This window comes from Nocardioides alpinus (assembly GCF_900112035.1).
GTDB lineage: Bacteria > Actinomycetota > Actinomycetes > Propionibacteriales > Nocardioidaceae > Nocardioides > Nocardioides alpinus.
The window spans coordinates 1-112,851 of sequence record NZ_FOKC01000004.1; the positions used below are offsets into that span (position 1 = coordinate 1).

A 112,851-nucleotide genomic window follows, 5' to 3' on the forward strand; every position below is an offset into this window, starting at 1 on the left:
TCCACGCCCACTTCGACGCCCACCTCACCGCCGACGGACAGACCGTGTTCGGGCCCACCGGCCGCCTCGAGAACGGCCAACGCCTCGCGCTCCTCGACCAGCTCCGATCCTGGTGCACCGACACACGGACCAAGATCACGATCAAACCCGTCATCGACCTCACCCAGCACCTGACCGCACCCGGGTATGCGATCCCCGACCGGATCCGCGAGCACGTCCTCCTCCGCGACACGACGTGCGTGTTCCCGTGGTGCACCCGACCCGCACGAGGCTGCGACATCGACCACATCACCGCCTACGACCATCAAGCCGACACCGAACACACGCCACAACCCGGGCCGACAGACACCCGCAACCTCGCGGCACTGTGCCGGTTCCACCACCGTCTCAAAACCCACACGGCCTGGCGCTACGAGATGACCGCACCCGGGACCTTCGTCTGGACCAGCCCCCACAGCCACCGCTTCCGACGCGACCGCACCGGAAGCAGCGCCCTTGACCCACCAGATGCACCGGGCCCCGCAACAGGACCTCGTCCTTCGTCAACCAACGACGGTGACGAACCACCCGAGCGACCATGACCCCGCCCCACACCCCGCCACCCACCGGTGACGGGGCAACAGGCACGCCTACCGGTCCCACGAGGCCCGCGAGCGCTCGCTTCACACCCTGCGGAAAGACCTGATCAGCCGGTCGGGCGATCGTCCACGCCGACCGGGTCTGCGAAGGCCTCTCGCGAGCTCCGGGCCGATGCGGCAAGGACGACGCCGAGCACCGCGAGCGTCAGACCCGGCCAGAGGTAGAAGTCCATCGAGGGCCGGTAGTCCAGGAGGTAGTCCTGCGAGAGGGTCCACGCCGAGAACAGCGCGGTCATGCCACCCACTGTCACGGCGGCAGTGACCCATGCGCGGGTGCAGGCAGCCACGATCGCCATGACCACGGCGGCCACCGTGATGCCGATCGCGGGGAGGTAGACGGTCAGGGCGGCGGCGAACGAGCCTCCACCCTCGAGGTCCAGCCGAGGATCCGGGGACGTCGGCGAGAGCCACAGGCCGACCATGACGAGCAACCACGCGACGAACGCCATGGCTGCCGCCAACCCTTGCGCCTCCCGGTCCCCCTTCACGACACCGACACTAGAGCAGACCCGACTGCGCCGCGTGGCGTCGTACGGCGTCGCTGTCGGCCGCCAGCACGAAGGGCACGTCGTGGTCCCACGCGTCGGTGACCTGCTCCACCCGCCCGTCGCCGGGATCGAGGCGCACCTCTCGGATGTACACCGCGATGATGCGGCGCGGGTGCTCGCGGACGATGTCGGCGTAGATCTCCGGGTCGCGCTCGCCGGAGTCGCCGATCAGGACGAACCGGAGGTCGGGGTGCAGCTCGAGCACCTCACGGATCCGGTCGTGCTTCTCCTCGCGGCCCGCCGTGGTGCCCAGCAGGTCGCGCAGGAGGACCGGTCCGGGTGGGAACCCGCGGTGGCGGAGGAACTCGATGATGAAGGCGTGGAGGTTCCACGGGCTCGACGAGACGTAGAAGACGGGGTTGGTGCCGTTCCTGCTGAGGTCGCGGTAGAGCTCGGGGGCGCCCGGGAAGGGCGTCCGGGTCAGGGCCGAGCCGGTGAACGTCTGCGCCACCATGGCGGCGACGCGTTGCACACCGGTCTCCAGGATGGTGTCGTCGATGTCGGAGATGATCCCGAAGTCGGCGTCGGGCCCGGGCACGTGGACGAAGAGCTCGGTGCGGTGGCCACGGGCGAGGCCGCGGTAGTCGCCGGCCAGCTCGACCGTGCCCGTGGTGGACGCGGTGAGCAGTGGACCGGCTGCCAGGCGGACCCGGAAGTATCCGTCCGCGTCGGTGACCACCGGCTCGTCGTGGCCGGCGACCTCGATCCGCAGCGGTACGTCAGGGAGCTCGTGTGTCCAGAACCCCCGCACCTGGCGGCGTACGGCAGCCCGCACCCCCTCCCCCTCGACCGCGCTCGACAGTGGCGGGTCGTCGACGACGCGGCCGCGCACCATCACCCCGGCACTCGACCCGTGGCCGCCGTAGGACTCGATGCGGAAGTGCTCAGGCGTCCGTCCGGTCCCACGCCTGGCCCGCGCGCCGTCGAAGGCGCGCTCGACCGCCGAGACCCAACGGCTCACTCCCACTCGATGGTGCCCGGCGGCTTGGAGGTGATGTCGAGGGTGACCCGGTTGACCTCGGCCACCTCGTTGGTGATGCGGGTCGAGATCCGCTCCATGACGTCGTAGGGCAGGCGGGCCCAGTCGGCGGTCATCGCGTCCTCGGACGTGACGGGGCGGATCACGACGGGGTGGCCGTAGGTGCGTCCGTCGCCCTGGACGCCGACCGAGCGCACGTCGGCGAGCAGCACGACCGGCATCTGCCAGATGTCCCTGTCGAGACCGGCCCGGGTGAGCTCCTGGCGGGCGATGGCGTCGGCGCGGCGCAGGATGTCGAGCCGGTCGGCGGTCACCTCGCCGATGATCCGGATGCCGAGCCCGGGGCCGGGGAACGGTTGGCGCCACACGATGTCGCCCGGGAGGCCCAGCTGCTCCCCGACAAGGCGGACCTCGTCCTTGAAGAGCGTGCGCAGCGGCTCGACCAGGGCGAACTCGAGGTCCTCCGGCAGGCCGCCGACGTTGTGGTGGGACTTGATGTTGGAGGTGCCGGCGCCGCCGCCCGACTCGACGACGTCGGGGTAGAGCGTGCCCTGCACGAGGAAGCCCACCTTCTCGCCCTGGTCGGCGGCCTCGCCGAGCACGGCGACCTCGGCGGCCTCGAAGGCGCGGATGAACTCGCGACCGATGATCTTGCGCTTCTCCTCGGGGTCGGTCACGCCCGACAGGGCGGCGAGGAAGGTCTCGCGCGCGTCGTAGACGTGGAGGTTCACCCCGGTCGCGGCGACGAAGTCGCGCTCCACCTGCTCGGCCTCGCCCTCGCGGAGCAGCCCGTGGTCGACGAAGACGCAGTGGAGCCGCTCGCCGATGGCGCGCTGCACGATGGCTGCCGCGACCGCGGAGTCGACGCCGCCGGAGAGGCCGCAGATGGCCAGCCCGGTGTCGCCGATCTGCTCGCGGACGCGCTCGATCTGCTCCTCGGCGATGTTGAGCATCGTCCAGGTCTGTCGGCAGCCGGCGATCTGGTGGAGGAAGTGCTCGAGCACCTTCTGGCCGTGCTCGGAGTGGAGGACCTCGGGGTGCCACTGCACGCCTGCGAGGCGGCGGTCGAGGTCCTCGAAGGCAGCCACGGGGGTGTCCTCGGTGGACGCGAGGACGGTGAAGCCCTCGGGCGCCTGGGCGACCGAGTCACCGTGCGACATCCACACCTTGTGCTCGGCGGGGATGCCTTCGAGGAGGGTGCCCGGCTCCGAGACCACGACCGGCGTACGTCCGTACTCGCGCGCGCCGGTGTGCGCGACCTCGCCGCCGAGGCCCTTCGCCATCAGCTGGAAGCCGTAGCACATGCCGAAGACCGGCACCCCGGCCGTGAAGACGCCCGTGTCGATGCCGGGGGCGCCGTCGGCGTAGACGCTGGAGGGCCCGCCGGACAGGATGATCGCCTTGGGGTGGCGCGCCAGCATGTCGGCCACCGGCATCGTGTGCGGCACGATCTCGGAGTAGACCCTCGCCTCGCGGACGCGCCGCGCGATGAGCTGGGCGTACTGGGCGCCGAAGTCGACGACGAGGACCAGGTCGTGCTCTGCAGGCTGCGTCACGCCGCGGAGTCTAACGGCTTCGCCTCGGCGCGAAATCGTCCCAGGGCCCGATCGGGGAGAGACGGTGGAGCATCGGGCCTTGGCCCGGTCACCACGCCCAAAATCGTCCCAGGGCCCGATCGGGGAGGGAGGGTGACCGGGCCCTGGGACTTGGCTCCCAGCGACTGATCAACAGTGCCGAGAAAGAGGGTTCCGGCCCTTGGGAGGGAGCATGACTGCCGGAGCCCTCACTCGACCCAACGCCCCTGACGGGCCGTGGTTACGGCCCTGGACAGACCAAAGTGGGAGCGATCGGGCCAGTTGTCCTCGGCCAGGTCAGCTGACGCCGACGATCGGCAGGCGCAGCGCTCCTGGCGCCGCCTCCGGCACGACCGGGTTCTTCGGCTCCACCGGCGCCAACCGGACGTACGCCGACCCCACCGCGGGACGGGGGTCGACCTCGCCCTTGTTGGGCCAGTGGGCCATCGCGCGCTCGGCCTGGGCGGTGATCGTCAGCGACGGGTTCACCCCGAGGTTGGCCGAGACGGTGGACCCGTCGACGACGTGCAGCCCGTCGTAGCCGTAGACCCGCTGGTAGGGATCGACGACCCCTGTCGTGGGTGAGTCGCCGATCGCGCAGCCGCCGATGAAGTGTGCGGTGAGCGGCATCCCGAGCGGCTCGCCGACGGCGCCGTAGGCCTGGCGCGCGCCCATGATCCGCGCCAGTCGGCGTACGGCGTCGTAGGCGGGAGCGATGTAGGTCGGGTTGGGGGCACCGTGGCCCTGGGTCGACGACATGTAGCCGACCCCGCCGCGCGTCCTCCAGACGGTGGTGATCGAGTTGTCGAGGGTCTGCATGACCAGCGCCACGACCGTGCGCCGCGACCAGGTGTTGAGCGAGTAGAGGTCGCGCAGGCCGTCGCGCTGGCGCCACAGCTCCTTGCCCCACGTGCGCCAGCGCTTCTCGCCGAGGACCTCGTCGACCAGCACCGTCGCCATCAGCGGCATCACGTTGCGGCCGCGGCCGTAGCGGACGGGCTCGACGTGGGTGTGCTCGTCGGGGTGGAAGCTGGAGGTGATCGCCACGCCGTCGGTCCAGTCGACGGCGTCGTCGTTGGCGGTCGCCCACAGGATCGCCTCGGAGTTCGTGCGGGTCAGCACGCCCAGCCGGTCGGAGATCTTCGGCAGCGAGCCCTCTGCCTTGAGCCGGTGGAGCAGTCGCTGGGTGCCGATCGCGGCGGCGGAGAAGACCACGTGGTCGGCGGTGAAGGTCTTCACGGCGCCCTTGCGCGACAGCTTGGCCTTGGTCCAGCGGGCCGTCACCTCGTAGCCGCCGCCGGGCCGCGGGCGTACGTCGGTGACCGTCGTCAGCGGGTGCACGACGGCGCCGTTCTGCTCGGCGAGGTAGAGGTAGTTCTTCACCAGGGTGTTCTTGGCGTTGTGCCGGCAACCGGTCATGCACGAGCCGCAGTTGATGCACGTCGCCCGTTCGGGACCTGCGCCGCCGAAGAACGGGTCGGCGACCGTCTCCCCCTCGGCCTGTCCCGGCTCGCCGAAGAAGACACCGACCGGGGTCGGGTGGAACGTGTCGCCGACACCCATCTCGTCGGCCACCTCCTTCATCGCCACGTCCGCGGGCGTGGTCCGGGCGTAGTCGGTCACGCCGAGCATCCGCCGGGCCTGGTCGTAGTAGGGCGCGAGCTCGGCCTTCCAGTCCGTGATGTGCGCCCACTGCGGGTCCTTGTAGAACGGCTCCGGCGGCTCGTAGAGGGTGTTGGCGTAGTTGAGCGAACCGCCGCCCACCCCGGCGCCGGCGAGGATGAAGCAGTCGCGCACGAGGTCGATGCGCTGGATGCCGTAGAGGCCGACCTCCGGGCGGAAGATGAAGCTCTTCACGTCACCGCCGTGCTCGGGCAGCTCGTCGTCGGAGAAGCGCGCGCCCGCCTCGAGCACACCGACCCGGTAGCCCTTCTCGGTCAGCCGCAGCGCCGTGACGGATCCGCCGAAGCCGGAGCCGATCACCAGGACGTCGTAGTGCCGGACGCGTGGGGTGGGACTCACGCTCGGCCCAGCTTGTTGAGCAGCCGCAGCGCGACGGTCATCACACGGGCGTTGGTCTCCTCCGACATGCCCAGCAGCGGCGCGATGGGCACCAGGCGCTGCGTCGCGACGGACTGCGCCTCGGTGTAGCGGCGGATGCCCTCCGCACCCTGCCGACGGCCCATGCCCGACTCGCGCATGCCGCCCATGGGCGCACCGAGCGAGCCGAAGGTCGCACCGTAGGCCTCGTTGACGTTGACCGTGCCGCACCTGATCCGGCGCGCGAGGGCGCGGCCGCGGGCGGCGTCACGGGTGTAGATCGAGGCGTTGAGCCCGTACGCCCCGTCGTTGGCGCGCTCGACGGCCTCGTCCTCGCTGTGGAACCGGTAGAGCGCGACGACCGGACCGAAGGTCTCCTCGCCGAAGCACTGCATGTCGGCCGAGACGCCCTCGAGGATCGTCGGTTCGTGGACGAACGGACCCAGGTCGGGGCGGGCCCGGCCGCCGGTGAGCACGTGGGCGCCCTTCGCCACGGCGTCCTGGACGTGGGCGGTGACCTTGTCGAGCTGTGCCTGTGAGACCAGCGACCCCATGTCGACGCTCCAGTCGTGGCTGGCGCCGAGGGTCATCGCCTGCGTGCGCGAGACGAACGCGTCCACGAAGCGGTCGTAGACCTGGTCGGCGACGAAGAGACGTTCGGTCGAGACGCAGAGCTGGCCGGCGTTGGAGAAGACACCGCGTACGGCGCCCTCCGCCGCGCGGTGCACGTCGGCGTCGCGCAGGACGAGCATCGGGTTCTTGCCGCCGAGCTCCAGCGAGCAGCCGATGAGCCGGTCGGCGCACTGACGCGCGATGAGCCTGCCGGTCGCGGTCGAGCCGGTGAAGCAGACGTAGTCGGCGGCGGCGGTGATCGCGCCGCCGATCTCGGGGCCCGGGCCGGCGACGACCTGCCAGACCTCGGGCGGGAAGCCGGCCTCGTCGAGCAGCTGGACGGCGAGCAGCGCCGTCAGCATCGTCTGGGAGTCCGGCTTGGCGACGACCGCGTTGCCTGCGAGGAGAGCGGGGATGCCGTCGCACAGCGCCATGCTGAGCGGATAGTTCCAGGGCGAGATGATCCCGACGACGCCCTGGGGGACGCGGTGGACCTCGGCCCTCGTCAGCACCGGGAACATGCCCCCGACGCGGTGGGGGTCGAGGTGCTCGTGGGCGGTGCGGGCGTAGTAGCGCGCGGTCAGCGCGAGGTGGGCGACCTCGAGGTAGGCGTCCTTGCGGGCCTTGCCCGACTCCCACACGACGAGGTCGATGAGCTCGTCCTGGCGGTCGAGCAGCAGGTCGTGCAGCCGCAGCAGCGCGGCCGCGCGCTGGTCGAGCGACGTGGCCGCCCACGCCACCTGCGCCCGGCGCGCCCGCGCGAACGCCTCGGCCACGTCGGCCGGGCTCGACTGCGGGATGTGCGCGAGCGGTGCGCGACCGATCGGCGAGGAGACGGCGTGCGTCTCACCGTTCGTGCTCAGCACGCGGCGCGTCAGGCTGGCGACGTACGAGCGGTCGAGGGCGTAGGTCGCGGTGCTGTCGTGCTCGGGGTCCGCAGGACCGTCGGTGATCGGGCCTGAGGCGGGACTCTGCTCACTCATCCGTGCAGCGTAGGTCGCGCTCGGACGCCGTGCCACGGATCGGTCACGTCATCCCGGCATTTGACACTGTTGTGACATTTGTCAAGCCGGGGCTAGACGATGTCGGGTGCCTTGACCCGCGCCTCGTCGGCCTCCTGGTCGGTCGGCATCAGCTGGCTCAGCCGCTCCGCCTCGACCCGGCGCAGGTAGTGGTCGACCTCGTCCTCGACCTGCGCGGCGTCCCAGCCCAGCGCCCCGCCCATCAGCTCGGCGGCAGGGCGGGCTGCGGTGATGCCGCGGTCGAAGGTCTCGATCGACACGCGCGTCCGGCGGGCCAGCACGTCGTCGAGGTGCCGGGCCCCCTCGTGGGTGACGGCATAGAGCACCTCGGCCCGCAGGTAGTGCTCGGCGCCCGCGAGCGGCTCGCCGAGCGCGAGCTCGGGGCGGGCGGCGATGAGAGCGAGGACCTCGTCGACCAGGCCGCCGTAGCGGCCCAGGAGGTGGTCGACCACGCCGACGTCGAGCCCCGACGACCGGCTGATCGACACGCGCTGGTTGGTGCGGGCCTCGTGGCCCCACGCACCCATCAGGGGGACGCGGTCGGTGATGGAGGCGGGCGTGGCGTCGAAGTCACGGATCGCGTGGTCGACCGCGTCCTTCGCCATGATCCGGTAGGTCGTCAGCTTGCCGCCGGCGACCAGCACGAGGCCGGGCACCGGGTTGGCGACCGTGTGCTCGCGGGAGAGCTTGGTGGTCTCCCCCATCTCGCCCTCCTTGCGCATCGGCTTGAGCAGCGGCCGCAGCCCCGCCCAGACGCCGATCACGTCGCGGTGGTCGAGCGGGTCCTTGAGGAGCCGGTTGACGTGCCCGAGGAGGTAGTCGATGTCGGTCTTGCTGGCTGCGGGGTGCGCGAGGTCGAAGTCCCAGGCGGTGTCGGTCGTCCCGATGATCCAGAACTGGTCCCACGGGATCACGAAGAGCACGGACTTCTCGGTCTTGGTGATGAAGCCGCACTCGGAGCGGATCCGGTCCTTGGGCACGACGAGGTGGATGCCCTTGCTGGCGTCGACGTCGAGCTGCGCCTGCCCACCGATCAGGTCCTGGACCTCGTCGGTCCACACACCGGCGGCGTTGATGACGACCTTCGCGCGGATCTCGAGGTCGCGCTGGCCCTCGAGGTCGCGAGCGGTGACGCCGACGACGCGCGCCGCCTGCCCGGAGCCGGTCGAGGGGTCGCGGAGGAAGCCGGTGACCTTGGTGCGGGTCGCGACGTGGGCGCCGTTGTTGGCGGCGGTGCGGGCGATGGTCATGACCAGCCGCGCGTCGTCGACCTGGCAGTCGTAGTAGCGGATCGCGCCGTGCAGCTTGTCAGTCCGGATGTCCGGTGCCATCCGCGCGAGCTGCTTGCGGAAGATGTGCTTGTGCTTGGGCACGCCCATGTCGTACTTGCCCGTCATCGCCATGCCGTCGTAGAGCGCGACGCCGGCGCCGACGTAGGGGCGCTCCCAGGCGTGCTCGAGCGGGTAGAGGAACGGCACGGGTCGTACGAGGTGGGGCGCGAGCCGCGTCAGCAGCAGGCCGCGCTCCTCCAGCGCCTCCTTGACCAGCGCGAAGTCGAACATCTCGAGGTAGCGCAGTCCGCCGTGGACCAGCTTCGACGAGCGCGAGGAGGTGCCGGAGGCGAGGTCGCGCTGCTCGACGAGGCCGACCTTGAGACCGCGGGTCACGGCGTCGAGCGCCGCACCCACGCCGACGATGCCGCCGCCGACGACGAGCACGTCGAGCTCGCCCTCGGCGAGGTGCGTGAGTGCGTCGGCGCGCTGGTCGGCGTCGAGGGCCCTGGCGAGGGTCATGGGGTGCTCATGTCTGGACCACGACCTCGATGCGCTGGAACTCCTTGAGCTCGGTGTAGCCCGTGGTGGCCATCGCGCGGCGCAGGGCGCCGATGAGGTTCATCGTGCCGTCGGCCGTGCGCGAGGGGCCGAACATGATCTCCTCCAGCGAGCCGACCGCGTCGAACTGCACGCGCTGGCCGCGCGGGAGCTCGGCGTGCGTGGCCTCGCTCCCCCAGTGGAACCCGCGGCCGGGGGCCTCGCTCGCGCGGGCGAGCGGCGAGCCGATCATCACGGCGTCGGCGCCGCAGGCCACCGCCTTGGCGATGTCTCCCGAGCTGCCGATCGAGCCGTCGGCGATGACGTGGACGTAGCGGCCGCCCGACTCGTCGAGGTAGTCGCGGCGGGCCGCAGCGACGTCCGCCACCGCGCTCGCCATCGGCACGGCGACGCCGAGGACGGTGCGGGTGGTGTGGGCCGCTCCGCCACCGAAGCCGACCAGCACGCCGGCCGCGCCGGTGCGCATCAGGTGCAGCGCGGCCTGGTAGGTCGCGCAGCCACCCACGATCACCGGGACGTCGAGCTCGTAGATGAACTCCTTGAGGTTGAGCGGCTCGGCGTTGCTGCTCACGTGCTCGGCGCTGACGGTGGTGCCGCGGATCACGAACATGTCGACGCCCGCGTCGACGACGGCCTTGACGTGCTCCTTGGTGCGCTGCGGCGACAGCGAGCCGGCCACGGTCACGCCGGCGGCACGCACCTCCTTGAGCCGGGCCGTGATCAGCTCGGGCTTGATCGGCTCGGTGTAGATCTCCTGCATCCGGCGGGTGGCGTCGGCTCCCTGGAGGCCCGCGACCTCCTCGAGCAGGCCGGTCGGGTCGTCGTACCGCGTCCAGAGGCCCTCGAGGTTGAGCACCCCCAGCCCGCCCATCTGGCCCAGCGCGATCGCGGTCGAGGGGGACATGACGGAGTCCATCGGGGCGGCGAGCACCGGGATGTCGAAGCGGTAGGCGTCGATCTGCCAGGCCGTGCTGACCTCCTCGGGGTCGCGCGTGCGCCGCGAGGGCACGATCGCGATGTCGTCGAAGGAGTAGGCGCGGCGACCGCGCTTGGCACGGCCAATCTCGATCTCGGTCACGGTGTGCAGCCTATCGGCCGGTCCCCGTGGTCCACGTCTCGGCAACAGGTTCGGCAAACCGCGTACACGCGGGCCACGCCGTCCCTACCGTCGTCACGTGGGGAACACAGGCATCATCGCGCGCGCTCTCGCAGCCGCCTGCATCGCAGCGGGGCTGCTGGGCGTGTCCGCGCCCGCGGCGCAGGCCGCCGACGACTACCCGTGGGCGTGGCAGGGCCAGTGCCCGATCGTCCCGCAGGAGCCGATCGAGGAGCCCACCCCCACCCCGACGCCGACACCGAGCCCCACCCCGCCCAAGCCGGGCGAGAAGGAGGCGCCGGTCGTCGAGCCGCCCCCGCCCCCGCCGCCCCCGCCGCCCGTGCTCGACCCCGTCTCGGGTCACCTCTACGACCCGCGCGGGCCCAAGCCGGTCTGCGAGAGCCGGGTCTGGTCGATCAACGGCTCGATCGGCGACTCGTGGGGCTTCGTGCTGCGCAACTGCACGAGCTTCGTGGCCTGGCGGCTGCAGGAGCGCAACCGGATGGCCGGTTTCGCCAACGACTTCGGCGGCGAGCACTGGGGCAACGCGGAGAACTGGGACGACGTCGCGCGTCGACTCGGCTACCGCGTGGACGGCGTCCCCGCCATCGGCGCCGTCGCGCAGTCCGACAACGGCCGGGTCGGCCACGTCGCCTGGGTGAGTGCGATCGGTCCGGGCACGGTGACGATCGAGGAGTACAACCACGCGACCCCCGGCGGCTACGGCAGCCGTGCGGTCCCGGTCGGCGACTTCCGGTACCTCCACCTCGACGACGTCGCCCCCTCCCCGCTCATCGGGTCGGACCGCCCGGTCGTGTCGGTGCCCGACGGGCTCGGGGAGTCGTGGACCGCCCGCGTCGACGACCGCGGCACGCTCCGACTCGCCCGCCCCGGACGTCCGGCACGGACCGTCGGTCCGCGCGGGACCTTCTCGTCGCTGGTGGCGCCCGCACTGGTCCTCGACCGCCGTGGCCTCCCCTGGGTGGCCGCGACCACCCGGACCGGTCGGGTCCTCGCCGGCACCCTCCGCGGCACAGGCACCGGCGTACGCCTCCGCGACGTCGGCACCTCGGCCGTCACCGCCAGCCCCGCACTCGCCCTGTCCCGCACCGGGCGCCCGGTGCTGGCCGCGACCTCCTCCGCCGGCACGCTCGTCACCCGACGCTTCACCGAGGCCGGACGCTGGAGCCGTGCGGCCCGGGTCGGAGAGCCCCTGTCGTGGGCCACGCACACCGCTCCCGTGCTGGGACCCGATGACGCCGGTCGGACCGTGCTCGTCGCGGTGACGGCCCGGGGTGCGACGTTCGCCCAGACCCTCGAGCGGGGGCGCCTGCGACGCCTGCCCGGCGACCGCGCCTCCACGACCTCGACCCCCGCGCTGAGCCTGGCGTCGGACGGGACCACCCGCCTGCACCAGGTCACCGCTGCCGGTCGGCTGCGCGTGACGCGCCTGGTCGGTCGCCGCTGGAGCCGAGCCGAGACCATCGACGGGGACTGGTCGCCGTACGCCTCACCGGCGGTGGGCGCCGTCGGCGGCCGCCTGCACGTCGCCGCCGTCGCCCGCAGCGGCGCCCTGCTCGTCCGGGCCGCGGTTCCCGGGGAGAAGTCCCAGCTGCCGGGCACGATCCGCTCCTCCGGCGACGCCACCCGGTCCCCCGGACTCGTCACGCGCAGCAACGCCGGCCTCTTCGTGGTGGCCGACCGTGGTCGTACGGCTCACGCCCGGCTGCTGACCAGGCCGACCTGGGCCGTCACCGGCGTCACCGCGCCGACGCGGGCCGGCTTCACACCCTGAGGGATCAGGATCCGGAGTAGTTGGGCGCCTCGACGGTCATCTGCACGCCGTGGGGGTGGCTCTCCTTGAGCGAGGCCGACGTGATCCGGACGAAGCGGCCCTTGTCCTGGAGCTCGGGGATGGTGCGGGCTCCGACGTAGAACATCGACTGGTTGAGCCCGCCCACGAGCTGGTGGGCGACCGCGGAGAGCGGACCGCGGTAGGCGACCTGGCCCTCGATGCCCTCCGGCACGATCTTGTCGTCGCTGGTGACCTCGGCCTGGAAGTAGCGGTCCTTGGAGTAGGACTTCTTGCCGCGGCTGCTCATCGCGGCGAGCGAGCCCATGCCGCGGTAGGACTTGAACTGCTTGCCGTTGACGAAGACGACCTCGCCCGGCGACTCCTCGCAGCCGGCCAGCATCGAGCCGACCATCACCGCGTCGGCGCCCGCGACGAGCGCCTTGGCGATCTCGCCGGAGTGCTTCATGCCACCGTCGGCGATGAGCGGCACGCCGGCGGGCTTCGTCGCCAGCGACGCCTCGTAGACCGCGGTCACCTGGGGCACGCCCACGCCGGTGACGACGCGGGTCGTGCAGATCGAGCCCGGACCGACGCCGACCTTGACCGCGTCGGCGCCGGCGTCGACGAACGCCTGCGCGCCCTCGCGGGTCGCGACGTTGCCGCCGATGACCTGCACGTGACGCGTGCTCGGGTCGGTCTTGAGCCGGCGGACCATGTCGAGCAGCAGGTGCACGTGGCCGTGCGCGGTGTCGGCGACGAGCACGTCGACACCGGCCTCGACCAGCGTGGTCGCGCGCTCCCAGGCGTCACCGAAGTAGCCGATGGCCGCACCGACGAGCAGCCGGCCGTCACCGTCGTACGACGCGTGCGGGAACTGCTCGCCCTTGACGAAGTCCTTCACCGTGATGAGGCCGCCGAGGCGCCCGTGGTCGTCGATCAGCGGGAGCCGCTCGCGCTTGTGGGCCCGCAGCAGCGACGTGGCCTCCTCGCGGGAGATGCCGATGGGGCCGGTGATCAGGCCCTCGCTGGTCATCACCTCGGTCACCTTGGTGGTGGCCCACTCGGCGACGGGCGTGAAGCGCAGGTCGCGGTTGGTGATGATGCCGAGCAGCCGGTTGTCGAGGTCGACCACGGGCAGGCCGGAGACGCGGTACTCGCCACAGATGCGGTCGAGCTCCTCGAGCGTCGCGTCGGGGCCGATCGTCACCGGGTTGGAGATGATGCCGGTCTGGGTGCGCTTGACGAGGTCGACCTGGCGGGCCTGGTCCTCGATCGAGAGGTTGCGGTGCAGGACGCCGATGCCGCCCTCGCGTGCCATGGCGATCGCCATCCGCGACTCGGTGACGGTGTCCATCGCAGCGCTGATCAGCGGGACCCGCACCGAGATCTCGCGGGTCAGCCGCGTCGTGGTGTCGATGTCGCTGGGCGCGAGGTCCGACTCCCCCGGCAGCAGCAGCACGTCGTCGTAGGTGAGGCCCAGCGCAGCGAACTTCTCGGGGATCTCCACGGCGCCATTCTAGGCGGCGCCGCGGACCGTCTCACCCCCGTACCGCCATGAAGTCGCGCACAGGCACGCGCACGTGCAGCTCGGCACCGGAGATCTTCATCCGGCCCCGCATCCCCGACCCGAGCACCATGGGCAGCACCGAGCGGTTGTCGGCGGTCGTCACCAGGCTCATCTCGTCGTCGCCCAGGGCCGCGGAGACCCGTGCGGCCTCCTTGAGCAGCCGGGTGCCGAGACCCTGGCGGCGCCAGCCGGGGTCGACCTCCAGCTCCAGGTGGCGGGCGGCGTCGACGGCCTGCTCGTCCAGCACGGCGCGGCCGACGACGACCGCGCCGACGACGGCCGTGACGACGAAGCCGGCAGTGACCAGCTCGGGCGCGCGTGCCGAGCCCGGGTCGGGTGCGACGCGAGCGGCGTACGACGCGTCGCGACGCAGCACGTCGGTCACCAGCCCGGCCATGCTCGCGCCGCGGGTGTGCTCGGTCGCGGTGAAGGGCGTCGTGCGGTGGACCTGGACCACGACGTCCCCGACGGCGAGGTCCATGGTGTCGGCGGGCCGACCCTCGATCGGGTCCGCCTCGGCGTCGAGCAGTCGGGCCACGATCTCGGGGAAGCGGGCCGGGTCGCCCAGGATGGTGCGCGCCGCCTCGACGTGGCGGGTCGCCTGGTCGAGCAGCACGCCCTCCTGGGTGCGGTGGGCGTCGATGAACTCGGCCCCGGCGGAGTCGGCCAGCGCGCGGAGGTCGTCCTCGGTCCAGCCGTCGGGTGACTCCACCACCAGCTCGTCGGTCACCGACTCGATGCCGGGGAACACCTGCATCCCGACGATGTTGACGCCGGCCTCGCCGCAGCGCTGCGCCACCACCGACAAGCTGCCCGGCCGGTCCGCCAGGCTGATCCGCATCTTCCACAGCATGGTGGCACTGTGCCCCGGCGGCGTTGCGGGCCCGGTCCCTGCTCGTTTCGGCCACGTGAACTCGTGCGTGGCCCGCCCTGAGACAGTGTCGCCATGGCCGGGAACCCGACAGCACTGGGTCGCGTGGTGTGGATCGCCGCCGCGGCCGCGTTCGTCGCCCGCTTCCCCGGCCTGCTCTGGCCCCTGCGACCTGACGAGGCCGGGTTCCTCCTGGTGGCACGGTCCTGGCACCCCGAGCCCGACTCGGTGTACGGCCACTACTTCGTGGATCGGCCGCCGCCGATCATCTGGCTGATGCAGGCCACCGACGCGATCGGTGGCGCCTACACCCACCGCGTGGTCGGGGCCGTCGGCTGCGTCCTGCTGGTGCTGGCCAGTGCCGCAGCAGCGCGCGAGATGGCCCGCCGGGCCGGCATCGTGGACCCGGCCGTCGTACGCCGGGTGGCCGGCTGGGTCGCCGTCGGCACCGCCGCCCTGGTCAGCAACGCCCAGATCGACCCGGTGGCCGCCAAGGGCGAGCTGTTCGGCATCCCGTTGGTGATGGGCTCCTGCTGGCTGGCGCTACGAGCCGTACGACGCGTGTCGGCCGCCGACGCGTTCTGGGCGGGACTGCTGGCGATGTCCGCGGTCGGCTTCAAGCAGAGCATCGTGGGCGGGCTGGTCTTCGGGGCCGTCCTGCTCGTCGGGTCGGCGACGGCCCGGCAGGTGCCCTGGCGTGCAGCCCTGCGCTGTGCCGCGGGAGCGGTGGCCGGCGCCGCGGTCCCGGTGCTGGTCATCGTGGGGTGGGCGCTCGTGGTCGGCGTACGGCTGGAGGCGCTCTGGTACACCTCGGTCTCGTTCCGCTCCGACGCCAACCGGACCATCGCCCTGCAGAGCGCGGAGGGTGCGACCAGCAGGATCTCCGTGCTGCTGCTCGTGTTCGTGGGCGTCGGGATGCTGTTCCTCCTCGCGTGCTTCGTCGCCCGCCTGCCCGCGCTGCTGCGGCTCGACGCGGTGCCGGTCGTCGCGATCACGGCGATGCTGGCGGTGGACCTCGTCGCCGTGGCCGTCAGCGGCAGCTACTGGATGCCCTACCTGTTCGTGCCCATCCCCGCACTGGCGCTGGCCCTGGCCGGACTGATGTCACACGCCCAGCTGGACCGCCGCTGGCACCTCGTGACGCCCGCGGCAGTGGCCTTCGCGGTGGCCTCGAGCGTCATCGCGCTCGTCGGCTGGACCAGCTCGTGGGTCGTCGGGCGCGTCCCGGTGGAGGTGCGGACCGGCGAGGCGATCGCCGCCTCCGCGCGTCCCGGCGACCGGGTCATGGTCTACGGCGGCCGGGCGGACATCCAGTGGGCCAGCCGTGCCGGGTCGCCGTATCCCCACCTGTGGTCCCTGCCGATGCGCACGCTCGATCCCGAGCTGGAGGACCTGGGCGCGGTGCTCACCGGCAGCAACCCGCCGACGTGGTTCGTCGAGGCGACCTACATCAACACGTGGAGCGAGCTCGGCACCCGGCCGATCGAGGGCTCCCTGATCCGGAAGTACGAGTTCATCCGGACCGCCTGCGGCCGCTACCGCGTCTACCGCCTCAACTCCGTCGACGAGATCGACATCGACGTCGACTGCCGTACCCCCTGGCGGACCATCTGGGGCGAGTGATGCGACAGGCCCGCACCGGGAACCGGTGCGGGCCTGTCGGGTGGAGCAGGTCGATCAGTGGCCGTGGCCGTGCCCGTGGCCGCCGCCGGCAGCAGCCGGCTCGTCGTCCTCGGGCTTCTCGACGATCAGCGTCTCGGTGGTGAGCAGCATCGCGGCGATGGAGGTCGCGTTGACGAGCGCCGAGCGGGTGACCTTGACCGGGTCGAGGACGCCCTGGGCGACCAGGTCGCCGTAGGTGTCGGTCGCGGCGTTGTAGCCGTTGCCGACGCCGAGCTCGCGGACCTTGGCGGTCACGACGTAGCCGTTGACGCCACCGTTCTCGGCGATCCAGCGCAGCGGCTCGTCGGCCGCCTTGCGGACCACGCGCACGCCGGCAGCCTCGTCGCCGGTGAGGCCGAGGTTGTCGTCGAGCACCGAGACGGCGTGGATGAGAGCGGAGCCACCGCCGGGGACGATGCCCTCCTCGATCGCGGCGCGCGTCGCGGAGACGGCGTCCTCGATGCGGTGCTTCTTCTCCTTGAGCTCCACCTCGGTGGCGGCGCCGACCTTGATCACGCAGACACCGCCGGCGAGCTTGGCGAGGCGCTCCTGGAGCTTCTCGCGGTCCCAGTCGGAGTCGGTGTTCTCGATCTCGGCCTTGATCTGGTTGACGCGACCCTCGACAGCAGAGCTGTCGCCGGCGCCGTCGACGATCGTGGTGTTGTCCTTGGTGATGACCACGCGACGGGCCTGGCCGAGCACCTCGAGGCCGACCTGGTCGAGCTTGAGCCCGACCTCGGGGGCGACGACCTGCGCGCCGGTCAGCGTCGCGATGTCCTGCATCATCGCCTTGCGGCGGTCACCGAAGGCCGGGGCCTTGACGGCGGCGACGTTGAAGGTGCCACGGATCTTGTTGACGACCAGGGTCGAGAGCGCCTCGCCGTCGACGTCCTCGGCGAGGATGAAGAGCGGCTTGCCGGTCCCGATGACCTTCTCGAGGACCGGGAGGAGCTCCTGGATCGAGGAGATCTTGCCCTGGTGGAGAAGGATGTAGGGGTCGTCGAGGACGGCCTCCATCGACTCGGGGTCGGTGACGAAGTAGGCCGACACGTAGCCCTTGTCGAACTGCATGCCCTCGGTGAACTCGAGCTCGGTGCCCATGGTGTTGGACTCCTCGACCGTGATCACGCCGTCCTTGCCGACCTTGTCGAAGGCCTCGGCGAGCAGGTCGCCGATGACGCTGTCGCGGCTCGAGATCGTGGCGACGGACGCCATGTCCTCGCGGGACTCGACCTCGCGGGCGGCCTCGCGCAGCGCGTCGCCGACGGCCTCGGCCGCAGCGTCCATGCCGCGCTTGAGGCCCATCGGGTTGGCGCCGGCCGCGACGGCACGGAGGCCCTCGTGGACCATGGCCTGGGCCAGCACCGTGGCGGTGGTGGTGCCGTCACCAGCGATGTCGTTGGTCTTGGTGGCCACCTCCTTGGTGAGCTGGGCACCGAGGTTCTCGAAGGGGTCGTCGAGCTCGATCTCACGGGCGACGGTGACACCGTCGTTGGTGATGGTCGGCGCGCCCCACTTCTTGTCGAGGACGACGTAGCGGCCCTTGGGGCCGAGCGTCACCTTGACGGCGTTGGCGAGGGCGTCGACGCCGCGCTCGAGGGCGCGGCGGGCGTTCTCGTCGAACTCCAGGATCTTGGGCATTGCTGTGCTCCTCTAAAGATGTTCAGGGCCGGACGTGCACGGATCCCGGCTGGCACGGGGCCAGCCGGGATGCCAGGTGCGTCAGCCGACGACCGCGAGGATGTCGCGGGCCGAGAGAATCAGGTATTCCTCGCCGGCGTACTTGACCTCGGTGCCGCCGTACTTGCTGTAGATGACCTTGTCGCCGACGGCGACGTCGAGCGGGACGCGGTTGCCGTTGTCGTCGACACGACCGGGACCGATCGCCACGACCTCGCCCTCCTGGGGCTTCTCCTTGGCGGTGTCCGGGATGACCAGGCCGGAGGCCGTGGTCTGCTCGGCTTCGAGCGTCTGGACGACGATGCGGTCCTCGAGGGGCTTGATGTTGACCGACACTTCGGATCAACCTCCACTTTCTCTGCACGAGATTCTTCAGGAGCCCGGAATCAGTTGGCCCGGGCTCCCAGGACAGGGGTTCGTGGACCGGCGGCACGCCGTCGCGGGGGTCGTGCCAGGCTCACGAGCGTTGGCATTCTCAGGGTGAGAGTGCCAGAACAGACGCTAGCACTCTCACCAACCGAGTGCTAGCGGCGGCTAGTGTGCGTGCGTGGAGATCGAGACGCTGGACTGGTTGCGCACGTCCGAGGGCGAGCGGCTCCTGGAGGGGGCGGCGCTGGCCTGGGCCGAGCACGCCGGCGACCCGGTGCGGGTGGCGAGTGCCGTACGCCGACTCGAGCCCGATGCCGAGAAGGCAGCCGCTGCGACCACCCAGGCCCAGCTGCGCGAGAAGGCCGTCGTGAAGTTCGGCGATGCGGCCCACCTGATGTTCTTCACCCCCGACGCCCTCGAGCAGGCCACCCGCTCGCGCGTCGCCGACCACCGCGCGGCGCGGCTGGCCGCGGCGATCCCCGGCGGCAGCGTCATCGACCTCGGCTGCGGCATCGGCGGGGACCTGCTGGCGTTCGCCCGCGCCGGCCTGGTCGCGGCCGGGATCGACCAGGACCCCGTGCGGGTGTCGATGGCCGAGGCCAACCTCGCCGCCCTCGGGCTGGCCGGAGCCGTGCTGGCCGGCGACGCGACCACCATCGACACGAGCGGCTTCGACGCCGCCTTCGCGGACCCCGCGCGGCGCGGCGGCCGCGGAAGGGTCTTCGACGTGGACGGGTGGACCCCGCCCTGGCCGTGGGTGCTCGACCTGCTCACCCGGCGGTCGTTGGTCAAGGTCGCGCCCGGGATCGGCCACGACCTCGTCCCACGGCGCGTCGAGGCGGAGTGGGTGAGCGACGGCGGCGAGGTCAAGGAGGCCGTGCTGTGGTCGCCCGACCTGTCCACCACTGATCGGCGCGCGACGGTGATCGGCCACGGTGGGCTCGCCACGGTGACCGACGAGGACGCTCCTGCGCTCGGCGAGGACGGCGTCGAGGTCCGTCCCGTCGGCGCCTTCCTCTACGAGCCCGACGGCGCCGTGATCCGCGCCGGCCTCGTGACGGCCGTGGCCGCCGGCGTCCGGGGTGGTCTCATCGACGAGCACATCGCCTACGTCACGGGCGACAACTCCTTCAGCACTCCCTTCGCCCGGGGCTACCGGATCCTCGAGGAGCTCCCCTACCGCGAGAAGCCGCTCAGGGCTGCGCTGCAGGAGCGCCGGATCGGCCGGCTGACGATCAAGAAGCGGGGCGTCCAGGTGGTGCCCGAGGAGCTGCGCAAGCGACTGTCCCTCAAGGGTGACAACGAGGGGACGCTCGTGATGACGCGCGTGGCCGGTCAGGGCACGGCCCTGCTGGTGCAGCCGTTCTAGCGATCGGTGCTAGCAGCCGGTCCGCGCGACGCCGGCGACCTTGACCGGAAGCCGTCCGGGGGCAGGCGCCTCACCCAGCAGCACCTGGACGAGCACGTCCATCGCGCCGGGGGTGTCGCCGTACGTCGCGATCCGGGTCGGGGCACTGACCCGGCCCAGCACCCACGGGCTGTCGGTCGCGACCGCGACCTCGCCGTCGACCGGGGCGTCGTGGAAGCCGGAGAACCCCACGGACGTTCCGCCCGCGAGACGGGCGTCCTCGCGATCCGTCCACACGCCGAGGCGCCGCAGACGGATCGCCTCGGACTTCTTCCACGTCCGCGTGCGCTGCTTGAAGGCGCGCTTGCCCTCCTTCGGGCGCCGCTCCGGACGGGGGCGCGCGTCGGCGAGCCGGGCCGGGGGCGAGCGTCGGAGCAGCACCGTCAGCCCGGACCTGCCTGCCGCCGACGTGAACGCACCGACCGCGCCGGTGTCACCGTAGGCGTGGACCGCGTCCCCGACGAGCCGGCCCGAGCAGCTCCCGTCGGTGACGGTGATCGCGGCCGCGGAGAGCCTTCGTGAGGCGGGGCGGGCCGAGCCGACCGGTGCTCCCCGGCCACCGGCGAGATGGGTGAGCAACGCGATCTGTCGCGCGGCCGACTGCTCGAGCCGGCGCCGGGGCAGGGCTCCTGTCCTGACGGCTCGCACCAGCGCTGCACGGGCGGCCGCCGGCGAGGGCGGCATCAGCAGCACGTCGGACCCGGCGCGGATCGCCTGCACCGCGGTCCGGCCCTGGTCACGACCGCGGGTGACTCCGGCCATGGCGAGCGAGTCGGTCACGACCAGGCCCTCGAACCCGAGCTCGTCGCGCAACATCCCGGTCACGACCTTGCGGGAGAGCGAGGAGGGGACGCGCGGGTCGATGGCGCGTACGTCGAGATGGCCGACCATCACTGCCGGCAGTCCGGCCTCGACAGCCGCGCGGAACGGCACGAGGTCGGACGCGTCGAGGTCCTTGCGCGACTTCGTCTGCACCGGGAGCGTCAGGTGGCTGTCCGCCGGCACCGACCCGTGACCGGGGAAGTGCTTGATCACGGGCAGCACGCCGGAGTCGGTGAACCCCGTGGCCGCCGCGATCACCTGCTCGGCCACGGCAGCTGGACTCGAGGACGGCGAGCGCGACCCGATCGTGGGGTCCCCCGGTCCGGACGTGACGTCGGCATCCGGCGCGAAGTCGACGGTGAACCCGAGTCCACGCAGCTCCTCGGCACTGGCGCCGTACGCCGCTCGGGTGAGGGCAGTGTCGCCCGCCGCACCGGCGCTCATGAAGGTCGGGAAGCGGGTCGCCACGCGGCGCATGCGCTCGACCACGCCGCCTTCCTGGTCGACGCCGAGGAAGAGCGGCCACTTCCGACCCACCTGCCGCGTCAGCGCCGTGTTGACCGCCTTCACCTGAGCCGCGGAGACGACGTTGGAGTCGAAGGCGATGACCCCGCCGAGGTGGAGCTCGCGGACCAGCCGCACCGGCGCCGCCGTACCGCGCCACTCGGCGACGATGACCTGCCCCGCCAGGTCCGGGAGCCGCATCCTCCCGACGGTCCGGGCCGCGCGTTCGAGCTCGGCACGGTCCGGCCCCCACCCCTCGACCAGGCCCAGCTCCTCCGACGGCGTGGGCGGCACGGTCGGCGAGCTGCTCGTCGCCGCCCGCGCGGCAGCGCCCTCGTCGTCGGCGGGCTCGCCCCCGCCCCCGCCGTCACACGCGCTCAGCGAGGCCATGAGCGCAACGGTCGCCACGAATGCCACGCCACGGGCTCGGAGCTCCGTCGGCGGGCGGGTGGACACCGGCCTCGCTCGCACCCCGCCATGGTGGCACGCCGACGACGACCCACCCACCTCCACGAAGGCCGGCGCTGGTCACGTGGCTCGCTGAGGCCGTCCCGGGTCGCCCTGGTGCGCCGTAGTACGCGTCAGCGGCCGTGGCGATCCGGTCTTCGCCACGGCCAGTCCGCTGCGAGCCATGCCGCGACTGCCTCCGCCAAGGGCACGTCGAGCCCCGCCACGTCGGCCCGTACCCACGACTGCACCTCCACGTCGTGCTCGGCGGAGTGCGAGGGATAGAGGTACACGCACCCGATCACTTCCGCGCTCCCCGGTGCGAGCACGGTGAAGGTGAACCCCCTGCGTGCCTGGAAGTCAGCCACGTGCCGCACGAGGTCTGCGCGGTTCTCCTCGAGAGACATGCCGTCGACCGGCGGCCACCTGCCGTCCGGGTAGCCGGGCGTCGCGCGGATGTGGTCGATGCTCGAGCACCACGCAGCCAGGTCTGACTCATTGTGCTGAGGACCCAGAGGTTCGAGCCGGAAGCGCTCGGCCACCAGCGAGACCGGCGGTTCGAATCCAACCGGGACGAAGGGGGCAGGTGCCGTAGGGGCAGGCGTCATCGCTCACACGCTAACCGCTCCGGGACTTGCCCCTGAGTCTCTGAGCGACTCACGCCCCAACGCGGCTGGCGGAGAGCCCCCGGTCGGGCCCTTGCCCTTGAGTCTCTGAGCGACTCAAGGGCGAGTACGCGAGAGGCAGGCGAGCAGGCCCTGTGAACCAAGGTCGCCGGTTGTCGGTGGGCGCGGGTGGACTGGAACGGACGACCACACACGGCGCGAGACGGAGGCAGGCGGATGGATGCGGAGTTCGACTGGATGGAGATGGACGGGTGGACCGATGCGGAGGTGGAGTACTACCTGATGGGGCCGTTCGACGGCGGGATCCCCGGACTCGTACGCCGCATCAGACGCATCCTCAACGTGTCCCAGCGCGGCCTCGCAGCGGTCCTTGACGTCTCGCAGTCGGTCGTCGCCCGGTGGGAGACCGGGCGTACGAGTCCGCGCGCTGACGTCATCCAGGGCCTCCTCGTGCTGGCCGGCTTGCGCGCGTCGTTCCACAGCGACGACTCCGGTGAGGAGGTGGAGCCGATGCGCGACGACGGTGCCCGCGACCGGGCGGGGCGCCGCTTCCCGGCTCACGTGGACCTGACCGTCACAGGGTGGTGGTGCCCGCGCAGCGCCGAGTGCACGGCCGACGTCCTCGCCTGGCGTACGCGATCACGCGCCAGGCGGGATCCGGCGATCAGGTTCCACACGTCGCTCAAGAGGCTCTACCGGCTGATGTACGGCACGCCCGACGACCATCCCGCGCACCACCAGCTCGTCGCTGAGGCCGTGCACCTCGACGACCGCCGGGAGCAGCGGCGGAGGCAGATCCTCGCGGAGCAACCTTGGCTCCGTCCCCCGCCCGGCTGGCTCGCGGCCTGAGCACACGACCGCACCCGGCGCCGCCGGCCGCATCCGTCCGCCCGTCCGTCAGACGGTGGCCCGCTCGGCGCCGATCGTGGTGTCGGGTCCGTGGCCCGTGTGGACGACGGTGTCGTCCGGGAGGTCGAACAGCTTCGAGCGGATCGACCGCACGATGAGGTCCGCGTCGCTGTAGGAGCGACCCGTCGCTCCGGGTCCACCCTGGAACAGGGTGTCCCCGGTGAAGACGCAGCCCAGGTCGTGGACGTAGAGGCACACCGCACCGGGCGCGTGGCCGGGCGTGTGGATCACCGTGACGGCGGCACCGCCAATCGTGAGCGTCATCCCTTCGGAGAGGTCGACGTCCCACAGCTCGGCGCCCTCCTCGTCCCCACCGTGCGTCAGCTCCCAGAGCGGCCGGTCGTCGGGGTGCAGCAGGATCGGCGCGCCGGTGGCGACCCTCAGCGCCGGCGCGACACGTACGTGGTCGTCGTGGGCGTGCGTGCACACGATCGCCTTGACGGCGCGACCTGCGACCACGTCGAGGATGGCGTCCACGTCGTGCGGGGCGTCGATGACCAGGCACTGCTCGTCGTCACCGATGACCCACACGTTGTTGTCGACGTCGTGGGTCTCCCCGTCCAGGGTGAAGGTGCCGGAGACCACCGCGTGGTCGACGCGGGCGCTCACAGAATCACGACCGAGCGCAGGACCGTGCCGTCGTGCATCTTGTCGAAGGCTGCCTCGACGTCGCCGAGACCGATCTCCTCGGTGACGAAGGCATCGAGGTCGAGCCGACCCTGCTGGTAGAGGTCGACGAGCATCGGGAAGTCGCGCGAGGGCAGGCAGTCGCCGTACCAGCTCGACTTGAGCGACCCGCCGCGACCGAACACGTCGATCAGCGGGATCTCGGGGATCGTCATGTCGGGGGTCGGTACGCCGACCAGGACCACCGTGCCGGCCAGGTCGCGGGCGTAGAACGCCTGCTTCCAGGTCTCCGGGCGGCCGACTGCGTCGATCACCACGTCGGCGCCGCCCTCGTGACCGGTGCCGTCCGGCGGCGGGGTCAGCTCGCGGATCGCGGCGACCGGGTCGGTCTCCTTCGAGTTCACCGTGTGGGTGGCACCCATCGAGCGGGCGAGCTCGAGCTTGCGGTCGTCGATGTCGACGGCGATGATCCGCGACGCGCCGGCGAGGGCAGCGCCGGCGATCGCCGCCGCGCCCACTCCCCCGCACCCGATCACTGCAACCGTGCTTCCCCGGCCGACGTTGCCGGTGTTGATGGCGGCGCCGAGTCCGGCCATCACACCGCAGCCAAGCAGCCCGACGGCAGCCGCACGCGCGGTCGGGTCGACCTTCGTGCACTGCCCGGCCGCGACCAGGGTCTTCTCGGCGAAGGCGCCGATGCCGAGGGCCGGCGACAGCTCCGTGCCGGCCAGCTCGCCCTCGGCGAGGGTCATCTTCTGGGTCGCGTTGTGGGTCGCGAAGCAGTACTGCGGCTCGCCGCGGTTGCAGGCCCGGCAGTCGCCGCAGACCGCGCGCCAGTTGAGGACGACGAAGTCGCCGGGGGCCACGCTCGTCACGTCGGGGCCGACGGCCTCGACGATGCCCGCGGCCTCGTGCCCGAGCAGGAACGGGAACTCGTCGTTGATCCCGCCCTCGCGGTAGTGGAGGTCGGTGTGGCACACCCCGCAGGCCTGCACCTGCACCAGCGCCTCCCCCGGACCGGGGTCGGGGACGTTGATGGTGGTGAGCTGCACGGGCTCACCCTGGGCGAGGGCGACCACGGCCTTGACCTGCTGCATCGATGTCTCCTGACGTCGGGGGGTGCGAGGAGCCTTGCAACGTCGACCAAACAGATGCAACCCGGGGTGCCCACATCGCGTCCTCACCACGACACACCCCACGCGAGCCGAACGGAGGTGGCGGGTGACCACGACACTCATGGACATGGGGACGACGAGCGACAAGGACGCCGACTTCTCGGCGTACATGTCCGCGCGCCAGCCCGCTCTCTACCGGACCGCCTACCTCCTCGCCGGCGACCACGCGGCCGCCGAGGACCTGCTCCAGAACGCCTTCGCCAAGCTCTACCTCTCCTGGGACCGGATCCGCGACCGCGGCGCGCTCGACGGCTGGGTGCGCCGGGTCATCGTCAACGAGCACAACTCGCTCTGGCGCCGGGCCTGGAAGCGCCGCGAGCACTCGACGGACACGCTCCCGGAGTCCGGGACCCACGACACGTACGACGACGGGCGGGGCGGGGCGCTCTGGTCCTACGTGCAGACCCTGCCGCCCCGGCAACGCTCGGTCGTGGTGCTCCGCTACTACGAGGAGCTCACCGAGGCCGAGACGGCCGACCTCCTCGGCATCTCGGTCGGCACCGTGAAGTCGCAGACCAGCCGCGCCCTCGCCGGCCTGCGCGCCCGCGCCCCCCGTTCGCTCGACCCGCACGAGTCCAGCCCCCCGCGAGACCGGAGACGGCCGATGACGCACACTTCCCTCGAGGACGAGGTCCGCGACGCCCTGCACCGCCGGGTCGACCCGCTGCGGCGCGCGCCGCTCACCGTCACCGACGTACGGCGCCGGGCGCGCCGCGTCCAGCGCCGTCGCAGGATCGCCGCCGGTGCCGCGGTCGCCGCTGCCCTCGCCGTCGCCGTGCCCGTCGGTCTCGCGATGAACGGCCCTGCCCAGCGCAACGGGATCGAGCCCGCCACGCCGCACTCCCCGAGCATCACCGGGACCGTCACCATCGACCCGCGCAGTGCGCCGATCGGCGGCGGACCCGGCGTGCCCCTGGTCAACCTCGCTGATCCCCGGCTCATCACCGGCGACACGACCCTCGCCCTCCCGGAGTCCTACGACCAGATCACCCCCTACCTGGACGGCTGGGTCGCCGTGACCAACGACGAGGGCGCACTGACCGTGCAGGTCCTCGACGCGGACTTCCGTGTCGTGGACGGCGACGGTCTTCCCAGCCGCGGCCTGACCGTGTCGCCGGACGGCGCTCGCGTGGCCTGGACGGAGTACGACGGCACCCGCTGGTACGTCGTCGACCGCGACGTTGCCGGCAGCCGGGAGGAGCGGCGCACGGCGATGCCGCGCAGCGCCGAGGCCGCCGCGGTCACCGCGGTCGGCTTCGTCTCGGACAGCGAGGTCGTCGTCACCCGGACCGAACCCGGCGACGGCACGCTCCGCACCCTGCTCGCCGACGGCGCCACCGTGAGGGAGGTCCCCGGCCTCCTGGCGGCGAGGACCGCTTCCCCGGCGACCGGGATGGTCGCCGGACTCATCAGCTCCGACACCGACTCCAGCTGCTCCGCGGTGGTGGATGCCACGGCCCGCACCGGCGAGGTGGAGTGGAGGACCTGCGACCACACGCTGGTCTCCTACAGCCCCGACGGCGCACACGTCGTCGGGTTCGCCAGCTACCTGGACGCCAACGGCTCACCGACGATGGCGATCCTGAATGCCGGCACCGGCGACACCGTGGTCGACCTCGAGCTCGCCGGACCCGCGCGTGGCGTGGTGGGGATCAGCGAGGTGGCCTGGGAGGACAGCGAGACCGTCCTCGCGACCCTGGTCAGCGGCGCCGACCAGTACGTCGTACGGGTGCGGCTGGACGGGTCGGTCGAGCGGGTCGAGGTGGAACTCGGCGACGCGGACCCGTCGCTCGTGCCCCTGGTCTTCGCCGGGAGCTAGTCCAGGTCGGTCTTGAACGTCGCCAGCAGGCTGTCGATCACCTGCTGCTGCTCCTCGTCCGTCAGCGTCCTCGGCACCCCGTCGAGGTAGATCGTGATGTCGATCAGCCACGCGGAGTCGAGGAACATGATCCCGAAGTCGTGCTTGATCTCCGACGGGTCGGTCGTGGTGTCGATGACGTGCCAGGCCCGGTACTTCCCGCCGGCGACCGCGTCCTCCTGGCGCACCTTGACGCCCTTGCCGCCGTGCTCCTTGATCCACTCGCGCGCGAAGGCGTCGAGCGAGGTCGCCGGGGTCAGGCTCGGGGCGAACGACAGCGAGCTCTGGCCGTCGTTCCACCCCTGGACGATGCCGTAGTCGTTGAGGTGCTTGTAGCTCGCGAGCGCACGCATGCTGGCTCCGGGCACCTTGACCAGGCCGCCGTCGGCGGGCTCGACGACCGCGGTGGTCGGGGTGGCCGCGGTGGTCGGCGTCGGCGAGGCCGACTCCGTGGTCGAGGCGCTCGCCGTCGGCTCACCGGACGGATCCGGGTCCCCTGACTCCCCGCACCCGGCTGCGAGCAGGACGATGGCCGCGGCACTCGCGACGACGGGCCAGCACCGACGGTTCCCCCGAGAAATCATGCTCCGAGCCTAACCACCGGCATCGATGGTGCGAGCGACACCTCATCGACATAAAGTGGTTTTGGTTCTGTGATCAGGGGGAAAGGACAGACCATGCTGCCGCTCGAAGACAGGGAACTGCTCAACCAGACGATGGTCGGGCTCAACATCGATCCCGAGACCATCTCCTCCCTCATGGCGTCGTTCGACAAGGCCGCCGAGGGGGTCGAGTCCAACCCGGTCGCCGTCATCCACAGCACGTCCTTCGGCGACTCCTACACCGGGGGCTACCGCCTCGGCACCAACGCCGAGATGGCGCACCAGGCCGTCGCCGAGGAGCTCAAGAAGGTCGCCGCCGGCCTACGCGGGATGGGCACCTCGGTCGAGGAGTTCAGCAAGGACGTCGAGCGCACCACCGAGCAGACGACCGCCACGATGAACCGGATCGATGCCGCGACCGCATGCGTCGCGGCCCCCACCTTCAGCACCGACCAGTGCACGCTGCCGACCGAGGAGGGCTGAGCCATGACCAAGGGACCCCGTCGACTCGTCCTCGACCAGTACCTCGACTCCGCCGCGCCCGGCGCCGTCAAGAACGCCGGGCACGACTGGAAGGAGAAGGCCGACGACCTCCGGGAGCTCGGCGAAGCCCTCAAGCAGGCGGCGGCCCAGGCCGAGCTCCGCATCGGTGAGCAGACCCTGACCGGCCCCGCGCTGCGGGCGGGGATGGAGGAGTCCTCCGCCTCGATGCTCACCAAGGCCGAGCAGCTGCGCGCCGCGGGCGTGGCCCTGCAGCAGGTCGGGCAGCAGCTCGCCGACACCCGCGACACCCGCGACTCCCTGGCAGACCTGGGCGAGAAGCCGTCGCCCTACCAGGCACCGGCAGGCAGCCCGGGCGTCGAGCTCACGCCGGAGGAGATCCAGGCGCAGGCCGACGCCTCGCAGGCCCGCTCCAACGAGCGCAGCGCCTGGCAGACGCAGTACGACAAGCAGGAGGCCAGGTCCCTCGCGCTGACCAAGGAGATGGACGCGGCCTTCCTCGGGGCGATCCCGCCGATGAAGGACATCCACGGCCAGCAGGACCCGACCGAGCCTCCGCCCAACGTCCCGTCGGGGCCCGGCGGCCCCTACCTGCCCGGCACGCAGGCCCCTGCGCCCACCGGGGGCGGCAGCGGCGACGGCGACCAGGGCCGCCCTCACCTCGAGGAGGGAAAGCCCACCGACGGCAAGGACGACGGCAAGGACGACGGGAAGGACGACGGCAAGGACGACGACAAGCCCAAGCCTCCGACGACCACCGTCATCACCAACCCCCCGCCGCCCACCGAGACACCCACGGTGCACCGGCCCGAGGTCCTCCCTGACCGCCCGACCTCCACGGTCACCGGAACCTCGCAGAACGGCGTGACCTACCAGCCGACCAGCTCCCAGGTCTCCGCCTCGAGCGGCGTCGGAGGCGTCGCCGGCTCGTCCGGTGGAGCCTCGGCGGCTGCCCTCGGCGCAGCAGGTGGTGCAGGCGGCCTCGCCGCTGGTGCCGTCCGACCGGGTGCGGTCGCCGGCGGCGCATCGAGCAGTTCTGCCCCCGTGCGGGCCATCGGCTCGACCGGCCGCGCAGGCAGCGCCGGCGCGCTGTCCCGCCCGGCCGGCTCCGCGGGCAGCTCCGCCGCAGGGCGAGCGCCCGGCTCGCCCGGCAGCTCCGCCGCAGGACGAGGAGCCGGCTCCGCCGGTAGCCCCGCCTCCCGCAGCGCAGGATCTGCCGCGGGCCGCGGTGCCTCGACCGGCAGCAGCGCCGGACGCGGTGGTGCGGGTGGCCGCGGCGCAGGAGCGGGCCCGGGCTCGGGCTCGCGCTCGGGAGGCCGTGGTGCGAGCGGCGCCCGCAGCGCAGGTGCGGGCACCGGCGGCAGCCGAGGCGGCCGCAAGGGCGAGCGCGAGCAGACCACCGAACGTGACAGCCTGGTCTACGACCAGGACTGGCTCGGCGACGACGACGTCGCACCCGGCGTACTCGACTGAGGTCTCCTCAGCGAGCTCGGCGTGATGCAGGTCCCCGCTCTCGGGCGGGGACCTTCGTCATCTCCCCTCGACCCGCCGGTCGAGCGGGGTCGGGACCAACCCCGTCAGGCCACCACGGTGGTGATCGGCATCGAGGAGTCGGCCGGCAGGTCGAGCAGCGAGGGCGTACGTCCCCGCGCGACGAGCTCGGCCCCGAGCGCGGCGACCATCGCGCCGTTGTCGGTGCAGAGGCCAGGACGCGGGATCCGGACGCGGATGCCTGCGTCCGTCGCCCGCTCCACCGCCATCGCCCGCAGCCGGCTGTTGGCGGCGACGCCGCCGCCGATCAGGATGTCCTCGATGCCGCGGCTCTGCGCGGCGTCGATCGCCTTGCGGGTCAGCACGTCGCACACCGCCTCCTGGAAGGAGGCGGCCACGTCGGCGACGTCGATGGCGACGCCCGCGCGCTGCTGGGCCTCCACCCAGCGCGCGACCGCGGTCTTGAGGCCGGAGAACGAGAAGTCGAAGCGGTGTCGCTCGAGGTCGCTGCGGCGCGTGAGGCCGCGAGGGAAGTCGATGGCGACGCTGTTGCCGCTGCGGGCGGCGTTGTCGATGTGCGGTCCGCCGGGGAACGGCAGGCCCAGCAGCCGGGCGACCTTGTCGAAGGCCTCCCCCGCCGCGTCGTCGATCGTGGCGCCCATCGGCTCGACGCCGACGGTCACGTCGGCGACCTCGAGCAGGCTCGAGTGGCCGCCGGAGACGAGCATCGCCAGGCACGGCTCGGGCAGCGGACCGTGCTCGAGCTGGTCGACCGCGACGTGCGCGGCCAGGTGGTTGACGCCGTAGATCGGCTTGCCCAGCCCGAGGGCCAGCGCCTTGGCGCTCGCGACCCCCACGAGCAGGGCTCCGGCGAGGCCGGGGCCGGCGGTGACCGCGACGGCGTCGATGTCGTGCAGGGAGACCCCGGCCGTCTCGGCAGCCCGCTCGATGGTGGGCACCATCGCCTCGAGGTGGGCCCGGCTGGCCACCTCGGGGACCACACCGCCGAAGCGCGCGTGCTCCTCGACGCTGCTCGCGACGGCGTCGGCCAGCAGGGTGTGGCCGCGCACGATGCCGACCCCGGTCTCGTCGCAGGAGGTCTCGATCCCGAGGACGAGCGGCCCGTCAGTCATGGGAGGTCGCCGTCGGCGTCCGGGCGGCGCCGGGCAGCCAGCGGCACATCACCAGCGCCTCGGACCCGTCGCGGTAGTAGTGGGGGCGCACGTCGATCACGCTGAACTGCCGGGCGACGTAGAAGCCGAGTGCGGCGGCGTTGGACACGCTCACCTCGAGCAGCATCCGGGAGGCGTCGTCGGTGTCGACGAGCAGCTCGTCGAGGAGACGGGAGGCCAGCCCGCTGCGGCGGGCCTCGGGGCGTACGCCGATGCGCAGCAGGTCGACGATGTCGCCGGCCGTCATGGTCACGGCATAGCCGGAGAGGTCGTCGGCCACCACGAAGCGTCGGCCCGGTCCCTCGATCTCCTGGCGGATCAGGGACTCGTTCCACGCGTCGGCGCCGAAGAGCTCCTGCTCGAGCGCGGTGAGGGCCGGGAGGTCGGCCAGGACAGCGGGACGGATCACGAGACAGGCTTTCTGGGGGCGCCGGCGACTGCGTCGGGGCGCCGCAGGTAGAGGGGTTCGGGGTCGAGCAAGTCTACGAGCTCGGCGCTCACTCCCGAGGCGATCCAGCCGGCGCTCGGCCGGTCGGGGGCGATGGCGCGGGGGAAGTCGTCGGGGTAGAGCGACGGGCCGGCGCCGGCGACCGGCGAGTCGGTGGCGACCTCCGCGGGCCGCGTCACGACTGGGCCCTCGAGCCGGCGACCCTCGGAGTCGTAGGAGGCGAGGTAGACCTCCTTGCGGCGGGCGTCGGTGGCGACCAGGAAGCTGCCCGGCACGGCCGCGGAGCCGACCACCTCGAGGGCGATCGCGTCCAGCGAGCAGACGCCGTACACCGGGATCTCCAGCACGAAGCCGAGGGTGCGCGCGGTGACGATGCCGACCCGCAGGCCGGTGAAGGGGCCCGGCCCGACGCCGACCGCGATGGCGGTGAGGTCCTGGCGCACGATGCCCGCGTCCTCCAGCGACCGCGCGATCAGCGGGGCGAGGTGCTCGCCGTGCTTCATGGGCACCTCGGAGGAGTGCTCCACGACGACCCGCTCGCCGTCGTGGACGGCGACGGTCACCAGCGGGGTGGCGGTGTCGAAGGCGAGGAGCACGGCGTCGAGGTTACTGTCCGACGACCCAGCGCAGTGAAACGCGTCGGGGATCGAGGTCGCCCTCGACCGGGGCGTCCCCGACGGTCCGCTCGATCACGACCTCGAGGCGCGCGTCGGCCAGCGTCTCGGCGAGGCCGGCACCCCACTCGACCACGGTCACCGCAGTGTCGAGGGAGGTGTCGAGGTCGAGGTCGTCGAGCTCGGCGAGGCCGCCCAGGCGGTAGGCGTCGACGTGGACGAGGTCGGGTCCGGAGACCAGTGAGGGGTGGACCCGCGCGATGACGAACGTCGGGGAAGTCACGCCACCGCGGACCTGCAGCCCGATGCCGAGCCCCTGGGTGAAGGTGGTCTTGCCGGCGCCGAGCTCGCCGGTGAGCACCACGAGGTCGCCGGCCACCAGGCTCTCGCCGACCCGCTCGCCCAGCAGGCGCATGGTCTCGGCGTCGGGGGCGTCGAAGCTGGTGCCGAGCCACAGCGCGAGCTCGACGTAGGGGCTCGTCCGACCCGTCACCACGAAGCCGCACGCCTCCCAGAAGGCGATCGTCCCGGGCAGCTCCTCGCGCGCGAGCACCACGACCGCGGAGCGGCCCATGGCTGCCTCGCGGGCGGCGTCGACCAGTGCGGCCGCGACTCCCCTGCCCTGCGCGGCCGGCGTCACACCGAAGCGGCGCAGCACCATCTGGTCGTCGCGGACGTCGAGCACGACACAGCCCACCGGCGTGCCGTCGAGGGTGGCCAGCAGGCCGCCGCGCACCCGCAGCAGCCGGGCGATGGAGTCGAGGTCCTCCCCCATCGCGTCGGCGGGCGGGTCGAGGACCGGGCGCGCGCCGAAGGCCTCGCGCACCACGGCGAGGACGTCGGCGGCCGCCTCCGCCCCGACCCGGCGTACGACGACACTCACGGCGCGCCCTGACCGTGGGCCAGCGACAGCAGGTCGTCGAGCTCGGCGGTCACGTGCTTGTGCTGCTCGAGGATCACCATGTGGCCGGCGCCCTCGCACTCCAGCAGGCTCGAACCCGCGATGCGACTGTGGAGCTTGCGGCTGTGCCCGACCGAGGTGATCTTGTCCTGCGTGCCGCAGATGATCGCCGTGGGCACCCGGCCCAGGGGTTCGAGGTGCTCGAACTTGTCGAGGGTGGCGAAGGCCGGGTAGAAGTCGGCGACCACTGCGAACGGCGTGGAGTTGAGCATGGAGTAGACGAACTCGACGTGGCTCGCGGGCACCGGGTCGCTGCCGAAGGCGTAGCGGTCGGTGACCACGTCGGCCACTGCGTGTCCCCACGCGCGGGCGAGGTCGACCACCTTGTGGCCGCGGTCCAGCGTGCGTACCGCGCGTCCCATGAAACGACCGCCGAGCCCGAGAGGCAGCATCGGGAAGAGGATGCGACCGGGGTCGAGGCCTCCGGCGGTGGTGGAGATCAGCGCCGCACCGACGACCTTGTCGCCGAAGAGCTCCGGGTGGAGCTCGGCCAGCGAGATCACCGTCATCCCGCCCATCGAGTGCCCCACCACGACGCAGCGTCCCGGGACGGTGTCCTCGATGACGCGCCGCAGGTCGTGGCCCAGCTGGTCGATGGTGCTGTGGTCCTCGCTGGACCGCGCCGAGCGGCCGTGGCTGCGCTGGTCGTAGAAGACGGTGCGCACCTGGCCGCGGTAGGCGGCGCGCTGGAAGTGCCAGCTGTCGAGGTTGAGCGAGTAGCCGTGGACGAAGACGACGGTGAGGTCGTCGTCGGTGGCGGGGTGGCCGCCGAAGTCCGCAGGCTCGTCGATCTCCACGTGCAGGTCGATGGCGTCGTCGGTGACGACCACGCGGCGCGCGCTGTGCAGCTCACCGAACGCGACCCGCTCCCCCGCGGCCCGGTTGCCGATGATCCGGTTCTGCCGGACGATGCCGACCGCGCCGGCAGCCGCGGCCAGACCGGCCGCGCCCACGACGGTGCCGAAGATGCGTCCCCTGATGCTCACCGGATGGTCCCTTCGATGGTGTCGTCCTCGCCGGTGTCCTCGGTGTCGACGTGGCGCCGGACCAGTCGACCGCCGACCCGGGTCACGATCTCGTAGCTGATGGTGTCGACCGCGTCCGCCCAGTCCTGCGCGGTGGGCTCGCCCTGGTCGCCGGCGCCGAGGAGGATCACCTCGGTGCCCGTCGGCGGGAGCTCGCCCTGGAGGTCGACCACGAACTGGTCCATGCAGACGCGCCCGCGGATGGGGCGCAGCGAGTCGCCGACCAGGACGGACGCGGCGTTGCCGGCCGCCCGCGGGATGCCGTCGCCGTAGCCGGCGGGCACGAGGCCCACCGTGGTGTCGTGCCCGGCGCGCCAGGTGTGGCCGTAGGAGACGCCGTCCCCGGCCGCGATCGCCTTGCTCATCACCAGCCGGGCGCGGACCGTCATCGCGGGCCGCAGCCCGAGTCGCGGGCTGACGCCGGGTGCCGGGTCGAGTCCGTAGGACGCGATGCCGCACCGGACCAGGTCGAAGTGCGACGACGGTCGCAGGATCGCGGCCGCCGAGTTGGCGAGGTGGGTCACCTCGGGGTCGAGACCGGCGTCGTCGGCGAGGCGGAGGGCCTCCCGGAAGGCAGTCTCCTGGGCGTCGTTGGCCGGGTGGGCGGGCTCGTCGCTGGCCGCGAAGTGCGACCAGATGCCGGTGACCCGCAGTCGACCGGCGGCCTCGTGCGCCGCGGCTGCCGCGAAGAGCGCCCGCCAGTCGGCACGGCCTGCACCGCCACGGGACAGGCCGGTGTCGACCTTGAGCTGCACCCGGGCGCCACCGATGGCGGCGACCTCGTCGAGCTCGGCGACCGTGTACGCGGTGACCTCCACCCCCGCGGTCACAGCGGCCGCGAAGTCGTCACCCGGCGCGCTGAGCCAGCACAGCAGCGGGCCCCGGTCACCGGCCGCGCGCAGCGCGAGCGCCTCGTCGATGGTCGCGACGCCGAGCCAGTCGGCGCCGCCCTCGCGTGCCGCAGCGGCGGACTCGACCATGCCGTGGCCGTAGCCGTCGGCCTTGACGACCGTCATCACCTGCACCGGTCCGTCGACTGACACGAGGTCCTTGAGGATCCGCACGTTGTGGCGGATGGCCGCGACGTCCACCACGATCTCGGCGCGATGCGGCACGGGATCGGTCATGGCACCGATCATTCCAAAGGCCTTGATCCGGAGGGGTTCAGGGTCGCGCGCACCAGCCTCGGGATCTGGACCGCGACGCCTCCGGCGGTCAGCGGGCCACCCGCGGACGCCTCCGTCGCGGCAGCTCCGTGCACCCACGAACCGACCGACGCGGCGTCGTACGGCTCGAGTCCCGCCGCCAGCAGCGCGCCGACGAGGCCCGCGAGCACGTCGCCCGCCCCGGCCGTCGCCAGCCACGGGACGCCGGTGGTCGTGACGCGCACCCGGCCCGCGGGATCGGCCACGAGGGTGTGGTGGCCCTTGAGCAGCACCACGCAGTCCCAGCGCCGCGCGGCCTCCCGGGCGTGGTGCAGCGGGTCGGCCTCGATCTCGGCGCGCTCGACACCCGTCATCGCGGCGAGCTCACCGGCGTGCGGGGTCAGGACGCAGCCCGGCATCGGTGCGTCCACGTGGCGCAGCGCGTCGGCGTCCACGACGACGGGCACGCCGTCCGCACGAGCCTCGGCGAGCATCGACCCTGCGTCGTCGCCACCGCCGGGGCCGACGACCCATGCCTGCACACGGCCGGCGCCGACCACCTCGGGGTGGGCGGTGCGGACGGTGTCGGCGATGTGCTCGGGACCGAGGTAGCGGACCATGCCGACGAGGCCGCAGCCGGCGCCCGAAACGGCGAGCAGGGCCGCACCGGGGTAGGTGCCGGATCCGGCGCGTACGCCGACGACGCCGCGGGTGTACTTCTGCGCGTCCGGTCCCGGCCGCGGCAGCAGCGCCCGTACGTCGTCGGGCTGGAGGGCCTCGAGCGCCGGGGGCCCGAGCTCGTCGGGGTCGAGACCGAGGTCGACCAGGTGGAGGGCACCGCTGGCGGTCGCGGCCGGGTCGACGAGGTGGGCGACCTTGTGGGTGCCGAAGGTGACGGTGAGGTCCGCGCGCACGTGCGGCCCGTCGAGACGTCCGGTGTCGACGTCGACCCCCGACGGGACGTCGACCGCCACCACCGGCACGGCGGGGAAGCGGGCGAGCGCGGCCGCGGCCTCCGGGCGCAGTCCGGGGCGGCCTCCGATGCCGACGATGCCGTCGACGAGCAGGTCGGGCGCCGCGGACAGGTCGTCGGGGTCGCGGGTGGCGAGACCCCCCGCGGCACGAAGTGCGGCCAGTCCACCGGCGTGGACACGGTCGGCGAGCAGCAGCGCCTCGACGCGAGCACCCCGTCCGGCCAGCCGGGCCCCGGCCCAGAGGGCGTCGCCGCCGTTGTCGCCGGGGCCGACGAGCAGCACCACGCGGCGACCGTAGGCACCGTCGAGGAGGTCCACCACGGCGGCGGCGAGGCCGGCTGCCGCGCGCTGCATCAGCGCGCCGTCGGGCAGGTCCGCCATCGCGGCGGCCTCGGCACGACGTACGTCCTCGACGGTGTGGGCGCGCAGCATCGGACCTAGCTCTCCAGCACCACGACGGCGGAGGCGATGCCCGCGTCGTGGGAGAGCGAGACGTGGACGTGGGTCACGCCGAGGGCGTCCGCCTGCGCGGCCACGGTCCCGCGGATCTCGAAGCGCGGCCGGCCGGTGTCCTCCGAGACGATCTCGGCGTCGTGCCAGGCCATCCCCACCGGTGCGCCCAGCGCCTTGGCCATCGCCTCCTTGGCTGCGAAGCGGGCCGCCAGCGACGCCGGAGGCCGCGACGCCTCGGCGTCGGTGAAGAGCCGCCCGCGCAGGGCGGGCGTGCGCTCGAGGGACTGCACGAAGCGGTCGATGTCGACCACGTCGATGCCGACGCCGATGACCGGCATAACGCTCCTTCCGGGTCCCCGCGAGAAGGCAAGCGGAGCGCGTTCTCGTGGGGTGGTTGCTATTCGACCGTGACGGACTTGGCGAGGTTGCGCGGCTGGTCGACGTCGTGGCCGAGCTGCGTGGCCAGCTCGCACGCGAACAGCTGCAGCGGCACCACGGCGACGAGCGGCTGGAGCAGCACCGGCACCTGCGGCAGCGTGATGAGCACGTCGGCGTACGGCTCGATCGCGGTGTCGCCCTCCTCGGCGAGGCAGAGGGTCCTGGCCCCGCGGGCGCGGACCTCCTGGATGCCGCTGATCATCTTGTCGTGCAGCTGGTCGCGGCCGCGCGGGGGCACGATGCACAGGATCGGCAGGCCCTCCTCGACCAGCGCGATCGGGCCGTGCTTGAGCTCGCCGGCGGCGAAGCCCTCGGCGTGGAGGTAGGCGATCTCCTTGAGCTTGAGCGCCCCCTCCAGCGCGACCGGGTAGCCGGCGTGGCGGCCCAGGAACAGCACCGACCGGCTGCCGACGTGGTCGCGGGCGAGGGCGTAGACCTCCTCGGACTTGTCGAGCACGGTCTGGACGTGCCCGGGCATCTCGTCGAGCTGGTCGAGGACCTGGGAGATCTCGTCGCCGTAGCGGGTGCCCTTGACCTGCGCGAGGTAGAGCGCGAGGAGGTAGCAGGCGATGAGCTGCGTGAGGAAGCCCTTGGTCGACGCGACGCCGATCTCCGGGCCGGCGTGGGTGTAGATGACGCCGTCGGACTCGCGCGGGATGGTCGAGCCGTTGGTGTTGCAGATCGACAGCACCTTGGAGCGCTGCTCGCGGGCGTGGCGGATCGCCTGGAGGGTGTCGGCGGTCTCGCCGGACTGGCTGATCGCGACCACGAGGGTGTCGCTGGTCAGGATCGGGTCGCGGTAGCGGAACTCGCTGGCCAGCTCGACCTCGACCGGGATCCGGCACCAGTGCTCGATGGCGTACTTCGCGACCATGCCGGCGTAGAACGACGTGCCGGCCGCGATGATGATGATCTTGTCGACGTCGCGCAGGTCCTGGTCGGACAGCCGCATCTCGTCGAGCTGGAGGAGGCCGTCGGTCCCGCGGCGACCGAGGAGCGAGTCGGCCACGGCGCGCGGCTGCTCGAAGATCTCCTTGCGCATGAACCAGTCGTGCCCGTCCTTCTCGGCGGCGGAGAGGTCCCAGTCGACGTGGTAGCGGCGGCCCTCGGCCGGCGTGCCGTCGAAGCCGGAGACGGCGACGCCCTCACGGGTGATGGTGACGACCTGGTCCTGGTCGAGCTCCATCGCCTCGCGGGTGTGCTCGATGAACGCGGCGACGTCGGAGCCGAGGAAGTTCTCGCCCTCGCCGATGCCGACCACGAGGGGGCTGTTGCGGCGGGCCGCGACGACGCGGTCGGGGTCGTGCGCGTCGACGGCGACCAGGGTGAAGGCACCCTGCAGGTCGCGACACACGTTCTGCATGGCGACGGTCAGGTCGACGCCGGTCTCCAGCTGCTCCTCGAGCAGGTGGGCGGCGACCTCGGTGTCGGTGTCGGAGGCCATCTCGACGCCCTCGGACTCGAGGCGGGTGCGGAGGGCGGCGAAGTTCTCGATGATGCCGTTGTGCACCAGCGCCACGCGGCGCGCGCGCCCCAGGTGGGGGTGGGCGTTGCGGTCGGTCGGCGGGCCGTGGGTCGCCCACCGGGTGTGCCCGATGCCTGTCGTGACCTGCGGCAGCGGCGACTCGGCGATCGCCTTCTCGAGGTTGGCGAGCTTGCCCGCGCGCTTGTCGGTGACGATCGTGCCGGCGTCGATCAGCGCGATCCCCGCGGAGTCGTAGCCGCGGTACTCCAATCGCCGGAGGCCCTCGATGACCACGCCTTCGGCCGGTCTTCCACCTACATATCCGACGATTCCACACATGGCCGGGGAGTCTATCGGCAGGCCGCTGCACGGCTGCGCCCCGCCGCGGTGCCACAATCGCACCCATGTCCGAGGTCCCGGGAGCGCACCACGGCACGACCCACGGCACGGCTCACGCGAACGGCGGCTCCCACGGGAACGGCTCGGGCCACGAGGCCTCGCCCTACGTCGAGCTCGAGCGCGCGGCGTGGGCGCAGCTGGCCGGGACGGCGGAGACGGTCCTCACGCCGGAGGAGGTCGTCAGCCTCCGCGGGCTGGGCGACCAGCTCGACCTCCGCGAGATCGAGCAGGTCTACCTCCCCCTCTCGCGCCTGCTCAGCCTCTACGTCGCGGCCAACTCCCGGTTGCACCGCGAGCAGGAGGAGTTCCTGCACCGCGTCACCCCGCCGCGTACGCCCTTCGTCGTCGGCCTCGCCGGCTCGGTGGCCGTCGGCAAGTCGACCACCGCCCGCGTGCTGCAGCAGATGCTCGCCCACTGGCCCGAGCACCCCAACGTCGCGCTCGTGACCACCGACGGCTTCCTCCTGCCCAACGCCGAGCTCGAGCGCCGCGGGATCCTGCACCGCAAGGGCTTCCCGGAGTCCTACGACCGCAAGGCGCTGCTGAAGTTCGTCATCGACATCAAGTCCGGACGCGACGAGGTCGAGGCGCCGATCTACTCCCACCTCGTCTACGACGTGGTCCCCGGCGACCGGGTGGTCGTCAAGCGCCCCGACATCGTGATCATCGAGGGGCTCAACGTCCTCCAGCCCGCGCGGGTGCGCGACGACGGCCGCACCGGCCTCGCGGTCAGCGACTTCTTCGACTTCTCCGTCTACGTCGACGCCGCCCTGGCCGACATCAAGCGGTGGTACGTCGACCGGTTCCTGCGGCTGCGGGAGACCGCCTTCCGCGACCCGGCGTCCTACTTCCGCAAGTACGCCTCGCTCTCGCACGACGAGGCCGTCGACCAGGCCACCCGGATCTGGGACTCGATCAACGAGCCCAACCTGGTCCAGAACGTCGCGCCGACCCGCTCGCGCGCCAACCTCGTGCTGCGCAAGGACGCCGACCACTCGGTGAAGTACGTCCGCCTCCGCAAGCTCTGAGGGCAGGTGGGGGAAGTCTTGCGCGGATGGGCCGTTGCAACGGCCCACCTGTGCGGGAGTCCCCGCTTCAGCGGTGACTCCTGCACAGGCGACCCCGACACAGGGGACCCTCAGACGGTCGCAGCGGTGAAGCGCTGGCGCCGGTGCCGCGGCTCCTCGATCTCGTCGACCACCACGACCGCGTAGTCCTCGGCGCTGATGAAGTCGCCGGCCGGGGTGTCGAGCGCCGTGGCGTACGACCCGGTGCGCTCGCCGGGAGCGATGACCGGGGCGGGGCTGACGAAGGTCCAGTCGAGCGACGCGGGTGCAGCGCGGAAGAGCTCGAGGGCGGCAGCGCCGGAGGTGGCCTCGGCCTTGTAGGCGTCGGGGAAGCCGTCGGTGTCGAGGAGGCGGGTGCCGTCGGGGGTCAGCAGCGAGCCCGCGCCGCCCACGAAGAGGACCCGGGCGTCGCCGGAGCCGGCGATGAGGGTGGAGACGGCGTCGAGCCACGGCTGGTGCGACTCGCCGGTGCGGCTCGGGCCGGTGGCGGAGACGACGACGTCGTGGTCGGCCGCGGCCTTCCGCACGGCGTCCGCGTCGGCCAAGTCCCCGCCGGTGGACCGGCTGAGCGGGGTGACCTCGTGGCCGCGGGCGGTGGCCTCGGAGGCGATGCGGGAGCCGACCATGCCGGTGGCGCCGAACAGGGCGATCTTCATGTGGAGTCCTTGGGTCGTCGGAACGGTGTGTGCCGACAGTAACCAGTGGTAACTGATGACTTCAACGTGCTATAAGTACCTTGTGGTAACCATCAGCAGGGGCGACGCCTTCGACCCCGACTGCCCCACCCGCGTCGTGCTCGACCGGATCGGCGACAAGTGGACGGCGCTGGTCATCGGCTCGCTCGAGGACGGTCCGCTCCGGTTCAGCGTCCTGCGCGCGCGCATCGGGGGCGTGGCGCCCAAGGTGCTGACCCAGACGCTGCGTGCGATGGAGCGCGACGGGCTGCTGACCCGCACCGTCCACGCCCAGGTGCCGCCGCGTGTCGACTACGAGCTCACCCCGCTCGGCGCCTCCCTGACGGGGCCGATCGCCACCCTCACCGACTGGGCCGAGACGCACCTGGGCGCGATCCTCGCCTCGCGCGGCGACTACGACGCCGCCGCCGACGCGCGCTGACTCAAAGCCTCTTCTGCAGCTCGAGCAACGTCTCGATCGTGCGGTAGCCCAGTGCCTCGTTGACGGCGTTCATCCACGTGTTGACCTCGGCGTTGGAGGTGTCGACGGACACGAGCGAGGGGTGGGCCGCCAGGACCAGGTCGTGGGTGGCGAGCTTGAGGGCGAGCCCCAGGCGGTGACCGCGGTGGGCCGGGTCGACGATCGTGATGCCGACCTGGCCGTGCTCGTGGTCGGTGTCGTCGATGCGGACGTCGGACACGCCCGCCACCGACCCGTCCGGCGCGATCGCCATCGAGGTCTGCACGTGACGGCCGATGCCCACCTGTCGCTGCTCGGCGGCGCGGATCCGATCGGGCGTCCACTCGGATGCCTCGAGGTCCAGGTCCCCGAGCGGCACCTCCGACATCAGCATCCCCAGCAGCCGGCCGAACGACTCGAGGTGGTCCTCCGGGCAGACCGTGTCGAAGGTGATGATCCGGTAGCCGTCCGCTGCCGCCGCCTCGGCGAGGAGCGCCTCGCGACGGGCGCGGTAGTCGCTGACGGCGAGCTCCTTGATCGACTCGCGGCTCGCCACCTCGTACGCCATCGCCGTGGCGAACGCCTCCGCGGCGCCGGAGCCACCGGGCGGGAGGTAGGCCTCGCTCTGGATCGTCGTACGTCCGTCGCCGGCCGCGATCACCTCCAGCTCGCGCACGAGCCTGCGACCGGTCCCCTCCCGGGTGCGGTCCGGACGCGTGTAGGCGAAGGCCGTTGCGGTGTGGAAGTTCTCCCGGAGCGGGCGGACCAGCAGCCCCGCGCCGACCATCTCCCGCCCGTCGATCGCGGCCAGCAGGGTGACCGCACGCTCGGGGTTGGGTGCGGGGAGCGCGCGCCGACTCTGCTCCCACAGCGGCCACGGCTTGCCGGGGCGGTACGCCGTCGCCGCACACCCGACCTCCCACCACGCCTTGAGGGCGGCCTCGTTGCGGGGGTTGATCTGCTCGATGTCGACCATGTCGGCGACCGTAGTCCGGGCGCCGGGCACCGTCACGCGAGGACTAGGTGCGCGGGTCGCGTCGCGCCCGGCGCGCCTCGATCCGTTGTGCCTCCCTGATGGGAGACCTTTCCACGACACGGCCGCGCCAGCGCACGACCACGCCGATCAGGAGGACGAAGGCGGGCAGGCCGATCCCGAGGAAGAACCAGGTGGCCAGCGGCGAGCTGGTCTCGACCGCGGAGCCGTCCGGGGCGACCCACAGGGTCCAGCTGTCACCGACCTCGCGATCGGGGCGCCCGGAGCGAAGGAACGTCGCCGTGCGGACGTCGTCGCCGTCCGTCCAACGGAGGTCGTAGGTGGTCAACGGCCGGTCGGCCTCGTCGGGCCGGGTCCCGTCACGAACGGCGACGACCGTCGTGTCGCGACGGTCGGTGCCGCCCAGCAGGTGGGTGCGTACGCCGGGCGTGACGAGGACCAGCACGGCAGCGAGCACCAGCCCGATGCCGATCGCGAGGGCCACGTCCCGCGCGGTGAGCCGGCTGGCGGGCTCGGGCGCGCCCCCGTCGAGTCCCGTGCCCGGATCGGACGTCACGGCAGCAACAGCTGGGACTTCACCACGTCGGCCAGCCGGGACGCCACGTCCTGGGCCTCGTCGGGGGTCGGCGCCTCGACCATGACGCGCACGATCGGCTCGGTGCCCGACGGTCGCAGCAGGATCCGGCCCCGATCGCCCAGGGCCGCCTCCTCCTCGGCCACCGCGGCCGCCAGCACCGCGTCATCGTCGGCACGCGACTTGTCGACGCCGGAGACGTTGAGGAGGACCTGGGGCAGCCGCGTCATCACCGAGGCGAGCTCGGCGAGGGACTTGCCGGTCGTGGCCATCCGCTCCATGACGTGGAGGGTGGTGAGGATCCCGTCCCCGGTGGTGGCGTGGTCGCTGAGGATGACGTGGCCCGACTGCTCACCGCCGAGGGAGTAGCCGGAGACCTTCATCGCCTCCAGGACGTAGCGGTCGCCCACCTTGGTCTGGCGCACGCCGATGTCGTGGGCGCGCATCGCCTGCACGAAGCCCAGGTTGCTCATCACCGTCGCGACGACGGTGTCCTTGGCCAGTCGGCCCTGGTCGCGCAGCGAGAGGGACAGGATCGCGAGGAGCTGGTCCCCGTCGACGATGTTGCCCGCGGCGTCCACGGCCAGGCACCGGTCGGCGTCGCCGTCGAGGCCGAAGCCTGCGTGGGCGCCGTGCTCGACGACCGCGGCCTGCAGCGAGCCGAGGTGGGTCGAGCCGCAGTTGTCGTTGATGTTGAGGCCGTCGGGGTCGGCGTGGATCGCGATGACCGTCGCGCCGGCGTCCTCGAGGGCACGCGGTCCGGCCGCGTGCGCGGCACCCTCGGCGCAGTCGAGGACCACCTTCAGCCCGACGAGCGGGTGGGTGATCGTGCTCTCGAGGTGGGCGGCGTACTCCTCGACGGCGGAGTCGTAGACGTTGACCCGGCCGACGTCACCGCCGGTGGGCCGCTCCCACGGCTCGCCCATGCGTCGCTCGATCGCGATCTCGATCGCGTCGTCGAGCTTGTGGCCGCCGCGCGCCAGGAACTTGATGCCGTTGTCGGGCATCGGGTTGTGAGAGGCCGACAGCATCACGCCGAGGTCGGCGCCGAGCCGCTCGGTCATGTGGGCCACGCCCGGGGTGGGCAGCACCCCCAGCAGGAGCACGTCGACGCCCGCGGAGGCGAGTCCGGCGACGACCGCGGACTCGAGGAACTGCCCGGAGATGCGCGTGTCCCGACCCACCACGGCGAGAGGGCGGTGGCCCTCGAACTCGCCACGGTCGGCCAGGACATGTGCTGCACAGACGGAGAGGTCCAGGGCCAGCTCCGCGGTCAGATGACCGTTGGCCAGGCCCCGGACCCCGTCCGTGCCGAAGAGTCGCGTCATGTAACGGGACTCTAGGAGATCAGCGCTTGCTGAACTGCGACGCCTTGCGGGCCTTCTTGAGACCGGCCTTCTTGCGCTCCACGACGCGGGCGTCGCGGGTCAGCAGACCGGCCTTCTTGAGGGCCGGGCGGTTGGCCTCCTCGTCGATGGCGTTGAGCGAGCGGGCCACGCCGAGACGCAGCGCGCCGGCCTGACCGGCGGTGCCGCCACCGTGGACGCGGGCGAGCACGTCGAAGCGACCCATGAGCTGCAGCTCGGCGAACGGCTCGTTCGCGATCTGCTGGTGCAGCTTGTTGGGGAAGTAGTTCTCGAGCGAGCGGCCGTTGATGGTCCACTCGCCGGTGCCCGGGACGATGCGGACGCGGGCGACGGCCTCCTTGCGACGGCCGGTGGCCGCGCCGGGGGCGATGGTGGCCGGGCGGGCCGGGGTGTCGGCGGACGCGTCGCTCTCGGACGTGTACGACACGCCGTCGGCGCCGGCCTCGAAGGTCTCCTCGACCTCGCCTGAATCCAGGGTGGTGTTCTCAGTCATCTGTGAGTCCTCAGTCACTGGGAGATCTGCGAGATCTCGAACGGGGTGGCCTGCTGGGCCAGGTGCGGGTGGTCGGGGCCGGGGTAGACCTTGAGCTTCTTCAGCACCTGACGACCGAGCTTGTTCTTGGGGAGCATGCCCCACACGGCGTTCTCGATGGCCTTGCGAGCGTCCTTCTCGAGGAGCTCACCGAAGGGGGTGGCCGAGAGGCCGCCCGGGTAGCCCGAGTGGCGGTAGGCCATCTTGGTGGTCTTCTTGGTCCCCGACAGCGACACCTTGGACGCGTTGACGATGATCACGAAGTCGCCCATGTCCATGTGCGGAGCGAAGGTCGGCTTGTGCTTGCCGCGGATGAGGTTGGCGGCCTGGACGGCGAGCCGTCCCAGGACCACGTCGGTGGCGTCGATGACGTGCCACTCACGCTGGATGTCAGCGGGCTTGGGGCTGTACGTGCGCACGGCTATGTCCCGTTCTGGTTCGTTGGACCGTTCCTCGATCGAGGAACGGAGGTGCCCCACAGGTTCTGGAGGGCGGTGCGACTTCTGACGAACACGGCCCGGTTCGCTCCCCTCCCAAGAATGAGCACTGAGGGGGGATGACGTCGGATCTGCACCCGCACCCAGAGGGCACGGACGCGGCAGGAGTCGCGACCAGCAAGAGTACGGCGCTCCACGCGTGAGGGTCAAAACGGCGGAGCGTGCGCAGAGGGCCACAATGACCGGGTGCACAACGGTGGCGTCTCCTTCTGGTGGCAGCAGGTCGGCGTGCCCACGCCGACCGACCGTCTGGTGGGTGACGCCCGCTGCGACGTGGTCATCGTCGGGGGCGGTCTCACGGGGCTCTGGACCGCCTTCTCCCTGCACGAGGCCGACCCCACCCTCGACATCCGCGTCGTCGAGGCGGAGTTCGCCGGCTTCGGCGCGTCCGGGCGCAACGGCGGCTGGCTGTCCAGCGAGCTGCCGGGCAGCGCGACGGCGTACGCCGAGGTGGCGGGCGCGGAGGGTGTCGAGCGGATGCGGACCGCGGTGCGCGACACCGTCGACGAGGTGATCGCAGTGGCGGCACGGGAGGGCATCGAGGCCGACATCGTGCGCAGCGGCGTCCTCTACGTCGCCCGCTCGGCGGCGCAGGCCGAGCGACTGGCCGGCGAGCTCGACGCGGCACAGGTGCAGCGGCGGATCCGTGTGGCTGGTGCCGTCGCGGGCCGCTACGACCCCGACTGCGCGCGGGTGCACCCCGCCCGGCTGGTGAGCGGGGTGGCCCGCATCGTGCGGGAGCGAGGCGTACGGATCCACGAGGACACCCGCGCCGTCTCGGTGACGCCGGGCGCCGTGGTCACCGAGCACGGCACGGTGCGGGCACCCGTGGTGCTGCGCTGCCTCGAGGGCTTCACCGCCGGGCTGGCCGGGCACCGGCGCGAGTGGCTGCCGATGAACTCCGCGATCATCGCGACCGAGCCGCTCACCGCCGCCCAGTGGGACGCGATCGGGTGGAGCGGCGAGGAGCTGCTCGGCGACGAGGCCCACGCCTACTGCTACGCCCAACGCACCGCCGACGGCCGGATCGCGATCGGCGGACGCGGTGTGCCGTACCGCTTCGGCTCGCGCACCGACGTCGAGGGGCGCACCCAGGACCGGACCGTGGCGTCGCTCCGCTCGACCCTCACGTCGCTGTTCCCGTCGCTCGGCGGGATCGGGATCGACCACGCCTGGTGCGGGGTGCTCGGGGTCCCGCGCGACTGGAGCGCGAGCGTGGCCTTCGATCCCGCGACGGGGCTCGGCCATGCCGGTGGCTACGTCGGCTCGGGCCTCACCGCGACCCACCTCGCCGGTCGTACGTTGCGCGACCTCGTGCTCGGCCACGACACCGACCTGACCCGACTGCCGTGGACCAACCACCGCGTCCGACGGTGGGAGCCCGAGCCGCTCCGGTGGGCCGGCGTGCACGCGCTCTACCGGCTCTACCGCGCCGCCGACCACCGCGAGGACGCCGGCCTCGACCGCACCAGCCGCATCGCCCGCGTCGCCAACCGGGTGGCCGGGCGCTGAACCGGGTCGTGGACACCGGTTCGCGCTCGTCCGAGGACCGCGGCTAAGTTGGACGGACCCAAAGACGTACGCAAGACGCCGAAATCCATCGAATGCCGGAACAGGAGCCGACGTGACCGACGTAGCGGCCAAGGATTCCCTGACCGTCCGTGACAACCGGACCGGTCAGAGTTACGACATAGCGATCAGCGACAACACGATCGCAGCCAAGGACCTGGGACAGATCCGTCTCACCGACGACGAGCCCGGGCTCGCGACCTACGACCCCGGTTTCGTCAACACCGCCTCGTGCCGCTCCGCCGTCACCTACATCGACGGCGACAAGGGCATCCTGGAGTACCGCGGCTACCCGATCGAGCAGCTGGCCGACAAGTCCAACTTCCTCGAGGTGGCCTATCTCCTCATCCACGGCGCGCTGCCCTCCAAGGAGCAGTACGACACCTGGGTGCACGAGATCACCTACCACACGTTCGTGCACGAGAACGTCAAGGGATTCATGCACGGATTCCGCTACGACGCCCACCCGATGGGCATGCTGATGGCCTCGGTCGGCGCGCTGTCGACGTTCTACCCCGACGCCCGCAACATCAGCGACGCGGACAACCGCCACATGCAGATCGTGCGCATGATCGCGAAGATGCCGACGCTCGGCGCGTGGTCGTTCCGCCACGCCCAGGGCAAGCCGTTCGTCTACCCCGACAACGACCTCGGCTACACCGCCAACTTCCTCTCGATGCTCTTCAAGATGAGCGAGCAGAAGTTCGAGGCCGACCCTCGCCTGGTCAAGGCCCTCGACGTGCTCTTCATCCTGCACGCCGACCACGAGCAGAACTGCTCGACCAACGCGGTCCGCTCGGTCGGCTCCTCGCAGGTCGACCCCTACTCGGCCGTCGCGGCCGGTGTCGGCGCCCTCTACGGCCCGCTGCACGGTGGCGCCAACGAGGCGGTGCTGCGGATGCTCAAGCGCATCGGCAGCAAGGAGAACATCCCCGCCTTCATCGAGGGCGTGAAGAACGGCAACGAGCGCCTGATGGGCTTCGGCCACCGGGTCTACAAGAACTTCGACCCGCGCGCCACAATCATCAAGAAGGCCTGCGACGACGTCTTCGAGGTCACCGGGGTCAACCCGCTCCTCGAGATCGCCAAGGAGCTGGAGAAGATCGCGCTCGAGGACGAGTACTTCGTCAAGCGCAAGCTCTACCCCAACGTCGACTTCTACTCCGGCCTGATCTACGAGGCCTTCCAGTTCCCGCCGGAGATGTTCACGGTGCTCTTCGCCATCGGCCGCACCCCGGGCTGGCTGGCGCAGTGGTCCGAGCTGGTGCAGGACAAGGACCAGAAGATCGCCCGCCCCAAGCAGATCTACACCGGCGACCGCGAGCTGACCTTCACCGCGTCCTCCGAGCGCTGGAGCTGAGCCCGCCCCACCCGACGTACGACGAACGCCCCGACCGCACCGGCCGGGGCGTTCGTGCGTGTGTCGCCGGGACCCTCCGATCACTACACTCCGCTCCAGAGTGGCGGGAGGTGTCGTGGGGACCGATCGTGCGGGCACGTTGGGCCAGGTGCTGCGCGGGCTGCGCGAGGCGTGCGGGCTGTCGCAGGAGGAGCTGGCGGCGCGGGCCGGGCTGAGCCCGCACGCGATCAGCGCGCTCGAGCGTGGCACCCGCACCCGCCCCTACCCGCACACCCTGCGTTCGCTCGCGGTCGCACTGGAGCTGACCGACGAGCAGCGCACCACGCTCCTGGACGCCGTCCCGGCGCGCACACCGCGTGCCACGCCCGGCCCGTCCGGAGCCCGACCGCGTGACCTGCCGGTGCCCGCGTCGCCGCTCGTCGGACGCGGCGACGACATCTCACGCGTCGGTGACCTGCTGCGCACGCGCAGGCTGGTCACCCTCAGCGGTCCTGGAGGCGTTGGGAAGACGCGCCTCGCGCTGGCCGTCGCCACCGCAGTACGCGACCGGTACGCCGACGGCGTCACGCTGGTCGAGCTGGCTCCCCTGCTCGAGCCCGGCCAGGTCCTCCCGGCCGTCGCCGACGCGCTGGACGCCGGCCGCGAACCCGGCCGCACGGTGGCCGACGACATCGTCGAGCGGCTCCGCGGGCAGCAGCTGCTGCTCGTGCTGGACAACGTCGAGCACCTGCTCGACGCTGCGCCGGACGTGGCCGCGCTGGTCGAGGCGGTCCCCGACCTGACCGTGCTGGCCACCAGTCGCGCGCCGCTGCGGGTGCGCGGCGAGACCGAGTACGGCGTCGACCCCCTGGAGGTGGAGGACCGTCGCGACGGATCGCCCTCGCCGGCAGCCACGCTGCTGCTGGACCGGGCCCAGCGGGTCAGCCCCGGCTGGGGTGCGGACCCGTCCGACGCTGCCGCCGTCGCCGCCACGTGCGAGCGCCTGGCCGGCCTCCCGCTCGCCCTCGAGCTGGCTGCTGCGAGGGCCCGGCTGCTCGCCCCGGCGGCACTCCTCGACCGGCTCGGCACCGCCCTGCAGTCCGGCCCGCGCGACCTGCCCCCGCGCCAGCGCACGATGCGCGCCACCCTCGACTGGAGCAACGGCCTGCTCGACGCGCCCGGCCGGCAGCTGCTGCGCCTGCTCGGCGTCTTCGCCGGCGGCACCACCCTCGCCGACCTCGAGGCGGTCGCCCACCACGCCGGAGCAGCGTACGACGTGGCCACCACGCTCGAGGCCCTGATCGAGCACTCGCTCGTCGTGGTCGAGCCCGCGGGCCGGATCCGGATGCTGGAGCCGGTCGCCCAGTACGCCCGCGACCTGCTCGACGAGGCTGGCGAGTGGGACACCGCGGCCCGTGCGCACGCCGCCCACTACCTGTCGGTCGCCCGGGCCACCAGCTCGAGCTACCGCAACGGCGGCCAGGTCGCCGCGCTGACCCGGATCGACCTCGAGCACGCCAACCTCACCGTCGCGGCCGAGCGCTCCCTGGCCGCGGGTGACGTCGAGACGCCGGCGGCGATGGCGTGGGAGCTCTGGCTCTACTGGTGGCTCCGCGGCCACCACGACCACGGCCGCCGGTTCGCGGAGTCGGTGCTCCAGCGGGCCACCGGCCTGCCCGCCGAGGTGCACGCCCGGGCCGCCCTCGCGGCCGCGACGATGGCCTTCGCGATGGACGACGTGGACGCGGCCGCACGGAGGTGGCGACTCGCGCGCGAGCACGCCGGAGACGTCCCCGAGGTGCTGTCCAACGCGGTCGCAGGGGAAGGCCTGGCCGCGCTGGTGGCCGGCGACCTCTCCGCCGCACGCGCGCTGTTCGTCGAGGCCGTGGGCCACGCCGAGGCCGGCGGGCCCGAGGTCGAGTGGACGTGGGCCCTGGCCCACATCTGGCTCGGAACGGTCGCGCTGCTCGAGGGCGACGCCGACGAGGCCGTACGCCTCGTCGAGGCGGGCCTCGGCTCCGCGCGCCGGCGCGAGGACCGCCTCACGTCCTACATCGCGCTCTACAACCTGTTCCAGGTCGAGCTCGGGCGCGGCGACCACGAGGCCGCCCGGCGACACCTCGACGAGGGCACCAGGCTCTCGCTGGAGACGGGCGACCAGGCCAACCTGGCCTACCTGCTGGACGCTGGCGCGGTCGTCTCAGCAGCGTCCGGGCAGCACGCCCGGGTGCCGCTGCTGCTCGGTGCCGCGCAGGCGATCCGGGAGACGCTGGGCTCGCGGGGCTACGGCTACTACCGGCCGGACCCGGCGGCGATCGCTGCCGCGGCAGCAGAGGCGCGGACCCACCTCGGGGACGACCGCTACGACGACGCGCTCGACACCGGCCGCGGCCTGTCACCCGAGATGGCCGCATCGATGCTGCGCGGGGGGACCAGCCGGAGCTGAGCGACCCGTACACCACTCGTACACCTGGTGCTGTGCATGGTGTGCGGCCCCTGCTGCTCCGAGGGTGGTGCCACGGCACGACCGTGCCGACCCCCCACGACCCGGGAGCCGCCATGAGCAGCACGCTCGACCAGTCCACCACCACGACCACCACCTCCGCGCCCCGTTCGGGACCCCACGGCCGCGGCTGGATCCTCGCCGGCATCGGAGCCGGTGTCCTCGCCGTCGCCGGTGGCATCGCCGGCGGGATGGTCGACGCGGTCTACGACCCCGCCACGTCCGGCGACGGCGCAGCCATCACCGAGGCGCTCTCCGGCCAGGTGCCGTCGATCCTGGCCTTCCACACCGCCACGATGGTCTCGTGCGTCCTGCTGGTGCTCTTCACCGCCGGGCTCCACCGTCAGCTGGTGCGCCGGACCGACGCCGACAGCCTCGTCCCCGGCGTCGCCGCGGCGGGCCTCGGCCTCGTTGCCGTCGCCCAGCTCATCGGCGCGGGACTGACCACGGAGTTCGTCTTCGCGCTCGCCGAGGACACCAGCCTGGTGCTGCCGGAGAACGCCACCTTCTTCAACCACTGGATCGGCACGATCCCGTGGTTGTGGGGCGGCGCCGGGCTCACCGGCCTGGCCGTGGCGAGCGCGGCGCTCCGGCAGGGGGCGTACGCCCGGTGGCTCGGCTGGACGAGCCTCGTGCTGGGCGGCATCACCACGCTGTTCCTGGTAAGTCCGCTGCAGTACATGGCCGGGATGACCGGGCCTGTGTGGCTCGTCGTCCTCGCGGTCGGGCTGCTCCGGTCCTCCCGAGGAGCCTGACGTGTCCCCCGGGAGCCCGCAGGCGCTGCGCGTCGTCGGCGGGACGGACCTCGACTTCGCGTCGTACGTCGCCGCGCGGCGGCCCGCCCTGCTCCGCTGGGCATGGTCCGTGGCGGGCGACCCGCACACCGCCGAGGACCTGCTCCAGGCCTCGCTCGTCCGGGTGCTCGCCCGATGGGACACCCTGCGGGACCGGGGCGCCGCGGATGCCTACGTGCGGCGCACCATCACCCGTCAGCACATCAGCTGGCACCGCCAGTCCTGGCGTCACCGCGAGGTCAGCACGGCCTCGCCGCCGGAACGAGCGGTCGTGACGCCCGGTCGTGCCGACGCGGTCGGCCTGTGGTCCCTGGTGCAGGGGCTGCCGCCGCAGCAGCGGGACACAGTGGCACTGCGCTACTACGAAGAGCTCAGCATCGCCGAGACCGCTGCCGTCCTGGGCTGCTCGACCGGAACCGTCAAGTCCAACACCAGCCGCGCCATCACCACGCTGCGCCGACTCGCCGTCGACACGGCACTCGCCGGCTGAGACCGAGAGGAACTCCATGCCCCTTCCCTGGCTGCCTGCCGGCTTCACCCACCCGACCCGGGTCGAGGTCCCGTTCGGGCACCACCTGCGTCCCATCAGCCCCGACGACACCGACCTGGACATGGTCGCCGTGATGGGGTCCCGCGAGCGCCTGTGGGGGATCTACGGCGAGGCGTGGGGATGGCCGCCCGCCGACATGTCGCACGAGGCCGACCGGGCCGACCTGGCCCGGCACGCCGCGGAGATGGAGGCGCACCAGTCCTTCAACTACGCCCTCCTCGACACCGACGAGACGGCCCTGCTGGGCTGCGTCTACATCGATCCTCCCGAGAAGGTCGGGGCGGACGCCGAGATCTCGTGGTGGGTGGTCGACGAGTGCGTCGGCACCGAGCTGGAGCGGGTGCTGGACGAGCTGGTGCCGCGCTGGATCGCCGAGGTGTGGCCGCTCTCGGAGCCGAGGTACGTCGGACGCGACCTGTCCTGGGCGGACTGGCTCGCCCTGCCGGACGTGCCGCGCTGACGGGGTACTTCTCCACTTCCCAGCGCTCTCTCAGCGCCTGCACAGGGCAGCGCCTCAGGCTGGAGCCATGAGCGACGGATCCACGACCCAGTACCCCTTCCACCAGCCCCAGCAGCCTCCCCTGCCGCCCCAGCGCGAGCCGCGGCGACGGCGTACGGGCCTGGCGGCGGCGGTCGTGGCCACGTCCCTGCTCGTGGGCGGCGGAGCCGGGCTCGGTGGGGCTGCCGCGTGGGACGCCTTCCACGACGAGCCGGCGAGTGCCGCGCGCGCCGACGGTCTCAGCACCTCGACGATCGCCAACCAGACGCAGTCGCCGGCCGCCGACGGCTCGGTGGAGTCCGTCGCCCAGAAGGTCCTGCCGAGCGTCGTGAAGATCGACGTCACGGGCCAGGAGGGCAGCGCGTCGGGCTCGGGGATCATCCTCACCGACGACGGCACGATCCTCACCAACAACCACGTCGTCGAGCTGGCCGAGAACGGCGGGACGCTCTCCGTGTCGTTCGCCGACGGCAGCAGCGCCGACGCCGAGATCCTGGGCACCGACCCGCTCACCGACACCGCGGTCATCAGGGCCACCGGCGTCGCCGGGCTCACGGCCGCGACGATCGGCAAGTCCGCCAACCTCGGCGTCGGTGAGGGCGTGGTCGCGATCGGCTCGCCGTTCGGCCTCGACGCCACCGTCACCAGCGGCATCGTCAGCGCGCTCGACCGCCCGGTCAACGTCGGCTCCGACGACGAGGGCAACTCCACGACGTACCCCGCGATCCAGACCGACGCGGCCATCAACCCCGGCAACTCCGGTGGGCCGCTCGTCGACATGAGCGGCGCCGTCGTCGGGATCAACTCCTCCATCCGCACGGCCGCCTCCCAGTCTGCGGACGGCGCGCAGTCCGGCTCCATCGGCCTCGGCTTCGCGATCCCGATCGACGAGGTCATGCCGATCGTCGACCAGATGGCCGCCGGCGAGACCCCGACCCACGCGCGGCTCGGCATCCGGGTGGCCGACGACGAGGCCGGCGCCATGGTGTCCGAGGTCTCCGACGGGTCGACCGCCGCCGAGGCGGGCATCGAGTCCGGCGACGTCATCACCGCGGTGGACGGTCAGCGCATCACCGGCGGCGACTCCCTCGTCGCGACCATCCGGTCCTACCGGCCCGGCGACACCGTCACCGTGACGTGGACCCGCGGCGGCGAGTCGCAGGAGGCGTCCGTGACGCTGGACAGCGACGCCACCACCGGCTGATCGGCTGCCGGTCCCAGCGGGTTTGGGCCGGCCGCGCCATGATGGTGCGGCCGGCCTTCTCGTGCGCCGGCCGCGGCCATCAGCAGAGGAGTCACATGCAGCTCGAGCTCACGCCCGCCGACGCGGAGTTCCGGACGAGGATGCGGGAGGCGTTCACCTCGAAGGTCCCGCAGGAGATCAGGGACACCGTCCTCGAGGGGCGCCACCTCACCCGCGACCAGATCGTCGAGAGCCAGCGCCTGCTCAACGCGGAGGGCCTCGCCGTGCCGCACTGGCCGACCGAGTGGGGCGGCCAGGACTGGACCGACCTGCAGCGTCACCTGTGGCACGAGGAGATGCAGCGCGCCGGGGTGCCGATCCCGCTCGCCTTCAACGCCTCGATGATCGGACCGGTCATCGCGCAGTTCGGCACCGAGGAGCAGAAGGCGCGCTTCCTGCCCGACACGGCCAACCTCGACATCTGGTGGTCGCAGGGGTTCTCCGAGCCCGACGCCGGGTCCGACCTGGCCAGCCTGCGCACGACGGCCGTGCGCGATGGTGACGACTGGGTCGTCAACGGCCAGAAGACGTGGACCACGCTCGGTCAGCACGGCGACTGGATCTTCACCCTCGTGCGCACCGACCCCGAGGTGAAGAAGCAGGCCGGGATCTCGATGCTCCTCATCGACATGACCACCCCCGGCGTCGAGGTCCGCCCGATCGAGCTGATCGACGGGGGCCACGAGGTCAACGAGGTCTGGTTCACCGACGTCCGCGTCCCCGGCGACCTGCTCGTCGGCGAGCCCGGCCAGGGCTGGACGATCGCGAAGTTCCTGCTCGGCAACGAGCGCGTCGGCGTGGCGCCGGTGGGGGCCACCAAGCGCGCCCTCTCGACGTTGAAGGCCAACGCCGGGGACCTGCTCGACGACCCCCTGCTCCGGGCCCGGGTGGCCGAGCTGGAGAACGACCTCCTCGCCCTCGAGCTCACCGCGCTGCGCGTGGTCGCGCACTCCTCCGGCGGCGAGCCGCATCCCGCCTCGTCGGTCCTCAAGCTCAAGGGCACCGAGCTGCAGCAGGCGGTGAGCGAGCTCGCGCTCGACCTCGCCGGGCCGGCCTCGCTCGCGTCGCGCGCCGACGACGACTCGCCGCAGGACGGCTGGGCCCGTCGCTCGGCACCGACCTACCTCAACCTCCGCAAGGCGTCGATCTACGGCGGGTCCAACGAGATCCAGCGCCAGATCATCAGCCGCACGATCCTGGGACTCTGATCATGGACTTCACCTACGACGACGAGCAGCAGGCCCTGCGCGAGGCCGTGCGAGGCCTCCTCGCGACGGCGTACGCCGACCACGAGGCGCGGCGTCGCACCGTGGCCGACGAGCCGGGCTTCGACCGCGCCCTCTGGGGACGTCTCGCCGAGATGGGCGTCCTCGGGCTGCCCTTCAGCGAGGACCACGGTGGTGTGGGCGCCGGGCCCGTGGAGATCGGCATCGTGTGCCAGGAGCTCGGCCGCGTGCTCGCCCCCGAGCCCTATCTCGCGAGCGTGGTCCACGCCGGCGGCCTGGTCGCCGCCCTGGGCTCACCCGAGCAGAAGGCCGACCTGCTGGGCCGGCTGAGTGCCGGCGAGATCGTGCTGGCCGCAGCCGACACGTCGCCCGGCGGCCGCTGGGCCTCGCGCGCCGACGGCGTGCGCGCGTCCGTCTCCGGGGACACGTGGACCCTCGACGGTGTCGCCGACCCGGTGGTCGCCGGCGGGGCCGCCGACCACCTCGTCGTGACCGCCGCACTGCCCGACGGCGACGGCACCGGTGTCTTCGTGGTCGCCGCCGACGCGGTCGAGCGCACGACGTACGCCGCGGCCGACCTCACCCACGCAGCCTCCGTGCGCTTCGACGGGAGCGCCGCCACGCCGCTGGGCGAAGCGGGACGCGACCTCTCGCCGAGCGTCGCCACCATCAGCGACCTGACCCGGATCATGGGCGCCAACCAGTCGCTCGGCGTGATGCAGAGCCAGGTGCGGGCGACGACCGACTACCTCAAGAGCCGCAAGCAGTTCGGCGTCACGCTCAACACGTTCCAGGCGCTCAACTTCCGCGCGGCCGACATGTACGTCTCGCTCGAGCTGGCGCACAGCATGGTCGACTGGGCCACCATGACGATCGCCGGCGGCGACCGCGACGCGGTGGCCGACGCGGCCGACCGGGTCGGCCTGCAGATCACCCGCGCCGGGCGCCACATCGGCCAGGAGGCGATCCAGCTGCACGGCGGCATCGGCATGACCGCGGAGTACGCCGTCGGCGTCGGTACCGCGCACCTCGAGGTGCTCGACCAGTGGCTCGGCAACGGCCCCCACCACCTCGCGCGCCTGTCCGCGAGGGTGACGGACCACGAGCTGGTCGAGGCGCTGTCATGAGGAGTCGGCACTGATGGACCTCTCCCTCACCGAGGAGCAGCTGGCCTTCCGCGACCTCGCCCGCGACTTCCTCGAGCGCGAGGCGGTGCCGCACCGGATGCAGTGGGACCACGACGAGTCCGTCGACCTCGCGATCGTGCCGAAGATGGCGCAGCTGGGCTTCTTCGGGCTCACCATCCCCGAGGAGTACGGCGGCGTGGGCGGCGACTACGTCACCTACTCCCTCGCGATGGAGGAGCTCGGTCGCGCCGACTCCGCCCTGCGCGGGATCGTGTCGGTCAGCAGCGGGCTGGTCGGCAAGTCGATCCTCTTCCACGGCAGCGAGGAGCAGAAGCAGGAGTGGCTGCCCCAGCTGGCCAACGCCACCAAGCTCGGCTGCTTCGGGCTGACCGAGCCCGGCACCGGGTCCGACGCGGGCAACCTCACGTCCCGGGCAGTCGCGGACCCTTCGACAGGCTCAGGACGAGCGGCGGACTGGGTGATCAACGGTCAGAAGCTCTTCATCACCAACGGCACCTGGGCCGACGTGGCACTGGTCTTCGCCCGCACGAGCGACGACGGCCCGCGTGGTGTGACGGCCTTCCTCGTGCCCACCGACTCCCCGGGCTTCGAGGCGCGCGAGATCAAGGGCAAGCTCGGGCTGCGCGGCCAGGCGACCGCCGAGCTGTTCCTCCACGACGTACGCGTCCCGGACGCGGCGCGGCTCGGCGAGGTCGGGAAGGGCTTCAAGATCGCGATGAGCACCCTCGACAAGGGGCGCCTCGCCGTGGCCTCGGGCTGCGTCGGCATCGTGCAGGGCTGCCTCGAGGCGTCGGTGGCCTACGCCACCCAGCGCCAGCAGTTCGGCAAGCCGATCGCGTCCTTCCAGCTGGTGCAGGACCTCATCGCCGACATCTCGGTCGACGCCGACGCGGCCCGCCTGCTGGCCTGGCGCTGCGCCGACCTGATCGACCGTGGCGAGCCCTACGGCATCGCCGCCTCCAAGGCCAAGCTGTTCGCCTCGGAGGCCGCCGTACGCGCCGCCAACAACGCGATCCAGGTGCACGGCGGTGCCGGCTACGTCGACGACTTCCCGGTCGCGAAGTACCTCCGCGACGCCCGCGTGATGACCCTGTACGAAGGCACCTCGCAGATCCAGAAGCTGCTGATCGGCCGCGACGAGACGGGGATCAGCGCGTTCGTGTGACCCACGCGTGCGCCGACGCCCTAGAGTCGGCGCATGCGCATGGTCGGGGGGCTGCCGGTGGCGATCGGCGTCGGCTCGGCTGCCCTCGCGGTGGCCCTGACCGGGCTGTCGGGCAGTGCGATCCCCTCGTCGGGAGCGGCTGCGGTCCCCGAACAGCTGGCCGGCTACTCCCTCCTCACGGGCAACGTCTCGAGCTCGCCGCCCGGCCCCGCCGTGGCGCTCTTCCAGCACGGCTACGGCGTGGAGTTCCTCGACCATCCCCAGGCCGTGGTGCTGGGCGCGGGCGGTGACGTCTACCGCCGCGTCGACGCGGCCGAGGACCGGGCGGGCGCCGAGACCCAGGGCGACCCGGCCCCCATGCTGCTGTCACCGGACGGCACGAAGGTCGCCGTCGGTGACCACGACACCGCTGACCCGGACGTCGTCGTGGTCGACCTCCTCACCGGCGCGACCACGACGCACCCGCTCCCGACCGGCCGCAGCGTCCTGCCCGTGGCCTGGTCCCGCGACGGCAGGACGCTGGCCCACGTCCTGTCCTCGGCCCCCACCAACCCGTACACCGGTGAGCGGATCGCCGGTGAGGTCGGGCTCCTCGACCTCGAGGACGACAGCACCGACATCCTCCGGGAGGACGACGTCACCGCCGTGGCCTTCTCCCCCGACGGCTCCGAGCTCGCGGTCGAGCAGGCCGACACGGCCGGCACCGAGGCCCGGCTCCGGGTGGTGGACCTGGCCAGTGGCGCCGAGCGGGACCTCGACACCGACGGCGTGCTGGCAGGTCCGGCTGCGTGGTCGCCGGACGGCAGGCTGCTGGCCCTCACCAGCCTGGAGCCCTCCGGAGCACCGATCGGCGTCCCCGACACCGGGATGCCGTCGGGCGTCGCCTTCGTCGATCCGTCCGGCGAGGGCGGGGAGGTGCCGGCACCGCTGCCGCTCGCGCTGGCAGGTCCGGGACGAGTCCTGGGCTGGACCGACGCAGGCGAGGTCGTGATGCTGCTCGACTGCTGCGGGTCGCTCGGCTACGCACTGTCGACCGTCCCCCTCGACGGGGCCGAGCCCCGCACCCTGATGCGCATCACCGGCCTGCAGAGCTACGGCGTCGGCCGCTTCCAGATGGCCTCGGCGACGGTCGGCGACCTGCAGGTGGTCGACCCCACCGAGATCGACCGCGGGCCGTGGCCGCTCCCGTTCCGCGGAGGGCTCGCACTGGTGGTGGGCCTCGTCGCCTGGTCCGTCTCGCGCTGGGTCCTGCGACGGTGGCGGCGCCGCGCCGCAGGTGCGGCGGATGACGGGGCCGACCCGGTCACGGACCTGCGTCGATGATCCTCCGCGCCTCGGCGAGATCGAGGTCGTAGGGTCCGATCCGGGTCAGCACCCACGAGGCTCCGCGGTCCAGCCACGGCGCGACGTCCTGGTCGGGCTGGAGGTCGACCACGACGTCGAAGCCCGGCGCCGGGTCGTGCGCGGCCAGCCCGGCGCTCACCGTGTCGAGGTCGTCCGGGCCGTCGAGGCCGATGACGAAGAAGCCGTCGTGGCGCGCGGCCCGACGCATCGGTGCCCCGTTGCCGAAGCGACCGGCCAGCCAGATCGGTACGTCGACCGCGGGGCGGAAGCGGACGTCACGGGCGGCGTAGTGCTCTCCCACGTGGTCGACGGCTCCGCCCGCCAGCAGCGTCGTGAGCACCTCGAGCCCCTCGTCGAGCATCCGGCCGCGCACCTTCGGGTCCGGCTCGTCGCCGAAGCCGCTGAACTCCCCCACCCAGTCGTCGCCGATGCCCAGGCCGAGCACGAACCGCCCACCCGAGAGGACCGCCAGGCTGGCCGCCTGCCGGGCCAGCACCTGTGGCCTGCGCCGTGGCAACGGGGTCACCATCGGGCCGAGGAGCAGTCGCTCGGTGCGCAGGGCGATCGCGGCACAGCAGATCCACGGGTCGGCGATGTCGCTCACCCGCTCGCCGTACTGCAGGTGGTCCCAGACGAAGAAGCCGTCCCAGCCGGCCTCCTCCGCGGCGGCGGCGAGGTCGCCGACCACGGCCGGGTCGGCGAGGGCATCGAAGGGAGCGACGAAGAGGCCCCGGCGTGTGCTCATGGGTCGATCATCCCGCGCGCGGAGCGTGGCGCATCCGGCGCTCCCGCGGCTCGTCGGCGGGCCGGTCCGGCGGTACGCCGAGGTCGGCGAAGCCGGCCCGCTCGTAGGCACGGATCGCCTGCACGTTGTCGTCGCGGACCATGAGGAGGGTGTCGCGGCCGAGAGCGGTGGCCCACGCGACGACGGCAGCGATGAGCCGTCCGGCCAGCCCGGTGCCGCGCTGCGCCGGAGCGACCCACAGGGAGATCAACTCGACGTGGTCGTCCGAGGGCACACCGGACACCACGCCGACGAGGCCGGAGCCGCACCTGGCGACGACGGTGAACGGCACGTCGGTCAGGCGCGCACGCCACCTCTCCTCGGTCGCGTCGACCCAGTCGGCGTGGCGCGAGCCGAAGGCGTACGGGGAGTCGGCGAGAGAGGCGAGCCGTACGTCGCGGAAGTCCCGCCAGCCGTCGGCGTCGAGGTGGACCAGCTCGGGCGTGGGCATGCGGCGAGCCTAGAGGCGGCGGAGCCAGGGGTGGCCGGGGTGCGCGAGAGCGAGGGCCCCACGCAGCCAGGACCTGCCTTCGTCCGCGAGCAGTGGCGCGCACACGTCGAAGTCGACCTGGTCCTTCGGCCGCACCGCGCGGGCCTTGTGGAGCAGCTGCACCTCGGGGCGGAGGTAGGTGATGCCGCCGCTCACCCACAGGATCTCCGACAGCGGGAGGCTGATGCGGGCGTCGCGCTTGAAGGTCCAGGTCGTCGGGGTGGCGTGCATCAGGATCACGTCGTACTCCCACGGGTCGGCCCCGCTGGGCCGCAGCCAGAGGTTCTCGCAGGTGTCCGAGATCGTGTCGGTCTCCTCGACCATCGGCCGGAGCAGGCCGTCGTCCGCCTGCCACACGTCGAGGCGCCCGCGCAGGTGGTCGCGCAGCGCGGCGACGTCGCCACGCGGGATGCTCGGGTCCACGTCGTCGTGGTCGCGAGGAACACCGGTGAACGCCTCGACGGCCCAGCCGCCGGCGATCCACCACGGGCCGCCGTAGCCCTGCATCAACGTCGCGACGTCCCGCGGGGTGCGCGGCAGCCACGGGCCGTAGAGGCGGACGATCTCGTCGTGGTCGGGCACCTGAGCACGGTAGAGGAGGGCGGGCACGGTCCGCCGCAACTGGCACTGGCCCCACCTGTGGAACGGCCCCTGTCGCCACCCCTGTGGACGGTAGGTGGTCCACGATCCCCGGGCCTGTGGAGGAGCGCCGACGGTCCGTCCCGGATCCTGTTTCGATCGGTCCATGACCACTGATGACACACCCCGGCTCCCCGGGCTCAGCGTCTCCGACACCCGATGGCTCGTCGCCGAGGCGCGGCGGGTCCTGTCCGACCTGGGCCGATCGAGCAACGTGCTCGACGGCGTCGCGCTGGAGGTCGAGGGCGGGATGACGATGGGCCTCGACAACCTCGCCCGCACGATCAGCATGATGCCGCGCAAGCGGTGGTCCCGCGCCGTGCGTGCGCAGCTCACCACCCTCGATCGCTCGAGACCCGACCACCAGCCCTCCCCCGAGGACCTCCGGGTGAAGCTGTGGCCGGAGGCACAGGGCGAGGGCCTGCTGACCTACGACGCCGTCCGACCGCTGCCCGGTCTCCTCGCCGTCGTCGCGGCGCAGGGTGACGGCTTCAGCCAGGAGTTCGGCAAGCTCGACGTCGTCGGCCTCGACCGCGACGAGGCCTACGACACTGCGCTCGGCAACGTCGCGGCACTCCCCCGCCCCCGGCACACCCGCCGCCGCGTGGACCCGGACGTCCGGAGCTCCTGGGTCGAGTTCCTCGACAGCAGCGACGCCTACGGTGCCGCGCGGATCACGGTGCTCCCCGACCTGCTGCGCACGCTGCGCATCGACTTCCCCGAGCACGGCGTGCTCGTCGCCGTGCCGACCAAGTACGAGCTCTGGGTGCACGTGCCGGTGGACGAGCACGTCCTCGACACTGCCGTGGCCATGTCATGGCTGGCGTTCCGCACGTTCGCGGAGGAGCCCTACCCCATCTGCCCGGACGTCTTCCTGGTGTCCCCGGACATGCACGCGCTCCGGGTGGTCGCACCGGACGCGCGGGGCTTCGACCTCGACGACCGGGCGTTGCTGGGCCTCGTCACAGCCATGGGCATCGACCTCGGCGAGGCCAGCTGAAGAAACGCAACGACAAGGCCTCGCCTGCGTGCGAGGCTGCTCGCGTGGACGACCCGAGCGACGCCCTCGCCGAGCACTGGGGCCTCACCCCCACCCACGTCACTCCGCTCGGCGGCGGGATGAACTCCGAGACCTGGCTGGTCGAGCACCAGGGATCGACGTACGTCGCCAAGGCGGTCGCAGGCGCGGCCGTGGCGGCCCTGCGAGCAGGCACCGAGGTAGCCACCCTGCTCGCCGCCGCCGGCCTCGTCACCGGCCGACCCGTCCCCACCCGCGAGGGCGACCTCGTCCCGACGGGGGTCGGTCTCGCTCTGCTCGAGCACGTGCCGGGTCGCGGGCTCGAGGGCGACACCGACGAGGAGCAGCGCTGGATCGCCCACACCCTGGCCGACGTGCACACTGCCGGCGACCCGTCCCCCGGCCCGAGTGCGGCCACGTTCGCCCCCGACTGGCTGGACCTCGAGATGCCCGGCGTGCGCGCGCACCCGTGGCTCACCCGGGCCATCACCGCGGCCCGGGAGCAGACCAGATCGCTGGCCCTCACCTGGTCGTTGCTGCACACAGATCCGGTCCCGGGCGCGTTCATCCACGACGACAGGACCGGCATCACCGGGCTCATCGACTGGGCCGGCGCGCGCCGCGGTCCCGTGCTCTACGACGTGGCGTCAGCGGTCATGTACCTCGGCGGGACGCAGCACGCCGCGACGTTCCTGGCGACCTACGCCGCCCACGGACCGCTCGGTACCGACGAGATGCAGCACCTCGACACGTTCCGCCGCTTCCGCGAAGCGGTGCAGGGCGTCTACTTCGCCGGCCGCATCGCCACCGACGACCTCACCGGCGTGGCGGACGCGACCGAGAACACGAAGGGGCTCGACGACGCCCGCCGCCGCCTCCGTGACCTCGGACCGGTCTAGAGGAGCCTCTTCTGGAAGTCGCCGAGCCGCGCGACCGGGCGGAAGCCCAGAGCGTCGTTGACGCCGATCATGTGCCCGTTGACCTCGGCGTTGTAGGTGGTCAGCCGGTGGATGTCCGGACGCTCGCGCTGCAGCAACCGCAGGTTGGCGACCTTGACCGCCACTCCCAGCCGGTGGCCGCGGTCCTGGCGGCGTACGAGCGTGCCCCACTGGTAGGCGCGACCGGGTTCGTGGACGGTCGTGGCGAGGTCGGTGTAGGCGACGACCTCACCGGACGCCGCGAGCGCCACGGTGTTGAACTTCGTGCGCCCCTGCCGGGCCAGGGTCTCCTCGCGCTCGCGCACCACCGCGGGGTCCACGACCTCCGCCTCGAGCTCGAGGTCACCCGTCGGCGCCTCGGTGGCCAGGGTGGAGGTGATCTCCGCCCATCCCTGGAGCAGGTCGTCGGGCACCGGACCCACCCAGGAGTGCAGCGAGTACGCCGAGTGCGCCCGTGCCGCGTCGTCGGCGAGGGCAGCCAGGACCTCCGGCGGCACCGGCAAGGAGAGCTCGCGCTGCACCTCGGTGAGCGCCAGCCCGTAGCCCCGCGCCCGGGCGAAGGACGGCCCGGATGCGCCGTCGCCGGAGGAGCCTTGCGTCGACGCCCATCCGCACAGCCCCGTGACCACGCGTCGTTCCCGAGCGGCTGCGGCTGACTCGAGCACCTCGAGCATCGCCGACCCGAGGCCGCGGCGCCGGTGCGCGGGCAGGACGTGCACCGCGACCTCGGCCAGCTCGGTGTTGTCGAGGAGGGGTGTCCGCATCCACCCGGACGCCACGACCTCGCCGTCGACGCGTCCGACCCAGCCGCCCGACCACGAGTGCGTGCTCGCCGTCTGCATGGCGGCACGGAGCTCCTCGACCTGCCACACGGTCGCGGCGTCGTCGAGGTCGTGCCGCTCGGCCGTGGCGTAGACCCGGTGCCAGCTCGCGAAGACGGCGTCGTCGTGGACGTCGAGCTCACTGACCTGCAGCTCACTCATCGCGACCGCGCCACCCGGCCCTCGTCCCACACCGGGCCGTCGGACTCGTAGACCTCGCCGTCGGCGCCGTAGACCAGGAAGCGGTCGAAGCCGCGGGCGAACCACCGGTCGTGGGTCACCGCCAGCACCGTGCCGTCGAAGGCCTCGAGACCGGCCTCGAGCGCCTCGGCCGACTGCACGTCGAGGTTGTCGGTCGGTTCGTCGAGCAGCAGCAGCGTCGCGCCGGAGAGCTCGAGCATGAGGATCTGGAAGCGCGCCTGCTGGCCGCCGCTCAGCGACTCGAACTTCTGCTCGCCGGCGTGCGCGAGCTCGTAGCGGTCGAGCACCCGGCTGGCGGCCTCGCGGCCCATCCCGTCGCGGTGGGCGTCGCCGCGGTGCAGGATCTCCAGCAGCGTGCGCCCGAGCAGCTCGGGGTGCTCGTGCGTCTGCACGAACCACCCCGGCCGCACCCGGGCGCCGAGCTTGGCGCTCCCGGTGTGCGGCACCCGGGCAGGAGGTGTGCCGACCGGCTGGTGCTCGATGTCGGGGTCGCTGCCGCCGGCGGCGAGGAGCCGCAGGAAGTGCGACTTGCCGGACCCGTTGGAGCCGAGCACGGCCACCCGCTCGCCGTACCAGACCTCCAGGTCGAAGGGCCGCATCAGCCCGGAGAGCTCGAGGTCGGTGCAGACCACGGCGCGCTTGCCGGTGCGACCGCCCTTGAGGCGCATGGTCACCTGCTGCTCGCGCGGCTGCTCCATCGGCGGCCCGGCGTCCTCGAACTTCTTCAGCCGGGTCTGTGCCGCGCGGTACTGCGAGGACATGCCGTCGTTGTACTCCGACTTGATCTTGAGCCGGAGCACGAGCGCCTTGATCTTGGCGTGCTCCTCGTCCCAGCGCCGCCGCATCTCCTCGAAGCGCTCGAAGCGGTCGCTGCGCGCCTCGTGGTAGCTCGAGAAGCCCCCCGGGTGGGTCCACACCAGGTTGCCCGCGCTGCCGAGCTCGACGGTGACGATCCGGGTGGCGGTGTTGTCGAGCAGCTCGCGGTCGTGGCTGATGAAGAGGATCGTCTTGGCCGACTCCCTGATCCGCCCCTCGAGCCAGATCTTGCCGGGCACGTCGAGGTAGTTGTCCGGCTCGTCGAGGAGGAGGACCTGGTCGGGGCCGCGGAGGAGGTACTCCAGGACCAGTCGCTTCTGCTCGCCGCCGGACAGCGTCGAGAGCAACCGGTGGCGCGCGCGGTCGAAGGGCAGTCCCATCGACGAGGTGGTGCACACGTCCCACGTCACCTCGACGTCGTACCCGCCGGCGTCGGCGTAGTCGGAGAGAGCCGTGGCGTAGGCCATCTGGGTGCGCTCGTCGTCGGTGTCCATGAGGGCCAGCTCGACGGCGTCGACCGCCTCCGCGGCAGCGCGTACGGCGGGGGGTGCGACGCTCAGCAGGAGGTCGTGGACGGTCTCGTCACCACCGCCGTGGCCCACGAACTGGCGCATCACGCCCAGGCCGCCGGAGCGGGTGACGACGCCCGCGTGGGGCGTCAGGTCGCCGGTGACGATCCGCAGCAGGGTGGTCTTGCCTGCCCCGTTGGCGCCGACGAGGGCGACCTTCTGCCCGTCGCCGACCCGGAAGCTGACGTCGTCGAGCAGCACCCGCCCGTCCGGCAGCTCGTACCGCACTCCAGCAACATCCACGTGACCCACGAGGAGTCATTGTCCACTGCCGGTGGCGGCGGCGTCTCCCCGATATCCGCCACGGGCACACGCCGGGGGGAGGACACGTGGTCTGGACCAGTCCTAGGGTGGAGGTCATGGCGTCCACCACCTCGGAAGAGCAGACCACCGTCCCCCGCTGGGGCATCATCGGCCCCGGCCTCGTCGTCGCCGCGACAGGAGTCGGCGCCGCCGACCTCGTGGCCACCCTCATCGCAGGCCAGAAGTTCGGCTACACGCTGCTGTGGTGCGTGGTCGTCGGCTGCCTGATGAAGATCGTGCTGGTCGAGGGGGCGGGCCGCTACTCGCTCTCCACCGGGAGGACGATCTTCGAGGGCTGGCGCTCGCTCGGCATCTGGACGACGTGGTACTTCGCGCCCTACATCGTGATCTGGGGCTTCGTCTACGGCGCCGCGGCGATGGCCGGCACCGGACTCGCGCTCGCCGGGCTCACGGGGGTCCTCTCCGTGACGTGGTGGGGCATCATCTCGGGCCTGATCGGTCTCGCCCTGGTCTGGACGGGCCGCTACAGCACGTTCGAGAAGGTGCTGGCCGCCCTCGTCGGGCTGATGTTCGTCACCATGGTCGGAGCCGCGCTGCTGGCCACCCCCAACATCCCGGAGCTGCTCACGGGCCTGGCTCCCCGCATCCCCGACGGCGGCCTGGTCAACACCCTTGCGCTGGCCGGCGGTGTCGGCGGCACGATCACGCTCGCGGCCTACGGCTACTGGCTGCGGGAGAAGGGCTGGTCCACGCCCTCCTACATGCGGGTCATGCGCATCGACAACACCGTCGCCTACGTCGTGACCGGACTCTTCGTGCTCGCCACCCTGGTCGTCGGCGCCGAGCTGCTCTACTCCACCAACGTCGCCATCGAGCAGGGCGACGCCGGGCTCGTCGACCTCGCCGTGGTGCTGCAGGACCGCTACGGCGAGTGGGCCGGCAAGGTCTTCCTCGTCGGGTTCTGGGCGGCCGCGATGTCGTCGCTCGTCGGCGTCTGGAACGGCGTCAGCCTGATGTTCGCCGACTTCATGACCAACGTGCGCGGCGGCACGAGCGAGGACGCGGACGCCCGCGCCGGCGGCAAGTGGTACAAGGCCTACATCCTCTGGCTGACCTTCCCGCCCATGGCGATGCTCTTCCTCGGCAAGCCGGTCTGGCTGATCCTCGCCTACGGCGTGCTCGGCGCGTTCTTCATGCCGTTCCTCGCCGTCACGCTGCTGTGGCTGCTCAACACCGACCGCACCCCGGTCGAGTGGCGCAACAAGCTGCACTCCAACGTGCTGATGGCGATCATCGCGCTGGCCTTCGTCGCACTGTGCGTCAACGAGGTGCGCAAGGCGATCGCCGGCGCGTGAGTGCGTCAGGCGCCCGTCGGGTGGCGGACCCAGACGTTGGGTTCGACGTAGACCGCGGTGCCGTGCTCGGCGTCGCACAGGACGGGCGCCAGAGCCCCCGGTACGTCGACAGGTCCGGTCGCGTCGAAGGGCAGGCCGGTCCACCCGCGCCACTCCTCGACCGTGCCGGGGATGACCATCGAGCGGGCGCAGACGCGGTCGATGCGGCCGCCCGCGCGCACGTGCACGCGCAGCCACGGGTCGACCGGAAGGCCGTCGTCGCGCGTGCGGGAGGCGTACGCCGTCATCGGCTCGCGGACGTCCGTCTTGCCGTTGGGCCGCACCGGGGCGAGCAGCTCGCTGAAGCCCAGCCGCGCAGCGTTGTCACGCAGCGCGGCGACGATCCGACCCGACAGGCCCGTGCCCTGCAGCTCGGGGACGATGGCGATCTCGACGGCCGAGCAGGCGTTCGGCTCCTCCCGCCACAGCCTCGTCAGCAGGCCGCTGCGGATCGCGAAGTCCCAGCCCGCATCCGGGAGCCCGTCGCCCTCACCGAGGACGAAGGGCACCGAGTGCGCCTTGGCGACCATCCGGCCCGCACCGTCGAGGCACACCAGGACGAACTCGGCGAACTCCTCGAGGGAGGCGTAGTAGCCGTTGCCGATCGGGTCGTGCTTCATGAACTCCGGCCACGAGGTCTCCATGTCCCAGAAGACGTCCATGAGCTCCGGGCGCTCGGCGAGGGTGACGATCTCCAGGTCCATGCCCCTCATCGTCCTCGCACCGGCAAGCGATTTCAGAGCCGTTCGGCCACCCGGCGCGCGGCCACCTGCAGGATCTCCCAGGCGGTGGCGAAGGGCGGCGCGTAGGCCAGGTCCATCCAGGCCAGGTCGTCCACCGTTCCCCCGGCCCAGAGCACCGCGGCCGCGGCATCGATCCGCTTGCCCGCGCCCTGCCCACCGACGACCTGCACGCCCAGCAGCCGGCGGGTGGCGCGATCGGCCATCACCCACAGCGCGATCGGCTCGGCCTCGGGCATGTAGCCGCTGGCGGTGGTGCCCTCGGTCAGGAGCGCGACCGGGTCGAGACCGGCCGCCACGGCATCCTTGCGGGACAGCCCGGTGCGGGCGATCTCCACGTTGACCTCGCCGAGCGAGAAGCGCGTGATCGAGGTGTCCACCATGCCGTCGAAGGCGAGCGAGCCGCCCGCCAGGCTGTCGCCCAGGGCGCGCCCGTGCTTGGTGGCATAGGTCCCGAGCGGCCGGAAGACCCACTCGTCGTCGATCCGGCGGCGCACCTCGCAGCAGTCCCCGGCAGCCCACACGTGCTCCGCGACGCGGCCGTGCGGGTCGGGTCGCAGGGCGCCGGCCTCGGTCATCTCGATCCCGGTGCCGCGCAGGAACCCGGTCGCCGGACGTACGCCGATCGCGACCACCACGAGGGCGGCCTCACGACTGCCGCCGTCCCACCGCACCCCGGTCACCCTGTCGCCGTCGGTCTCCAGGCCGGTGACCTCGGCGCCGAGCACCAGATCGACGCCGGCCTGCTCCAGGGCGGCGTTGACCCGCTCCGACATCTCGTCCTCGAGCATCGACATGCCGCGCCCACGGGTCAGCACGGTCACCGCGAAACCGCGGCGCAGTGCGGCCTCCGCGACCTCCACGCCGACGTACCCTGCGCCCACCACGACGACGCGTGTGCCCGCGTCGGCCAGCGCGAAGCGGTCGATCCACGCGGCTCCGTCGTCCAGCGTCTTGACCGCCCCGACCCCGTCGTACGTCGTCCCGTCCGGCCGCAGCGCCCAGTCGGGCACGACCGCCGGCGAGCCGGTCGCGACGACCAGCTCGTCGTACGCCACGACCTCGCCCGCATCGGTGGTGACGGTGCGCGAGGACAGGTCGGCCGCGACCACCTCGATGCCCATCCGCAGGTCGATCCTGGACTCGCGGTGGGCCTCTGCGGTCCTGGCGACGAGGTCGTCCCCGGAGTCGACGTCGCCGGCCATCCAGTAGGGGATCCCGCAGGCGCTGTAGGACGTGTGCGTGCCGCGGTCGAGCACGGTCACCGCCAGCTCACGGCCGGTGCGCTTCGCGGTGCGGAGCGCCTGGTGGGCAGCGGACATCCCGGCGGCGTCGGCCCCGACGACGACGACGCGGGCAGGACCGCTCATTCCTCGGTCTGCTTCGCCCACAGGTTGATGCCCGACTCGACCGCGTAGCGGTCGATCTCGGCACGCTCGTCCCCGGTCAGCGGCGGCGCCTCGAGGGCGTCGAGGTTGGTGTCGAGCTGCTCGACGCTCGACGCGCCGATGACCGCGCTGGTCACCCGGTCGTCGCGCAGCACCCACTGCAGGGCGAGCTGGGCGAGCTTCTGGCCCCGCTGCTCGGCGAGGGCGTTGAGACCGCGCACCCGGTCGAGCACACCGTCGTCCAGCCCGGTCATCGTCGAGTCGTCACGCGCGGCTCGGGAGTCGGCGGGAACGCCGTCGAGGTAGCGGTCGGTCAGCAGCCCCTGGGCGAGCGCGCTGAAGACGATGCAGCCCATGCCCTGCTGCTCGAGCTCGTCGAGCAGGCCGCCCTCGATCCAGCGGTTGAGCATCGAGTAGGACGGCTGGTGGATGAGCAGCGGCGTGCCGAGGTCGCGAGCGATCGTGGCGGCCTCCTGCGTCTTCACCGGGGAGTACGACGAGATGCCGGCGTAGAGGGCGCGACCCGACCGCACGGCCGTGTCGAGCGCCATCATGGTCTCCTCGACGGGCGTGTCCGGGTCGAAGCGGTGGCTGTAGAAGATGTCGACGTAGTCGAGGCCCATCCGGGCCAGCGACTGGTCGAGCGAGGCGAGGACGTACTTCCGCGAGCCGCCGCCCTGGCCGTAGGGGCCGGGCCACATGTCCCAGCCCGCCTTGGTCGAGATGATCAGCTCGTCGCGGTAGGGCTTGAAGTCCTCGGCGAGGTAGCGACCGAAGTTCTCCTCCGCGCGGCCGTAGGGCGGGCCGTAGTTGTTGGCGAGGTCGAAGTGCGTGATGCCTCGGTCGAAGGCGCGGCGCAGGATCGCCCGATGGGTCTCCTCGGGCCGGTCGGTGCCGAAGTTCTGCCACAGGCCGAGCGAGAGCGCCGGCAGCCTGAGCCCGCTGCGGCCGGACCGGCGGTAGTGCATGCCGGTCGCGTCGTCGTACCTGTCCGGGGCTGCTTCGTAGGCCATGGCCCCATCCTGCCTGCCACCACCCGGCTCAGGGAGACCCCCGGTCCGGACCGGGGTCGTCCCCGATGGCGCGATCCGGTCGATCCGCGCTCCAATGGACCATGACTCCGCTGCTGCTGGTCCCGTCCCGGGTGGGTGGCCGGATCCGCGAGGCGGCCCTGCGACTGGCGATCGCCTCGGCCCGACGGCTGCCCTCACGCGGGCGGGCCCTGTTCGAGCGCGACGGGCTCGACCCGGTGGCGGCCCTCGAGGAGAGCCGCAGCCGCGGCGACGTGGTGTCCCTGCTGCGGCTGCCCGGCACCCGCGTCTGGCTGGTCAACGGGTACGACGCCGCGCGCGTCGTGCTGGCCGACTCGGAGTCGTTCGCCAACGACGTACGCCATCTCGTGGGCCGCCAGGACCGCGCTCCCGCCGAACGGATCGGCGGGCTGGGCATGACCGACCGTCCCGACCACGACCGGCTGCGGGGGGTGCTGACGCCCCACTTCACCCGGCGTCGCCTGGCCGAGCTGCAGGACGACATCGATCGCGTCGTGGAGGCGGCCCTCGACGACCTCGCCGCCCACGGCCCCGAGGTCGACCTGGTCGCCCGCTTCGGATTCGCGGTGCCCTTCGGCGTCATCTGCGACCTGCTCGGCCTCCCCGACGTGGACCGCGAGGAGTTCCGTCGCCGGGGAGCGGCGCGCTTCGACCTGCGCGACGCGGGGTCCGGGATCCTCGACACCGCGGCCGGGACGAGGCAGTTCCTCATCGACCTCGTCGCCTCCGAGCGCCGCTCGCCGCACCTGCCCGACGGGCTCATCGCCCGCCTGGTCGCCGATCACGGCGACGACTTCGACGACGTCGAGATCGGTGGGCTGGCCGACGGCGTCTTCCTCGGCGGCTACGAGACCAGCGCGAGCATGCTCTCCCTCGGCACCTACGTGCTGTCGCGATCACCCGAGACCTGGGCGATGCTCCGCCACGGTGAGCCCGCCGAGGTGGACCGCGTCGTCGAGGAGCTGCTCCGCTACGTCTGCCCGGTGCAGATCGCCTTCCCCCGGATCGCCCGCGACGACGTCACGGTCGGCACCACCACCGTCCGGGCCGGCGACATCGTCGTGGTCTCGCTCACCGCCGCCGGCCGCGACCCCACGCACCACGTCGACCCGCAGCGCTTCGACCCCACGACCGCGAGCGCCGGCACGCTGGCCTTCGGCCACGGCCTGCACCGCTGCGTCGGCGCGGAGCTGGCCCGCATGGAGCTGCGCACCGCGCTCGTCGGACTGGCCCGGCGGTTCCCGGACCTGGAGGTCGCCTGCGACCCCGCCGACCTCCGCTTCACCGAGCTCGCGATCGTCTACGGCGTGGAGGAGCTGCCGGTGCGGCTGGGGGCCCTCCGTACCGTGGAGGGATGCCAGGCCGGTCCCGCCTCCTGATCGCCGTCGTCGCGGTCGCGGTGACGTCCGCCTGCTCGGACCCGATGACCGGGTCGTCGCCGCAGCCGCCCGCCGAGCGCCCCACGACCTCCGCAGCGACGCCGAGTCCCACCCCGACCGTCGAGCCCACCACCCCCGCCACTCCCGAGGCCACCCCGGAGCCGGAGCCGACGGGCCCCGAGCCGCGCCGCTCCCGGATGAGCATCCCCGAGCTGGGCATGCGCGACTTCCCCGTCGTGCGCTACCGCGGGTCCCCCGACGACGCACCCGGCACCGCTCTGCAGAACGCCGGCGAGATGGCCTCACCACGCGGTCCGCGGGGCGGCGTCGGGCCGGGCGAGATCGGCAACTTCATCGTCACCGGCCACCGGCGCACCGGCACCGCTCCCCTGCGCGACTCGCCCTCGCTGCGCCGCGGTGACCGGATCCGGGTCCGCAGCGGGGACACGGTGTTCGTCTACGAGGTACGCCGCACCCGCTGGACCTCGTTCCGCGAACCGGCCTCCCTGCGCGCACAGCGGGCGCCCGTGCCAGGTCGTCCCGGCGAGAGCGCCACCCGCGCGATGATCACGCTCTCCACCTGCGCGACCCTCGAGGACCACGCGGTCGGCAACTACTGGTCCGACGAGTTCGACAACCCCGAGCACCGCATCGACAAGATCGGCGTGCTCGTGGCGACGCGACCGGCCTGAGCAGCCGGCTCGTCCGGCCGACTATCCCTGCTGGCCGCGACGGGTCTCCAGCACCCGGAAGCCCTTGCTGCTGGCGAGCCGCTGGGTCGGCCAGCCCTGATCGGTCAACCAGCGCTGCATCGAGTCGCCGCCCAGGTTCTTGCCCATCACCATGACCATCCGGCCGGCAGGTGAGAGCCGGGGCAGCCAGGTGAGCAACAGCTCGCGCAGCGCCTCCTTGCCGATGCGGATCGGCGGGTTGGACCAGATCTCGTCGAAGACCTGGTCGCCCGGCACCTGCTCGGGCGTGCAGGCCACGAAGCGGGAGTCCAGCCCGGCGGCGCGGGCGTTGTCGTTGGCCAGCAGCAGCGCCCGCTCGTTGACGTCGACCCCGATCACCGACGCCAGCGGGACGGCGCGCGCGATCGCCAGGCCGATCACCCCGTAGCCGCACCCGAGGTCGAGGAACTGCCCCTGCACCGGCGGCTCGAGCTCACGGAAGAGGACCGCCGTCGCGTGGTCGAGGTGGCCGCGGCTGAAGACGCCGGACCCGGAGTCGAGGACCAGGTCGTGCCCCCACAGCTCGGCGGTGAAGCGCTCCCGCTCGAACGGGACGCTCGGGTCGGCGGAGAAGTAGTGCTCAGGCATCGATCGCCTCTCGTCGGGCGCGGGTGCGTGCGGACTGGGCGGCCATCTCGGCCTCGTCGGGGTAGCCGACCTCCTCGAGCGTGAGTCCGTGCGGACGTACGACGTGCACGCCGCCGTCGCGCCGTCGACCGGCCATCACCTCGGCCGGCCACCCGACCTGCTGACGTCCCTCGCCGACCGCGATCAGGCTGCCGACGAGGGCGCGCACCATGTTGTGGCAGAAGGCGTCGGCCCGGACCGTGCCGACGACGACACCCCGCTCGTCGCGGGTCCAGGCCAGGTCGAGCAGCGTCCGCACGGTCGTCGCCCCCTCGCGCTGCTTGCAGAAGGCGGCGAAATCCTGGAGCCCGACCAGCGGCACCGAGGCGGCGTTCATGGCGTCGAGGTCCAGCGTGCGCCCCCAGGTGAGCACGTGCCCGCGCAGCAGCGGGTCGGCCAGCTCCTGCGCGTCGACGATCCGGTAGGCGTAGCGGCGCCAGGTCGCGGAGAAACGCGCGTCGAACCCGGGCGGCGCCTCCGTCACCCGGCGTACGCGCAGGTCGCTCGGCAGGATCCCGTCGACGCGTCGCGCGAGGGTCTCGAGCACCGGCTCGGACCGTCGTCCGCCCGATGCGGCGACGATCTCGCGATCGACGTCGAGGTGGGCGACCTGGCCGCGGGCGTGCACGCCGGAGTCGGTCCGGCCGGCCACCGTGACGCGCGGCCGGGGCAGGCGCAGGGCCGTGGACAGCGCAGCCTCGAGCGTGGCCTGGACGGTCCGCAGGCCGGGCTGGGTGGCCCACCCGGAGAAGTCGGTGCCGTCATAGGCACAGTCGATCCGCAGGCGCACGGGGCGATCCTAGTTCTCGGCGAAGTGATGCACCCGGACGGGTTCAGTGCCTACGCTGGTCACGTCATGACACCTGCCCGTCACCTCCCCCGCCCACTGGCCCTGCTCCTGGTCGCACCGCTGCTGTCGGCGACCCTGACCGCGCTGCCGGCCCCGCACGCCACGGCAGCGCTCGCAGCAGCCACCGCCGACGTGGACACGGACGGAGACGGACTGCCGGACACCGGAGACGGCTGTCCCACCGTGTCCTCGCCGAACCCGACCGGGTGCCCGACCGTCACGCGCAGGGCGCGACTGACGTGGGTGAAGGCCGACCAGCGCCTCGAGGCACGGGTCACGTCGCCGGTCACCGCCTGCTCGGCCCGCGCCCGGATCGTCCTGTGGCGGGTCCGCCCCCACCGCGACTTCAAGATCTCTGCCGTGACGGCGACCTACAGCGGGAAGCGGCGCTTCACGGTCCACCGTGGCGCGAGCTACTACGTGACGGTGTCCCCGTCCTACAGCGCCGGTGTGGCCGAGTGCACCAAGGCCACCTCGCGGACGGTGCTCGCGCCGCGCGGCTGACCACTCCGGGTGGCCATTGTTCAACCAAATGGTTGACAACCGCGCCCACCCGTCCTACCTTTATTCAACCGACCAGTTGAAGAAGGTGCTCCGTGACCGACCAGCTCTCCCGCGTCTTCGCCGCGCTCGCCGACCCCACCCGACGCGACATGGTGGCCCGCCTGACCGAGGCCGACCACACGGTGAACGACCTGGCGGCGCCTTACGACGTCAGCCTGCAGGCCGTCTCCAAGCACCTCAAGGTGCTCGAGGAGGCCGGCCTGGTCAGCCGTACCCGGGAGGCGCAGCGCCGTCCGGTGCACCTGGAGGCCGAGGTGTTCGACCTGATGACGAAGTGGATCGAGCGCTACCGCCGTCGGGCAGAGGAGCGCTTCGCAGCGCTCGACGCCGTGCTCGCGCAGATGCAGGACGACAGCCCCAACCGTGACCAGAGCTCCACACCCACCACGCAGGAAGGAACCGCATCATGACCACCACGCAGATCCCCGACGCCACGACCCGCTACCCCGAGGCCGCGATCCTGGCTGACGAGCACGTGCCGGCCGTCCACATCTGGCGCGACTTCGACGCGACCCCCGAGCAGATGATGCGCGCCCACACGGAGGCCGACCTGTTCGCGCAGTGGATCGGCCCCGACTCGCTCGCCACGCACATCGACGAGTGGACGTGCCGCACCAACGGCGCCTACCGCTACGTGGCGCGCCGTGGCGACGAGGAGTACGCCTTCCGCGGCACCTTCCCGTTCGTCGGCGACACCAAGATCATCCAGACGTTCACCTGGGAGGGCATGCCGGAGGCGATCGCCCTCGAGACGGTGACGTTCGAGGACCTCGGCGACGGACGTACGCGGCTGCACGCCTTCTCCCTCTGCGACTCCTTCGAGGGACGCGACCAGATGCTCGCCAGCGGCATGGAGACCGGCATCCACGAGGGCTACGCCAAGCTCGACGCGCTGCTCGCGCAGGGCTCCGTGTGATGGCACTCCCCGACGCCCCGGCCGCCCGCCACGCGGTGGTGACCGGGGAGTTCTCCCGGGTCGTGGCGGGCACGACCGACTGGTCCGCGCCCGCCCCCGTCGACGGGTGGACCGCCCGCGACGTCGTGGACCACCTCGTCGGCTGGTTCCCGGGATTCCTGGCCGCCGGTGGTGTCGAGCTGCCGTCCGGACCCTCGGTCGGTGACGACCCGGGCGCCGCCTGGCAGCACCAGGCCCGGGCCGTGCAGGACCTGGTCGACACCCGGGGCGACGAGTCGTTCACGCACCCCTACGCCGGCACCCACCGGCTGGCCGACGCCGTGGACCGGTTCTACACCGCCGACGTCTTCATGCACTCCTGGGACCTGGCCCGTGCCAGCGGCCAGGACGCCCGTCTCGACGAGGACTTCGCCGGCGACCTGCTCGGCGGGATGGCGCAGATGGAGGGCGTGCTGCGCAGCTCGGGACAGTACGGCGCCCCGGTGGCCGTGGCCGCCGACGCCCCGGTGGTGGACCGGCTGATGGGCTTCATCGGCCGCGACCCCGCGTGGACTCCCCCAGCCTGAGGCTCGGCCCGCCTCGTAGGGTCGGGGCATGAGGCTCGGATCATGAGGTACGTCGTCCACGGCGCCGGCGCGGTCGGCGGCACCATCGGCGGTCGCCTGCACCTCGCGGGCCTCCCCGTCACACTGGTGGCCCGCCGGGCGCACCTCGAGGCGATCCGCTCGGCGGGCGGGTTGGTGCTCGACGCCGGCGACGGCCGGCACCTCATCGACGCGCCGGTCGCGGGCACCGCCGCGGAGGTCGACTGGACCGACGACACCGTCGTGGTGCTCGCGGTGAAGTCGCACCAGGCCCCTGCCGCGCTCGCCGACCTGCGCGAGCACGCTCCCCCCGGCGTGGCGGTGGTCTGTGCCACCAACGGGATCGCGACGGAGGTCGCCGCCCTGCGGTTCTTCGCGAGGACGTACGCCGTCTGCGTGATGCTGCCCGCCACCCACCTCGAGCCCGGCGTGGTCGTCGCGGCCTGCCACCCCACCCCGGCGATCCTCGACATCGGCCGCATCCCGGGCGGCACGGACGCGACCACCGCTGCCGTCGCCACCGACCTGCGCGCGGCCGGCATCGCCTCGGAGGAACGCGGCGACATCCTCGCGTGGAAGCGGCGCAAGCTCCTGATGAACCTCGGCAACGGCGTCGACGCGTCCTTCGCCCAGGGCGAGGCCGCCGACCGGCTCGCCGAGCACGCCGTGGCTGAGGGCGAGCGCGTCCTCGCCGCTGCGGGGGTCTCCCTGGCCACCGCGGACGAGGACACCGCGCGGCGCGGTTCGATCCTCCAGCGCCGACCCGGCCTCGAGCGGCGCGGGGGCTCCACCTGGCAGAGCCTGAGCCGCGGCACCGGCGACTCGGAGATCGACTACCTCGCCGGTGAGATCGTCCTGCAGGGCCGGTTGCACGGCGTCCCCACCCCGGTCAACGAGGCCGTCGTCGCTGCGACCCGCCGCCTGGCGTACGCCGGCAGCGCGCCCCGCAGCCTCGACGCAGCGGACGTCCTCGCCTCCCTCTGACGCACGCGCGCCGGGCGGGCGTACGCCGCGTGGGAGGGCCCAGCAACGCACGAGGCCCGCCACCCCAGCGGGGTGACGGGCCTCGAGATGGTGCGTGGATCAGGCCTTGGACTCGTCCTCGGCCGCCTCAGCAGCAGCCTCGTGCTCAGCGGCAGCGGCTTCGTGCTCCTCGGCGGCAGCCTCGTGCTCAGCAGCAGCGGCCTCGTGCTCAGCAGCGGCGGTGCCGTCCGTGGACTCCTCGGTCTCGACGACCTCGTCCTCGGCAGCCGGCGCAGGAGCGGCAGCAGCCTCGGTCTTCTTGGTCGAGGCAGCCTTGGGGCTGTAGGCCTCGGTCACCAGCTCGATGATCGCCATGGGGGCGTTGTCGCCCTTGCGGGGGCCGATCTTGGTGATGCGCGTGTAGCCACCGGGGCGCTCCGAGAAGGTCGGGGCGATCTCGGTGAACAGCGTGTGGACGACCGACTTGTCGCGGACGGTCTTGAGGACCTCGCGACGGTTGTGCAGGTCGCCGCGCTTGGCCTTGGTGATCAGCTTCTCCGCGAGCGGGCGCAGCATGCGCGCACGGGTCTCGGTGGTGGTGATCCGGCCGTGCTCGAACAGGGCGGTCGCCAGGTTCGAGAGCATCAGCTTCTGGTGGGCAGCGCTTCCGCCGAGGCGCTTGCCCTTCATGGGCTTGGGCATGTGGTGCCTTCCTTCTCTCGGGCCGTGTCAGGTACCCGGGTAGACGACCGGCCTCGGATGGAGGGAGGCCGGTCGATTTGGGAGCAGTGCTGGTTAGAGCTGCTCGTCCTCGATGAACGCGTCGTCGTCGTCGTCGCCGTAGGCGGCGAGGGCGGCGTGCGGGTCGAAGCCGGGTGCGCTGTCCTTGAGCGAGAGACCCATCTCGACGAGCTTGGCCTTCACCTCGTCGATGGACTTGGCACCGAAGTTGCGGATGTCGAGCAGGTCCTGCTCCGAGCGCGAGATGAGCTCACCCACGGTGTGGATGCCCTCGCGCTTGAGGCAGTTGTAGCTGCGGACCGTGAGCTGCAGGTCCTCGACGGGGAGGGCCAGGTCGGCGGCCAGCTGCTCGTCGACGGGCGACGGGCCGATGTCGATGCCCTCGGCCTCGACGTTGAGCTCACGCGCCAGGCCGAAGAGCTCGACGAGCGTCTTGCCGGCCGAGGCGATCGCGTCGCGGGGACGGATCGACGGCTTGGTCTCGACGTCGATGACGAGCTTGTCGAAGTCGGTGCGCTGCTCGACACGGGTGGCCTCGACCTTGTAGGTCACCTTCAGCACGGGGCTGTAGATCGAGTCGACCGGCATCCGGCCGATCTCGTTGTCGGCGCCCTTGTTCTGCACTGCGGAGACGTAGCCACGGCCACGCTCGACGACGAGCTCCATCTCCAGCTTGCCCTTGTCGGACAGCGTGGCGAGCTTGAGCTCGGGGTTGTGGACCTCGACCCCGGCGGGCGGGGTGATGTCGGCAGCGGTGACGTCACCGGCACCGGACTTGCGCAGGTACATCACGACCGGCTCGTCGTGCTCCGAGGAGACGACGATGCCCTTGAGGTTGAGGATGATCTCGGTCATGTCCTCGGTGACGCCCTCGATGGTCGAGAACTCGTGGAGGACGGAGTCCACCTTGATGCTGGTGACCGAGGCACCCGGGATGGAGCTGAGGAGCGTACGACGCAGCGAGTTGCCGAGCGTGTAGCCGAAGCCGGGCTCGAGGGGCTCGATGACGAACCGCGAGCGGAACTCGTCGACGGTCTCTTCCGTGAGGGTCGGGCGCTGAGCAATGAGCACGGAGTTTTTCCTTTCCGGATCCACCCACTATTTGACGGATCCGAACATGAGGTTGTGGTGGAAGAGGGGGCGTCGGTGGCCGCCCGTGAGGGACGGCCACCGACAGGGAGTCACTTCTTGGAGTAGTACTCCACGATGAGCTGCTCCTGGACCGGGACGTCGATCTGGGCCCGGATCGGAACCTGGTGGACGAGGATGCGCATCCGGCTGGGGATGGCCTCGAGCCACGCAGGAACGTGGCGCTCGCCGTGGGTCTCGCGAGCCACGATGAGCGGCGTCAGCTCGAGCGACTTCTCGCGCACGTCGATGATGTCGTGGTCGCTGACCTGGAAGGACGGGATGTCGACCTTCTTGCCGTTGACCAGGAAGTGGCCGTGCACGACGAGCTGGCGGGCCTGGCGACGCGTACGCGCGAAACCGGCGCGGTAGACGACGTTGTCGAGGCGGCACTCGAGGAGCTGCAGCAGGTTGTCACCGGTCTTGCCCTGGCGACGGCTGGCTTCCTTGTAGTAGCGGACGAACTGCTTCTCCATCACGCCGTAGGTGAAACGAGCCTTCTGCTTCTCGCGGAGCTGCAGCAGGTACTCGGACTCCTTGATGCGACCGCGGCCGTGCTGGCCGGGAGCGTAGGGACGCTTCTCGAAGGCGGCGTCGCCGCCGACGAGGTCGACACCGAGACGGCGCGACTTGCGGGTCATGGGGCCGGTGTAGCGGGCCATGTCAGTCTCTCTTTCTCAGTCTCGGGTCAGACGCGGCGGCGCTTGGGAGGCCGGCATCCGTTGTGGGGGGTGGGCGTGACGTCCTGGATGGTGCCGACCTCGAGGCCGATGGCACCCAGCGAACGGATCGCGGTCTCGCGGCCCGACCCCGGACCCTTGACGAAGACGTCGATCTTCTTCATGCCGTGGTCCATGGCGCGACGGCCGGCGGCCTCCGCAGCCATCTGCGCGGCGAAGGGGGTGGACTTGCGCGAGCCCTTGAAGCCGACGGTGCCGGCAGAGGCCCACGAGATCACGGCGCCCGTGGGGTCCGTGATGGTGACGATGGTGTTGTTGAACGTGCTCTTGATGTGGGCTTCGCCCTGAGCGACGTTCTTCTTCTCCTTGCGGCGGACCTTGGTCGCGCGGCTCTTGGGAGGCATTCACTAACTCCTGATGAGGTCTGGTCTGGAAGCTTGCGGAGGGACTGAGGTGATCAGCGCTGAACCCGAGGGGGGGCGCAGATCACTTCGCCTTCTTCTTGCCGGCAACGGTGCGCTTGGGGCCCTTGCGGGTGCGCGCATTGGTCTTGGTGCGCTGACCGCGGACCGGGAGGCCCATGCGGTGGCGGCGACCCTGGTAGCTGCCGATCTCGATCTTGCGGCGGATGTCCGCCTGGACCTCACGTCGGAGGTCACCCTCGATCTTGAAGTTGGCTTCGATCTCGTCACGAAGCTTGACCAGCTCCTCGTCACCGAGCGTGTGGACCCGAGCGTTCGGGTCGACGCCGGTGGCAGCCAGGAGCTGCTGGGAGCGGGTACGGCCGATGCCGTAGATGTAGGTGAGCGCGATCTCGATGCGCTTGTCGCGCGGGAGGTCGACACCAACGAGGCGTGCCATGTGGCGATTCCTTGTCTGTTCTTGCCTTGGTTTCTGGTCGTGTCGCGTCTCATCCCGCCTCGGGTGAGCTCCGGCCAAAGCGCCGGAGGTGATTTCGGTCAGGGAGTCCGGGGACTCACGGCCTAGCGATCACGTTGTGTGTAGTTGTGTTGCTGTTCGGTCCTGCTGAGGTCCAAGCCCGCTTGCCGCAAGCGGCTGCGCGGCTCGCTCGGTCGCTGTGCCCGGGCTCCGCCCGGTCTCAGCGACCTCACATCACCCTTGCCGCTGCTTGTGGCGGGGGTTCTCGCAGATGACCATGACGCGTCCGTGACGGCGGATGACCTTGCACTTGTCACAGATGGCCTTGACGCTGGGGTTGACCTTCATGTCAACGCCTTTCTTGCTACGTAGCGAGGCTCGCTACTCGGCTGGCTGCTTGCGCAGATGGTGATCTCGCAAGCTCGATCACTTACTTGTAGCGGTAGACGATCCGACCTCGCGTGAGGTCGTACGGCGAGAGCTCCACCACGACCCGGTCCTCGGGGAGGATCCGGATGTAGTGCTGGCGCATCTTGCCGCTGATGTGGGCGAGCACCTTGTGCCCGTTGGCCAGCTCCACGCGGAACATGGCGTTGGGAAGGGCCTCCACGACGGTGCCCTCGATCTCGATCACGCCTTCTTTCTTCGGCATGTCCTCCACAATCTGTTGCAGTGCTGTTTGATGATGCTCGTTGTCTACCGTCGACCCGGGAACCGCCCGGCACCCGCGAGCGGGAGTCCGGTGGACCTCGTGAGCGGCTCCGGAGAACCTCTTCCCGGGCACGCGCGCGGAATCGTTCAGAACGAGATCGCACGAGGTCCGGGCAGCCGCGAGGCGCCACGAAACACAGCCCACGTTGGGCCGACGCACCAGTTTAGTCAGGCGCCCTGCGAGAACGCCAATCAGCGAGCGTGCGCAGGCGGCTCTTCAGGCCCCTCGTCCGCCCCGTGTCGGCGGCAGCCTCCCGAGGTGCGCCGTCGGGTGCTGCGGACGTACGTCGGGGACGTACGCCGAGGGACCTGAGGCTGATCGCGGCCCGCAGCCGTTGCCAGCGACCCACCTCGCCCGACATCGCCCTGCGCTCGGCGTCGACGAGCTCCCAGTAGGACGTCGCGGCGGCCTTCTCGGGCACGTGGGGCCCGAAGACGAAGCTGTCCGCGCGACGCGCCAGCGGTCCGGCCTGGCCGGAGACGATGCCCAGCGACTGCTCGCGGCGGGTCACCGTCGGCCCGAGTGGGACGACCTGGCCCAGGTCGCGGGCGTGGTCGACCAGCTCGCGCCAGGCCCCGACGAACCGGGCGGAGGGCGAGTCGGCGCTCCGGCGGCGGTGCCGGCGCCACGCCTTGAGCCCCACCACTGCGCCGAGCAGCAGTGCGACCAGGAGCAGTGGGCCGCCGACGTAGGTCAGCACGACGCCGATCCAGGCGGGGAGGCCGGGGATCAGCCCGTCCTCCTGCTCGTCGGACTTCTTGCGCGTCGCCTTGCGCTCCTTGAGGTCCGCGTCGCTCTGCTCCCCCGCGTCGGACGGCGGGGGGATCGGGTTGGGCGGAGGGATGACGGTGCCGGACATCGGCGTGTTGGTCTCGGGGACCTGGTCGGCAGGCGGCGTCATGGACATGAAGGACTCGGTCGGCAGCGTCCGCCACGACCCGTCGGCCGCGCGCAGCTCGACCCAGGCCGAGACGTCCTTGCCGGTGACCCGACCGCCCTCGGGCACGACGGCGCCGAGGACGACCCGTGCGGGCACGCCGATGTCGTTGGCGATGAGCGCCATGGTCGCGGCGTACTGCTCGTCGTTGCCGACGATCTGCGGGGCGTTGACGAACTCGTCGGAGAGCCGCCACACGCTGTGACCGGCGACGTAGATCCGCTCCGTGCGGCCGATTCCGTCGGAGTACTTGCCCTGGGAGCGGAGGTGCTCGGCGGCGGCGAGGACCCGGTCCATCGGGTCGGTGCCGGCCTGCTCGGTCCACTTCTCCGTCGGGCCCTGGATGAAGCTCGCGCCGGGCGGGAGGGCCGTGGTCTCGGCCGACCCCACGGTCTCGGCGGTGAGGGCGTCGTCGGGCTGCACGGCCGTGAACGAGTAGCGGTCGCCGGGCGCCATGCCGCTGGGCACGACGGCGGTGGAGGTCGCGAGGTTGTAGCGGAAGACCTCGGCCTTGGCCCGCGGGTCGCCGGTCTCGAACGCCATCGACTGCAGGGCGCCGACCGTGGGCAGCCAGACGCCCTTCCAACCCTCGCCGAGAGTGACCGTGACGTCGACCTCGTCGCCCTCCACCGGGTTGTCGATGGTGGACGACACGCGCTGGAAGGAGTCGTCGGCCGGGCCGGGCAGGGCGTTGTCGCTGGCTCCCCACACCATGCCGTCGTAGCGGTCCATGGTGGCGAAGCGGATCCGCGTGCCGGTGTCGACACCTTCGACGTCGAGGAGCGTCTTGTCGTAGACGTTGGTGGAGTTGGTGGTGCCCTTGAGGTCGACGTACGTGCGGAAGCCTGCGAGCGGCGAGGGGTAGCGACCGATGTCGAAGGGCGGCTCGACCCAGTTGCGGGCCACGGCCCGCTCGTCGTCGTCGTTGCCGACCAGGGCGCTCGCGGGGAACGCGACGCCGGCGGCGAGCGCCAGCATCACGACGGCGCCGGCGCCCCGGACGTACGACGTGGTGCCGCCGTGCACCGCGGCGCTCGCCCGGTGGGCCCGGATCGCGAGCCAGGCCAGCGCCAGGGCGGCGAAGACCGACCCCTGGAGGAGCAGCGACTGGGGGTGACGCACACCGAGCACGATGGCCCCGGACAGCACGGCCGTCATGCCGAGGACGGGGAGGACGGCGGCGAGCCAGGGACGGCGTACGGGAAGGTGCGCCAGGCCCATGCCGACGAGACCGGCCAGCAGACCGGCGAGCCACGGCAGCACCAGCAGCGGGCCGTCGCCGTCGATCGGCGGCAGCGTGGTCAGCAGGTCCTTCCAGCCGAAGACCGCCTGGTCGGCCACGCGCGCGAGCGTCGACGCACCCGGCAGGACCGACGTGTCGCCCAGCGAGCGCAGGCACAGGGGGCCGCCGAGCACGAAGAACACGACCACGCAGATCACGACGGCCGAGATGATCGGCCACCCGGCGGCACGGGTGAGATGGGTGACCACCACCGCGATGAGGGCACCGAGCAGCCCGACCACGAGATAGGTCGACCCGGTGAAGGAGGTGCCGAAGGCGCTGAGCGCGATGCCGGCCAGGGCGAGCGTGAAGCCGATGTCGATCCAGGAGTGGCGGTCCGGGAGCAGCGCGTGCGAGCGGACGCGCGTACGGGTGCCGGTCGCCGACGCGTGAGCCGCGCGCTTCACTTCACGCTCCAGCGGAGGAGGGCGCCGAGGTCTTCCTTGGAGGCGAGGTGCAGGACGGCGAGTCCGCCGGTCTCGGTGACGCGACTCTTGCCCTCGGGGTCGACGACGATGCCGAAGCGACGGACCTCGGGCGGGAAGGCCGCGGCCGAGCGGAGGATGTCGGTGAACTCGCTCCGGTTGCCGCCGACGAAGAACGCGAGGCTGGTGTCGGGAGCCAGGGTGCTCGCCTGGCGTCCGGACTCGACGAGGCCGCGGTGGCCGAAGTCGGCGCGGCACACCGCATCGAGTGCGAGGTAGCCGTCGGAGCCGGTGGAGGCGTGCGAGCCGCAGACGAAGGACACGTCGAACTCGTCCAGCACGGCACGTACGGCGATCGAGGCCGCGACCGCCATCGCGGTCTCGAAGTCCTCCGGGTCACCCCAGGCCGAGAGCCGGTCGTCCACGATGATCGTGGCGTGGCTGCGGCGGGTGTCGAGGTACTGGCGCACGAGCAGCGCGGACTCACCGCTGGAGGCCATCACCTTCGCCGACGACCGCCAGTGGATGTGGCGCAGGTCGTCGCCCGGGACGTACTCCCGCAGGGCGTGGAAGGCCAGGTCGCTCTGGCTGACGGCGTCGGTGGAGACACCCTCGAGGTCGCGCATCAGGCCGGCACCGAGGGACTCCATCGGCACCAGGTGCGGACGGACCAGCACCTCGCGCACGGGCGTCCACACCACGTCGCGCGAGAAGATGCCGACGGGGTCTCCCCGGCGGGTCATCGCAGGCCCCACCGAGATCACGCCGCGACGCTCGGTGCGGATCGTGAAGGACTCCTCGTGGGTCGCACCGGGAGCCAGCGAGCTGATGCCGTAGCGGTGGATCGCGGAGCCGACCGGCACCTCGAGCGTGGTCGGGACCAGCCGTGAGGAGGCCCGGTTGACGACCAGCACGCCGGCCGCGACCGACTCCCCCGCCGCCACCCGCTCCGGCTGGAGGACCAGGTCGACCGAGACCGAGGTGCGGCCGAGGAGGAACGGCAGCGCGAGCGCGATGAGCGCCAGGCACGCCATGCCCAGGACGGCCAGCTCACGCCAGAGCGTGAACGTGGCCACCACGAGCGCTCCCATGCCAAGCATGAGGACCAACCAGCCGATCGGCTTGATGACCTCGAGCGCCTGGTTCAACCTCCCCCGGAATCCGTGTGGGCTCATCGCAGGCTCAGGCTCCTACGCGGTCGGTCGGCGGTGCCACGGAGTCGAGCAGGCGCGAGATCACGGTCTGCACGTCAACGCCGCTGAACTGTGCCTCGGCGTCGAGGAGCAGGCGGTGCGAGAGCACCGGCTCGGCGAGGTCCTTGATGTCGTCGGGGACCACGTGGTCGCGGCCGTCGGCGCAGGCCCAGGTCTTGGCGACGCGGACCAGCGCCAGGCAGCCGCGCGGCGACAGACCGAGCTTGACGTGCGGCTGGCGACGCGACTCCTCGGCCAGCTCGGCGACGTAGCCGATCACGGCCGGGTCGACGTACACCTGGTCGGCGAGGCCGCTCATCTGCGCGATGGTGGCGGCGGTGATCACCGGGGTGACCAGTCCGGCGCGGTCGCGGACGGCGGCGTTGTTGAGCAGCTCGACGGTGGCCTGGCGGTCGGGGTAGCCGACCGAGGTCTTCATGAGGAAGCGGTCGAGCTGCGCCTCGGGCAGGCGGTAGGTGCCGGCCTGCTCGATCGGGTTCTGGGTGGCGATCACCAGGAAAGGCTTGCCGACCGGGTGCGCGACACCGTCGACGGTGACCCGCCCCTCCTCCATGACCTCGAGCAGGGCCGACTGGGTCTTCGGCGAGGCACGGTTGATCTCGTCGGCCAGCACGATGGTGTGGAAGATCGGGCCGGGGTGGAACTCGAAGGTGCCCTTGTGCTGGTCGTAGACGGTGACGCCGGTGACGTCGGAGGGCAGCAGGTCGGGCGTGAACTGGATGCGGGCGTGGCTGCCCTGCACGGTGTTGGCCAGGGCACGCGCCAGCATCGTCTTGCCGGTGCCGGGGAAGTCCTCGATGAGGACGTGCCCCTCGGAGAGCAGGCAGGTCAGCGCCAGCCGTACGACGTGGCGCTTGCCGAGGACGGCCTTCTCCATGTTGTCGGTGAGCTGGTCGAAGGTGGACCTGAACCACTCGGCCTGTTCGTGGCTGATCGTCAAGGGGTGCTCCTGGTGGTGTGGGACGGATCGGTGCGGACCGCTGGTCCGGCGATCGGCTAGGGGAATCCGGTGGTGAACGAGATGGTTCCGTAGCCCCCGCCGAACGAGCAGGAGCCGGAGACGTTCTCGCCCCTCGCGTAGTAGGCATCGACCTGCCCGGAGAAGTCGCCGTTGCCGGACTTGTCGCGCTTGGGCGGCTGCAGGAGGCCGCCGGGGAACTTGGCGAAGGTGCAGTTCCAGTTCTGGGCCCGGGCGCCCGCGGCGAAGGTGATGGACAAGGTGGCGTAGGCGCAGGAGACGTCGGTGCACTTGGGATCGGCGGAGCCTGCGCACGCCGGCTGGTTCTCGGCGTCGTCCTGGCACCCTGCACCACGCCCGATGCCGATCGCCGGGGGCGGCGGTGCGGCTGACGTCGCGGACTCGCGACCGGTGTCCGCGCCGCGTCCACCCGGCGCGTCGTCGTCGACGGTCACGAAGATCTCCTGGCCCTGCTCGTACTCGTCGGTGCTGACGGCCGGGGTCGTGAAGGTGAAGGCACCCGGTCCTGAGGGACGGTAGGTCTGGATCGGCATCGCGCTGCTGCCGCTGTTGCGCACCTGGTACTCGACCCGGACCGGGTCGCCGTTGCTCGTGCCGGAGATGACCCACTGGATCGACCGGCCGTTGACGATCGGCTCGATCGAGTAGAGCGAGTCGTTGAGCGGTCCGTACGTCTGGACGTTCTGCTGGCCGCTGAGCGTGCAGCCCGCAGGAGCCTTCTCGTTGCAGACGCGAAGCTGGACGGCGTAGGGCTGCTGGTTGCTCGGCGTGGAGATCCGGGCGCTGTTGGCCCCCGTCTGCTGGACGGGCGGTCTGACGACCACACCGCCGACGAGGATGTCGACGCGGCTCTCGGTGCCCCGGGAGTCCGGGACGATGTAGCGGACCTCGGCCTCCTGGTTGTTGCCGGTGGCGGAGACCTGGAAGGTCCCCCAGGCGGCCGGACGCCCGACGGCCTCGATCGGCGTGCCGGCACTCGGCTGGGACCGGTTGCCGGCCTCGCCCTCGGGCTGGTTGGCCGCGACGACGCTGTAGGTGTAGGTCAGGCCGTCGTAGGGCACGCCCGTGTGCGTGCAGGTCAGGGACGCCAGCCGCTGGCAACCGGGCACGGAGCCCGAGGTGACGCCATTGGTGTAGCTGACGGTGTAGACGGTCGGGCCGGGGCCCTCGGGCAGCACCGCCTGCCAGGAGATGCGCAGGTCGGTCTGGTTGGGACCCGACTCGAGGTCGGTGACGGCCGGGGCCGCCGGCGGCAGGGGGGTGCCGAGCGGTTGCATCTCGATCGAGGACCGGGGCAGGGAGTAGCCGACGCGGTTCTGTGCCTGGACCGTGAAGACGTAGCGCTCGTTGTTGTTGAGCCCCGTCACCGGGTAGCGGAGCACGTCGCCGCTCACGACCGCCTCGCCGCCGAGCCAGGTGATCGTGTAGTCGAGGATCTTCGACGTGTTGGTCGGCGGCTTGTCCCAGGCGATCGTGATCGTGCCGTCGCCCCGGTCCTGCATCCTGATGTCCTGGACGCGCCCGGGCTTGGTGTCGGCCTGGGCGGAGCGCGACAGTGCACTGAAGTCGCTGGCGCCGACGCGGTTGACCGCCTGCACCCGGAAGCTGTAGTTGCCGCCGGTCCTGAGCTTGCGGAAGACGCACTCGTTGGTGTCGCAGCGCTGGGTGGCGCCGGTCTTCTCCTCACGGACCACGTAGTGGAGGATCGGCGCCCCGCCGTCGTCGTCCGGGGGACGCCACGACATCTTGATGGTGCCGATCTCGTCGGAGGTCCGGTAGGGGCGCGGCTCGCCGGGGGGTGCCGGGGTGCCGATGACCTGGAACTGGATCTGGCCCTCGGCGCGACGCGAGGCGGGCGGGTCGTCGGACGACACGTCGCTGGCGACGAACCTGAACCTGGCCTGGGCGCCACGCGTGTCCCGGTCGGCGGTGAGGGTGAGGCGGCTCCCCTCGGTGGTGGCACGCACCCCCGGACTACCGATGTTCTGGATGGAGACGAAGGTGGGAGAGGGCTCGGCGACGCCGGCCTGGAGATAGCTGCGGAGGTCGAAGGTGCGGGTCTGGCCCGCCTCCATGGTGTCGACCCTGATCGGCAGGAGCGTCGGTGCCGGCGCCTGGGCGAGCCGGAACCGGATCTCCTCGACGTTGCTCTCCCCCGCGCGCACGGTGAGCACTGCCTCGCCGCCCTCGGTGGCGGTGTCGGCGGCCGTGATCGCGACGACGGAGCCGTCGGGGGTGCCCACGTCGAGGCCGTCGATGCCCTCGCCCCACGCAGCCTCGTAGGACAGCTCGGCGACGTCGCGCGGGTCGACGGTGAAGACCTTGCAGAAGGTGGCGATGTCGAGGTCGAAGCGCTGGCCCGCCGAGATCGGAACGACGGTCGAGGGGCACTCGAGGTCGGGGTCGTCGTCACCGACCTGGACCGGGATGGACAGCAGCGCGGTCGCCCCGTCGTCGGTGGTCGAGGTGTCCTCGTTGCCGCTCGCGTCCGTGGCCGTGGTGACCTCGACGAGGAGCGCCCCGGGACCGCGGAAGCCGTTGGCGGCGGACAGGGCGAACCGGTTGTCACCGTCCGGGCCGACCGAGAGCGGCGAGGGCGAGGCGGAGTACGAGCGCCGACCCGAGGCGAGCCGCACCCGGGCGCCCTCCGGAGCGGCGATGTAGTCGGCGATCTTGCCGGTCATGCTGCCGCCCGAGTCGAGCTCGATGAGGGCGTCGGGGAGGACGTAGGGCAAGCCGGTGCCGGTGGGCGGGATGTAGACCGACGCGGCTGCCGACGCGCCGTCGGCGTCGACCACCTCGAAGGGCAGCACCTTGGGCGCTGCACCGCGGTCGGCGCGGACCTGCGACTCGTCGACGACCGTCGCCGACGGGTCTCCGCTGACGGCGGAGACCCGGAGGTCCGCAGCGGAGCCGTCCGGGTCGTAGGCGCCCTCGAGGACGTCGACGACGACGCTGCCGCTCTCGTCGGCACGCCCGAAGGCGTCGAACACCACGGGCGGGTTGTCGAAGTCCTCGGCGGTCTCGAGCGTCAAGGTCGCCCGCGACGCGCTGATGCCGTTGGTGACGCTGTAGACGACGACGATGGGCGGCTCGGCCAGGGTCGCCGGTGCGGGGACGGTGACGAGGTTGGTCTCGGGGTCCAGCGTCACCCCCTCCGGCGCGTCGAGCAACGAGATCTCGACGCCGTCGCCCGACGAGACGAAGTCGTTGGCGAGCGGGTCGAAGGTGGCGGTGCGCCCCGGCTCGACGGTCAACCGGTCCTCCACCGCGAGCGGCGGCTGCGGCTGCGCCGGCTCGACGACGGCGACGCGGACGGCTCCGGTCGCGAAGGCGCCCTGCGAGTCGACCACCGAGTAGCTGAACTCGTCGGTGCCCACCGTGTTGGGGTAGGCCTGGTACTCGAGGAAGTTCCCGCCGTAGGACAGGATCCGGCCCAACCGCGGCGCAGAGGTGACACCGGTGACGGTGACGGGGTCGCCGTTGCGGTCGACCCCGACCCCCGGCACGCGGACCTTGATGGTGTCGCCGGACACCACGCGGCCCTCCAGCGTCGGGGGCTCGGGCGGGTCGTTGGGGTCGTCGGTCGGCACGACCGTGACCCGGAGCAGCCCGGTGGCGCGATTGCCGTCGAGGTTCTTGGCGATGTAGGTGACGTCGTAGGTGTCGCGCTCCTTCACCACGTCCGGAGCGACGTAGCGCACCACGCGGCCCGACACGTAGGCCCGGCCCACGTCACCGGTGACGTCGTTCGGTGCGACGACGGCGAGCTGGCCCGGGTCCTCGCTGTCGACCAGGTCGCCCAGCAGCGTCAGCCGGTCCCCCGCCGGCGAGACGTCGTTGTCGAGCACCGGTGCGGACACCACCGCTCCGGCTCGTACGACGACGCGGTCGGCGGCAGTGATCGGGGTGTTGTCCGCGGGGGCCGGCCGCTGCGTGACCACGACCTCGCCCTGCACGCCCGCATTGGCGCCGTTGCTGATCGTGTAGGAGACCGTCTGGGTGGTCGGCGTCATCGAGGGCTGGATGGCCGAGATCCGCAGCCAGCGGCCGTCGATGATCGCGACGGCGACCTGGCCTGCGCGCTCGGCGTCCGCGGTCTGGACGACCAGCAGCCCACCCGCAGGGTCCAGGTCGTTGGCGAGGACGTCGACGATGCCCGGCGCCTGGCCGTAGACCGCGAGGGTGTCGGGCATGGCGATCGGGTCGGAGGCGCGCTTGGGTCGCGGCTTCACGTCGACCCGGATGGTGCCCGGGTCGAGCGGGGCGTTGCCGTACCCGGCCTCGTAGCTGAGGAAGTAGGTGCCGGCCGTGTCGCCGGTGAAGGTCACCTGGCCGGAGTCGAGGTCCGAGACCACCTTGGCGCCGGGCTGCTGGGGCACCTTGCCACCCAGCGCGAGCTCGGCGTTGAGGGTGTTGGGGTCCGAGCCGGGGAGGTCGTTGAGCAGCGGGCGGATCTTGATCGGCTTGCCGACCTCACCGCGTACGACGTCGGGCTCGGCGCTCGCGGCGAAGGCGTTGCGGTCCTTGGGCGCCTGCACCTGGAAGGTCATCGACTTCTTGACCGGTGCCGATCGGCCGTCGGTCACGGCGAACTCGACGCGGACCAGTTGCTGGCCCTCGGCCTCCACGGTGGGGGCGGTGAACCGGATCCGGCCGTCGGCCGTCGTCCGCGCGGACGCCCCGGACTCGTCGCCTCCGACGGCCTGGGCCGAGTCGAGGATGAGGGTGTCGCCGTCGCGGTCGTCGCGCCAGTCGCCGAGCACCGGCACCGCGAGCGAGCCGCTGTGCGGCACCTTGTAGGTCGGCTTGCGGTAGCCCTCCCGCAGCTCGGGGGGCTCGTTGTCCTCTCCGTCACGCACGTCGACGGTGACGGTCGCGTGGGCCGCGAGGCCGTCGCGCCCGTCGTCGATGAAGTAGTCGAAGGTCGCGGGTCGGGCACTCTCGGGCATCTGGAGGATGAGTGTCTGGCCGTCGGGGCTGATCTCGACGCGGGCGCCGCCGTTGGGCTGGTCGACGTCGACGATGCTCAGCAGCCGACCCTCGGGGGCGGAGTCGTTGTCGAGCGGGTGCAGGACCGTCGTCCGGCTCGCGCGGACACCGTAGGAGTCGGGCTTGGCCTGCGGGGGGCGGCGGTCGGCGTCGCTCTGGTTCTGGTTCTCGTTCTCGTCGTCGTCGTTCTGCTTCTTCGACGTGAACGCCTCCCAGTTGTCGATCTTGGTGGGAGTGTCCTGCTCGACGTCCCAGACCGTGCCGCTGTTGGCGTCGTTGAGGACGATCTCGCCGCGGTTGACCCGGAACGCGAGGTTGGTGGCGTCCCCGCCGAGGTCGTTCTCCTCCGCCTCCTGCGACCCGCACTGCACGGCGACGGAGCCCTGGCCGCCCGACCAGGCGCCGAAGACGCACGCGCCCAGGCGCACCGGCTCGACCGGGGATCCCGAGCGGGACGCGATCGTCGTGACGTCGCCGGAGTCGAGGTCGACACCCAGGAGCGCGTCGGGAGCCCCCACCAGCACCGAGTCGGAGGCGGGGCCGGACTGCTGGAGCTCGCTGCCCGGCGGGACCGTCGCGCTGCCGCCGCCGACGACGCGCAGCACTCCGGCGGCGGCGTCGAGGGTGACGATGCGCTCGCCGACCGTCGTGACGGCGGAGACCTGGCCGACGTCGTCGGGCAGGTCGCGGGTCTCGGCCTCGTCGAAGAGGCCGCCGTCAGCAGCGAGGGTGGTGACGGTGCCGTCCTCGGACGACGTGACGACGATCGTGCCCGCCTGGCTGACGGCGAGGGCGGCACCCTCGCCGGCCTCGGCGATCGCCTCGGACTGCCGGTCGACCGAGCTCATGATCGGCTTGCCGAGCTCCGGGTCGTAGCGCACGGCCCACACGTTGCCGGTCTCGGCATCCGCGCTGGCCAGCGTGCCGCCGGCCATCCGCACGTCACCGGAGGTCGGGATCGCCGCCGAGCCACCGTCCTGCGACTCCAGCCGGCTCGTCTCGAGGGACTGGCCGCGACTGGCGTTGAGGTTGAGGGTGACGACCGCTGCACCGTCCTGGACGATGTCCATCCGGGTCTTGCCGTCCTGGCTGGGCACGACACCGTCGAGCTGGTTGATCGGCTTGTTGAGCCGCCCCGACCAGCCCTTCTTGCCGTTGACGACCCAGACGCCACCGTCGTTGAGCTCCGCCTCGTGGGCCTTGTAGCCGTTGGCGGTGATGGCATAGGTGACGACAGCGGTGGCCGCGATGGTCAGCGCCACCCCGGAAGCGATTGCCGCCCGGTGCCGACGCACGAACGTCGCACGTGCCACGCCACATCCCCCTAGGCCCCCGAATGACGTGCGCCCGCCGCAGTCACCCAGAGGGAGAGTATGTATCAGTCGTGGTTCCGACAAGTCGGCAATGCGACAAGTCGGGACCGCGTGCGCGGGTCGGGTGCGATGGGTGATGATGGACGGGTGGGCGTGTACGAGGGGAGCCGACGTTGATCGTGGAAGCGCGGTACGCCAGTGGGGATGGCGTACTTCTCGGCAGTGGCGCGCACTGGGTGCTGCTGACGGATCCGGCCGATGAGCAGGTCGTCCAGGAGCTCTGGGACGTCCTGTCGACGACCGCACCCTCGGGCTCGACCGTGGCCGAGCGGGTGCTCGCGGTCGTGGAACGGGCCTTCGCCGGCGACCCGCCGGGCCTGGCCCTGGTCGACTTCACGTCCGGTGCGTCCACGACACTGTCCCGCGGCGCCGGCCACGTGCGCCTCGCCGGTCCCGGCCGGGTGCTCAGCCTCGACGGCGGCACCGCCGCCGACCAGCCCGCCCCCTCCCGCCGCCTCGTCGGCGGCGTCGTCGGCGCCGCCCGCGTGGAGCTCAGGCCCATGTCCGCGAAGGTAGCCCCGACGCCGCACACCCGGGAGGTCGAGGCGCCCGCGCCGTCGGCGGCCGTGATCGACGGCATCCCTGCGGCCATCCTGGCCGCGAAGGGGCCCGACGGCCCGCCCCCGCGCACCCGGATCCGCCGTCCTGTGGCAGAGGACACCGGTTCGCTCACCGACACCTCCGAGCCCGACCCGCTGCTGATGGAGCGGATCGAGGAGGGGGCGCGCACCACGATCCGGCCGTCCTCGGCGCCGCACGACGCGCCCGGGTCGCACGACGTCGACGACCACGACGGGTCGACCACCTTCCGTCCTGCACACCTGGCGCAGAGCACGTCCCCCACCGTCCTGGCGGTCAGCTGTCCGCTCGGCCACCTCACGCCGCCGGTCGCCCCGCAGTGCCGCGTCTGCCACCAGCGGGTCGCGCCGCAGGAGCCGCGACGGGTGGACCGGCCGTCCCTCGGCGGGCTGCGGCTGCCGACGGGTGAGGTCGTCCCCCTGGATCGGGGGGTGATCCTGGGCCGCAAGCCCGCCCCGGCCGAGGGCAGCACCGACTGGCCGCACCTCGTGCACCTGCCGGCCGACCACTCCTTCGTCTCGCGACGACACCTCCACGTCGAGCTCGACGGCTGGGACGTGGTCGCTCGCGACCTCGACAGCCGAGGCGGTACGACCATCGCCCTTCCCGGTCGCGATCCGCAGCGGATGCGACCCAACGACGCCTACGTCCTCGAACCCGGAACGGTGCTCGACATGGCCCAGGTCTACGCCGTCAGATTCGAGACGGGAGCTGTTGCCCGGTGAGCGCCCCGGTCATCCCCGGGTTCGCGTTCATCGAGCACCTGGGCAGCGGCGGCTTCGCCGACGTCTTCCTCTACGAGCAGCAGTGGCCGCGCCAGCGGGTCGCGGTCAAGGTCGTACGACCGGACGTCCCGCTCACCGACCGTGAGAAGTACCTGTTCACCGCCGAGGCCAACTCGATGGCACGGCTGGCCGACCACCCCTACATCGTCTCGGTGATCACGGCCGGGGTCACCGCGGAGGGCGGACGGCCCTTCCTGGTCATGCGCTACTGCCCGCCGCCGGACCTCGGCATCCGGGTCCGCTCCAACCCGATGGCCCCCGTCGACGCCGTCTCGACCGGGATCAAGCTGGCCAGCGCCATCGAGACCGCCCACCGCTCCGGGATCCTGCACCGCGACATCAAGCCCAGCAACGTGCTCGTCACGACCTACCACGAGCCCGCCCTGACCGACTTCGGCATCGCGGGCCACATGTCCGAGGTCGAGGGCGACAACGACGTCCGCATCTCCTACCCGTGGTCGCCGCCGGAGCTCCTCGACGGACGGTCCAACGGCTCGGTGGCCTCCGACGTCTACTCGCTCGGCGCCACGATCTGGCACCTGCTGGTGGGCCGCTCCCCCTTCTCGATCCCGTCCGGGGACAACTCGACGCGGGCGATCAGTGCGCGCATCCTGCACGCGGCTCCCCCGGCCACGCAGCGGCCTGACGTGCCGCCGGCACTCGACCGGCTCCTCCAGCAGTGCCTCGCCAAGCGGCCCGAGCACCGACCCGGGAGCGCGCTCGAGCTCGCCCGCGCCCTCCAGCGCATCGAGTCGGCTGCCGGGTGGGCCCGTACGTCCGTGGCCGTCGAGGGCGACCGGCCCGACGCCTCGGTGTCGGCTCCCGACGCCACTGTCCACCCCGAGCCGCCCGAGGACGCCACCGCGATGAAGCCGGTGACCGTCATCTCGGCGAGCGGCCCACGGCGGATCGCTCCGCAGGACGTGTCCCCGGCGTCCGGCGACGACGAGGACGAGTCCGGTGGGGTCTCCGCCCTGGTCTGGGCCGGGATCGGCGCCGCGGTGCTGGCCCTGCTCGTCGGCTTCCTCGTCGTCCGCGGCGACGGCCGCGGGGAGGACCCCGGCGTCGTGGTCCCGACCGAGTCGCAGGTCCCCGACGACCTCGTCCCCGACGTGCTGACCGAGGCGCCGACCCTCACGGGCCGTCGTACGGCACGGGGGGTGCTGTTCGAGTGGAACGCGCCTGTCCCCATCGAGCCCGGCGACAGCTTCAGCTACCACCGCGACGACACCGACGACTACGGCAGCACGACCGACGAGCAGCTCCTCGTCCGCACCGACGCACCGGTCTGCCTCGACCTGCGGATGACCCGCGGGGCCGACAACTCCCCCACCGCGAACGAGTGCGTCACCTGATCGCGGCGGCGATCAGCTGACGCACTCGTCGGCTGCGTGTGCGGGGCGGGATCGCCTCAGTCGTCTTCCCAGTCGCGACGCGGGCCGGTGGCGGCGTCCTGCTCCTTGGCCGTCATCCGGCTCGAGGCCCACAGCGAGAGCACCGCGGTGATGACCAGCGTGGCCAGGATGACCACCAGCGAGAGCCAGATCGGGATCTCGAGCCAGGCGTAGTCGAGGTGCTCGCCACCGTTGATGAAGGGCAGCTCGTTCTCGTGCAGGGCGTGGAAGAACAGCTTCACGCCGATGAAGGCCAGCAGGAACGCCAGGCCGTAGGACAGGTAGATCAGGCGCTGGAGCAGCCCACCGATGAGGAAGTAGAGCTGGCGCAGGCCCATCAGCGCGAAGATGTTGGCCGTGAGCACCAGGTAGGGCTCCTTGGTGATGCCGAAGATCGCGGGGATCGAGTCGAGCGCGAACAGCAGGTCGGTCGTGCCCAGCGTGATGATCACGATGAACATCGGGGTGATCATCCGCTTGCCGGCGTCGTGGGTGAACAGCGCCTTGCCGTGCCACTCCGACGTGGCGGGGAAGCGACGCTCGATGAAGGCGACGAGCTTGTTCTCCTCGAACTCGTCGTCCTCGTCCTCGCTGCCCTCCTTGGCCAGCTTGAAGGCCGTGTAGACCAGGAACAGGCCGAAGAGGTAGAAGATCCAGCTGAAGTTGCTGATCGCGGCCGCGCCGACGGCGATGAAGATCGCGCGCATGACCAGCGCCATCACGATGCCGATCATCAGGGCGTACTGCTGCAGCTCCCGCGGCACGGCGAACTTGGCCATGATGATGATGAAGATGAAGAGGTTGTCGATGGACAGCGAGTACTCCACCAGCCAGCCGGAGTAGAACTCCAGGGCGTAGGTGCCGCCCGAGGTGTACCAGACGCCGAGGCCGAAGATCACTGCCAGACCGACGTAGATCGAGAGGTAGGTCGCGCACTCCTTCATGCTCGGCTCGTGGGGCCGGCGGCCGACCACGGCGAGGTCGAAGGTGAAGATGGCGATGGTCACCACAGCAGTGGCGATCCAGACCCAGGTGGGGACGTCCACGCTGTTGCTCCTAGGGATGGGGTCGAGTTCGGTGACCCGCGCAGCGCGCGGACTCCGGAGGTCTCTTCCGCTCGCGCGCCCCGGTCGAACCAGCGAGCGGCGAACCAGTGGCACCGGGCACTCGCTCGCGCGTGCACCGTGATGACGACACCACTACGGGGGAATACTCCCCTCCTGGTCCGACAGTGTTCCACGAGCGCCCGGGAGCACGTGAAATCGCCGGCTCAGCGTCCGCCGAATGGGACGCCGAGCTCGGCCAGTCGGGAGGCGCCCCCGTCGACGGCGGTGAGCACCCACGCGCCCTGCGGGGTGACGGTGAAGGTGTGCTCGAAGTGCGCGGCCATCGACCCGTCCACGGTGGCCACCGTCCACTCGTCCTCGAGGAGGTCGGTGTGCTTGCTGCCCAGGGTCACCATCGGCTCCACGGCCAGCGCGAGGCCCTCGACGATGGCGGGTCCGCGACCCCGTCGGCCGTAGTTGGGGACGTTGGGGGCCATGTGCATCTCGGTGCCGATGCCGTGACCGGTGTAGTCCTCGAGGATGCCGTAGCGGCCCTGCGCGCGGACGTAGGTCTCGATGGCGTGGCTGATGTCGGTGACCCGACCACCGAGACGGGCGGCCACCATCCCGCGCCACAGCGACTCCTCGGTGACCCGCAGGAGCTCGGTCACCTCGTCGGGCACCTCGCCGATCGGCACCGTGATGGCCGCGTCGCCGTGCCATCCGTCGACGATCGCTCCGCAGTCGATGGAGACCACGTCACCCTCGGCCAGCACGCGCGGTCCGGGGATGCCGTGCACGACCTCGTGGTTGACCGAGGCGCAGATCGTGGCCGGGAACGGCGGCTGGCTGTAGCCCTTGAACGACGGGATGCCACCGTGGTCGCGGATGTTGGCCTCCGCGAGCGTGTCGAGGTCCTGGGTCGTCACGCCGGGTGCGGCGGCAGCACGGAGCAGCTCGAGGGTCTCCCCCACCAGCCGCCCGGCGACCCGCATCTTGTCGATCTGCTCGGCGGTCTTGATCTCGAGCCCGCGGTCGCGGAAACCCATGGGTGCCAGTCCTGCTCGGGTCAGCTCTGCGGGATCTCGTCGAGCGCAGCGAAGATCCGGGCGGTCACGTCGTCGACCTCACCCATCCCGTCCACCTCGACGAGGATGCCGCGCTCGCGGTAGACCCCGATCAGCGGCTCGGTCTGCTCGAGGTAGATCTCCTGCCGGCGGCGGATGACGTCCTCGGTGTCGTCGGCGCGGCCGTCGGTCTGGGCCCGCTGGAGCAGGCGCTGGACGAGCTCCTCGGAGTCGACCGTCAGGACCACGACGGCGTCGAGCCGGTGACCGGTGAACTCGATCATGCCGTCGAGCTCGGTGACCTGCGCCAAGGTGCGGGGGTAGCCGTCCAGCAGGAAGCCGGGAGCGGCGTCGTCCTCGTCGATGCGGTTGCGCACCATCAGGTTGGTGACCTCGTCGGGAACGTACTCGCCGGCGTCCATGTAGCGCTTGGCCTCGACGCCGAGCGGCGTGCCCTGCGAGACGTTGGCACGGAAGATGTCCCCGGTGGAGATCGCCGGGACACCGAAGTGGTCAGCCACGTAGCGGGCCTGCGTGCCCTTGCCGGCCCCGGGAGGGCCCATGAGGATGAGTCTCATCTACTTGAGGAATCCTTCGTAGTTGCGCTGCTGGAGCTGGCTCTCGATCTGCTTCACGGTGTCGAGCGCAACGCCGACCATGATGAGGATGGACGTGCCACCGAACGGGAAGTTCTGGCTGGCCTCGATCAACGCGAAGGCGATGAGCGGGACGAGCGAGATCAGACCGAGGTAGAGAGCTCCAGGGAACGTGATGCGGGACAGGACGTAGGACAGGTAGTCCTCGGTCGGCTTGCCCGCCCGGATCCCGGGGATGAAGCCGCCGTACTTCTTCATGTTGTCCGCCACCTCGACAGGGTTGAAGGTGATCGAGACGTAGAAGTACGTGAAGAAGATGATCAGCAGGAAGTACATGATCATGTAGAGCGGGTGGTCGCCGCCCACGAGGTAGGTGCCGATGAAGTCCAGCACCGGGTTGGTGCTCTCGGGGTTGAACTGCACCGCCATCGCCGGCAGGTAGAGCAGCGACGAGGCGAAGATGACCGGGATGATGCCGGCCTGGTTGACCTTGAGCGGGATGTAGGTGGAGTTGCCGCCGAACATCTTGCGCCCGACCATGCGGCGGGCGTACTGCACCGGGACGCGGCGCTGGGCCTGCTCGATGAAGATGACCGCCGCGACGAGCATCAGGCCGATGACCATCACGATGCCGAAGACGACCCAGCCCTGGGAGGTCTGGACGCTCCAGAGCGCGGCCGGGAAGGTGGCGACGACCTGGGTGAAGATGAGGATCGACATGCCGTTGCCGATGCCGCGGTCGGTGATGAGCTCACCGAGCCACATGATGACGGCGGTGCCGGCGGTCATGGTGATGACCATGACGAGGAACGTCGAGGTGCTGTTGTCGTGGAGCAGGTCGAGCGAGCAGCCCTGCAGCAGCGCCTTGTTGCGGGCCAGGGCCACGATGCCGGTCGCCTGCAGGACCGCAAGGCCCAGCGTGAGGTAGCGCGTGTACTGGGTGATCTTCGCCTGGCCGGCCTGGCCCTCCTTCTTCAGCGCCTCGAGCCGTGGGATCACCACGACGAGCAGCTGCAGGATGATGGAGGCCGTGATGTACGGCATGATCCCGAGCGCGAAGATGGTCAGCTGGAGCAGCGCGCCGCCCGAGAAGAGGTTGATCAGGCTGTAGAGCCCACCCTCCTCCAGCTGGGCGATGCACGACTGGACGTTGGCCACGTTGACACCCGGAGTGGGCACCTGGGAGCCGAGCCGGAAGATCGCGATGACCAGCAGCACGAACAGCAGCTTGCGCCGCAGGTCCGGCGTCCGGAAAGCGTTGGCGAACGCGCCTAGCACAGGTTCCTCTTTCGTAAGGGTGCCCAGCCAGGATCGGCGGGCGGACGAGAGACCCTCGCCGTTGTACGGCGAAGAGCCCGGGGAAGCCTAACAGTCGGGGTCTGACTCGCTTCCCCGGTCACACAAGGGGAGAACGACAAAGGCCCGGCCGACAGTTCCCACTGTGCGGCCAGGCCTTCACCGGTTGGAGCGATGGTGACCCTCAGGCCACGGTCGCGGTGCCACCCGCGGCCTCGATCTTCTGCTTGGCGGACGTCGAGAACGCGTCGACGCTGACCTGGACGGCCACCGAGATGTCGCCCTGGCCCAGGACCTTGACGGGCTGGCCCTTGCGGACGGCACCCTTGGCCACGAGGTCGGAGACGGTCACGGCGCCACCGTCGGGGAAGAGCTCCCCGAGGCGGTCGAGGTTGACGACCTGGAACTCCACGCGGAAGGGGTTCTTGAAGCCCTTCAGCTTGGGCAGGCGCATGTGGATCGGCATCTGGCCACCCTCGAAGGCGACCGGAACCTGGTAGCGCGCCTTGGTGCCCTTGGTGCCACGGCCGGCGGTCTTGCCCTTGGAGCCCTCACCACGACCCACGCGGGTCTTGGCGGTCTTGGCTCCCGGAGCGGGACGCAAGTGGTGCAGCTTGAGCGTCATGTCACTCCACCTCCTCGAACGTCACCAGGTGACGGACAGTGTTGATCATGCCCCGGATCTCCGGGCGGTCTTCCTTCACGACGACGTCGCCGATCCGCTTGAGACCGAGCGAGCGCAGCGTGTCGCGCTGGTTGGCCTTGAGGCCGACCAGGCCGCGCTTCTGCTGGACCTTGAGCTGGGCCATTACTGCTGCCCTCCCGCCGTCGCCTCGAGCTGACCCTCGGCGCGCGCCTTCAGCAGCGCTGCCGGGGTGACGTCCTCGACCCGCATGCCGCGACGGGCCGCGACCTGCTCGGGCTCCTCGAGCATCCGAAGGGCCTCGACCGTCGCGTGGACGATGTTGATCTGGTTGGACGAGCCGAGCGACTTGCTCAGGACGTCGTGGATGCCGGCGCACTCGAGGACCGCGCGCACCGGACCACCGGCGATCACACCGGTACCGGGGGCGGCGGGACGCAGCAGGACGACGCCTGCGGCCTTCTCGCCCTGGACCGGGTGCGGGATGGTGCCCTGGATGCGGGGGACCTTGAAGAAGTGCTTCTTGGCCTCCTCGACACCCTTGGCGATCGCCGCGGGAACTTCCTTGGCCTTGCCGTAGCCGACGCCGACCAGGCCGTCACCGTCACCGACGATCACGAGGGCGGTGAAGCTGAAGCGACGTCCACCCTTCACGACCTTCGCGACACGGTTGATCGCCACGACTCGCTCGATGTAGACAGACTTCTCGGCCTGACCCCGACCATTGTCGCGTCCGCGACGGTCGCCCGAGCCACCGCTGCGCTGTCCGCGCTGGGCTCCGCTCATGAGATGTGCTCCATATCTAAGTTCTCTCTCTGGTCGCGATGAGCGATCAGAAGGACAATCCGCCCTCCCGGGCGGCATCGGCGAGGGCCGCGATGCGGCCGTGGTACTTGTTGCCGGCGCGGTCGAAGACAACGTCCTCGATCCCCGCGGCCTTGGCACGCGAAGCAACCAGCTCGCCGACCTTCTTGGCCTGCGTGGACTTGTCGCCACCCGCGGTGCGGACGTCGGACTCCATGGAGGAGGCGTACGCCAGGGTGGTGCCGTGGAGGTCGTCGACGACCTGCACGGTGATGTGGCGAGCCGATCGCGTCACGACCAGGCGCGGGCGCTCGGTCGTACCGTTGATCCGCTTGCGGCCGCGCGCCTGACGGCGCAGCCGTGCACGTACGCGCGTGGCGGTGTGCTTGTTGTTGCTCAGCGAGATAGCCATGTCACTTACCGGCCTTTCCGACCTTGCGGCGGATGTGCTCGCCGGAGTAACGCACGCCCTTGCCCTTGTAGGGCTCGGGCTTGCGCAGCTTGCGGATCTTGGCCGCAACCTCGCCGACAAGCTGCTTGTCGATGCCGACGACGCCGAGCTTGGTCGGGCCCTCGACGCTGAAGGTGATGCCCTCGGGGGCGTCGAAGATGATGGGGTGCGAGTAGCCGAGCTGGAACTCCAGCTGCGTCGGCCCCTTGGGGAGGACGCGGTAACCCACGCCCACGATCTCGAGCTTCTTCTCGTAACCCTCGGTCACACCCACCACCATGTTGTGGATGAGCGTGCGGGTCAGGCCGTGGAGCGAGCGGCTGTTGCGCTCGTCGTCGGGACGCTGAACCTCGAGGATGCCGTCCTCGCCCTTGGCGACCGTGATCGGCGCAGCGATGGTGTGCGACAGGGTGCCCTTGGGGCCCTTGACGGTCACCAGCGACTGGTCGATCGCGACGTCGACACCGGACGGGACCGCGATGGGGAGCTTGCCAATGCGCGACATGCTTCTCTCTCTTCCTGGTCTCAGTTGGTCCGGGTCACCAGACGTAGGCGAGGACTTCTCCGCCCACGCCCTTCTGGTTCGCCTGGCGGTCGGTCAGCAGTCCCTGCGACGTCGAGATGATCGCGACGCCGAGTCCACCGAGGACCTTGGGCAGGTGGGTGCTCTTGGCGTAGACGCGCAGACCGGGCTTGCTGATGCGGCGAACTCCCGCGATCGAGCGCTCCCGGTTGCGGCCGTACTTGAGCGTGACGGTCAGCGTCTTGCCGACGGCGGGCTCGCCCTCGGAGGAGAGGTTGTCCGCGACGTCGTAGGAGGTGATGTAGCCCTCCTGCTTGAGGATCTCAGCGAGGCCGGCCTTCATCTTGCTGTAAGGCATCGACACCACGTCGTGGTACGCCTGGTTGGCGTTGCGCAGACGAGTGAGCATGTCTGCGATCGGGTCAGTCATCGTCATGATGTGGTTCTTTCTCGTCGTGGTTTCGAACGGCTCGCGGCCGGTCCGACCTTCAACGTGTTGAGGTGGTGAGCAAGGAGACTGGGTTCACCAAGAGGACTTGGTGACACCGGGAAGCTCGCCGCGGTGGGCCATCTCCCGCAGGCAGATACGGCACAGGCCGAACTTGCGGTAGACGGACTTCGGACGGCCGCAGCGCTGGCAGCGGGTGTAGCCGCGGACAGCGAACTTCGGCTTGCGTGCGGCCTTGACCTTGAGCGCAGTCTTCGCCATGTCAGTTCTCCTTGAACGGGAACCCGAGCTGCTTCAGCAGCGCGCGGCCCTCGTCGTCGTTGGTGGCGGTGGTCACGATGGTGATGTCCATACCGCGCGACCGGTCGATCTTGTCCTGGTTGATCTCGTGGAACATGACCTGCTCGGTGAGACCGAAGGTGTAGTTGCCACGCCCGTCGAACTGCTTGGGCGAGAGGCCGCGGAAGTCGCGGATGCGGGGCAGGGCCAGCGAGAGCAGCCGGTCCAGGAACTCCCACATGCGGTCACCGCGCAGCGTGACGTGGCAGCCGATCGGCATGCCCTCACGCAGCTTGAACTGCGCGATGGACTTGCGGGCCTTGGTCACGGCCGGCTTCTGGCCGGTGATCGCGGTGAGGTCGCGGATGGCGCCGTCGATGAGCTTGGCGTCGCGAGCAGCCTCGCCGACACCCATGTTGACCACGATCTTGGTCAGGCCGGGCACCTGCATGACGTTGGCGATGTCGAACTCGGTGCGCAGCGCGGGGAGGATCTCCTCGCGGTAGCGCGCCTTGAGACGCGGGATCTCGGTGGTCTGGGTCTCGGCCATCTCAGATCTCCTTGCCGGTCTTGCGGGACACGCGGACCGAGCGGCTGGCGGCGTACGTCGAGCCGTCGGGACGGCGCTTGGTGACCTCGTCGCGACGGAAGCTGACGCGGGTGACGGTGTCACCCTCGACGAGCATCACGTTCGAGACGTGGATCGGGGCCTCACGCGTGATGATGCCGCCGGTCGTGCCGGTCTGCTGCACGGACTTGGTGTGGCGCTTGACGAGGTTCACTCCCTCGACGATCACCCGGTCCTCCTCGCGGAGCACCGAGATGACCTTGCCCTGGGCACCCTTGTCCTTGCCAGCGATCACCTTGACGGTGTCGCCCTTCTTGATGTTCATGTGCTTACCCATCTCTCACAACACCTCCGGGGCGAGCGAGATGATCTTCATGAAGCGCTTCTCGCGCAGTTCGCGGCCGACGGGGCCGAAGATGCGCGTGCCACGGGGCTCACCGTCGTTCTTGAGGATGACGGCGGCGTTCTCGTCGAAGCGGATGTAGGAACCGTCGGCGCGGCGACGCTCCTTGACGGTGCGTACGACCACGGCCTTGACGACGTCGCCCTTCTTGACGTTGCCACCGGGGATCGCGTCCTTGACGGTGGCGACGATGACGTCACCGATGCCGGCGTAGCGACGCCCAGAGCCACCGAGAACACGGATGCAGAGGATTTCCTTCGCACCGGTGTTGTCGGCGACCTTGAGTCGCGACTCCTGCTGGATCATTGGTTTCTCCTGGTTGTCGAGCTGGTTCTCACACCCTCGCGGGGTGGGAGCCTGGCCGAACTAGTGGGGTTTCTTGAGTCTGTGGGACCGGGCGGGGCGAGCAGCGCTCACCTCAGCAACGGCTCACTTGGCCTTTTCGAGGACCTCGACGAGGCGCCAGCGCTTGGTGGCCGACAGCGGACGGGTCTCCATGATGATGACCCGGTCGCCGATGCCGCACTGGTTGGTCTCGTCGTGCGCCTTCAGGCGGGACGTCTTGCGCAGCACCTTGCCGTAGAGCGCGTGCTTCACGCGGTCCTCGACAGCGACGACGATGGTCTTGTCCATCTTGTCGCTCACGACAAGGCCCTCGCGGGTCTTGCGCTGGTTGCGCTCGATTGCGTTCTCGGTCATGCCTTCGCCTCTTCAGTGTTCGCGCCCGGGGTGGTGCGGATGCCGAGCTCGCGCTCGCGCACCACCGTGTAGATACGGGCGATGTCCTTCTTGACCACGCGGAGTCGGCCGTGGCTGTCCAGCTGGCCGGTGGCCGCCTGGAACCGGAGGTTGAAAAGCTCCTCCTTGGCCTCGCGCAGCTTCGCCTCCAGGTCGGTGGCGTTGAGCTCGTCGAGCTCGTGGGCGTTCAGCTTGGTGGCAGCCATCAGAATTCACCGGCCTCTCGGGAGATGAACCGGCACTTCATCGGAAGCTTGTGCATCGCGCGGCGCATGGCCTCGCGGGCAGTGACCTCGTCGACACCGGAAAGTTCGAACATGACGCGGCCGGGCTTGACGTTGGCAACCCACCACTCGGGGGAACCCTTACCGGAACCCATGCGGGTCTCGGCAGGCTTCTTGGTCAGCGGGCGGTCGGGGTAGATGTTGATCCACACCTTCCCTCCACGCTTGATGTGACGGGTCATGGCGATACGGGCCGACTCGATCTGTCGGTTGGTCACGTAGTGACCCTCGACCGCCTGGATGCCGAACTCACCGAAGGCCAGCGAGGTGCCGCCCTTGGCAGCGCCACGGCGCTTGGGGTGGTGCTGCTTGCGGTGCTTGACGCGACGGGGCATCAACATGAGGTCAGGCCTCCTGTCCGGCGCTCGGTGCTGCCTCGACGGCCGGGGCGTCAGTGCCCTCGGCGCGAGGAGCGCGGTCGCCGCGCGAGCCACGGCTCGGGCGGTCGGCGCCACGGTTGCTGGTGGGACGGCCACCGCCGCGGCCGGGGGCACCGGCGCGGGCAGCCTGCTGGGCCTGGCGCTCGGCACGGGTGCCGGCGACCTCGCCCTTGTAGATCCAGACCTTCACGCCGATGCGGCCGAAGGTGGTCTTGGCCTCGTAGAAGCCGTAGTCGATGTCGGCACGGAGGGTGTGCAGGGGCACGCGGCCCTCGCGGTAGAACTCCGTACGCGACATCTCGGCGCCGTTGAGGCGGCCCGAGCACTGGATCCGGATGCCCTTGGCACCGGAGCGCATCGAGGTCTGCATGGCCTTCTTCATCGCACGACGGAACTGCACGCGACCGGAGAGCTGCTCGGCAACTCCCTGGGCGACGAGCTGGGCGTCGATCTCGGGGTTCTTGACCTCGAGGATGTTGAGCTGGACCTGCTTGCCGGTGAGCTTCTCGAGCTCGCCGCGGATGCGGTCGGCCTCGGCGCCACGGCGACCGATCACGATGCCGGGACGCGCGGTGTGGATGTCCACACGGACGCGGTCACGGGTGCGCTCGATCTCGACCTTGGAGATGCCGGCGCGCTCCATGCCCTTGGAGAGCAGACGACGGATCGCGACGTCCTCTCCGACGTAGGACTTGTAGAGCTTGTCGGCGTACCAGCGACTCTTGTGGTCGGTGGAGATGCCCAGGCGGAAGCCGTTGGGGTTGATCTTCTGACCCATCAGGCACCCCTTCCGTTCGTGTGGGTGGGGCCGTTCTTGCCGTTCTTGCTCGTCTTGGCGACGAACTCGGCCGGCTGCACCGCGAGGGTGATGTGGCTCGTGCGCTTGTTGATGCGGGTGGCCCGGCCCTGGGCACGCGGACGCCAACGCTTCATCGTCGGGCCCTCGTCGACCATCGCGACGGACAGCACGAGGTCGGCCCGGTTGAGGCCCTCGGTCGTCTCGGCATTGGCGACGGCGCTCTCCAGCACCTTGTAGACGGTCTCGGAGGCTGCCTGCGGCGCGAACTGCAGCAGGGTCAGGGCCTCGTCGACCTGGAGGCCGCGAACCATGTCGACGACACGGCGGGCCTTCATCGGGGTGATCCGCACGTAGCGTGCGCTGGCGTACGCGCCCGGCTGGTCGCCGAGCATCGTGCTGCGGCGCGCACTCGTGCGGCTGCGCTCGGTGGTGCTCATCGACGGCGTCCCTTCCGGTCTTCCTTGACGTGCCCGCGGTAGGTGCGGGTGGGGGCGAACTCCCCGAGCTTGTGACCGACCATGGAGTCGGTCACGAAGACGGGGACGTGCTTGCGACCGTCGTGCACGGCGATGGTGTGACCGATCATGTCGGGCACGATCATCGACCGGCGTGACCAGGTCTTGATGACGTTGTGGCTGCCCTTCGCGTTCTCGGCGTCCACCTTCTTCTGAAGGTGGTCATCGATGAAGGGGCCCTTCTTCAGGCTGCGAGGCATGTCGGTTACTTCCTACCCTTGCCGGACTTGCGACGACGGATGATCTGGGAGTCGCTGGCCTTGCGCTTGCGCGTACGGCCCTCGGGCTTGCCCCAGGGAGAGACGGGGTGACGACCACCGGACGTCTTGCCCTCACCACCACCGTGCGGGTGGTCGACCGGGTTCATGACGACACCGCGGACGGTCGGGCGAACGCCCTTCCACCGCATACGGCCCGCCTTGCCCCAGTTGATGTTGGACTGCTCGGCGTTGCCGACCTCGCCGATGGTCGCGCGGCAGCGCACGTCGACGAAGCGCATCTCGCCCGAAGGCATGCGGAGCGTCGCGCGGCTTCCCTCGCGGGCCACCAGCTGGGCGGAGTTGCCGGCCGAGCGGGCGATCTTGGCGCCGCCGCCCGGACGAAGCTCCACGCAGTGGATGGTCGAACCGACCGGGATGTTGCGCAGCGGGAGGTTGTTGCCGGGCTTGATGTCGGCGTTGGGGCCGGACTCCACCATGATGCCCTGCTCGAGACCCTTGGGGGCCACGATGTAGCGCTTCTCGCCGTCGGCGTAGTGCAGCAGCGCGATGCGGGCAGTGCGGTTGGGGTCGTACTCGATGTGAGCGACCTTCGCCGGCACGCCGTCCTTGTCGTAGCGACGGAAGTCGATGATGCGGTACGCGCGCTTGTGACCGCCACCCTTGTGCCGGGTGGTGATGCGGCCCTGGTTGTTGCGGCCGCCGTTCTTGGGCAGCGGGCGCGTCAGCGACTTCTCGGGCGTGGTCCGAGTGATCTCGACGAAGTCGGCCACCGACGAGCCACGGCGGCCCGGGGTGGTCGGCTTGTACTTGCGGATAGCCATAATCAGTTCCTAGTCAGGAGCCCGGTCAGGAGACCGGACCTCCGAAGATGTCGATGCGGTGGCCCTCGGCGAGGCTGACGATCGCGCGCTTGGTGTTGGGACGCTTGCCCAAGCCGTACTTGGTGCGACGCGTCTTGCCCTGGCGGTTGATCGTGTTGACCGAGGTGACCTTGACGTCGAAGACCTTCTCGACCGCGATCTTGATCTCGGTCTTGTTCGCGTCCGGGTGGACGATGAAGGTGTACTTGTTGGCGTCGAGCAGGCCGTAGCTCTTCTCCGACACGACCGGGGCGATCAGGACGTCGCGGTGGTCCTTGTGCAGCGTGCTCACTTGTCGTCCTCCTTGGCGGAAGCGCCGCCGGCGCGCGTGAAGCCAGCGGCCTCAGCGTCCTCGGCACTCTTGAACCAGAACTCCGCCTCGGTGGCGTCGTACCACTGGCCGTCGGGCTCGTGGAACAGGCCCGAGTCGGCGTTGCCCTTGACCTCGTAGCCCTTGGGCGCGTTGCCGCTCTTCAGCGGAGCCTTCGCACCCTTCGGCAGGGCCGGCGCCTCGTCGGCCGCAGCCTCGTCGGCGGCAGGGACGTCGGCGAACGCCTTGACCTCGGACTTCTCCGTGGCGGCAGGCTTCTCGGCCTTGGCCGGGGCGGACGCGCCACCGACGAAGACGTCGTAGGCACCCTGGGTGAAGACGATGTCGTCGGCGTTGAGCACGTCGTAGGTGTTGAGCTGGTCGACGGCGACGATGTGGACCTCGGGCGCGTTGCGCAGCGAGAGCCAGGTGATCGCGTCGGTGCGCTCGAGCACCACGAGGTAGCCCACGCGGTCGGTCAGCGAGATCAGCGAGGCCAGGGCCGACTTGGTGGAGGGCTTGTCGCCCGACACCAGCGAGTCGACCACGTGGATGCGGCCGTTGCGGGCCCGGTCGGAGAGGGCACCGCGCAGGGCGGCGGCCTTCATCTTCTTGGGGGTGCGCTGGTCGTAGCTGCGCGGCTGCGGGCCGTGGACGATGCCACCGCCGGCGAACTGCGGTGCGCGGGTCGAGCCCTGACGGGCGCGGCCGGTGCCCTTCTGCTTGTAGGGCTTGCGACCACCACCGCGCACGTCGGCGCGGGTCTTGGTGGCGTGCGTGCCCTGGCGAGCAGCAGCCTGCTGCGCGACGACGACCTGGTGGATCAACGGGATGTTGGTCTCGACGTCGAAGATCTCGGCGGGGAGATCCACGTTCACGGTCTTGACAGCCATGCTCAGGCCTCCTTGCCGGCGGTGCTCTTGGCGGCCGAGCGGAGCATCACGAGACCACCTCGGGGGCCGGGAACGGCGCCCTTGAGGAGGATGAGGCCCTTCTCGGCGTCGACGGCGTGGACCGTCAGGTTCTGGGTGGTCACCGTGTCATTACCCATGCGACCAGCCATGCGCGTGCCCTTGAACACGCGACCCGGCGTGGCGCAGGCGCCGATCGAACCGGGCTTGCGGTGGTTGCGGTGGGCACCGTGCGAGGCACCGACGCCGTGGAAGCCGTGACGCTTCATGACACCGGCGAAACCCTTGCCCTTGCTGGTGCCGGTGACGTCGATCTCGTCGCCAGCGGCGAAGGTGTCGACGCCGAGCTCCTGGCCCACCGTGTAGGCGGCCGCGTTGGCGGTGCGGATCTCGGCCACGTGACGACGGGGGGTGACCCCGGCCTTGGTGAAGTGACCGGCCTCGGGCGAGTTGACCTTGCGGGCCTCGATCTCGCCGAAGCCGATCTGGATGGCGTTGTAGCCGTCCACCTCGGGCTGGCGGATCTGGGTCACGACGTTGGTGCTCGCGGCGATCACGGTGACGGGGACGACCTTGTTGTTGTCGTCCCAGAGCTGGGTCATGCCGAGCTTGGTGCCCAGCAGGCCCTTCGCGTTGCGCTCAAAAGTGTTGGTCATCTCAGCCCTCAGAGCTTGATCTCGATGTCGACACCGGCAGGCAGGTCGAGACGCATCAGCGAGTCGACGGTCTTGGGCGTCGGGTCGATGATGTCGATGAGGCGCTTGTGGGTGCGCATCTCGAAGTGCTCGCGGGAGTCCTTGTACTTGTGGGGCGAACGGATGACGCAGTACACGTTCTTCTCGGTCGGCAGCGGCACAGGGCCGGCGACCTTCGCACCCGTACGGGTGACGGTGTCCACGATCTTCCGCGCCGAGGTGTCGATCACCTCGTGGTCATAGGCCTTGAGCCTGATGCGGATCTTCTGTCCCGCCATAGGTCCGTGTCCTCTTCGATCTCGTACGCCTGGTCTGGATTCGGTGCGCGTGCCCCTGCTGGGCCGGCACCGCCTGTTTCTCTTCCATCCGCCGACCCCCGCGGTCGGGCGTGTCGCGCTTCCAACTGAATGGATCCTGCTCGCAACACTCCCAGTGGGAGGTGGTGTTTCTCTGGATGGCACCCGACGGTTCGTCGGATCTGGTCGGGTCTCCGATCAAGATTTCTGACCCGGCGCGGTGCACACGGACGACTGTTTCGATCAAGGAGACGCGATTCAGAAGTCAAGGTGTGCCGCGCCCCGGCGACCCGCCGGAGCAACCGGAACATCTTGACAGACTCGGCACGCCCACGCCAAATCGCAGTGGAGCAGGCTCTTCGGGCCCGCTCCTCAGGCCTCCGAGCGGCAGTAGCGGAAGTCCGCGATGTCGCGGCCGACGTCGAGGCCCTTGCGCTCGAACCGGGTCACCGGGCGCTCGTCCCAGCGCTCGACCGGGCCGCCCTCCAGGGTCGGCTCGGCGTCGAGCACGTCACGCATCTGGTCGGCGTAGTCGGCCCAGTCCGTGGCCAGGCGCCAGGCGCCGCCGGGCACCAGCCGGGACGAGGCGAGTGCCGCGTTGGTGGCGTTGACCAGGCGACGCTTGTGGTGCTTGGTCTTGCGCCAGGGATCGGGGAAGAAGGTCCACAGCTCGGTCAGGCTGGCCGGTGCGATCAGGTGCTCGAGCGACCAGACGGCATCGACCGAGCAGAACCGCACGTTGTCGGCGCCCGCCTCGGCGACCCGCCACAGCGAGTCGGCCACACCGGGCAGCCACACCTCGAGGGCAAGGACGTTGTGGTCGGGCCGCGCGGCGGCGAGGACGGCGGTCGCCTCCCCGATGCCGGACCCGATCTCGACGACCAGCGGCGCCTCACGCCCGAAGCGCTCGGCCAGGGAGAAGTCAGGTCGGTCGACCGCCTCGTCGGGGATCACCCAGTCGGCCTGGTGCGCGGCCCACGCCTCGGCCTGGCGCGGCGTGAAGCGGCTCCCGCGACGCGAGTAGCTCAGGACCTCACGCATGCGACGGCCGTCCGCGGTGAGCTTGTGGTGCGGGCGAGCAGGGCGTACGACGTCGTTCACGGTGCTTATTGTCGCTCGCTCCGCTCGCGCGTGCTCAGTGCCCTCTGCGCGAGCGGAGCGAGCGCCGACAACACAGCCCCATGTCAGAGGTGCGCGAGCGCCCCGGTCAGCACGGAGCGGAGCCGCTGCTCGATGTCGTCGAACTCGGGCTGGCCGATGATCAACGGCGGCGCGAGCTGGATGACCGGGTCGCCCCTGTCGTCGGCGCGGCAGTAGAGGCCGGCCTCCCACAGCGCGCCGGAGAGGTAGCCCCGGAGCAGCCGCTCGGACTCGGCGTCGTTGAACGTCTCCTTGGTCTCGCGGTCCTTGACCAGCTCGATGCCGTAGAAGTAGCCGTGGCCGCGCACGTCGCCGACGATCGGGATGTCGAGCAGCTTCTCGAGCGTCGAGCGGAAGCCGGGGGCGTTCTGCTGGACGTGGTCCACCAGGCCCTCGCGCTCGAAGATGTCGAGGTTGGCCAGCGCGACGGCCGAGGACACGGGGTGACCGCCGAAGGTGTAGCCGTGGGCGAAGGCCGTCGTGCCCGTCTTGAAGGGCTCGAACAGCCGGTCGCTGGCGATCATCGCGCCGATCGGCGAGTAGCCGGAGGTCATCCCCTTGGCGCAGGTGATGATGTCGGGCTGGTAGCCGAACTCGGCAGCACCGAACATCTCGCCCACCCGCCCGAAGGCACAGATGACCTCGTCGGAGACCAGCAGGACGTCGTACTCGTCGCAGATCTCGCGGACCCGCTCGAAGTAGCCGGGCGGGGGCGGGAAGCACCCGCCCGCGTTCTGCACGGGCTCGAGGAAGACGGCGGCGACGGTGTCGGGGCCCTCGAACTCGATCGCCTCGGCGATGCGGTCCGCGGCCCAGCGGCCGAAGGCCTTCTCGTCGTCGCCGAGGTAGTCGGGACGGCGGTAGAAGTTGGTGTTGGGGACCTTGTGCGCGCCCGGCACCAGCGGCTCGAACATCTCCTTGAGCGGCGGGATGCCCGTGATCGACAGCGCGCCCTGCGGGGTGCCGTGGTAGGCCACGGCACGGGAGATGACCTTGTGCTTGTTGGGCTTGCCGGTCATCTTGAAGTACTGCTTGGCGAGCTTCCAGGCCGACTCGACGGCCTCGCCGCCGCCGGTGGTGAAGAAGACACGGTTGAGGTCGCCCGGCGCCATCTTCGCGATGCGGTCGGCGAGCTCGACGGCCTTCGGGTGCGCGAAGGACCAGAGCGGGAAGAACGCCAGCTCCTTGGCCTGCCTGGCGGCCGCCTCGGCCAGCTCCTCGCGGCCGTGGCCGACCTGGACGACGAACAGGCCGGCCAGCCCGTCGATGTACTCGCGGCCGTGGCTGTCCCAGATCTTGTGCCCCTCGCCCTTGACGATCAGCGGCATCTCGCCGCCGTTCTCGTAGGTCGAGTGCCGGGTGAAGTGCAACCACAGGTGGTCGCGACCGGCGGTCTGGTAGTCGAAGGACTCGCCCTCGGAGGTGTGGAGGCTCATCGTGTTCCCCAGTTGTAGTGCTGCTTGTTGAGCTTGAGGTAGACGAAGGTCTCCGACGAGACCACGCCCTCGAGCTCCCGGACCTGACGGATGACGTCGAGCAGGTGCGGGTCGTCCTCGCACACCACCTCGACGAGGAGGTCGAAGCTGCCGGCCGTCGTGACGACGTAGTCGACCTCGGGGACCTCGGCGATGCGGTCGCCGACCTTCATGAGGTCGCCCTCGGTGCGGATCCCGATCATCGCCTGGCGGGTGAACCCGACCTGCGTCGGATCCGTCACCGCGACGATCTGCATCACCTCGGAGTCGAGCAGCTTCTGGACCCGTGCACGGGCGGCAGCCTCCGAGAGGCCGACCGCCTTCGCGATCGCGGCGTAGGAGATCCGGCCGTCCTCCTGGAGGAGCTCGATGATCCGCTTCGCGGTCGCGTCGAGCTTCACGGGTCCGTCCATGGCACACATGGTGCTGTGCCGGACCGCTGATTCGCAAGCCGCCGGGCGTGGAATCCGCATTTCAGTGCGGTTAATTCTGCGATTCCCGCACTTTCTTTACCCAAGACTATGGAGATTGGTCCGCACCCCGGCCTACTCTCCCTTCACCGCACCCCGACCGGGAGGACCTACGTGACCAGCCCACGCACGCTGCGCAACTTCATCGGCGGCGCCTACGTCGACTCCGGTGTCGACGCCACCAGCGACGTCGTGAACCCGTCGACCGGCCGGGTCGTCGCCCACGCCCCCGTCAGCGGCGCCGAGGAGGTCGACGCGGCCTACGACGCGGCGGGCACGGCCTTCGGCGAGTGGGGACGTACGACGCCCAGCGAGCGCCAGCAGGCGCTGCTCAAGCTTGCCGACGCGATCGAGGCGCACGCCGAGGAGCTCATCGCACTGGAGTCGGAGAACACCGGGAAGATCAAGGCGCTCACCGCGAGCGAGGAGATCCCCCCGATGGTCGACCAGCTCCGGTTCTTCGCCGGTGCGGCGCGGGTGCTCGAGGGCAGGGCCGCCGGGGAGTACATGGCCGGGCACACCTCGTGGGTCCGGCGCGAGCCCATCGGGGTCGTCGGCCAGGTCACCCCGTGGAACTACCCGCTGCTCATGGCCGTGTGGAAGATCGGTCCCGCCCTGGCGGCCGGCAACACGGTCGTCCTCAAGCCGAGCGACACCACGCCGGAGAGCACGCTGCGCCTGGCCGAGCTCGCGTCCGAGTTCCTGCCGGCCGGCACCCTCAACGTCATCACCGGCGACCGGGAGACCGGTCGCCTCCTCGTCGAGCACCCGACGCCGGCCATGGTCGCGATCACCGGATCCGTACGAGCCGGGGCCGAGGTCGCGGCCAGCGCCGCCCCCCACATCAAGCGGGTCCACCTCGAGCTCGGCGGCAAGGCGCCCGTCGTGGTCTTCGACGACGCCGACATCGAGGCCGCGGTCGAGGGCATCGCCATCGCCGGCTACTTCAACGCCGGCCAGGACTGCACCGCCGCCACCCGCGTGCTCGTCGCCCCCGGCATCCACGACGACTTCGTCGCCGCCCTCAGCGACTACGCCAGGAGCTCCGCGCCGGTCGGGCTGCCCGACGACGCGGACGCGCTCTTCGGCCCCGTCAACAACGCGCGCCAGCTCGCCCACGTGAGCGGCTTCATCGACCGGCTCCCGTCGCACGCGACCGTGTCGGCCGGCGGCAACCGGCGTACGGACCTCGGCGACGGCTTCTACCTCGAGCCCACCGTCCTCTCCGGGCTCCACCAGGACGACGACGCCATCCAGAACGAGATCTTCGGCCCGGTCATCACGGTCCAGCGCTTCACCGACGAGGACGAGGCGATCCGGTGGGCCAACGGCGTCGACTACGGCCTCGCCTCCTCGGTGTGGACCAAGGACTTCGGCCGGGCGATGCGGATGTCCCGCGCCCTCGACTTCGGCTGCGTGTGGATCAACACCCACATCCCCCTCGTGGCCGAGATGCCGCACGGGGGCTACAAGAAGTCCGGCTACGGCAAGGACCTGTCGATGTACGGCTTCGAGGACTACACCCGGATCAAGCACGTCATGGCCAACATCGAGAGCTGAGCTCGCGGGCCATCTGCACCACACCAGAGCGAGCTCGGGGCTAGCGGAGGACACAGACGATGACACCGATTCCACGACGTACGAGGCGCACCCTCTCCCCTCCGGCCGCGGCACTGACCGCGGCTGCCTCCGGCGGGCTGAGCAGGCGCGCACTGCTGGGGACCGGCGCGGCCGCGAGTGCCGGGCTCGCGCTGAGCGCGTGCGCCCCACCCGCGCCCCCCTCGGGAGGTCCGTCGAGCCTCAAGCTCCCGACGGACGTCTCGGACACGGAGAAGATCCTCAAGTGGTCCAACTGGACGGCCTACCTCGACATGAACGGCAAGGAGACGAAGTCCCCCACGCTGACCGCCT

At 71.2% G+C, this 112,851-nt stretch carries 115 protein-coding genes (1 of these 115 only partly in view); 35 read left to right on the top strand and 80 right to left on the bottom strand.

The window, feature by feature from the left end:
- A partial coding sequence (locus BM127_RS22540; protein WP_217642316.1) for an HNH endonuclease signature motif containing protein occupies positions 1-581 on the top strand: 581 nt, incomplete at its 5' end.
- Positions 582-685: 104 nt separating this feature from the next.
- On the opposite strand, the gene BM127_RS09835 is transcribed toward BM127_RS22540, so the two are convergent.
- The 7 genes from BM127_RS09835 to BM127_RS09865 form a co-directional block, all read right to left on the bottom strand.
- On the bottom strand, positions 686-1,126 hold the full coding sequence (locus BM127_RS09835; protein WP_139227705.1) for a hypothetical protein: 441 nt from the start codon (positions 1,124-1,126) through the stop codon (positions 686-688).
- Between the two features lie 10 nt (positions 1,127-1,136).
- Positions 1,137-2,147 carry an App1 family protein gene (locus BM127_RS09840; protein WP_091198037.1) on the bottom strand — a complete coding sequence of 337 codons (1,011 nt, stop codon included), beginning with the start codon at positions 2,145-2,147 and terminating at the stop codon, positions 1,137-1,139.
- Positions 2,144-3,721 carry a glutamine-hydrolyzing GMP synthase gene (gene guaA, locus BM127_RS09845; RefSeq protein ID WP_091198040.1) on the bottom strand — a complete coding sequence of 526 codons (1,578 nt, stop codon included), beginning with the start codon at positions 3,719-3,721 and terminating at the stop codon, positions 2,144-2,146. Before guaA ends, BM127_RS09840 begins: the two co-directional genes overlap by 4 nt.
- Before the next feature lie 315 nt (positions 3,722-4,036).
- A complete protein-coding gene (locus BM127_RS09850; protein WP_091198043.1) occupies positions 4,037-5,761 on the bottom strand; it encodes a GMC oxidoreductase in 1,725 nt (574 codons plus the stop codon).
- Positions 5,758-7,374, bottom strand: coding sequence for a succinic semialdehyde dehydrogenase (locus tag BM127_RS09855; RefSeq protein WP_091198715.1), 1,617 nt, complete (start codon positions 7,372-7,374; stop codon positions 5,758-5,760). The genes BM127_RS09850 and BM127_RS09855 overlap by 4 nt, the downstream gene beginning before the upstream one ends.
- 92 nt (positions 7,375-7,466) lie before the next feature.
- Positions 7,467-9,206 (bottom strand): glycerol-3-phosphate dehydrogenase/oxidase, encoded by a 1,740-nt coding sequence (locus BM127_RS09860; protein ID WP_091198046.1) that lies wholly within the window; start codon positions 9,204-9,206, stop codon positions 7,467-7,469.
- A 7-nt stretch (positions 9,207-9,213) separates the two neighbouring features.
- A complete protein-coding gene (locus BM127_RS09865) occupies positions 9,214-10,323 on the bottom strand; it encodes a GuaB3 family IMP dehydrogenase-related protein (RefSeq protein ID WP_091198050.1) in 1,110 nt (369 codons plus the stop codon).
- A 97-nt stretch (positions 10,324-10,420) separates the two neighbouring features.
- On the opposite strand from BM127_RS09865, the gene BM127_RS23005 reads away from it, so the two are divergent.
- On the top strand, positions 10,421-12,136 hold the full coding sequence (locus BM127_RS23005; protein WP_091198053.1) for a CHAP domain-containing protein: 1,716 nt from the start codon (positions 10,421-10,423) through the stop codon (positions 12,134-12,136).
- Positions 12,137-12,140: 4 nt separating this feature from the next.
- Here BM127_RS23005 and guaB read toward each other — a convergent pair whose 3' ends face one another.
- Positions 12,141-13,643: an IMP dehydrogenase gene (gene guaB / locus BM127_RS09875; protein WP_091198057.1), complete on the bottom strand. Its 1,503-nt coding sequence runs from the start codon at positions 13,641-13,643 to the stop codon at positions 12,141-12,143.
- Between the two features lie 31 nt (positions 13,644-13,674).
- Positions 13,675-14,556 carry a GNAT family N-acetyltransferase gene (locus tag BM127_RS09880; protein WP_091198060.1) on the bottom strand — a complete coding sequence of 294 codons (882 nt, stop codon included), beginning with the start codon at positions 14,554-14,556 and terminating at the stop codon, positions 13,675-13,677.
- Between the two features lie 93 nt (positions 14,557-14,649).
- Here BM127_RS09880 and BM127_RS09885 point away from each other — a divergent pair, with 93 nt between their 5' ends.
- Complete coding sequence (locus tag BM127_RS09885) at positions 14,650-16,197, top strand: hypothetical protein (RefSeq protein WP_091198063.1); 1,548 nt, start codon at positions 14,650-14,652, stop codon at positions 16,195-16,197.
- A gap of 54 nt (positions 16,198-16,251) precedes the next feature.
- On the opposite strand, the gene groL is transcribed toward BM127_RS09885, so the two are convergent.
- Both groL and groES read right to left on the bottom strand, forming a co-directional pair.
- A complete protein-coding gene (gene groL / locus BM127_RS09890; RefSeq protein WP_091198065.1) occupies positions 16,252-17,877 on the bottom strand; it encodes a chaperonin GroEL in 1,626 nt (541 codons plus the stop codon).
- An 81-nt stretch (positions 17,878-17,958) separates the two neighbouring features.
- Positions 17,959-18,252 carry a co-chaperone GroES gene (gene groES / locus BM127_RS09895; RefSeq protein WP_091198068.1) on the bottom strand — a complete coding sequence of 98 codons (294 nt, stop codon included), beginning with the start codon at positions 18,250-18,252 and terminating at the stop codon, positions 17,959-17,961.
- A gap of 211 nt (positions 18,253-18,463) precedes the next feature.
- Between groES and BM127_RS09900 the strand changes: the two genes are divergently transcribed.
- The gene (locus BM127_RS09900) at positions 18,464-19,654 is read left to right on the top strand and encodes a class I SAM-dependent methyltransferase (RefSeq protein ID WP_091198072.1); all 1,191 of its coding nucleotides are present in this window, start codon (positions 18,464-18,466) and stop codon (positions 19,652-19,654) included.
- A 9-nt stretch (positions 19,655-19,663) separates the two neighbouring features.
- Here BM127_RS09900 and BM127_RS09905 read toward each other — a convergent pair whose 3' ends face one another.
- Both BM127_RS09905 and BM127_RS09910 read right to left on the bottom strand, forming a co-directional pair.
- The gene (locus BM127_RS09905; RefSeq protein WP_139227706.1) at positions 19,664-21,409 is read right to left on the bottom strand and encodes a glycoside hydrolase family 3 protein; all 1,746 of its coding nucleotides are present in this window, start codon (positions 21,407-21,409) and stop codon (positions 19,664-19,666) included.
- 191 nt (positions 21,410-21,600) lie between these two features.
- On the bottom strand, positions 21,601-22,074 hold the full coding sequence (locus BM127_RS09910) for a GNAT family N-acetyltransferase (RefSeq protein WP_091198078.1): 474 nt from the start codon (positions 22,072-22,074) through the stop codon (positions 21,601-21,603).
- A gap of 234 nt (positions 22,075-22,308) precedes the next feature.
- On the opposite strand from BM127_RS09910, the gene BM127_RS09915 reads away from it, so the two are divergent.
- Positions 22,309-22,941 carry a helix-turn-helix domain-containing protein gene (locus BM127_RS09915; protein ID WP_091198080.1) on the top strand — a complete coding sequence of 211 codons (633 nt, stop codon included), beginning with the start codon at positions 22,309-22,311 and terminating at the stop codon, positions 22,939-22,941.
- A 48-nt stretch (positions 22,942-22,989) separates the two neighbouring features.
- Here the strand turns inward: BM127_RS09915 and BM127_RS09920 are convergent, their stop codons facing one another.
- Together BM127_RS09920 and BM127_RS09925 are read right to left on the bottom strand one after the other, a co-directional pair.
- Positions 22,990-23,610: an MBL fold metallo-hydrolase gene (locus BM127_RS09920; protein ID WP_091198083.1), complete on the bottom strand. Its 621-nt coding sequence runs from the start codon at positions 23,608-23,610 to the stop codon at positions 22,990-22,992.
- Entirely contained in the window at positions 23,607-24,725 is a 1,119-nt protein-coding gene (locus BM127_RS09925) for an S-(hydroxymethyl)mycothiol dehydrogenase (RefSeq protein WP_091198086.1), read from the bottom strand. Before BM127_RS09925 ends, BM127_RS09920 begins: the two co-directional genes overlap by 4 nt.
- Before the next feature lie 145 nt (positions 24,726-24,870).
- On the opposite strand from BM127_RS09925, the gene BM127_RS22545 reads away from it, so the two are divergent.
- Complete coding sequence (locus BM127_RS22545) at positions 24,871-26,622, top strand: SigE family RNA polymerase sigma factor (protein ID WP_091198717.1); 1,752 nt, start codon at positions 24,871-24,873, stop codon at positions 26,620-26,622.
- Here the strand turns inward: BM127_RS22545 and BM127_RS09935 are convergent.
- Positions 26,619-27,245, bottom strand: coding sequence for a hypothetical protein (locus BM127_RS09935; RefSeq protein WP_091198088.1), 627 nt, complete (start codon positions 27,243-27,245; stop codon positions 26,619-26,621). The genes BM127_RS22545 and BM127_RS09935 overlap by 4 nt on opposite strands.
- Before the next feature lie 93 nt (positions 27,246-27,338).
- Here BM127_RS09935 and BM127_RS09940 point away from each other — a divergent pair, with 93 nt between their 5' ends.
- Together BM127_RS09940 and BM127_RS23010 are read left to right on the top strand one after the other, a co-directional pair.
- A complete protein-coding gene (locus tag BM127_RS09940; protein ID WP_091198091.1) occupies positions 27,339-27,746 on the top strand; it encodes a hypothetical protein in 408 nt (135 codons plus the stop codon).
- Positions 27,747-27,749: 3 nt separating this feature from the next.
- A complete protein-coding gene (locus tag BM127_RS23010) occupies positions 27,750-29,237 on the top strand; it encodes a hypothetical protein (RefSeq protein WP_091198092.1) in 1,488 nt (495 codons plus the stop codon).
- A gap of 104 nt (positions 29,238-29,341) precedes the next feature.
- Here BM127_RS23010 and tsaD read toward each other — a convergent pair whose 3' ends face one another.
- Genes tsaD through glmS form a run of 9 tightly spaced genes read right to left on the bottom strand, consistent with a single transcriptional unit; the run spans position 29,342 to position 38,289 of the window.
- The gene (gene tsaD / locus BM127_RS09950) at positions 29,342-30,388 is read right to left on the bottom strand and encodes a tRNA (adenosine(37)-N6)-threonylcarbamoyltransferase complex transferase subunit TsaD (RefSeq protein ID WP_091198095.1); all 1,047 of its coding nucleotides are present in this window, start codon (positions 30,386-30,388) and stop codon (positions 29,342-29,344) included.
- The gene (locus BM127_RS09955) at positions 30,381-30,836 is read right to left on the bottom strand and encodes a GNAT family N-acetyltransferase (protein WP_157829539.1); all 456 of its coding nucleotides are present in this window, start codon (positions 30,834-30,836) and stop codon (positions 30,381-30,383) included. The genes tsaD and BM127_RS09955 overlap by 8 nt, the downstream gene beginning before the upstream one ends.
- On the bottom strand, positions 30,833-31,471 hold the full coding sequence (gene tsaB, locus BM127_RS09960) for a tRNA (adenosine(37)-N6)-threonylcarbamoyltransferase complex dimerization subunit type 1 TsaB (protein WP_091198101.1): 639 nt from the start codon (positions 31,469-31,471) through the stop codon (positions 30,833-30,835). The genes BM127_RS09955 and tsaB overlap by 4 nt, the downstream gene beginning before the upstream one ends.
- A gap of 10 nt (positions 31,472-31,481) precedes the next feature.
- Complete coding sequence (gene tsaE, locus BM127_RS09965; protein ID WP_091198104.1) at positions 31,482-32,372, bottom strand: tRNA (adenosine(37)-N6)-threonylcarbamoyltransferase complex ATPase subunit type 1 TsaE; 891 nt, start codon at positions 32,370-32,372, stop codon at positions 31,482-31,484.
- The gene (locus BM127_RS09970) at positions 32,369-33,436 is read right to left on the bottom strand and encodes an alpha/beta fold hydrolase (protein ID WP_091198107.1); all 1,068 of its coding nucleotides are present in this window, start codon (positions 33,434-33,436) and stop codon (positions 32,369-32,371) included. Before BM127_RS09970 ends, tsaE begins: the two co-directional genes overlap by 4 nt.
- Positions 33,433-34,602 (bottom strand): alanine racemase, encoded by a 1,170-nt coding sequence (alr, locus tag BM127_RS09975; RefSeq protein ID WP_175507368.1) that lies wholly within the window; start codon positions 34,600-34,602, stop codon positions 33,433-33,435. Before alr ends, BM127_RS09970 begins: the two co-directional genes overlap by 4 nt.
- 8 nt (positions 34,603-34,610) lie before the next feature.
- Positions 34,611-36,026, bottom strand: a complete 1,416-nt coding sequence (locus tag BM127_RS09980) for an NAD(P)H-hydrate dehydratase (RefSeq protein ID WP_091198113.1) — start codon at positions 36,024-36,026, stop codon at positions 34,611-34,613.
- A gap of 5 nt (positions 36,027-36,031) precedes the next feature.
- Complete coding sequence (locus BM127_RS09985; protein WP_091198116.1) at positions 36,032-36,385, bottom strand: holo-ACP synthase; 354 nt, start codon at positions 36,383-36,385, stop codon at positions 36,032-36,034.
- Between the two features lie 59 nt (positions 36,386-36,444).
- The gene (glmS, locus tag BM127_RS09990; protein ID WP_091198118.1) at positions 36,445-38,289 is read right to left on the bottom strand and encodes a glutamine--fructose-6-phosphate transaminase (isomerizing); all 1,845 of its coding nucleotides are present in this window, start codon (positions 38,287-38,289) and stop codon (positions 36,445-36,447) included.
- Positions 38,290-38,354: 65 nt separating this feature from the next.
- Between glmS and coaA the strand changes: the two genes are divergently transcribed.
- A complete protein-coding gene (gene coaA, locus BM127_RS09995) occupies positions 38,355-39,377 on the top strand; it encodes a type I pantothenate kinase (protein ID WP_091198120.1) in 1,023 nt (340 codons plus the stop codon).
- 110 nt (positions 39,378-39,487) lie between these two features.
- On the opposite strand, the gene BM127_RS10000 is transcribed toward coaA, so the two are convergent.
- Positions 39,488-40,072, bottom strand: coding sequence for an NAD(P)-dependent oxidoreductase (locus tag BM127_RS10000; protein WP_091198123.1), 585 nt, complete (start codon positions 40,070-40,072; stop codon positions 39,488-39,490).
- An 82-nt stretch (positions 40,073-40,154) separates the two neighbouring features.
- On the opposite strand from BM127_RS10000, the gene BM127_RS10005 reads away from it, so the two are divergent.
- Entirely contained in the window at positions 40,155-40,532 is a 378-nt protein-coding gene (locus BM127_RS10005) for a winged helix-turn-helix transcriptional regulator (protein WP_231263207.1), read from the top strand.
- 1 nt (position 40,533) lies between these two features.
- Here BM127_RS10005 and BM127_RS10010 read toward each other — a convergent pair whose 3' ends face one another.
- From BM127_RS10010 to rplM, 5 genes are read right to left on the bottom strand one after another with little or no spacing between them, the layout of a single operon-like run.
- On the bottom strand, positions 40,534-41,526 hold the full coding sequence (locus BM127_RS10010) for a hypothetical protein (protein WP_091198128.1): 993 nt from the start codon (positions 41,524-41,526) through the stop codon (positions 40,534-40,536).
- Between the two features lie 43 nt (positions 41,527-41,569).
- Positions 41,570-42,100, bottom strand: a complete 531-nt coding sequence (locus tag BM127_RS10015) for a hypothetical protein (protein ID WP_091198131.1) — start codon at positions 42,098-42,100, stop codon at positions 41,570-41,572.
- Positions 42,097-43,446: a phosphoglucosamine mutase gene (gene glmM, locus BM127_RS10020; RefSeq protein WP_091198134.1), complete on the bottom strand. Its 1,350-nt coding sequence runs from the start codon at positions 43,444-43,446 to the stop codon at positions 42,097-42,099. The genes BM127_RS10015 and glmM overlap by 4 nt, the downstream gene beginning before the upstream one ends.
- Before the next feature lie 19 nt (positions 43,447-43,465).
- Entirely contained in the window at positions 43,466-43,978 is a 513-nt protein-coding gene (gene rpsI / locus BM127_RS10025) for a 30S ribosomal protein S9 (RefSeq protein WP_091198138.1), read from the bottom strand.
- A gap of 14 nt (positions 43,979-43,992) precedes the next feature.
- Complete coding sequence (rplM, locus tag BM127_RS10030; protein ID WP_091198141.1) at positions 43,993-44,436, bottom strand: 50S ribosomal protein L13; 444 nt, start codon at positions 44,434-44,436, stop codon at positions 43,993-43,995.
- A gap of 264 nt (positions 44,437-44,700) precedes the next feature.
- On the opposite strand from rplM, the gene BM127_RS10035 reads away from it, so the two are divergent.
- The 11 genes from BM127_RS10035 to BM127_RS10085 all read left to right on the top strand — a co-directional run bounded on the left by BM127_RS10035 (position 44,701) and on the right by BM127_RS10085 (position 57,873).
- Positions 44,701-46,026 carry an NAD(P)/FAD-dependent oxidoreductase gene (locus BM127_RS10035; RefSeq protein ID WP_091198144.1) on the top strand — a complete coding sequence of 442 codons (1,326 nt, stop codon included), beginning with the start codon at positions 44,701-44,703 and terminating at the stop codon, positions 46,024-46,026.
- A 112-nt stretch (positions 46,027-46,138) separates the two neighbouring features.
- Positions 46,139-47,443 (top strand): citrate synthase, encoded by a 1,305-nt coding sequence (locus BM127_RS10040; protein WP_091198147.1) that lies wholly within the window; start codon positions 46,139-46,141, stop codon positions 47,441-47,443.
- A 115-nt stretch (positions 47,444-47,558) separates the two neighbouring features.
- Positions 47,559-49,868, top strand: coding sequence for an ATP-binding protein (locus BM127_RS10045; protein WP_175507369.1), 2,310 nt, complete (start codon positions 47,559-47,561; stop codon positions 49,866-49,868).
- 113 nt (positions 49,869-49,981) lie between these two features.
- A complete protein-coding gene (locus BM127_RS10050) occupies positions 49,982-50,680 on the top strand; it encodes a hypothetical protein (RefSeq protein WP_091198719.1) in 699 nt (232 codons plus the stop codon).
- Position 50,681: 1 nt separating this feature from the next.
- Positions 50,682-51,209, top strand: coding sequence for a SigE family RNA polymerase sigma factor (locus BM127_RS10055; protein ID WP_231263206.1), 528 nt, complete (start codon positions 50,682-50,684; stop codon positions 51,207-51,209).
- Positions 51,210-51,225: 16 nt separating this feature from the next.
- Positions 51,226-51,729 carry a GNAT family N-acetyltransferase gene (locus tag BM127_RS10060; protein WP_091198155.1) on the top strand — a complete coding sequence of 168 codons (504 nt, stop codon included), beginning with the start codon at positions 51,226-51,228 and terminating at the stop codon, positions 51,727-51,729.
- A 67-nt stretch (positions 51,730-51,796) separates the two neighbouring features.
- Positions 51,797-52,972 carry a S1C family serine protease gene (locus BM127_RS10065; protein WP_091198159.1) on the top strand — a complete coding sequence of 392 codons (1,176 nt, stop codon included), beginning with the start codon at positions 51,797-51,799 and terminating at the stop codon, positions 52,970-52,972.
- A gap of 95 nt (positions 52,973-53,067) precedes the next feature.
- On the top strand, positions 53,068-54,219 hold the full coding sequence (locus BM127_RS10070; RefSeq protein ID WP_091198162.1) for an acyl-CoA dehydrogenase family protein: 1,152 nt from the start codon (positions 53,068-53,070) through the stop codon (positions 54,217-54,219).
- A 2-nt stretch (positions 54,220-54,221) separates the two neighbouring features.
- Entirely contained in the window at positions 54,222-55,364 is a 1,143-nt protein-coding gene (locus BM127_RS10075) for an acyl-CoA dehydrogenase family protein (protein WP_091198165.1), read from the top strand.
- 13 nt (positions 55,365-55,377) lie between these two features.
- Positions 55,378-56,550, top strand: coding sequence for an acyl-CoA dehydrogenase family protein (locus BM127_RS10080; protein WP_091198167.1), 1,173 nt, complete (start codon positions 55,378-55,380; stop codon positions 56,548-56,550).
- Between the two features lie 33 nt (positions 56,551-56,583).
- On the top strand, positions 56,584-57,873 hold the full coding sequence (locus BM127_RS10085) for a WD40 repeat domain-containing protein (RefSeq protein WP_091198170.1): 1,290 nt from the start codon (positions 56,584-56,586) through the stop codon (positions 57,871-57,873).
- On the opposite strand, the gene BM127_RS10090 is transcribed toward BM127_RS10085, so the two are convergent.
- The 3 genes from BM127_RS10090 to BM127_RS10100 are packed head-to-tail and all read right to left on the bottom strand — an operon-like array spanning position 57,854 to position 59,750.
- On the bottom strand, positions 57,854-58,639 hold the full coding sequence (locus BM127_RS10090; protein ID WP_091198173.1) for an LLM class flavin-dependent oxidoreductase: 786 nt from the start codon (positions 58,637-58,639) through the stop codon (positions 57,854-57,856). The genes BM127_RS10085 and BM127_RS10090 overlap by 20 nt on opposite strands.
- 7 nt (positions 58,640-58,646) lie before the next feature.
- A complete protein-coding gene (locus BM127_RS10095) occupies positions 58,647-59,129 on the bottom strand; it encodes a GNAT family N-acetyltransferase (RefSeq protein WP_091198175.1) in 483 nt (160 codons plus the stop codon).
- Between the two features lie 9 nt (positions 59,130-59,138).
- On the bottom strand, positions 59,139-59,750 hold the full coding sequence (locus BM127_RS10100) for a nucleotidyltransferase domain-containing protein (RefSeq protein ID WP_231263205.1): 612 nt from the start codon (positions 59,748-59,750) through the stop codon (positions 59,139-59,141).
- Between the two features lie 163 nt (positions 59,751-59,913).
- Here BM127_RS10100 and BM127_RS22255 point away from each other — a divergent pair, with 163 nt between their 5' ends.
- Positions 59,914-60,807, top strand: a complete 894-nt coding sequence (locus tag BM127_RS22255; protein ID WP_157829540.1) for a DUF1444 domain-containing protein — start codon at positions 59,914-59,916, stop codon at positions 60,805-60,807.
- 44 nt (positions 60,808-60,851) lie between these two features.
- On the top strand, positions 60,852-61,724 hold the full coding sequence (locus BM127_RS10105; RefSeq protein ID WP_157829541.1) for a phosphotransferase enzyme family protein: 873 nt from the start codon (positions 60,852-60,854) through the stop codon (positions 61,722-61,724).
- Here the strand turns inward: BM127_RS10105 and BM127_RS10110 are convergent.
- Complete coding sequence (locus tag BM127_RS10110; RefSeq protein WP_091198725.1) at positions 61,721-62,746, bottom strand: GNAT family N-acetyltransferase; 1,026 nt, start codon at positions 62,744-62,746, stop codon at positions 61,721-61,723. The two genes, BM127_RS10105 and BM127_RS10110, sit on opposite strands and share 4 nt — an antisense overlap.
- A complete protein-coding gene (locus BM127_RS10115) occupies positions 62,743-64,422 on the bottom strand; it encodes an ABC-F family ATP-binding cassette domain-containing protein (RefSeq protein ID WP_091198181.1) in 1,680 nt (559 codons plus the stop codon). The genes BM127_RS10110 and BM127_RS10115 overlap by 4 nt, the downstream gene beginning before the upstream one ends.
- 107 nt (positions 64,423-64,529) lie before the next feature.
- Here BM127_RS10115 and BM127_RS10120 point away from each other — a divergent pair, with 107 nt between their 5' ends.
- Positions 64,530-65,789 (top strand): Nramp family divalent metal transporter, encoded by a 1,260-nt coding sequence (locus tag BM127_RS10120; RefSeq protein ID WP_091198727.1) that lies wholly within the window; start codon positions 64,530-64,532, stop codon positions 65,787-65,789.
- 5 nt (positions 65,790-65,794) lie between these two features.
- Here BM127_RS10120 and BM127_RS10125 read toward each other — a convergent pair whose 3' ends face one another.
- Genes BM127_RS10125 through mgrA form a run of 3 tightly spaced genes read right to left on the bottom strand, consistent with a single transcriptional unit; the run spans position 65,795 to position 68,969 of the window.
- Positions 65,795-66,532, bottom strand: coding sequence for an N-acetyltransferase (locus tag BM127_RS10125; protein ID WP_091198184.1), 738 nt, complete (start codon positions 66,530-66,532; stop codon positions 65,795-65,797).
- A gap of 32 nt (positions 66,533-66,564) precedes the next feature.
- Positions 66,565-67,938, bottom strand: coding sequence for an FAD-dependent oxidoreductase (locus tag BM127_RS10130; RefSeq protein ID WP_091198187.1), 1,374 nt, complete (start codon positions 67,936-67,938; stop codon positions 66,565-66,567).
- Positions 67,935-68,969 carry an L-glyceraldehyde 3-phosphate reductase gene (gene mgrA, locus BM127_RS10135; RefSeq protein WP_091198190.1) on the bottom strand — a complete coding sequence of 345 codons (1,035 nt, stop codon included), beginning with the start codon at positions 68,967-68,969 and terminating at the stop codon, positions 67,935-67,937. The genes BM127_RS10130 and mgrA overlap by 4 nt, the downstream gene beginning before the upstream one ends.
- A gap of 101 nt (positions 68,970-69,070) precedes the next feature.
- Here mgrA and BM127_RS10140 point away from each other — a divergent pair, with 101 nt between their 5' ends.
- Both BM127_RS10140 and BM127_RS10145 read left to right on the top strand, forming a co-directional pair.
- A complete protein-coding gene (locus BM127_RS10140; RefSeq protein WP_101228804.1) occupies positions 69,071-70,387 on the top strand; it encodes a cytochrome P450 in 1,317 nt (438 codons plus the stop codon).
- Complete coding sequence (locus tag BM127_RS10145; RefSeq protein ID WP_231263204.1) at positions 70,363-71,079, top strand: class E sortase; 717 nt, start codon at positions 70,363-70,365, stop codon at positions 71,077-71,079. The genes BM127_RS10140 and BM127_RS10145 overlap by 25 nt, the downstream gene beginning before the upstream one ends.
- Before the next feature lie 21 nt (positions 71,080-71,100).
- Here the strand turns inward: BM127_RS10145 and BM127_RS10150 are convergent, their stop codons facing one another.
- Both BM127_RS10150 and truA read right to left on the bottom strand, forming a co-directional pair.
- Positions 71,101-71,706 (bottom strand): class I SAM-dependent methyltransferase, encoded by a 606-nt coding sequence (locus BM127_RS10150; protein WP_091198197.1) that lies wholly within the window; start codon positions 71,704-71,706, stop codon positions 71,101-71,103.
- Complete coding sequence (truA, locus tag BM127_RS10155) at positions 71,699-72,535, bottom strand: tRNA pseudouridine(38-40) synthase TruA (RefSeq protein WP_091198200.1); 837 nt, start codon at positions 72,533-72,535, stop codon at positions 71,699-71,701. The genes BM127_RS10150 and truA overlap by 8 nt, the downstream gene beginning before the upstream one ends.
- Positions 72,536-72,601: 66 nt before the next feature.
- Here truA and BM127_RS10160 point away from each other — a divergent pair, with 66 nt between their 5' ends.
- The 5 genes from BM127_RS10160 (at position 72,602) to BM127_RS10180 (ending at position 75,643) form a co-directional block, all read left to right on the top strand.
- Entirely contained in the window at positions 72,602-73,099 is a 498-nt protein-coding gene (locus tag BM127_RS10160) for a thrombospondin type 3 repeat-containing protein (protein ID WP_091198203.1), read from the top strand.
- Positions 73,100-73,191: 92 nt separating this feature from the next.
- The gene (locus BM127_RS10165; RefSeq protein WP_091198205.1) at positions 73,192-73,569 is read left to right on the top strand and encodes an ArsR/SmtB family transcription factor; all 378 of its coding nucleotides are present in this window, start codon (positions 73,192-73,194) and stop codon (positions 73,567-73,569) included.
- Complete coding sequence (locus tag BM127_RS10170; RefSeq protein WP_091198208.1) at positions 73,566-74,075, top strand: SRPBCC domain-containing protein; 510 nt, start codon at positions 73,566-73,568, stop codon at positions 74,073-74,075. The genes BM127_RS10165 and BM127_RS10170 overlap by 4 nt, the downstream gene beginning before the upstream one ends.
- Positions 74,075-74,641, top strand: coding sequence for a TIGR03086 family metal-binding protein (locus BM127_RS10175; protein WP_091198211.1), 567 nt, complete (start codon positions 74,075-74,077; stop codon positions 74,639-74,641). Before BM127_RS10170 ends, BM127_RS10175 begins: the two co-directional genes overlap by 1 nt.
- Positions 74,642-74,683: 42 nt before the next feature.
- On the top strand, positions 74,684-75,643 hold the full coding sequence (locus BM127_RS10180; protein WP_091198214.1) for a ketopantoate reductase family protein: 960 nt from the start codon (positions 74,684-74,686) through the stop codon (positions 75,641-75,643).
- Positions 75,644-75,742: 99 nt separating this feature from the next.
- Here the strand turns inward: BM127_RS10180 and rplQ are convergent, their stop codons facing one another.
- The 11 genes from rplQ to BM127_RS10235 all read right to left on the bottom strand — a co-directional run bounded on the left by rplQ (position 75,743) and on the right by BM127_RS10235 (position 90,904).
- Positions 75,743-76,324 (bottom strand): 50S ribosomal protein L17, encoded by a 582-nt coding sequence (rplQ, locus tag BM127_RS10185; RefSeq protein ID WP_091198217.1) that lies wholly within the window; start codon positions 76,322-76,324, stop codon positions 75,743-75,745.
- Between the two features lie 93 nt (positions 76,325-76,417).
- Entirely contained in the window at positions 76,418-77,434 is a 1,017-nt protein-coding gene (locus tag BM127_RS10190; protein WP_091198220.1) for a DNA-directed RNA polymerase subunit alpha, read from the bottom strand.
- A 110-nt stretch (positions 77,435-77,544) separates the two neighbouring features.
- Entirely contained in the window at positions 77,545-78,153 is a 609-nt protein-coding gene (rpsD, locus tag BM127_RS10195) for a 30S ribosomal protein S4 (protein WP_091198223.1), read from the bottom strand.
- 26 nt (positions 78,154-78,179) lie between these two features.
- On the bottom strand, positions 78,180-78,575 hold the full coding sequence (gene rpsK, locus BM127_RS10200) for a 30S ribosomal protein S11 (protein WP_056906616.1): 396 nt from the start codon (positions 78,573-78,575) through the stop codon (positions 78,180-78,182).
- A gap of 82 nt (positions 78,576-78,657) precedes the next feature.
- Complete coding sequence (gene rpsM / locus BM127_RS10205) at positions 78,658-79,032, bottom strand: 30S ribosomal protein S13 (RefSeq protein ID WP_036490072.1); 375 nt, start codon at positions 79,030-79,032, stop codon at positions 78,658-78,660.
- Positions 79,033-79,284: 252 nt separating this feature from the next.
- Positions 79,285-79,398, bottom strand: coding sequence for a 50S ribosomal protein L36 (rpmJ, locus tag BM127_RS10210; RefSeq protein WP_038272979.1), 114 nt, complete (start codon positions 79,396-79,398; stop codon positions 79,285-79,287).
- An 82-nt stretch (positions 79,399-79,480) separates the two neighbouring features.
- Entirely contained in the window at positions 79,481-79,702 is a 222-nt protein-coding gene (infA, locus tag BM127_RS10215; protein WP_056599768.1) for a translation initiation factor IF-1, read from the bottom strand.
- A gap of 223 nt (positions 79,703-79,925) precedes the next feature.
- On the bottom strand, positions 79,926-82,388 hold the full coding sequence (locus tag BM127_RS10220) for a transglutaminase-like domain-containing protein (protein WP_091198226.1): 2,463 nt from the start codon (positions 82,386-82,388) through the stop codon (positions 79,926-79,928).
- Positions 82,385-83,581 carry a DUF58 domain-containing protein gene (locus BM127_RS10225; protein ID WP_091198229.1) on the bottom strand — a complete coding sequence of 399 codons (1,197 nt, stop codon included), beginning with the start codon at positions 83,579-83,581 and terminating at the stop codon, positions 82,385-82,387. The genes BM127_RS10220 and BM127_RS10225 overlap by 4 nt, the downstream gene beginning before the upstream one ends.
- A gap of 7 nt (positions 83,582-83,588) precedes the next feature.
- Positions 83,589-84,560: an AAA family ATPase gene (locus BM127_RS10230; RefSeq protein ID WP_091198232.1), complete on the bottom strand. Its 972-nt coding sequence runs from the start codon at positions 84,558-84,560 to the stop codon at positions 83,589-83,591.
- A gap of 56 nt (positions 84,561-84,616) precedes the next feature.
- The gene (locus BM127_RS10235) at positions 84,617-90,904 is read right to left on the bottom strand and encodes an Ig-like domain-containing protein (RefSeq protein ID WP_139227707.1); all 6,288 of its coding nucleotides are present in this window, start codon (positions 90,902-90,904) and stop codon (positions 84,617-84,619) included.
- 179 nt (positions 90,905-91,083) lie between these two features.
- Here BM127_RS10235 and BM127_RS10240 point away from each other — a divergent pair, with 179 nt between their 5' ends.
- On the top strand, positions 91,084-92,268 hold the full coding sequence (locus BM127_RS10240) for an FHA domain-containing protein (protein WP_157829542.1): 1,185 nt from the start codon (positions 91,084-91,086) through the stop codon (positions 92,266-92,268).
- A complete protein-coding gene (locus BM127_RS10245) occupies positions 92,265-93,683 on the top strand; it encodes a serine/threonine protein kinase (protein ID WP_091198242.1) in 1,419 nt (472 codons plus the stop codon). Before BM127_RS10240 ends, BM127_RS10245 begins: the two co-directional genes overlap by 4 nt.
- 56 nt (positions 93,684-93,739) lie before the next feature.
- Here BM127_RS10245 and BM127_RS10250 read toward each other — a convergent pair whose 3' ends face one another.
- From BM127_RS10250 to BM127_RS10385, 28 genes are all read right to left on the bottom strand, one after another.
- Complete coding sequence (locus BM127_RS10250) at positions 93,740-94,768, bottom strand: TerC family protein (RefSeq protein ID WP_091198246.1); 1,029 nt, start codon at positions 94,766-94,768, stop codon at positions 93,740-93,742.
- Between the two features lie 224 nt (positions 94,769-94,992).
- A complete protein-coding gene (gene map / locus BM127_RS10255) occupies positions 94,993-95,817 on the bottom strand; it encodes a type I methionyl aminopeptidase (RefSeq protein WP_091198249.1) in 825 nt (274 codons plus the stop codon).
- A 20-nt stretch (positions 95,818-95,837) separates the two neighbouring features.
- The gene (locus BM127_RS10260) at positions 95,838-96,413 is read right to left on the bottom strand and encodes an adenylate kinase (protein ID WP_091198252.1); all 576 of its coding nucleotides are present in this window, start codon (positions 96,411-96,413) and stop codon (positions 95,838-95,840) included.
- Positions 96,414-97,709, bottom strand: coding sequence for a preprotein translocase subunit SecY (gene secY, locus BM127_RS10265; RefSeq protein ID WP_091198255.1), 1,296 nt, complete (start codon positions 97,707-97,709; stop codon positions 96,414-96,416). It lies immediately after the preceding gene.
- 202 nt (positions 97,710-97,911) lie between these two features.
- A complete protein-coding gene (gene rplO, locus BM127_RS10270) occupies positions 97,912-98,352 on the bottom strand; it encodes a 50S ribosomal protein L15 (RefSeq protein ID WP_091198257.1) in 441 nt (146 codons plus the stop codon).
- Between the two features lies 1 nt (position 98,353).
- Complete coding sequence (gene rpmD, locus BM127_RS10275; RefSeq protein ID WP_091198260.1) at positions 98,354-98,536, bottom strand: 50S ribosomal protein L30; 183 nt, start codon at positions 98,534-98,536, stop codon at positions 98,354-98,356.
- Positions 98,536-99,156: a 30S ribosomal protein S5 gene (rpsE, locus tag BM127_RS10280; RefSeq protein WP_091198263.1), complete on the bottom strand. Its 621-nt coding sequence runs from the start codon at positions 99,154-99,156 to the stop codon at positions 98,536-98,538. The genes rpmD and rpsE overlap by 1 nt, the downstream gene beginning before the upstream one ends.
- A 46-nt stretch (positions 99,157-99,202) precedes the next feature.
- Positions 99,203-99,586 (bottom strand): 50S ribosomal protein L18, encoded by a 384-nt coding sequence (gene rplR / locus BM127_RS10285; protein WP_091198266.1) that lies wholly within the window; start codon positions 99,584-99,586, stop codon positions 99,203-99,205.
- Position 99,587: 1 nt separating this feature from the next.
- Positions 99,588-100,130, bottom strand: a complete 543-nt coding sequence (gene rplF, locus BM127_RS10290) for a 50S ribosomal protein L6 (protein ID WP_091198268.1) — start codon at positions 100,128-100,130, stop codon at positions 99,588-99,590.
- 34 nt (positions 100,131-100,164) lie between these two features.
- The gene (gene rpsH, locus BM127_RS10295; protein WP_091198271.1) at positions 100,165-100,584 is read right to left on the bottom strand and encodes a 30S ribosomal protein S8; all 420 of its coding nucleotides are present in this window, start codon (positions 100,582-100,584) and stop codon (positions 100,165-100,167) included.
- An 87-nt stretch (positions 100,585-100,671) separates the two neighbouring features.
- Positions 100,672-100,857, bottom strand: coding sequence for a type Z 30S ribosomal protein S14 (locus tag BM127_RS10300; RefSeq protein ID WP_056151931.1), 186 nt, complete (start codon positions 100,855-100,857; stop codon positions 100,672-100,674).
- Position 100,858: 1 nt separating this feature from the next.
- The gene (rplE, locus tag BM127_RS10305) at positions 100,859-101,425 is read right to left on the bottom strand and encodes a 50S ribosomal protein L5 (RefSeq protein WP_091198274.1); all 567 of its coding nucleotides are present in this window, start codon (positions 101,423-101,425) and stop codon (positions 100,859-100,861) included.
- A 1-nt stretch (position 101,426) separates the two neighbouring features.
- Entirely contained in the window at positions 101,427-101,780 is a 354-nt protein-coding gene (gene rplX / locus BM127_RS10310) for a 50S ribosomal protein L24 (protein WP_091198277.1), read from the bottom strand.
- 3 nt (positions 101,781-101,783) lie between these two features.
- Positions 101,784-102,152 carry a 50S ribosomal protein L14 gene (gene rplN, locus BM127_RS10315; protein WP_056599693.1) on the bottom strand — a complete coding sequence of 123 codons (369 nt, stop codon included), beginning with the start codon at positions 102,150-102,152 and terminating at the stop codon, positions 101,784-101,786.
- 123 nt (positions 102,153-102,275) lie between these two features.
- Positions 102,276-102,545 carry a 30S ribosomal protein S17 gene (rpsQ, locus tag BM127_RS10320; RefSeq protein ID WP_091198279.1) on the bottom strand — a complete coding sequence of 90 codons (270 nt, stop codon included), beginning with the start codon at positions 102,543-102,545 and terminating at the stop codon, positions 102,276-102,278.
- The gene (gene rpmC / locus BM127_RS10325; RefSeq protein WP_157829543.1) at positions 102,542-102,790 is read right to left on the bottom strand and encodes a 50S ribosomal protein L29; all 249 of its coding nucleotides are present in this window, start codon (positions 102,788-102,790) and stop codon (positions 102,542-102,544) included. Before rpmC ends, rpsQ begins: the two co-directional genes overlap by 4 nt.
- A complete protein-coding gene (gene rplP, locus BM127_RS10330) occupies positions 102,790-103,209 on the bottom strand; it encodes a 50S ribosomal protein L16 (RefSeq protein WP_091198283.1) in 420 nt (139 codons plus the stop codon). Before rplP ends, rpmC begins: the two co-directional genes overlap by 1 nt.
- 4 nt (positions 103,210-103,213) lie before the next feature.
- Positions 103,214-104,026, bottom strand: a complete 813-nt coding sequence (rpsC, locus tag BM127_RS10335; protein ID WP_091198286.1) for a 30S ribosomal protein S3 — start codon at positions 104,024-104,026, stop codon at positions 103,214-103,216.
- A complete protein-coding gene (rplV, locus tag BM127_RS10340) occupies positions 104,026-104,484 on the bottom strand; it encodes a 50S ribosomal protein L22 (protein ID WP_091198288.1) in 459 nt (152 codons plus the stop codon). Before rplV ends, rpsC begins: the two co-directional genes overlap by 1 nt.
- Positions 104,481-104,762, bottom strand: a complete 282-nt coding sequence (gene rpsS, locus BM127_RS10345; RefSeq protein ID WP_091109718.1) for a 30S ribosomal protein S19 — start codon at positions 104,760-104,762, stop codon at positions 104,481-104,483. Before rpsS ends, rplV begins: the two co-directional genes overlap by 4 nt.
- Positions 104,763-104,767: 5 nt before the next feature.
- Entirely contained in the window at positions 104,768-105,604 is an 837-nt protein-coding gene (gene rplB, locus BM127_RS10350) for a 50S ribosomal protein L2 (protein ID WP_091198291.1), read from the bottom strand.
- Between the two features lie 25 nt (positions 105,605-105,629).
- The gene (rplW, locus tag BM127_RS10355) at positions 105,630-105,935 is read right to left on the bottom strand and encodes a 50S ribosomal protein L23 (RefSeq protein ID WP_091198294.1); all 306 of its coding nucleotides are present in this window, start codon (positions 105,933-105,935) and stop codon (positions 105,630-105,632) included.
- Positions 105,932-106,846, bottom strand: coding sequence for a 50S ribosomal protein L4, sunset domain variant (rplD, locus tag BM127_RS10360; protein ID WP_091198297.1), 915 nt, complete (start codon positions 106,844-106,846; stop codon positions 105,932-105,934). Before rplD ends, rplW begins: the two co-directional genes overlap by 4 nt.
- Before the next feature lie 2 nt (positions 106,847-106,848).
- Positions 106,849-107,520 carry a 50S ribosomal protein L3 gene (gene rplC, locus BM127_RS10365; protein ID WP_091198300.1) on the bottom strand — a complete coding sequence of 224 codons (672 nt, stop codon included), beginning with the start codon at positions 107,518-107,520 and terminating at the stop codon, positions 106,849-106,851.
- 8 nt (positions 107,521-107,528) lie between these two features.
- Positions 107,529-107,837 (bottom strand): 30S ribosomal protein S10, encoded by a 309-nt coding sequence (gene rpsJ / locus BM127_RS10370; protein WP_008360994.1) that lies wholly within the window; start codon positions 107,835-107,837, stop codon positions 107,529-107,531.
- A gap of 390 nt (positions 107,838-108,227) precedes the next feature.
- Positions 108,228-108,956, bottom strand: a complete 729-nt coding sequence (gene trmB, locus BM127_RS10375; protein ID WP_231263203.1) for a tRNA (guanine(46)-N(7))-methyltransferase TrmB — start codon at positions 108,954-108,956, stop codon at positions 108,228-108,230.
- Positions 108,957-109,039: 83 nt separating this feature from the next.
- Entirely contained in the window at positions 109,040-110,431 is a 1,392-nt protein-coding gene (locus tag BM127_RS10380) for an aspartate aminotransferase family protein (protein ID WP_091198302.1), read from the bottom strand.
- Complete coding sequence (locus BM127_RS10385) at positions 110,428-110,883, bottom strand: Lrp/AsnC family transcriptional regulator (protein ID WP_091198305.1); 456 nt, start codon at positions 110,881-110,883, stop codon at positions 110,428-110,430. Before BM127_RS10385 ends, BM127_RS10380 begins: the two co-directional genes overlap by 4 nt.
- 171 nt (positions 110,884-111,054) lie before the next feature.
- Between BM127_RS10385 and BM127_RS10390 the strand changes: the two genes are divergently transcribed.
- Positions 111,055-112,500 carry a gamma-aminobutyraldehyde dehydrogenase gene (locus tag BM127_RS10390; protein WP_231263202.1) on the top strand — a complete coding sequence of 482 codons (1,446 nt, stop codon included), beginning with the start codon at positions 111,055-111,057 and terminating at the stop codon, positions 112,498-112,500.
- Positions 112,501-112,559: 59 nt separating this feature from the next.
- A protein-coding gene (locus tag BM127_RS10395) for an ABC transporter substrate-binding protein (protein ID WP_091198309.1) crosses the window boundary here: on the top strand, positions 112,560-112,851 show its 5' end (the start). Its footprint extends 959 nt past the window's final position; only the first 292 of its 1,251 coding nucleotides appear in the window; its start codon is at positions 112,560-112,562; the stop codon falls past the right edge of the window.

Excerpts from the sequence above, each read along its gene's own strand:
- BM127_RS09855 (WP_091198715.1), bottom strand. The coding sequence starts at position 7,374 with ATGAGTGAGCAGAGTCCCGCCTCAGGCCCGATCACCGACGGTCCTGCG.
- BM127_RS09860 (WP_091198046.1), bottom strand. The coding sequence starts at position 9,206 with ATGACCCTCGCCAGGGCCCTCGACGCCGACCAGCGCGCCGACGCACTC.
- BM127_RS09880 (WP_091198060.1), bottom strand. The coding sequence starts at position 14,556 with ATGCTGTGGAAGATGCGGATCAGCCTGGCGGACCGGCCGGGCAGCTTG.
- BM127_RS09885 (WP_091198063.1), top strand. The coding sequence starts at position 14,650 with ATGGCCGGGAACCCGACAGCACTGGGTCGCGTGGTGTGGATCGCCGCC.
- groL (WP_091198065.1), bottom strand. The coding sequence starts at position 17,877 with ATGCCCAAGATCCTGGAGTTCGACGAGAACGCCCGCCGCGCCCTCGAG.
- BM127_RS09905 (WP_139227706.1), bottom strand. The coding sequence starts at position 21,409 with ATGGCCTCGCTGAGCGCGTGTGACGGCGGGGGCGGGGGCGAGCCCGCC.
- BM127_RS09910 (WP_091198078.1), bottom strand. The coding sequence starts at position 22,074 with ATGACGCCTGCCCCTACGGCACCTGCCCCCTTCGTCCCGGTTGGATTC.
- BM127_RS09915 (WP_091198080.1), top strand. The coding sequence starts at position 22,309 with ATGGATGCGGAGTTCGACTGGATGGAGATGGACGGGTGGACCGATGCG.
- BM127_RS09925 (WP_091198086.1), bottom strand. The coding sequence starts at position 24,725 with ATGCAGCAGGTCAAGGCCGTGGTCGCCCTCGCCCAGGGTGAGCCCGTG.
- BM127_RS22545 (WP_091198717.1), top strand. The coding sequence starts at position 24,871 with ATGGGGACGACGAGCGACAAGGACGCCGACTTCTCGGCGTACATGTCC.
- BM127_RS09935 (WP_091198088.1), bottom strand. The coding sequence starts at position 27,245 with ATGATTTCTCGGGGGAACCGTCGGTGCTGGCCCGTCGTCGCGAGTGCC.
- BM127_RS09940 (WP_091198091.1), top strand. The coding sequence starts at position 27,339 with ATGCTGCCGCTCGAAGACAGGGAACTGCTCAACCAGACGATGGTCGGG.
- BM127_RS23010 (WP_091198092.1), top strand. The coding sequence starts at position 27,750 with ATGACCAAGGGACCCCGTCGACTCGTCCTCGACCAGTACCTCGACTCC.
- tsaD (WP_091198095.1), bottom strand. The coding sequence starts at position 30,388 with ATGACTGACGGGCCGCTCGTCCTCGGGATCGAGACCTCCTGCGACGAG.
- alr (WP_175507368.1), bottom strand. The coding sequence starts at position 34,602 with ATGACCGATCCCGTGCCGCATCGCGCCGAGATCGTGGTGGACGTCGCG.
- BM127_RS09980 (WP_091198113.1), bottom strand. The coding sequence starts at position 36,026 with ATGCTGCGCGCCCACACCGTCGAGGACGTACGTCGTGCCGAGGCCGCC.
- BM127_RS09985 (WP_091198116.1), bottom strand. The coding sequence starts at position 36,385 with ATGCCGGTCATCGGCGTCGGCATCGACGTGGTCGACATCGACCGCTTC.
- glmS (WP_091198118.1), bottom strand. The coding sequence starts at position 38,289 with ATGTGTGGAATCGTCGGATATGTAGGTGGAAGACCGGCCGAAGGCGTG.
- coaA (WP_091198120.1), top strand. The coding sequence starts at position 38,355 with ATGTCCGAGGTCCCGGGAGCGCACCACGGCACGACCCACGGCACGGCT.
- BM127_RS10000 (WP_091198123.1), bottom strand. The coding sequence starts at position 40,072 with ATGAAGATCGCCCTGTTCGGCGCCACCGGCATGGTCGGCTCCCGCATC.
- BM127_RS10010 (WP_091198128.1), bottom strand. The coding sequence starts at position 41,526 with ATGGTCGACATCGAGCAGATCAACCCCCGCAACGAGGCCGCCCTCAAG.
- glmM (WP_091198134.1), bottom strand. The coding sequence starts at position 43,446 with ATGACGCGACTCTTCGGCACGGACGGGGTCCGGGGCCTGGCCAACGGT.
- rpsI (WP_091198138.1), bottom strand. The coding sequence starts at position 43,978 with ATGACTGAGAACACCACCCTGGATTCAGGCGAGGTCGAGGAGACCTTC.
- BM127_RS10050 (WP_091198719.1), top strand. The coding sequence starts at position 49,982 with ATGAGCAGCACGCTCGACCAGTCCACCACCACGACCACCACCTCCGCG.
- BM127_RS10060 (WP_091198155.1), top strand. The coding sequence starts at position 51,226 with ATGCCCCTTCCCTGGCTGCCTGCCGGCTTCACCCACCCGACCCGGGTC.
- BM127_RS10065 (WP_091198159.1), top strand. The coding sequence starts at position 51,797 with ATGAGCGACGGATCCACGACCCAGTACCCCTTCCACCAGCCCCAGCAG.
- BM127_RS10070 (WP_091198162.1), top strand. The coding sequence starts at position 53,068 with ATGCAGCTCGAGCTCACGCCCGCCGACGCGGAGTTCCGGACGAGGATG.
- BM127_RS10075 (WP_091198165.1), top strand. The coding sequence starts at position 54,222 with ATGGACTTCACCTACGACGACGAGCAGCAGGCCCTGCGCGAGGCCGTG.
- BM127_RS10080 (WP_091198167.1), top strand. The coding sequence starts at position 55,378 with ATGGACCTCTCCCTCACCGAGGAGCAGCTGGCCTTCCGCGACCTCGCC.
- BM127_RS10085 (WP_091198170.1), top strand. The coding sequence starts at position 56,584 with ATGCGCATGGTCGGGGGGCTGCCGGTGGCGATCGGCGTCGGCTCGGCT.
- BM127_RS10090 (WP_091198173.1), bottom strand. The coding sequence starts at position 58,639 with ATGAGCACACGCCGGGGCCTCTTCGTCGCTCCCTTCGATGCCCTCGCC.
- BM127_RS10095 (WP_091198175.1), bottom strand. The coding sequence starts at position 59,129 with ATGCCCACGCCCGAGCTGGTCCACCTCGACGCCGACGGCTGGCGGGAC.
- BM127_RS22255 (WP_157829540.1), top strand. The coding sequence starts at position 59,914 with ATGACCACTGATGACACACCCCGGCTCCCCGGGCTCAGCGTCTCCGAC.
- BM127_RS10110 (WP_091198725.1), bottom strand. The coding sequence starts at position 62,746 with ATGAGTGAGCTGCAGGTCAGTGAGCTCGACGTCCACGACGACGCCGTC.
- BM127_RS10120 (WP_091198727.1), top strand. The coding sequence starts at position 64,530 with ATGGCGTCCACCACCTCGGAAGAGCAGACCACCGTCCCCCGCTGGGGC.
- BM127_RS10125 (WP_091198184.1), bottom strand. The coding sequence starts at position 66,532 with ATGGACCTGGAGATCGTCACCCTCGCCGAGCGCCCGGAGCTCATGGAC.
- BM127_RS10130 (WP_091198187.1), bottom strand. The coding sequence starts at position 67,938 with ATGAGCGGTCCTGCCCGCGTCGTCGTCGTCGGGGCCGACGCCGCCGGG.
- mgrA (WP_091198190.1), bottom strand. The coding sequence starts at position 68,969 with ATGGCCTACGAAGCAGCCCCGGACAGGTACGACGACGCGACCGGCATG.
- BM127_RS10140 (WP_101228804.1), top strand. The coding sequence starts at position 69,071 with ATGACTCCGCTGCTGCTGGTCCCGTCCCGGGTGGGTGGCCGGATCCGC.
- BM127_RS10145 (WP_231263204.1), top strand. The coding sequence starts at position 70,363 with ATGCCAGGCCGGTCCCGCCTCCTGATCGCCGTCGTCGCGGTCGCGGTG.
- BM127_RS10150 (WP_091198197.1), bottom strand. The coding sequence starts at position 71,706 with ATGCCTGAGCACTACTTCTCCGCCGACCCGAGCGTCCCGTTCGAGCGG.
- BM127_RS10160 (WP_091198203.1), top strand. The coding sequence starts at position 72,602 with ATGACACCTGCCCGTCACCTCCCCCGCCCACTGGCCCTGCTCCTGGTC.
- BM127_RS10170 (WP_091198208.1), top strand. The coding sequence starts at position 73,566 with ATGACCACCACGCAGATCCCCGACGCCACGACCCGCTACCCCGAGGCC.
- BM127_RS10175 (WP_091198211.1), top strand. The coding sequence starts at position 74,075 with ATGGCACTCCCCGACGCCCCGGCCGCCCGCCACGCGGTGGTGACCGGG.
- BM127_RS10180 (WP_091198214.1), top strand. The coding sequence starts at position 74,684 with ATGAGGTACGTCGTCCACGGCGCCGGCGCGGTCGGCGGCACCATCGGC.
- rplQ (WP_091198217.1), bottom strand. The coding sequence starts at position 76,324 with ATGCCCAAGCCCATGAAGGGCAAGCGCCTCGGCGGAAGCGCTGCCCAC.
- rpsD (WP_091198223.1), bottom strand. The coding sequence starts at position 78,153 with ATGGCCCGCTACACCGGCCCCATGACCCGCAAGTCGCGCCGTCTCGGT.
- rpsK (WP_056906616.1), bottom strand. The coding sequence starts at position 78,575 with ATGCCTCCCAAGAGCCGCGCGACCAAGGTCCGCCGCAAGGAGAAGAAG.
- rpsM (WP_036490072.1), bottom strand. The coding sequence starts at position 79,032 with ATGGCACGCCTCGTTGGTGTCGACCTCCCGCGCGACAAGCGCATCGAG.
- rpmJ (WP_038272979.1), bottom strand. The coding sequence starts at position 79,398 with ATGAAGGTCAACCCCAGCGTCAAGGCCATCTGTGACAAGTGCAAGGTC.
- infA (WP_056599768.1), bottom strand. The coding sequence starts at position 79,702 with ATGCCGAAGAAAGAAGGCGTGATCGAGATCGAGGGCACCGTCGTGGAG.
- BM127_RS10225 (WP_091198229.1), bottom strand. The coding sequence starts at position 83,581 with ATGAGCCCACACGGATTCCGGGGGAGGTTGAACCAGGCGCTCGAGGTC.
- map (WP_091198249.1), bottom strand. The coding sequence starts at position 95,817 with ATGGGTTTCCGCGACCGCGGGCTCGAGATCAAGACCGCCGAGCAGATC.
- BM127_RS10260 (WP_091198252.1), bottom strand. The coding sequence starts at position 96,413 with ATGAGACTCATCCTCATGGGCCCTCCCGGGGCCGGCAAGGGCACGCAG.
- rplO (WP_091198257.1), bottom strand. The coding sequence starts at position 98,352 with ATGACGCTCAAGCTGCACCACTTGCGTCCCGCTCCGGGAGCCAAGACC.
- rpmD (WP_091198260.1), bottom strand. The coding sequence starts at position 98,536 with ATGGCCCAGCTCAAGGTCCAGCAGAAGCGCGGCCTGGTCGGCCTCAAG.
- rpsE (WP_091198263.1), bottom strand. The coding sequence starts at position 99,156 with ATGAGCGGAGCCCAGCGCGGACAGCGCAGCGGTGGCTCGGGCGACCGT.
- rplR (WP_091198266.1), bottom strand. The coding sequence starts at position 99,586 with ATGGCTATCTCGCTGAGCAACAACAAGCACACCGCCACGCGCGTACGT.
- rplF (WP_091198268.1), bottom strand. The coding sequence starts at position 100,130 with ATGTCGCGCATTGGCAAGCTCCCCATCGCGGTCCCGTCCGGTGTCGAC.
- rpsH (WP_091198271.1), bottom strand. The coding sequence starts at position 100,584 with ATGACGATGACTGACCCGATCGCAGACATGCTCACTCGTCTGCGCAAC.
- BM127_RS10300 (WP_056151931.1), bottom strand. The coding sequence starts at position 100,857 with ATGGCGAAGACTGCGCTCAAGGTCAAGGCCGCACGCAAGCCGAAGTTC.
- rplE (WP_091198274.1), bottom strand. The coding sequence starts at position 101,425 with ATGGCCGAGACCCAGACCACCGAGATCCCGCGTCTCAAGGCGCGCTAC.
- rplX (WP_091198277.1), bottom strand. The coding sequence starts at position 101,780 with ATGGGTAAGCACATGAACATCAAGAAGGGCGACACCGTCAAGGTGATC.
- rplN (WP_056599693.1), bottom strand. The coding sequence starts at position 102,152 with ATGATCCAGCAGGAGTCGCGACTCAAGGTCGCCGACAACACCGGTGCG.
- rpsQ (WP_091198279.1), bottom strand. The coding sequence starts at position 102,545 with ATGACCGAGAACGCAATCGAGCGCAACCAGCGCAAGACCCGCGAGGGC.
- rpmC (WP_157829543.1), bottom strand. The coding sequence starts at position 102,790 with ATGGCTGCCACCAAGCTGAACGCCCACGAGCTCGACGAGCTCAACGCC.
- rplP (WP_091198283.1), bottom strand. The coding sequence starts at position 103,209 with ATGTTGATGCCCCGTCGCGTCAAGCACCGCAAGCAGCACCACCCCAAG.
- rpsC (WP_091198286.1), bottom strand. The coding sequence starts at position 104,026 with ATGGGTCAGAAGATCAACCCCAACGGCTTCCGCCTGGGCATCTCCACC.
- rplV (WP_091198288.1), bottom strand. The coding sequence starts at position 104,484 with ATGAGCACCACCGAGCGCAGCCGCACGAGTGCGCGCCGCAGCACGATG.
- rpsS (WP_091109718.1), bottom strand. The coding sequence starts at position 104,762 with ATGCCTCGCAGCCTGAAGAAGGGCCCCTTCATCGATGACCACCTTCAG.
- rplB (WP_091198291.1), bottom strand. The coding sequence starts at position 105,604 with ATGGCTATCCGCAAGTACAAGCCGACCACCCCGGGCCGCCGTGGCTCG.
- rplD (WP_091198297.1), bottom strand. The coding sequence starts at position 106,846 with ATGGCTGTCAAGACCGTGAACGTGGATCTCCCCGCCGAGATCTTCGAC.
- rplC (WP_091198300.1), bottom strand. The coding sequence starts at position 107,520 with ATGACCAACACTTTTGAGCGCAACGCGAAGGGCCTGCTGGGCACCAAG.
- rpsJ (WP_008360994.1), bottom strand. The coding sequence starts at position 107,837 with ATGGCGGGACAGAAGATCCGCATCAGGCTCAAGGCCTATGACCACGAG.
- BM127_RS10380 (WP_091198302.1), bottom strand. The coding sequence starts at position 110,431 with ATGAGCCTCCACACCTCCGAGGGCGAGTCCTTCGACTACCAGACCGCC.
- BM127_RS10385 (WP_091198305.1), bottom strand. The coding sequence starts at position 110,883 with ATGGACGGACCCGTGAAGCTCGACGCGACCGCGAAGCGGATCATCGAG.